This is a genomic window from Cytobacillus oceanisediminis (genome assembly GCF_003182355.1).
Lineage (GTDB): Bacteria > Bacillota > Bacilli > Bacillales > Cytobacillaceae > Cytobacillus > Cytobacillus oceanisediminis_A.
Window position 1 is genome coordinate 115,343 of sequence record NZ_QGTW01000009.1, and the last position, 115,343, is coordinate 230,685.

The following is a 115,343-nucleotide window of genomic DNA, read 5'->3' on the forward strand; positions in this document are numbered from 1 at the left end:
GCCAAGGAAGAAAAATATGCGATTCCTGCATTCAATATCCACAACCTTGAAACATTCCAAGTTGTTGTTGATACTGCTGCAGAGTTGAACTCTCCTGTAATCCTTGCAAGTACACCAGGAACAATTTCTTATTCCGGCGGTGACTATTTGGTTTCACTTGGAAATGCTGCTGCAAAAAGATATGAGATCCCGATCGCACTTCACCTGGACCATTTTGAGAGTTTTGAAGAAATCAAGAAATATATAGACTTCGGTTTTAAGTCTGTAATGATTGATGCCTCCCATCATCCTTTTGAGGAAAATCTCAAAATCGTAAAGCAAGTTGTCGAATATGCTCATGAACATGAAGTTTCTGTCGAGGCTGAATTAGGTCGTCTGGGTGGAGTGGAGGACGACCTCGTCGTTGATGAAAAGGACGCGAAATTTACTAATCCGGAACAGGCAAGAGAATTTGTGGATTTAACTGGGATTGACTCTTTAGCGGTTGCTATTGGTACTGCTCATGGCTTATACAAGGGAGAGCCCAAAATCGACTTCAAGAGACTGGAAGATATCCACTCAGTTGTTAATATTCCTCTCGTTCTGCACGGGGCTTCCGATATTCCGGATGCGATGGTAAAGAGAACAATAGAACTCGGTATTTGTAAGGTAAACATTGCAACAGACCTTAAAATTCCGTTCTCCAATGCGGTAAAACAATACTTTAATGAAAATCCTGACGCAAATGACCCGCGAAAATACATGACACCAGGCAAAGAAGCCATGAAGGAAGTAGTCGTGGATAAAATCCTGATGTGTGGCAGCAATGGAAAAGCCTAGTATTCTAACCGTTACACTTAACCCTGCTATAGATAGTGCCTATCGCCTTGAGCGCCTTAAGATTGGAGGCAGCACGCGTACTAAAAGCCCCCTAAAATCAGCAGGGGGAAAAGGGCTGAATGTGACGAGGGTCTTGGGCATTCTAGGTGAAAAGGTGACTGCAACCGGTTTTTTAGGCGGCAGTAACGGGACCTATATCCGCAATGAACTGGCAAAGCTGGATGTTCGTGATGAATTTGTACAGATATTAGGTGAAACAAGGCAGTGTCTGGCCTTTATTGACAGCCGGAATAATCAGACAGAAATTCTTGAGGAAGGGCCTTTCATTTCCAGTGAGGAGCAGGAAGAAATAAGGAAGCGCCTGCGCGTTTTAATTCCAGAGGTAAAAATCCTTGTTGTAAGCGGTTCCCTGCCCCTGGGAGTATCGTCCAGTCTCTATCAATGGATGATAAGAGAAGCTAAAAATCATGGAGTCAAAGTTCTTCTGGATACAAGTGGGGAGGCACTAGCCGAATCCCTGCTGCTTGGACCCTATTTAATCAAACCTAATCGCGAGGAACTTGAAGAGATTCTTGGCCGTTCTTGCCAGGGAGAAGAAGAAATCTGGAAAGCGATGGAGAAAATCGCTGAGAAAGGTATAGAGGTTGTGATTGTTTCAGCCGGTGATAAGGGGTCGCTAGTTTATTATAAAGGTGAGCGGCTGAAAGTGGCATCCGCAGAAATTCGTGCAGTTAGCGCTGTGGGGTCAGGAGATTCATTCATTGCAGGTTTTGCTGCTGGACTATCAAAAGGGTATTCAATTAAGGATACTCTGGTTCTGGCCTCTGCTTGCGGAGCAGCAAACGTACTGGAAGAAAGAACAGGATATATAAATCTCCAAAACTTGGATTATTTGATTAAACAAATTTCAATAGAGTCATCTTGGTCAGGCTGGTCATAAAAGTTATGAAAGCTCTTTTCTAATAGAATGTTGTTTTTAAATAGGTTTTGTGATTGGAAAAAATTGATGAACAAGGTTGGTTGATTGGAGCGCAAGGTGCGAGATACTCGAAAATGCATTCGCATTTTCTTCGTGCGGTGTTAATTCAAGGAGGCTTATTCAATGTCCTGCGGGAGGCTCACCGCCCGCCCCCGTGGAAAGCGAGCATCCTGGAGCAGAAATCAACCTCTCCTCACTACATGTTAAAAAGCAACAAAGTTTGCTAAAAGCCTTATAAAAAAGATCGCGGAGGTGCCGGATATTGTTTAGAATGCGAAACAAGCTTAAAAGATTTGCATCTATATTTCTTTCATTCATTTTGCTGTTATCGCTTACTCCAATCAGCATAGCTGATGCTGATGAAGCTTCAGATATGTCTTCCATCGGCAAAGTTAATGGGGTTCAAAAAGAAGGCAGTGATGTTTATATTGATTTATCTACTGGAGAAGGTATTAAATTAAGCTTTCTGAAGGAAAATGTATTCAGGCTTCACCTGGACCCTAGTGGTGAATTTCCTGAATACCCGACACCCAATAAACCTGACCATTTGACCAAAATCATTGATAAGGATAAAAAGGAATACCAAAAAGAGTATGGTACCGTGCAAGTAAATATAGAAGAAGATTCCGATTTTTATAGAATAAATACCAAAGTGTTAGAACTAAAAATCTCTAAAACTGACTCAAAAATGAGTCTTTTAGACAAAAATAAAAACAAGAACATATGGAGTGAAAAGGAGCCGCTTTCTCTAGAAGCTAATAAAGGTGTACAGACGCTTAATACTAAAGATGATGAGTACTTTTTTGGTGGAGGACAGCAGAATGGCTATTACTCTCACAAAAATAATAAAATTAATATCGCCATCGGAGGCGGCTGGGATGCCGGTGCAGCATCTAGTCCGGTTCCATTTTACTTGAGCACCGAGGGCTATGGGGTTATGCGTAATACGTTTAAGCCGGGAGCCTATGACTTTTCTAAAACGGCAACCTTCTCACATCAGGAAAACAGATTTGACGCTTATTATTTTGTGGAAGACTCCATACCAGAAATTATCAATGAATATACCGAACTAACTGGAAAAGCAGCATTAATGCCAGAATATGCGTTTTATTTGGGGCATGCAGATTGCTTTAATGGGATCCACAATGGCCATAAAGATAAGAGAACGCTTCTTGGAAAGGGCTTGGATACTTTAAATCAATATGTTACAAAGGATATGCCGCTAGGCTGGTTTTTGCCGAATGACGGATATGGCTGCGGCTACGATGGTTTGGATAACCTAAAGAATTTTGTTGATGAATCAAATGCCAAGGATGTAGAGGTAGGTCTCTGGACACAAAGTAACCTATATCCAGACCCGAACCTTCCTGAGGACAGTCCATTACGAAGAGACCTTGACGGTGAAGTGAAAGCAGGAGTAAGGGCTATTAAAACGGATGTTGCATGGGTAGGACAGGGCTATTCCATGGCCCTTAATGCAACACGTCAAGCAGCCGAAGGGATCGAAAAGCAAGTGAACTCGGGTGGAGCGCGCCCGTTTGTTATTAGTCTGGATGGATGGGCAGGTACACAGCGTTACGCTACCCTTTGGTCAGGTGACCAGTATGGAGGGGAGTGGGAATACATTCGCATGCATATCCCAACTTACATTGGAGCGGGCTTATCCGGCAATCCGAATGTTGGATCGGATATGGATGGCATTTTCGGAGGCGATCCAGTCATCCAGACAAGAGATTTTCAATGGAAGGCTTTCTCGCCAATTCAAATTGATATGGATGGATGGGCGTCATCAGGAAACGATTACAGCAAATCCAAAAATCCATGGAATTATGGCGAACCGTATACTTCCATTAACCGTATGTATCTTAAAATGAAAGCCCAAATGATGCCATATATTTATACGATAGCAGAGGAATCAACTTCCAAATCAATGCCATCTGTACGGGGTATGATGCTCGAATACCCAGAAGATCCATACACCTATGGAACCGAAACGCAGTACCAATATATGTGGGGACCCAATTTGCTAATAGCGCCTGTCTACAATGAAAAGGATCACGCAGCAGGTGTAAGAAACGGGATCTACTTACCGGATTCTGAACAGATTTGGATTGATTATTTTACAGGTGAGCAGTATCAAGGAGGATCAGTTCTCAATAATTTTGATGCCCCATTGTGGAAGACACCTGTATTCGTAAAGAATGGTGCAATCATTCCGATGGCTCCCGAAAACAACTCAATTAGCGAGTTGGATGGATCTGAAAATCGAATTTTCGATGTTTATCCAGCTGGAAAATCAGAATTTACTCTATATGAGGATGATGGTAAATCCACTGAATATAAATCTGGGAAGAATACAAAAACCAAGATTCAGTCTGTAGCAGCAAATGATAAAGTAAAAATTACAGTTCACAAAGCCAAGGGGAAAGGCTACAAAGGAATGGTCAAGGAAAGAGGCACCGAATTCCTTGTTAATACTCGCAAACAGCCAAAATCATTATCCGTAAAGGTGGGCGGTAAGGACGTAAAACTTCATAGAGCGTTGACAGAGGAAGAATACAGCCAGTCAGAAAATGTTTATTTCTATAACGAAAGTCCAAATCTAAATAAATATTCAACAGAAGGCTCTGAGTTCGCCAATACAAAGGTGACTACCGCTCCGAAGTTATTTGTAAAGATTGGGAAAACGGATATAACAAAGAATCAAGTGATGCTTACGGTAAATGGATTTAACAACACGCAGGAGAAAGAAGTAACGGATACAGAAGTACCAGATGTGCCTTCTGGACTCGGAGCTGCAGATGAAAATATTACAGATAAAAGCATAAAACTTCACTGGAATAAGGTTGAAGGGGAAAATGTGTCCTATGACCTTAAAATTAATGGAATGGTATACAGAAATGTTCATTTAGAAAAAGAGGAAACAGAGAAGCCGTTTTTCGAGCACGATGGTCTAAACTTTGACACAGAATACAGATATAGTATCCGTGCAGTTAATACAAAGGGTGCATCAGACTGGAGTGACGAAATAACCGTAAAAACAAAGCTTGATCGATTCAGAAACGTTCCGAAGAATATGACAGCTAGTGCCTCGAGCAATCAGCCTGGGAGCGAAGCATCGAGAGCTGTAGACGGAGATGAGAAAACACAATGGCATACAGCTTGGGGTACAGGAAACGTTCTTCCTCATACGTTTGAGATTGATATGAAGCTTGCCTTTCAATTAGATAAGCTGGAGTATGTGCCTAGACCTGATGCAGGGAATGGAACAATTCTTAAATATGACTTGGATGTCAGCCTTGATGGTAAGACATATAAGAAGGTTATTACGGATGGAACCTTTATAAGGAGCAATGAGACAAAGACCATTCAATTCAACGAAGATGTAAGTGCACGTTATATAAAATTAACCATCAAGGATGCGGTAGGGAAATTTGGATCTGCACAGGAATTCAGGCCTTACAAAAAGGATAAAACAGAAGGGACTGTAGTCGGTGAAAACATTCCTAATGGTGCCATCGAAGAAGAGGACCTGCTCTTCTTTGCCAGTTATATGGGCGTGGACACCACCGATACCTCTTGGGATCAGGTATCCAAAGTTGATATTAACTATAATGGTGTGATTGATGCCTATGATTTAATGTTTGTAGCAGGACAGCTTGGTGAGACACAGCTGCAGCCTGCTAATCGTCCTGTAGCTGGACTGCTGAGCATTCGGCCAGATAAGCAGCAATTGAAAGCAGGTGAAGAGTTTACAGTCGAAGTTATCGGTGCAGGGCTGAAGGATATTAATGCTTTTAACCTTGAACTTGAGATAGATCCAAATAAGTATGATATCGTTACAGAGTGTAAGGGAGAAACTGGCTGCGGCGAAAGAATTGTCAATTCTTCTAACACTACCCAGGACATGCTGAATTTTTCGATACTGGCCGGGATCGGTAATGATAAGCAACGAATTATGGCTGCTTTTTCAAATAAAGGCTCACTAGATACACTGGAAGGCACATCTACTCTGGCCGCTATTAAGCTGAAAGCGAAGAAGGATTTGGAGTTTGATATTCCGATTACGAGATCTTTGCTTGTAAATACTAGTTTTGATACGATTGATAAAATCGGCCATGTTTTAAAGCCTGGAGAAGAGCCTGGCGAAGTCGAGCAGCCTGAAGAGCCGAAGGAACTGCTTTTGACAGCAAGGGATATCGTCGTATCTGGTGAAGCGGATAAAATGCAGGATGGAGCTGAGGCATTTCCTCGATTGATTGACGGTGAAATAAGTGAATCTTCCCTTGCTGAGCTGAAGTGGAGTATTACAGAAGCCGATGGTATTTCTCTTCCATTAGAAGTTGATTTCAGCTTTAATAATCCCAAAGAACTAACGAGATTTGAGATATTCAACAGACCGTTGTATACCAATGGGAAAATCAAAGTTCTCCGTGCAAAAGCTTATGATGAAGAGGGGAATGAATACGATTTGGGAGAAAAGGAAGTCCTCTCCACAGATAAATCTGTAACCTCCAATTTATATGAAAACACTCAAATTCCAGAGGGGAAAAAGCTTGCCAAAGTGAGAATCATTTTTGAAGAATCTCATAGCGGGCCGCTTATGCTTTCAGTTGCTGAGGTGAAATTCTGGGAAAAAAACAGCGCGTATCAAGGGGAATAATTAAGAGATTTGAAGAAATAAAAATGTTCACAGGCATCGATTTTTCAGAAAAAGCCCTTCTCAAACGAGAGGGGCTTTAACAATATCTGGACTTCGTAACGCTGGATTTTTCAATCGTTGCTGAATCAGATATTTTGAAAATCCATCGGGCTTGACCGAAAGCAGTGAGGATTTTGAATACTTTTAAAGAGAAAGGGTTAAGCTTTTGCAAAAAAATCTCAAAATTGTTCAAGAAAGTCTGTTTCAGCCTCATTTGAATTTTAGCGGCATTGTGGGCAGGCAAATTTAATTTCCTGTATATAAAGTAAGGAGCTTATAGGGATTTTATGCAAGTGGAGATAATTCCCTATCAGCACCTCCTCAATTAATTAATGCTGCAAGTGATGGAAGTAAAGCTGCTATGGGAGTAATAAGTGACTTAATTGATGAAGACTTTTAGGATGAATCAAGGCAATTTACCAAAATTGTAAAAGTGTATACGAGTAAAGGGGAATATTCAGGCGAATTACTTGAAAAATTAATGTCAATCGTGGATTATAGTTAAGTATGCTTTTTAAAATGTTAAATTATGGAGGAATTATGGATTCACAGATAAATACGAGAATAATAATGATTACGTTCATGATCGGTGCATTTTTTGCAATATTGAACGAAACGCTGCTGAATATCGCATTGACTGAATTGATGAATGTATTTAACGTCGATGCACCGACTGTTCAATGGATGGCAACTGGATTCATGCTTGTAATGGGTGTCTTGATGCCTATTTCTGCACTATTGATTCAATGGTTCACCACTAGACAGATGTTTATCGGGGTCATGACTATATTTTTGATCGGAACAATCATTGCAGCTTGTGCTATGAATTTTCCGATGCTGTTGACAGGCCGCATGACCCAAGCGGTTGGGACGGGGCTGTTAATACCCGTTATTATGAATGCATTACTTTTTATGTATCGTCCTGAGGTTCGTGGAAAAGTGATGGGGACGTTTGGCTTGGTCATCATGTTTGCACCTGCAATCGGGCCTACCTTATCTGGGGTGATCGTTGATTTATTAGGGTGGCGCTGGTTATTTATTTCCGTCATTCCTTTCGCGGTGTTTTCCATTCTGTTTGCGTTGAAATTTTTGCAAAACGTCGGGGAAGTTACACGTCCTAAAGTTGATATTTTTTCAATTATCCTGTCTTCAATCGGGATAGGGGGAATTGTTTATGGATTCAGCAGTGCTGGAGAAGAAGGTTTTTCATCTATAAGAATTCTTTCGATTATCTTTATCAGTTTACTCAGCCTGGTGGTATTTGTCCTGCGTCAATTGAAGCTGGAAGAGCCATTATTAGACGTTCGTGTCTTCAAATATAAAAATTATGCACTGGGTGTCAGTCTCTTTGTCATTGTCATCATGGCGATGTTCGCATCGGAAATCGTAATGCCTATGTATCTGCAAGGGCCACTCGGCTATTCTGCGAAGCTGGCAGGATTATTGCTTTTGCCAGGTGCGCTTTTGAATGGTTTAATGTCACCGGTGATGGGTACTTTATTTGATAAATTTGGACCTAGAAAATTGATGATCCCCGGGACAATCGTATTAGTCGGGGTCATGATATTCTTCAGCAATATCAGCCCTTCGATGCATATTTGGTCATTCATCCTTGTTTATATCATATTGATGCTGTCTATCTCAGCAATCATGATGCCTGCCCATACAAATGCGCTGAATGAATTGCCGAAGAAGTTATATCCTCATGGAACAGCAATCGGGAACACACTGCAGCCAATTGGAGGAGCACTAGGGGTTTCCGTTTTTGTAAGTATAATGAGTCAAGGCCAGAATAGCTATTTAGACAAGCAATCAGGGCCGATTACTGAGAAGGTAATGAATGAAGCGATGACTCAAGGTGTGCACCACGCTTATTGGTTTGCATTAGCTTTATGCATTGGGGCATTCTTCATTAGCTTATCCATCAAAAAAGCAGTCGCACCGGATTATGATCAAACTGAACTGGAAAATGATCATTAAAAACTAGAAATGGTATTTTAAAGAGAGCATTCCTTTTTGAGGGAATGCTCTTTTTTAACCAAAAAAGGCAGTATTTTAAGATGAACATGGATTTTAGAAAAAAGGAGCCTGCCCCCGGCTATATTAATGCCAAGAGGACAGGCTCCTTTTTTCTGAAAATAATTTATTATGCACTAATACGAACAACCTTACCTTCCTTACGCTTCTTGGCATACTCCGCAGTCGCCGTAAAAAGCACATCCGAAGAAGAGTTAAGTGCAGTTTCACAAGAGTCCTGCAGCACACCAATGATAAAACCAACACCAACGACTTGCATGGCAATATCATCCGGAATTCCGAATAAGCTTGAGGCTAAAGGAATGAGCAAGAGAGAGCCTCCTGCAACACCAGAAGCACCGGCAGCAGATACAGCTGCTAAGACACTAAGAATAAGGGCAGTACCGAAGTCCACTTGAATACCAAGTGTGTGTACAGCAGCAAGTGTTAAGACAGAGATCGTAACAGCAGCACCAGCCATGTTGATGGTCGCGCCTAATGGGACCGATACGGAATAAGTATCTTCATCTAACCCGAGTTTTTCACATAAGCTCATATTTACTGGAATGTTTGCCGCAGAGCTGCGAGTAAAGAATGCCGTTATTCCGCTTTCTCTTAAGCACCTTAAGACAAGTGGATATGGATTTCGGCGAATATTGATGAATACGACAATTGGATTCACAACAAGAGCGATAAAGAACATGCATCCGAGCAGAACGGCAAGCAATTTTCCGTAGTCAAGTAAAGCTGAAAGTCCATTTGTAACAATCGCTTCAAAAACAAGGCCCATGATTCCAAGTGGTGCAAAGCTTATCACCCATTTTACCAATTTAGAGATGGCATCTGAGAAGTTTTCCAGCAGGTTTTTTGTCGTATCCGCAGCACTTCTTAATGCAATGCCAAGAAGGATAGCCCATGTCAGAATGCCGATATAGTTTCCGTTTAATAGGGCATTGACCGGGTTGTCCACAATGTTAAAAAGTAATGTCTTAAGTACTTCTACGATCCCGCCAGGTGGAGTGACATCTTCCGCGCCTGGTGCAAGGGATAAGGTAACCGGAAAGATGAAGCTTGCCAAAACGGCAACAAATCCGGCCAGGAATGTGCTTAAACCATAAAGGGCTATAATCGATTTCATGTTCGTTTTATGACCGCTTCTATGTTTCGAGATGGCATGCATAACTAAGAACAAGACTAATACTGGTGCAACTGCCTTTAATGCACCTACAAATAAAGAACCAAATACTGAGACCCATTTTGCTGCATCAGGAATCGTTAAAGCCAAGACAATACCAATAATAATACCTACAAGTATTCGTTTTACCAGGCTTACTTGATTCCACTTGAGAAATGCGTTTTTCATAGAAATACCCTCCGAACTTTTTTATGATAAGTGCTTTATAAAAGAGAATATTATTGCATCACTGTTATTTAACAGTAATATTTGATATTTTAACACGAATATTATAAATTGTGTAACAAATTATTATATTGAAATATTTGTTAACTACCCGAAGGTGTCAGGATGAATTTCTCTGGAATCTTCGGTTTTTTGCATTGCATTGAGTGCCTGCGAAATTTTTCGTTCGACAAAAAAATATTCTTTTATCCAAAAGGAATAAGAGTTTCGCCATTGCCACAATCTAAAAAAAGTATTCACCGTTTACATAAAATGAAAAATGGGGTACACACCAATGACAGGAATTTTATTAGCCTTGGTTGCAGCGGTTTCGTGGGGCAGCATCGTATTTGTCAGCAATAAACTTGGCGGGGACGAAGACAGCCAAACACTTGGAACCACACTTGGTGCCTTGTTTTTTTCCATGGTGGTATATCTCTTTAAGAGACCGGATATGCCGAATGCCGTGTGGGCAGTTGGATTTATATCAGGTTTATTTTGGTCGGTTGGACAGAAAAATCAGTTTGGAGCTGTCCGTTATTTGGGGGTTGCCAAGACTGGGCCGATGTCTACCGGCTTACAGCTGATTGGGACAACCTTTTTTGGCGTTTTTATTTTTAAGGAATGGCAAACCACGATGAGCATAATTATAGGAATCTCTTCACTGGTTTGCATTATCGCGGGTGCAGTGCTGACCTCGCTCAATCAGGGAGACGAAAAGGATCAGGGAAAAAGTCTCAAGAAAGGGCTTCTCGTCTTGCTGCTATCGACTGCTGGCTTTGTTGGATATGTGGTGTTAATTCGCTGGTTTAATATCGACGGATGGGCAGCGATCCTCCCGCAGGCGATCGGGATGGTTACCGGTGCTTTCCTTATTACGTTGCGTCATAGGCCTTATAACAAATATGCGGTTCGCAATATGGTAACAGGACTTATTTGGAGTACAGGAAATCTGGGTCTGTTGCTGGCATTGCCATTAGTTGGGGTGGCCACGAGTTTTTCACTTTCACAAACAGGCATTGTCATCTCGACCATTGGAGGGCTTTTCTTTTTAAATGAGCGCAAAAGCAAAAAGCAGGTCATTATGGTCCTGCTTGGATGTTTGTTCATTATCGCAGGCGGAGTTTTGTTAGGTTTTACGAAAAGATAAGGGAGTGGTCTTATGTATCCAAGTCTTGAAGGGAAAGTCGTAATCATTACAGGCGGTGCCACTGGACTGGGAAAGGCGATGGCTGAGAGATTCGGTGCCGAAAAAGCAAAAGTTGTCATAAATTATTTCAAAGAAGACCAGGAAGTAAAGGGCATTATTGAAACTATTGAGAAAGCTGGAGGAAGTGCGATTGCCATCCAGGGCGATGTCACCAAGGAAGAGGATATAAAAAGGATGATCCATCATGCTGTCAAAACATTCGGTTCGCTGGATGTGATGATCAATAATGCTGGCATTGAAAACGAAGTTCCTTCTGAAGATCTGACCCTCGAGGATTGGAACAAAGTTATTTCCACAAACCTTACAGGGCAGTTCTTAGGGTGCAGAGAAGCAATTGATTACATGCTCGAGCATAAAATAAAAGGCTCTATTATAAATATGTCGTCCGTACATCAGGAAATCCCCTGGCCGCATTTTGTCCATTATGCAGCAAGCAAAGGCGGCGTCAAGCTGATGACGGAGACGCTCGCATTAGAGTTCGCACCACATGGAATTCGAGTGAATTGTATTGCTCCGGGTGCCATTGATACGCCGATCAATGCTGAAAAATTCGCTGATCCCGAATTAAAGAAGGGTGTCATTGAGCTTATTCCGATGGGCTATATTGGCGAACCGGAAGAAATTGCAGCATGTGCTGTGTGGCTAGCTTCAACTGAAGCCAGTTATGTTACCGGACTTACGCTATACGCTGATGGAGGTATGACCCAATATCCAGGATTTCAGGCAGGGAAGGGGTAGGATATTTTTTATCACCTAGTTAATATAAATAGAAACATAAAAGGCCTGACCCTATTTTTTTGGAGGGAAGGGCCTTTTTCATCTAATAGAGCAGGTTTTTACTAGTAGTTGTCGAAATAAGAATCGACTACCATGACATTTATTATTATAAAGACAAATATTTTTATCAATCACTAGGAGGTAATGATGGGTAGGTTAGTTCATTTCGAAGTTCATGTGGATGAAATGGAACGGGCAAAAAAGTTTTATGGAGAGGTATTCGGATGGTCATTTCAAGATTGGAGTGATTATGCAGGAATGCCTTACTATGGAGCAGTGACTGGCGATGAGAATGAACCTGGTATCAATGGTGCTTTGATGCAGCGGCAAAGTCCTCCACCGGAAGCTAACCAAGCTTTAAATGGATTTGCTTGTACAATGGGAGTGGACGATTACGATTCAACCGAAGCTAAAATTCTTGAGAATGGCGGAAAAGTCGCTATGCCTAAATATGCTCTGCCAGGAATGGCGTGGCAAGGATACTATATTGATACAGAAGGCAATATATTCGGCATTCATCAGCCAGATGCGAACGCAAAATAGAATTGGTGACAGGTGGAAGCAAGAAATCACAGCAAGGTATGCTTGAAACGGGCAAGATTTCATCGGTCTGAATTAAGACGCTTATGTAAGCGCTGAATCGAAGAATTGGAATTAAGGTGCCTGTCCACAGATACCCGAAAGGTTAGTGACTGAGGGGACAGGCATTTTCCGCTCATGCTTGATTAAGTTCGAAGCAAAAAAAGTAGTAGAAGGAAAAATTGTTCTTAAAAGTTATTGACAATGAAGAATAAAAGTTATATTATTATCTTGAATTCAAGATATTTTATTTCGAGATATATTCTTCTTTGAGTCTATACTAGTCAATTTGGCAAACAGAATTTATTAAGGTAAATTCTTCAAGGAAACAGTAAGGATAGACCCAAAATTAGCTCGAATTTTTTTAAAATAATATCTCGAATTCAAGATAATATTAAATATAGGAGGAAAAAAATGTTGAGTCTTGGTTTGCTACTTATACGTTTGGTTATTGGTATTTTATTTATTGGTCATGGAGCTCAGAAATTATTTGGTTGGTTCGGGGGCTACGGATTAAAAGGGACAGGAGGCTGGTTTGACTCTATTGGCATGAAACCAGGTGTAACGATGGCTCTTTTCGCGGGACTGGCAGAGCTGATAGGTGGAATTTTGTTTGCCCTAGGGCTTCTTACCCCTCTGGCAGGAATTATGATTGCAGGAACTATGGTAATGGCAATCGTAAAAGTGCACTTTTCAAATGGATTATGGGCCACTTCAAATGGCTATGAATATAACTTAACCTTATTGGCAGTTGCAATTGGTGTTGCTTTAACTGGTCCGGGTCTTTATAGTTTCGATGCTTTTTTATTCTAAAATATCTCGAATTCAAGATAGTGTAAAAAGGAATATGGGCAAGGTGACTGCTTTTATTCAATTGGTAAAAAAACAGTTGGTTAGCAAGTAACTTTCAGGGCATTCAATAAAAAGGAAGAACCCAATCTCTCGTCAGTGAGTTTGTCACCTTAATTTAGAAAATAATAAATTTGAAATATCAAGGAGTTGATAAAAAATGGATAAAAAAACAATGGGGATTCATCATATCACTGCAATCGTAGGCCATCCTCAGGAAAATGCAGACTTCTATGCAGGAATTTTGGGTTTACGTTTAATCAAGCAAACGGTCAATTTTGATGATCCAGGAACTTATCATCTTTACTTTGGTAATGAAGGAGGAAAACCAGGAACAATCATTACATTCTTTCCATGGGCGGGTGCTTCCCAAGGGGTTATTGGAGATGGTCAAGTAGGAGTAACTTCGTACGTTGTTCCATCAGGCGCAACGAAATTTTGGGAGGAGAGACTTGAAAAATTCAACGTTCCTTATACCAAAATGGAACGTTTTGGGGAGCAGTATTTGGAATTTGATGACCCTCATGGACTTCACTTAGAGATCGTAGAAAGAGAAACAGGGGAAGTAAATACATGGACGTTTGGCGAGATAACCCCTGGAGTTGCTATCAAAGGATTCGGAGGAGCCACTCTCTTATCAGCTCAGCCTGCCAAAACTGCTGAACTGCTGGAAGGAATTATGGGACTAGAAGTGGTTAGCCAGGAAGGGGACTTTATCCGTTACCGTTCTTCTGCCGATATTGGGAATATCATCGACCTTAAATTAACTTCAATTGGCCGTGGACATATGGGTGTAGGAACCGTACATCATATTGCCTGGAGGGCAATGGATGATCAAGATCAGCTGGATTGGCAAAAGCTTGTTGCGGAGAATGGGTATAGGGTCACACCTGTACAAGACAGGAACTATTTTAATGCGATTTATTTTAGAGAACATGGTGAGATCTTATTTGAAATCGCAACTGACACTCCAGGATTCGCCCATGATGAATCTCAAGAAACAATGGGGGAAAAATTAATGCTTCCAGGACAATATGAACCGCATAGAAATCAGATCGAACGAAGTCTGCTTCCATTTGAAGTGAGAGAATTAGACTAAAAGGAGTGAGTTTTTTGCTTTCAATCGACCCGTCTAAAATGTCCGAAAGAGAGAATTACAAATTCTTAATTGGAAGCATTATCCCAAGACCCATCGCTTTTGTAACATCCCTTTCGGAAGAAGGAATTTTAAATGGTGCCCCCTTTAGCTATTTTAATATCGTTTCCTCCAATCCTCCTATGATTTCTTTGTCGATACAGCGGTCAGAGGGAAAAGAAAAGGATACTGCCAGGAATATAAAGAACCTAAAGGAATTTGTCGTTCACATTGTGGATGAGCAAAATGTTGAACAGGCAAATCAAACAGCTGCAAATCTGCCTTCTGATAAAAGTGAGATTGAACTGGCTAATCTCACTCCAATGGATAGCTTGAAAACTCGTGTACCTGGTGTGCGGGAAGCGAAGATAAGAATGGAATGTACATTAGAACATTCGGTGGAATTAGGAGGAGTTGATTCGCCAGGATGTGATCTAATTGTTGGAAAAGTGGTCCAATATCACATTGAAGATGCACTTTATGATAAAGGAAGAATCGATCCAATGGGGCTGGCTGCTGTAAGCCGATTAGCAGGTTCAAACTATGCCAAGATTGGCGAGATTTTTTCCATCGAGAGACCAAAATAGCTTATGACAATAGGAGGGGATTGAATTGCAAAAAACCGCTGGATTTCACCATATCTCCGCAATGGTTAACGATGCACAGAAAACGATTGATTTTTATGCTGGGGTACTTGGTTTAAGGCTCGTTAAAAAAACGATTAATTTTGATCGTCCTGAAGTGTACCACCTCTATTTTGGAAATGAAACGGGTCAACCTGGTACGGTTATCACTTTTTTTCCATGGGCGAAACAGCTTAAAGGTCGAATTGGTACAGGTCAGGTAGGTGTAACTGGCTATATTATTCCAAAGGGGTCCACTGAGTTTTGGGAAAACCGTTTGCAGAAATTCGACATTGAATATGAGTCAGCTGTCCGATTTTATGAGCGGTATTTAAAGTTTGCGGATCCTGATGGACTGGAACTCGAATTGATTGAGCGCCAGGAAGGACCAATAAATAATTGGAGCTTTGGCGGTATCCAACCAGAGTATGCCATTAAAGGGTCTGGCGGTGCTACTCTCATTTCAGCCCAGCCAAATAAAACAGCTGATGTGCTTGAAAATATTCCTGGCTGGAATCCAAGCGGGAAGAGTTAAATGACACTTTGCCGCCCGTTGCAGTTCGTGTTTTGGAGGAAGATAAGGATAGAGGTCATCAACTAACAGCAGAGGAAGTGGAAGCTGCTGCACAAATTTTTTGGAGGTTTAAGTTGGATATGTTCAAAAGTGAATTAGGGGCATTTATTATACGTATTACTCTTGGAGTATTATTTTTCATACACGGTTTAGTAAAATTCCAAGGTGGAATAGAAAATATTGTTGGATGGTTTGAAAGTATTGGATTACCAGGTTTTATGGCATATGCAGTTGCTTTGATTGAATTGGCTGGAGGTTTAGCATTAATTCTTGGTTTAGCAACAAGACTCGTTTCTGCTTTGTTCGCAATCATCATGATTGGAGCGACGCTTAAGATTAAACTTTCAATTGGATTATTGGGTAATGGTCAGATGGCAGGATACGAATTAGACTTAGCTCTGTTTGCAATGGCCATTTACCTTGCCATTAATGGAAGCAATCTATTGTCAGCAGGTCAATTCATCTTTCACAAAGATTCAAGCGAACTAAAAAAAGCTGCATAAAGTGGAATGTCATCTTTATTATATAGAAACAATAGGGGGTGTATGACAATGGGTTTTCTATCCAAATTATTTGGAAATTCATCTATAAAGGAGACAAAGGCTATGTCAAATGTAAAATTAGCAGTCATTTATTACAGTATGGGTGGAACAAATTACCAGCTGGCAAAATGGGCTGAAGAAGGTGCGAAAGAAGCAGGTGCTGAAGTAAAAGTAGTAAAGGTTCCAGAACTTGCCCCTCAATCGGCTATTGAAGGAAATCCAATTTGGAAGGCCCACGTGGAAGCGACTAAAGATGTACCAGAAGTCAAATTAGATGACCTGGAATGGGCAGATGCCATAATTTTCAGCGTACCAACACGATTTGGAAACATGCCATCCCAAATGAAGCAATTCCTTGATACGACTGGGGGCCTCTGGTTTAATGGGAAGCTTGTGAATAAAGTAGTAAGTGCCATGACATCTGCTCAAAACCCACATGGTGGACAAGAGGCAACAATTTTATCACTTTATACATCGATGTATCATTGGGGCGCTATCGTCGCAGCTCCTGGTTATACAGATCCTGTTACATTTGGTGCAGGCGGAAACCCATATGGAACAAGCGTCACTGTCGATCAAGACGGTAAAATGATTGAAGACGTTCAAGCGGCGGTCAAACACCAGGCGAAGCGGACTGTAACTGTGGCTGAATGGGTGAAAAAAGGAAATCAATAAAAAATAATTGAAGCAACGCTTAAAGGGCGTTGCTTCTTTGTTAGAATTAGCCTTCCTCTTAAAGGGCATATATTCAATTAGTTTCGCTTTTCTCGTGCCCCAAAAGGCTTTGTTTAGGTTATACGTTTTATGATGATAAAGCTGGTCCGAGAAATCGTGGAAGAGAAATCCATTTACTAAATCATCTTGAAGGATAAGGATATAAAAAAGCTTGAATTAAAACTATACATAAGACACAATTGAAAATAAATCGTGATGTGAAGCTAGAGAAACATGAAAATATCGTGACACTTCTTACAGAAAAGGAAAATGCACCATTTACATTTCCACATATAAGATTGCTGCGTTGTTATTTGCTTTTATTGTTACAAAACATAAGCATTTAATGGAAATGTTCTGTAAAAGACAGTACTATTGAAGCTGGCAGGCTTGTAAAAACAATTATCCAGTGTAAATGAGTATGGGAGCAACTAGGTGAGTTCATGAAGAGATATAGGCTAAAGAATAATTTTAAAGGTTTAAAAAAGGGAACACAATTCTATTTGATTGCCGAATCTGAATTTATAGGGATCAAAGATTTTGTTTTACGAACTAAAGACTTATCGATCAGAATATCAATTAATGAAAAGGAACTGCATAAGAACTTTACTTTATTGAATTAATAAAATCCTATAGAATTACGGTTGTCTGTCCCCCATTGTGCTAAAGCAATGGGGGGAGGCACTTATTTTTAGTTTGTACAAAAAACAAAACGATCAAATGATTGCTCATTTCCATAGTTTACTATTTAAATATGCCTGTGGCAGCAATTTTGAAAAACTTTTTACGAAAGTTAATAATAATAACCACCGTAAATGTGACATGTGCCAACGGCCAAAAGCGTCACGCTAATCGTATAGCGAATAAACGAAGTGCCGATTTCTATTAAATAGAGGTTGCCATTATTTTTATTTTATAGGAGTAATCTTCTATAGACAGGTCAATCTTGGTTTTATAATCATTAAATTCATCATTATAGGTGACTATATCAATTGAGGCAATTTCATTTATTTTTACCGGTTTGGAACAGCGTGTTGACCATGAATTCTTCTCTTTTCTCTTATTCTCCTCCTGGCCAGTTTCTTCAGCTTTGCTTTTGGTTGATACATAGCCTGTTTCACTGCATGCAGCAAGAAGCAATGCAGACAGCACTCAACTGATAACATTTTAGCCAATTTAAACTTGGTAATTTTCGCGTAAAAATCACTTTTTTATCTTTTGTAAAAAAAGTTCATGCAGAAATTCTCATTACCTGCTGTAAAGCCCATTTCAAAAAGTTCTTCGAAGTAAAGCTCCTCTAGTTTTTTATTCAAAATGCAGTAGAAATAAGCGATCGGTTTCGCAACAAAACTCGATTTCATTTTTCGGATCAGCTGCTTAAAAGAATGGATGGCTGTATCCAGTAGCTGATGCTGATCGCGATTGTTCCTGTATGCGGCAATCTTGGTCATTCTCCAAAATTCTTCAATGTTCTTTCCTTCTGGGAAAAAGTACTTCACAATATCCACGAAAGATTTGGGAACACGATCACTTGTAAAAGTGTAGTCCAGCCCGGTTTCGTTACGTTTAGTATTCTCTTGATTTTTAATAGCTTTAGAAAGATTACTAGTTTTATTATGGTGGTCCATTTTTTCTTCCTTTGGTGGTTCACTCTTGGGAAAACGATTGAAAACATAAAGGTTGCTGGATTGGGATCCGTTTTTTCGTTCTGTTTCATGGACTGTGAAAATGCCTAGCTCTGCAGCTTTGGCGATCATTCTTTTAAAAGTGGAACGGGAAATGCCGTTGCCGTTGTAATCTTCGTGGATTGCTTTTAAAACGGTTCCGATCTTTGCATTGGACACTCCAGGAATCTTGGCTGCAAATCGGGCCAGCCTTTTTAAACCAACAAGCTCGCCTTTTGAGAAATTATCCTTATGTAAAGCAAGCCACATTTCTAAATGTGTATTAAACTCCTGAAGATTTCTAAACTGGGAAAACCCTCCAAATTGATCAACATTGCCTGCTTTTAAATTCATATAAATGCACCGCCCTTTCACCTTCTATATACAGTTGAGGGGAGGAAAAGGTCAGGGTGGTTTTTGCGGGATTGTGTCGAAATGGTGAACATTAATTTGGGCCAGTTTCATTCCAGGGGAGGCCGATGGATGGAAGGACAAACTTGAATAACGCAAAATAAAAAATCCGGCCAAATAATGGCCGGACCTAAAGGGGTAAAGAAAAAGGGCTGTATAATGTTTCGGTACAAATCTTATTGTAATGCGTAAATATTAACAAACTATGAACAAGATAAATCTAAACTATTAAAAATAAATCCTATCTAAATACGTTGAGAAATTGTTCCTTTAGAATAAGGAGCCTTTCACCGTGTGCATTAAAACGTTAGTGATAAAGCGGAAGGAATACGGGTAAAGAGGGAAGAAGATAGTGGAGCATAATCCTGGTGGATTAAAGGTGGCTGAGGATAGAAGGACTATAAATAACCAGTTGCAATTTTTAGCATGTTTAGGTGCATAGAAAAAGGGCAGCACACAGGCGAAAGGCTGATTCTAGCTAAAATAAAAAACATCCCCTATTTCAACTATGGAAATAAGGGGTGCTTGTAGTTATTCATAAGTCTATTCAACCGTTTCATTTTTATTTCTATTTTTTACTAAAAACGCTGCAGTAATCCAGGCAGTGACCGGAATAACCAGCGTTACCCCAATTCCTGCACAAAGGATCGTGATCATCTCAGCACTAAAGATCTTTGAATTAACGATTTCTCCGGCAGAATAGGATAGATCTTTAAACCAAATAAGCAGTGCCAGGTATCCGCCAAAGAAAGCAAAAAATAACGTGTTCGTACTTGTTCCCAAGATATCCTTTCCAATGTTTAAGCCAGCTTGAAATAAGTCTTTCCTGCTGATGTCTGGATGATGATAATGGATTTCCCGCATCGGAGAGGAGATGGCCATCGCAGCATCTGTGATGGCTCCGATTGTACTCATGATGATGACAGAAGCGGCAATTTTAACAAAATCGACTCCAATATAAAGGGAAAACACACTCAGTTCTTCTACTTCCTCTTCACCAAATCCCTGGATCATCGCCTTCTCTGTAACAAGGACAATAAACATGATTAAGATTACAATGGTGATGATCGAAGACATAAATGCTGTTTTGGTCTTAATGTTCACTTCGTTTATATAAAAAAGATTGATACAGCTAATCACAGCACATGCAATCAAAGTGACGATAATCGGATTGATATTAGGGTCGTTCATAAAAAAGAGGACAAAAATAATCATGCCAAAGTTAAAGAAGATAGCAAAAAAGGATCTTGCTCCTTTTTTTCCGCCGATTAGGGTCATCAAAAAAAATAATATGGCAGCCAGCAAAACTAATGCATTCATGCTCTTGCCCTCTTTCTATTAATAAAAAATATAGAAATATAAAGACCGATCGGAATGGTTAGTACGATTCCGATACCGCCAGCAAGCGCCCGGGCTAATTCCAATGAAAGGTTCATGGATAGTGTAAACCCTAATGGTGAATCATTCTTTATATACAAAATAAGCATAGGAATGGAACCGCTTATGTAGGCAAAAAACAAGATATTTGTCATGGTGCCCATAATATCTTTGCCAACCTCCATTCCAGAACGCTTAAGTGCTTTTACCGGAATGTTATGATTCTTTTCATACAAGCTAAACAGGGAAGAAGACATGGTAATGGCTACATCCATAACAGCTCCCAAAGATCCGATAAATAATCCTGCTAAAAAAACCATTTGATAGGGGCGTGTGATAAATTGCAGCTCTTCATATCTAAGACCCTTTCCAGAGGTTACCCAAATGACAAGATAGGTTACCAACAGCGAAATAAATGTAGCCAGTAAGGTTGCAGCAATGGCTGAATAGGTCTTTTCATTAAAACCATTTACGAGCAGCAAGGAAAGGACAGTAAATAAAATAACCGCTACACTGCATATAAGTAAGAGGCTTGTTTCAGGATTATCCAGATAAACATCCAATGCATATGAGAGGAGTAGTGCATTGACTGCCAAACTTATAATCGAAAACAGTCCTTGTTTTTTTCCAACAAGGAGCAGTATCAGGATAAAAATCCATCCTACAATTAGTATGTAATGATCCCGTTTAAGGTCTATTATCGTTCCAGTTAAACCTGTCCCATCTTCTTTATTCTTGCTTATTGAAACAAATAATTTCTGACCTGCATGAAATTCCTGGTCATAAGCTTTAGATGCAGAATACTGATTTTTTAGATGAATCAGCTGGCCTATTTTTTCTCCATTCTTTAATTCGGCTTTTAAATGCTGCTCATATAGCCGGTCCTTATTATCGTATATATCTGTTACCTCTTCCGAATGAACCAGGTCAACTTCCATAACTTCAGCAATTGGCCGGTCATAGAAAGATTCATTGTGATTTACAAACATAACCGAGGCTGCAATACAAAATGCCAGGAAAATGTACAAAATGAATTGATGGTAAGGTATTTTCTTTATATTTTTCAAAACAAACCTCCGAGTATTGAAAATGCAACCTGCTTTACTTAAGACCATTTCGCAGGTCCATTGCAACGGACTAAGAATAACAGGAACATTTTCAAGCAGTCAAGATAATTCACTGCGGTTTTTCAAGTTGTGACTTCTGATGCAGGTTAGTTAAAACCAAAGATATAGAAGCATCACTGGAAATTATTTGTCTATATGGACAACCATACCACATGAAAATGAAGCTATGCTAAAACGGAAAGTACCCGGGTATATCCTTCCAAAAAAGAGGTAAAATATGGTTAGCTAATTTTTGGGAGGTTTAATTGTGGCAGAAAACAAAAAAATGAATTCTTCAAACGAACAAGATGGGACACGTGAGACGCTGACAACGAGGCAGGGCCATCCAGTAGCAGATAATCAAAACATCCGTACGATTGGAAGCCGTGGCCCGGCGACACTAGAGAATTACCATTTTATTGAAAAAATTTCCCATTTTGACCGGGAAGAGGTACCGGAGCGTGTGGTACACGCAAGGGGTGCTGGAGCATTTGGTTATTTTGAAACATATGGAAAAGTTGGAGATGAACCGGTTGAGAAATATACCCGGGCGAAAGTCTTTTCTGGTGCAGGGAAGAGAACACCGTTAATGGTTCGTTTTTCCACAGTAGCAGGAGCAAAGGATTCACCGGAAACAGCACGAGACCCACGTGGCTTTGCGGTAAAAATGTATACGGAAGATGGCAATTGGGATTTGGTTGGGAACAACCTGAAAATTTTCTTTATCCGTGATGCGATGAAATTCCCTGATATGATTCATGCATTTAAAGCTGATCCAGTTTCGAACGTACCAAATCCTGAGCGGATGTTTGACTTTGTATGCCGTACACCTGAGGCTACGCATATGATTACATTCCTGTTCTCACCATGGGGGATTCCAGCAACTTACCGGCACATGCAGGGTTCCGGTGTAAATACATATAAATGGGTAAATGAAAAAGGTGAGGCAGTGCTGGTGAAGTATCACTGGGAGCCGAAGCAAGGGATCCGTAACTTAACACAGGAAGAGGCAAACTCTATTCAGGCGAAGAACGTCGGTCATGCAACACAGGATTTATTTGAAGCGATTAAAAGTGGAGACTATCCGGAATGGGAGCTCTTTGTGCAGATCATGGAGGATGATTACCATCCTGAACTTGATTTTGATCCGCTCGATGATACCAAGCTTTGGCCGGAGGATAAGTTCCCATGGCTGCCTGTTGGCCGTATGGTCCTTGATCGGAATCCAGTTGACTACCATGCGGAGATTGAGCAGGCCGCCTTCGGTACAGGGGTTCTTGTCGATGGAATGGATTTCTCAGATGATAAAATGCTGCAAGGCCGTACCTTTTCTTATTCCGATACGCAGCGCTATCGTGTAGGTGCGAACTATCTGAAATTGCCAGTGAACGCACCGAAAGTACCTGTTCGCACGAACCAGCATCGTGGCCAAATGGATATCCGTGATCCTAAAGAGTCTGGAGATAATCCGCATATTAACTATGAGCCATCGATGAAAGGCGGCTTTAAGGAAGCCGGTCAAGAAAGCCCTACACCTCACCGGCCGACTTATAATGCGGCAGCAATGAGCGCACCTATTGATCGTCCAAACAATTACGGTCAAGCCGGCCACACATACCGCAGCTTTGAAGATTGGGAGCGCGATGAATTGATTAAAAACCTATCCGAAGCACTGGCGGTATGTGACAAGCGAATTCAAGAGGCTATGATTGAGCACTTCAAACAAGCCGATGAAGATTATGGACGCCGTGTGAAGGAAGGGATCGAAAAGGTTATGAAAGAAATGCAGGAAATGAACGCTGAAAGCAAAGTTCCGGGCCGTGAAATAGGCAAATCGAAATTTGGTCAAGGCTCAATAGGTGAGAACGAAGCAACAAAAGAAGCTGTGGAGAAAAGCCACGAAGCAGATCCTTATTAATCGTAATGTAAAGATGCAAGGGCTGCCCCGAAGGTTAGTGAAACTAACTGACGGGCAGCCCTTTATATTCTGTCATTTATGTGGGGCGTGGTGATTGGATCAAATGTGCCTGAACCCCCAATGCGCTAAAGCATAATGAATAAGGGGACAGGCGCCTTATTTTCTGATTCGGGCTACTTCCTTTTTTGACTCTTCATTTTATTCATTTCAAGTTCCTCAGCATATTCTTCCTGGGATTTTCCTTGCTTTTGACTTTCAGATTGAATTTTTCTGAACTTATTATCATTTAGATTAGGCATGTTAACACCTCCTTTTAAACATAAGTATTTTGCACAAAGGTATGAGTATTATTCGATTGTATGCAATAACAGAAATAAAGACCTGTTCCAAAGACCCAAAAAAGAGGGAGTGGTTACATAGTTTCTTTCTATCAAAAAAAGACCAGCCCGAATCCCTGGCTGATCCATCAATTAAACCTCATTCTCTAAATACTCCTCAGATACTGCTATAAACTCCCTAACTGCAAACGACAAATACTTATCCTTTTTCCAAATCATGCCGAGCTCCAAATTCACATCAGATTCAGAGATTGGAAGGACGGTAAGTGGTTTATTGTTTATATCATTGCATATTTTACTGGGCAATAACGCAACTCCCAGTTTTCCTTCAACCATTCCCAGCAGGAAGTCCTTTTGGGAGCTTTCGCACACGATATTGGGCTGGAAGTTGTTTTTCGAGCATTCTTCTATAATCAGGTCGTAAAGTGTGAAGTCTTTTCGGTATAAAATAAAGGGCTCATTTGCTAGTTCTGAGAAGTTGACTTCTTTTTGTGAAGCCAGAGGGTGTTCTTGATGGACAATTAACTTTAATGGATCCTTTAAGACATTAATGATTTCAAAATTGCTGCCTTGTGCCGGCACTGTGCAAATCAAGCCAATATCAAGAGAACCGTCTTCTACGCCTTTTTTTATTTTTTTCGTTCCAACTTCTGTTAAAGTAATTTTTACGAGCGGAAATTTCTCTTTATACTGGCTGATCAACTTTGAAAAGAAAGCCGCGCCTACAATTGGCGGAATGCCAATCCTTATTTCTCCGCTCTTAAGCTCCATAATATCTGTTAACTCCAAAGTCAGGTTTTTAAAAGCATGCAGTACTTTCTTTGTATTGATTAAAACCGCTTTTCCTGCATCGGTTAATTCTAATTGTTTCGATGAACGGTAAAACAAGGGAACTCCTAATTCGCCTTCCAAATTTTTTATGGCTTTACTGATCGAAGGCTGTGTTACATGCAGTGTTTGCGATGCTTTTGTAAAACTTAAATGCTTGGCGACTTCCGCAAAATACTCTAAATGCCTTATGTCCAACAGAACTCTCTCCTTTGATAATGTTATTCCTATAACCAAAAGGAATAAAGTATATAGATTATATGTATTTCATTTATAAGTAACTCTCATTATATAATAAACTACAACATTGGAATACTGAAAATTATTAATATTCAAATCGGAAGAAATTACTTAATAAAGGGAGCTGGTTCAGATGGATTTGCAAAAAGAATCACTATTACTGCACGAGAAGTTTAAAGGGAAGTTATCAGTCGATGTGAAGATGCCGCTTAATAGCATGCAGGATTTAAGCTTAGCCTATTCCCCGGGAGTTGCTGAGCCCTGCCGGAAAATTCACGATCAGCCGGAGAAGGTCTATGATTATACGATTAAAGGCAATTTAATTGCCGTTGTTTCTGATGGAACTTCCGTTCTCGGGCTCGGTGATATTGGACCTGAAGCCTCTATGCCTGTCATGGAAGGAAAGGCTGCACTTTTCAAAGCCTTCGCCGGGATAGATGCTTTTCCCATTTGCCTTGATACGAAGGACCCTGAAGAAATCATCAAAACAGTCAAGCTGCTTCAGCCATCCTTTGGGGGAATTAACCTAGAAGATATCGCTGCACCGAATTGCTTTTACATTGAGGAACGTCTGAAGCAGGAAATGAACATTCCTGTGTTTCATGATGACCAGCATGGAACGGCCATTGTGACGGCTGCGGGATTAATTAATGCGTTAAAGATTACAGATAAAAAGATCGATGAAATCAAAGTCGTCATCAATGGGGCAGGTGCCGCTGGAATCGCGATTATCAAGCTGCTTATTAATATGGGTGTCAGCGATATCATCATGTGCGATACAAAAGGAGCTATTTATGAAGGACGGCAGGAACGGATGAACCCGGTCAAAGAGGCTGTTGCCAAAATCACCAATCCGTCCAAACGCCAAGGCCTGCTTGAGGATGCTATTATTGGCGCAGATGTATTCATCGGGGTTTCTTCAGCAGGAGCATTAACAAAGGAAATGGTACAAACGATGAATCAGGATGCAATTATTTTTGCTATGGCAAATCCGGTGCCTGAAATCATGCCGGAGGAAGCGAAAGAGGCAGGCGCGAAAGTGGTTGGTACAGGACGCTCAGATATGCCCAACCAGGTAAATAATGTCCTGGCGTTCCCAGGCATTTTCAGGGGGGCTTTGGACGTCAGGGCCACTGAAATTAATGAAGAAATGAAGATGGCAGCTGTAGAAGCGATTGCCGGTTTAATAGATGCTACAGACTTATCACCGGATTATGTCATTCCAGGACCATTGGACAGCAGAGTTGTTCCGGCTGTAAGGGATGCCGTTGTTAAGGCAGCACAGGAAACAGGCGCAGCACGTATCGAAATCCTGAAAAGTCCTGCATTAAGCAAATAGACCGAAATTTGTCTGCGGAGGCATGTTTAATGTTCTTATCATTTATCAGAATATTAATAGTTATTCAGGTTTCTCCCAGTGGAGACTCTATACAACTAGCATCCTATCAAAACAAAAGAGGAAAAAGTAAGCCTAAAAGTGCCTATTATGGCGCTTTTTTTTTAAAAGAAGAGACCATTTAGCTTTAACTTTGAGCGATTTTTAAGTGATAGATAAAAAATGGGATAAAGGGAAAATAAAATAATCGAAGAAATATATAGTAATGCACCTAAAACAAAAAGCTAAAAATGAGGTGATCCTATGGAGGCAGATAAACTTCCGTTTCCGTTCTTTATCGCTTCTCCTGACGATTGCATCTCCTATTGCAATGAATTCTTCCGGCATAGCCTATCTATTGCTGAAATCGATCATATGTATATTCGGGACGTCTTTGAAAGCTGGGTTGAGTTAAGGGGAGGACAGCTGATTCATGGGTCTTATCAGAATAAGGATTGTATTTTCATTAAAAGCAGGCTGCCTGATTCAGAAGAAATCGTCTATATTGGAACGTTTTCCTCTGAGCTGACATCCTTAATTGAGGAGCTGCGGGAAGCGAAGCGTGTGAATTGGGAGCTTGATGCTACGATTGAAAATTCTTATGACGGCATTTATATTACGAATAAGGAAGGCATTACGATAAAAACGAATTCTGCGATTGAAAGATTAACTGGGATTCCAAAAGAATACTATATAGGGAAAAAAGTCGATGCTTTAATGAAGAGAGGGATTCTGAAAAATTCCGTAACACACCAGGTCCTGGATAAAAAACGAAGCGTTTCCCTTGTCCAGCAAAACTTCTTGGGGAAAGAAGTCCTGTTAACCGGAAATCCCGTTTTTAATGAGGAAGGTGAAATACAAAGCATTGTTACCAATATTCGGGATTTATCCGAGTTGAATGACCTTCAGTCGGCTCTATTAGAAGCGAATCAATTAAATAATAGCTACAAAAAGGAAATCGAGAGGCTTAAAGGAAGGTCCTACGGGGCTAAGGATGTTGTCATCAGAAGCAAAGTGATGAAAAGGGTTTATGACACTGCTTCCAGAATATCCAATGTTGATGCTACTGTGCTGATTCTCGGTGAAACCGGGACTGGGAAAGATGTTCTCGCACGGTATATTTATGACCAAAGTGATAGAAGCAGAAGCGGTGATTTGATAAAGATTAATTGCGGGGCCATTCCGACTGACTTGCTGGAATCAGAGTTATTTGGATATGAAGCCGGTGCGTTTACGGGTGCCAGTACAAAAGGGAAGGCCGGCATGTTTGAGATGGCCGATAAAGGAGTTCTCTTTCTTGATGAGGTAGGTGAGCTGCCCCTTCAATTGCAGGTTAAACTCTTGAGAACCCTCCAGGAGCAGGAGGTACAGCGGATTGGTGGAACCAGACCGAAGAAAGTGAATGTACGCATCATCGCTGCAACAAACAGAAACTTAAAGGAAATGGTTTTGAATGGAGATTTTCGTGAAGATTTGTTTTATCGTCTGAATGTGATTCCGATTTCAATTCCTCCTCTTAGTGATCGAAAAGATGAAATTCTGCCGCTTGCCGAATATTATCTTGAATTAAAGAACTCCCAATATAGAGTACATAAAAAGCTTTCTTCCGGTCTTAAAGAGTTTTTTTATCATTACACATGGCCAGGGAATATTCGTGAACTAGCAAACTTAATTGAGAGAATGGTTCTTATTACGGATGAAGATAATCTGCTCCTAAGTCATCTGCCTGCAGAATATAAGAATAAGAATGGGGAAGCCATTGAAGTAAATGAAATGATGACGCTAAAGCAAGCAGCAGAATTGGCGGAGGAGAAAGTTCTTCAGCTGGCTGTCAAAAAATACAGCACAACATATGAACTGGCAGAAGCACTTGATACAAGTCAGCCGACAATAGTAAGAAAATTAAAAAAGTATAATTTGAATTTTATGAATAAAGAATAAAGGAGGCACTTATGAAAATTGGAATAATGGGAACTGGAGCTGTCGGGGGTTTTTTTGGGAGTTTGCTGAAGAGGTCGGGCCATGAGGTAATCTTTATTGCCAGAGGGAAAAATTTGGAGAAAATGCAGCAGGAAGGTTTGAAGGTTTATAAAGATAATGAACTAATCCATGTGGACGGCAGTTTTTCAAATGATGTAAACGATTTAAAAGGATCCAACCTTATCTTATTTTGCGTAAAATCTGTTGATACACTTGAGGCTGCCCGCCAGATTGCAGAAGCATGCGGTCCGGAAACCCATATTTTAACGCTGCAGAACGGAGTAAGCAATGAAGAAATATTAAGCTCTGTGTTTGGCCCGGAACGGGTATTCTCTGCTGCCACTTATGTGCAGGCCGAAACGAAGGGCCCCGGAGTGATTCAGCAAGCCGGATTTTATCAGCTTGTTTTTGGAACCTTGCATGCATCGGGAGAAGATGACAGCCGCCGATATGCAGAGCTGTTTACGAAATCGGATATCCCTGCTAAAGTATCGGATCATATCTTACAAGCAAAATGGAAAAAGTATATTTGGAACATCACCTTTAATCCTTTATCAGCTGTTACTGGTGCTTCTGTTGGCGATATTTTGGACAGCCCGGAACTGAAAAAGCTGGCAAAAGGAATTTGTGAGGAAGGTATCGAGGTGGCCGGCAAACTCGGGCTTAGCTTCCCTCCCTCCTATTCTGAAGACCTCATTATTCGCTCAGAAAGGGCAAAGAGCCATAAAACATCCATGCTCCAAGATTTGTTAAACGGCAAGAAATTAGAGACAGATGCTTTGACAGGCTATCTCATTCGGAAAGCTGAAGAAAGGGAAGTTTCAGTGCCATACACAGAAACCATACACAGTCTCCTCAAATTTTTGGAAAGAAAAGCATAATGAATTAATCGCCAACCGCTATTTAATAAAAATAGCGGTTTTCTTATTTTGGCAAATGATGAATGATTCAAAAAAGAATTCGGTGATTCAATTTTGAATCATGCGGTACAAACTCATAATATGTCAAACTTTCTATCTTTTGATTCATTAATGAATCAATTTATTTTTAAAAATATTCAAACTATTGTAAATGAAGGGTTTTCAGACTTGGCACAGTTATTGCATATTGATTTATATAAATAAAATGGGGGAGGACATACATATGATTGCAGCACTTCCGCAGGAAATTGAACAAATGAAACAAATGGTTAAAAGCTTTGTAGAAAGGGAGGTTGAGCCTTTTGCCCAGCAGATTGAAGATGAGGACAGAATTCCGCAGCACCTGATTGAGCAGGCAAAAGAATTGGGCCTCTTCGGAATGAGCATTCCCGAGGAATATGGCGGTATCGGATTAAATGCTGTTGGCAAAGCAGTTGTCCTTGAACAATTGGGGAGAACACACAACGGCTTCGTCAGCCTGATCAGTGCCCATACCGGAATTGGCAGCACAGGACTCGTTAAGCTTGCCTCTGAGTACTTGAAACAAAAGTATTTGCCTGATATGGCGGCAGGAAGAAAAATTGCTGCATTCGCTCTTTCTGAGCCTGGTGCTGGATCAGATGCCACTAATTTGGCAACACGCGCAGAGAAAAAGGGAAGTAATTGGATTATTAATGGAACAAAGCATTTTATCACAAACGCACCAGTGGCAGATGTTTTTACCGTTTTTGCCTTAACTGACAAAGAAAAAGGTGCCAAAGGAGGCATCACAGCCTTCCTGGTTGAAAAGAATTTCCCCGGATTCACAATTGGAAAGCAGGATAAAAAAATGGGTTTAAGAGGTTCATACACGGCCCAGCTGATTTTTGAAGATTGTGTTGTACCAGAGGAAAATGTAATTGGCCAAGTCGGCATGGGATATATTTCAGCACTGAAAATTCTTGGCGAAGGACGTGTAGGACTGGCTGCAAGATCAGTCGGATCGTGTGATAAATTGATCGAACTCTCCTCCTCTTATGCAAAAGAAAGAATCCAGTTCGGGAAGCCAATTGCAGACAATCAGGCTATCCAGTGGATGCTGGCTGACATGGCGACGGAAACAGAGGCTGCAAGGGCATTGACATTGCGCGCAGCGATGATGATTGATGAAGGAAAAAAAGTGATCAAAGAAGCCTCGATGGCCAAGTTATTTGCGTCTGAAGTTTTTAATAAAGTAGCTGACAAAGCTGTACAAATTCATGGAGGGATGGGATACGTTTCCGACTATCCGGTGGAACGTTTTTATCGGGATGCAAGGATTACAAAGATTTATGAAGGAACAAACGAAATTCAGCGTCTGATTATTGCAAGAAGAATTCTGGAAGAGGTTTGATGAAGGATGGCAAACCAAAAAGAATTGTTCAATATCAAAAGCAAAGTTGCCTTGATCACCGGCGGGGGAAGGGGGCTTGGCCGGCAAATGGCCGAAATATTTGCTTCCTCCGGCTGCCATATCGCCGTTTGTTCGCGTAAGCTTGAACAGTGCGAAGAGACCGCCAGAACCTTAGCTGAAACATTCGGTATTCAGGCTAAAGGGTATGCCTGCAATATCCAAAATGAAAACGATGTCAAAGAAACGGTAAGGCAGGTAATATCCGATTTCGGACAGATTGACATACTCGTAAACAACAGTGGTGCCACCTGGGGAGCAGCAGTTGAAGAAATGCCTCTCAATGCCTGGGAAAAAGTGATGAACGTTAATCTAACTGGGATGTTTCTTATTACAAAGGAAGTAGGAAGGCATATGATCGAACGGCAATCAGGCAAAATTATCAACATTGGTTCTGTAGCTGGTTTAAAAGCAGAGCCGCCTCAGGTGCTGAATGCAATTGGCTATAGCACAAGCAAGGCAGCTGTCCATCACTTTACGAAAGACCTTGCCCGTAAATGGGGTCAGTATAATATTCATGTCAATGCGATTGCACCTGGATTTTTCCCGACAAAAATGACAAACCATGTTCTGAGCGAAAAAGGGGATGAAATCAGGAAGCATAATCCGCTCGGCAGAATTGGGGATGATGATGCCTTAAAGGGCGCTGCCCTTTTTTTCGCCAGCCCTGCCAGTGCATTTGTGACTGGCCAAATTCTGGCAGTTGATGGCGGCAGCTCGCTTTAGTCCGTCAGTATTATAACCGTTAAGGGAGGGATAATGATGGTTCAAGTACAGGAGTCTAAAATCATTGATACTTCTATAAAAGTGAAACCCGCCTATATTGAAGAACTATGGCATTCCCGAAAGGAGGGGTGGAATAATACCAGGGTATTTTTGCTGATTATTTCGCTGCTGGCAATCGGGATGTCGGTTTTTCATGTTTATACGGCAGGATTTGGAACTCTGCCTTCATGGGAACAGCGAAGCATTCACGTTGTCTGGGCCTTGCTTTTGATATTTCTGTTATTCCCGTTTAGAAAAGGCAAGAAATTTGGTGCAATAGATGTTCTGTTTGTCATCCTCACTCTTGCCATAGGCGCCTATTGTCTGTTTGGAGCTGAAGGAATACAGAGCAGGCAGGGGAACGTGGGTCAGTATGATATGATATTTGGCACGATTTTAATTGCCCTTGTGCTAGAAGCAACCCGAAGGACGAATGGGCTGGCTATGATGCTGATTGGATTGTTATTTCTTGTTTATATTTTTTTCGGGCAATACTTCCCAGGCATCCTAGCGCATCCGGGTGCAAGATACGGCAAGATGATAGACCAGATGTTTAATAGTACGCTTGGTATTTTCAGCTCGCCCATCTATGTGAGTTCGACGATCCTGGTGCTGTTTGTTGTGTTTGGATCGTTTTTGATGAAATCGGGAGGAGGGCAGTTTTTTACCAACTTTGCTTTTGGTGCACTTGGGAAAAAAACGGGGGGTCCTGCCCTTTCCGCGGTTGGTGCAAGCGCCCTTGTTTCTACGATTACAGGAAATGGAGCCGCTAATGCAGCCATAACTGGTTCTTTTACGATCCCGTTGATGAAAAAGCTCGGCTATTCCAGGAAATTTGCCGGGGCAGTTGAGGCTGTAGCCTCTCAGGGCGGACAAATTATGCCGCCAATCATGGGGGCATCGGTATTCATCATGGCGGAAGCTACCGGTGTTCCTTATATTAAACTGGCATTATATGCGCTCATTCCCGCGATTATCTATTTCCTGATTGCTGGCTTTATCGTCTATTTCCATGCTAAGCGCCTAAAGCTTGCGGGCATTCCGGAAGAGCAGCTGCCTGATCCAAAGAAGATCCTTTTGCGGGAAGGGTATTTGTTTTTGCCAATCTTCATCATTATTGGCTTAATGATGTACGGGTACAGCCCGATGAAAGCAGGGTTTTATGCGATCCTGCTGACTATCGCCATCAGCTGGATCAGGAAGTCAACAAGGATGAACCTTTTATCCATCCTGGCAGCGCTTGAAGACGGGATTCGCGGGTCACTGGCAGTCATTGCCGCCTGTGCGACAGCCGGCATTATTGTCGGGGCAGTATCTCTTACAGGACTGGGCCTTAATTTTTCAAGATTTGTCATTGACCTTGCAGGCGGCCAATTGTTTCCGCTGCTTCTCTTAATTGGCTTAGCGTCCATTGTGCTGGGAATGGGGATGCCAACTGTTTCAGCCTATGTCATTCTCGCAGTTTTGGGAGTGCCGGCACTAACCGACGCGGGTGTCAATTTGATTGCAGCCCACATGTTTGTCTTTTATTTTGGAGTCCTGTCAGGCTTGACGCCGCCTGTTGCCATTACTGCTTACACAACAGCGGGAATAGCCGGATCTAACCCTAACGCTACAGCCTTCTACGCAATCCGGATCGGTGCAGGTGGATTTCTTATCCCCTTCATTTTCGTCTATAATCCGCAGCTGTTACTTCAGGAAGGAAGTGTCTTTGGAATTACGCTCGCGGTTGTAAGCGCTTTATTCAGCTGCTTTATTTTTTCTGCGGCAACAGAAAATTATCTGGTCAATGAAATGAACTTGGTGCAGCGGGCTTTGCTGTTTATTTCTTCCTTTACATTGGTTGTGCCAGGTTTACTTTCGGATATTGCGGGCATAGCCATTTTCATCCTCGTTTATTTCATGAACAAACGGACGTCTGCAGCAGGCAATGCAAAAGAATTGAATGCTTAGTAAAGAAGGAGAGGAGAATTAATCATGAAAAAATTGTCTTTAACGCTATTGCTGATTATTTGCACGTTCCTTTTGGCGGCCTGCGGTTCAGGTGGAAAAGAAGCATCTGGGGGAGAAGGAAAACTTGAAGCTCCGGGTAAATTCCTTCGAATCGGTTCAGGTCCGATGGGATCGGGCTGGTTTCCGATTACGACCATTATGTCAGAGGTTTATATGGATAATTTCAGCGGATTGAATGCATCACAAATTGAGGGCGGATCAACGGCCAACTTAAAATCAATGGATGTCGGCGATATTGAAATGGGTATTAACTATACTTCAGATTTCTCAGATGCCATTAAAGGAGAAGGCAGCTTTGAGAAAAAGGTCGACACCATTGCAAGTGTGGCTTCATTGTACCCTGTCTATCAGACGATCGCGACTTTACAGAAATCTGAAGACATTAATTCCATTGAAGATATTGTGGATAAGCATATTTTCCTTGGTCCTAAGGATGGCGGCGGGCCAGTCGCATTCTGGCGAATGATGGAGGAGTATGGAATTAACGAGGAGAAAATCAAGAAAGCCGGCGGCAAAATTTCCTATGGAAATTATAATGACGGAGCTTCCATGCTGGCAGATGGAAATGTCGATGTGTTCCTTGGAGGCGGGGCTCCAGCAATTGCATCCTTGCAGGAAATTGAAATGACAAACCCTGTAAAAGTGCTGCCGATCGATCAGGATAAACTTGAAAGCATTAGCAAGAAGGACTACGGAATATCCTTTGAAAATCTGCCTGCCGGAACCTATAAAGGCCAGGAGAAGGATATTCCAACCTATACGGCCGTTTCAATGCTTACAGTTCAAAAAGAGCTGGATGAGGAATATGTTTACAATCTTACAAAATTATTTTGGGACAATATGAGTGCCTTTGAAAAGCAAATACCTGAACGGGCAAAGCATTTCACTCTGGATACTGTTCTTGATGGTATTGACCCTGAAACTCTTCATCCTGGCGCGAAGAAATATTATGAAGAAAAAGGGGCCCTTAAATAAAAATAAGGAGGTGAGGAACCCTTGCATAATCTAAAGAACCGGCCATGGTTTAAGCATTATCAGCAAAATGCCAACATTGAAATTACCGAAATTCCTCTTTATCGGGTACTGGAACAATCGGTCCTTCATTACGGAGATAAGACGGCAATTATTTTTGAAAATGAAAAAACAACCTATCTGGAGCTGAAGGACCAGGTTGACAGGCTTGCGGGAGGCTTGCAGGAGATGGGGTTTCAAAAGGGTGAGCGGATAGGCTTAATGCTTTCCAACCATCCAGACTACATCATCTGCTATTATGCAGCACAGGCGCTGGGTCTCACGGTCGTCCAAATCAATCCGATGTATACGGCGAGAGAACTTCTGCAGATTGTAAATGACTCACAGGTTTCCTATATCGTTGGTGATCCATTATCAAGAAAAACGATTCTCGAGGTGAACGAGCTTTACCAGTTCCGGTACATAATCGGCTCACAGTTTGAAGTCGGGAATTCGGAAGGGTGCAAAACGCTGGATGAACTGATTCCGTTCTCAGCTCCAATTGATACTCCAGCGGAAATTGATGTACATGAAGATATTGCGGTCATTCAGTATACAGGCGGCACATCCGGGAAGACGAAAGGTGCAATGCTGACACACTACAACCTGGTTGCCAATGTGATTCAGAGTTTTAATATGTATAACGGAAATATGATTTCCGGTGAGGAAACCATTCTCACCGCAACCCCTTTATATCATGTCTACGCCATGACAAGCGCAATGAATCTTGGAATCTATATAGGAGCAAGAATCCTGCTATTTAGAAAGTTTGACGTGAATAAGGTACTTGAAAACATAAAAAAATATCGGCCTACTTTCTTTCCGGGAGTACCCAAAATGTATATTTCCTTTGTGAATCACCCGGGGATCGAGCAATACGGTTTAAATTGTCTGAAAACCTGTTCATCAGGATCGGCCCCGCTGCCTGTTGAAGTCATTAAACGATTTGAAGAATTGACAGGGGCAACGATTGGTGAAGGATTTGGATTATCAGAAGCATCCCCTTCCACCCATCGCAATCCCCCTTTTGGAATCAGAAAGGTTGCCAGTATCGGGATTCCCATGCCTGAAACGGACTGCATGATCATTGACGAAAACAAAAATGAATTAGGTCCTAAATGTGTCGGGGAATTGCTGATCAAAGGCCCTCAGATCATGAAAGGCTACTGGAATAATGAAGAAGAAACGGCTGCAGCGCTTCAGAACGGCTGGCTTTATACAGGTGATCTCGCCATGATGGATGACGACGGCTATTTTTATATCGTTGGCCGAAAAAAGGAAATGATCATTGTAGGAGGCTTCAACATTTATCCGCAGGAAGTGGAAGGGGTCCTGTATGAACATCCGGATATCCAGGAAGCGGCTGTTGCTGGCATTCCTGATGAGGAACATGGGGAGCTGGTCAAAGCTTATGTTGTTCCAAAAAGCGGAAGGGAAATCGATATAGATGAACTTAAAGGGTATTGCTACTCAAAATTAACGCCCTATAAGGTTCCAAAAATGTTTGAGGTTCGCAGAGCACTTCCGAGGAACACTGTCGGGAAGCTTTTGAAAAGACTGCTTGTAAAAGAGGAGCTTGAGAAAGGAGAGAAGAACAATGCCGAATAAGATTGAAAAAGTCGGCGTGATCGGCGCTGGAACAATGGGGTCACAAATTGCAATGGTATGTGCTTTGGGCGGCTATTCTGTCACCTTGCAGGATGTAAGTAAAGATAACCTGAAAAAAGGCAGGCTAATGCTGGAGGAACAAATGAAAAAAAGAGTTTCAAAAGGAAGGCTTACGAGGGAATCAGCTGAAGAAGCGTTTAGCAGAATTCATTTTACCGCTTCCCTTGATGAATTAAGCGGTGCTGATTTTATCATTGAAGCGATAGTAGAAAAGCTTGAGATTAAAAGAGAGCTATTTTCAAAGCTTGATAAGCTTGCGCCGGCACATGCAATCATTGCCACGAACAGTTCCACCATTGTAAGCTCTGAGCTTGCTGATGCAACGGGAAGGCCGGAAAAAGTGTGTAATGTCCATTTCTTCAATCCGGCACTGGTCATGGAGCTTGTTGAAGTTGTCCGCGGGCCTCATACCTCTGCAGAAACCGCTGAGACGGCTATGGAGTTTGTGAAGTCCATCAATAAGTACCCAGTCCTATTAAATAAAGAAATTTCAGGCTTTGTAGCAAACAGGATTCTTGGAAAGCTGATGGACGAAGCCGTATATCTTCTTGAAAACGGGATTGCCAGTCATGAAGATATTGATCTCGTTTGCATGAAAGCGCTTAACCATCCGATCGGACCATTCGCTTTAATGGATCTGACAGGAATTGATGTAAATTATCTGGTCCGAATGCAGCGCTACAAGGAAAGTGGAGATGAGAGAGACAAACCTTCAAGGATTGTCCAGGAGAAATATGAAAAAGGCGAGCTTGGAAGAAAGACTGGAAAAGGTTTTTACACTTATACTGCCGCAGAGGCAAAAGTCTAACGGGAGGGATATGGATGAATATATACGTTTTATTAAAAAGGACTTTCGATACTGAAGAGAAAATTGCCATCTCCGGCGGAGAGATCAATTCAGATGGAGCTGAATTCATTATTAACCCCTATGACGAATATGGAGTGGAAGAAGCGATTCAGATTCGGGACAGCCAGGGCGGGGAAGTAACAGTGGTTTCCGTTGGCAGCGGGGATGCCGAAAAGCAGCTGCGGACAGCGCTGGCAATTGGAGCAGATAAAGCCGTGATGATTAATACCGAAGATGACCTGGAGATAGGTGATGAGTTTACAACAGCGAAAATTTTGGCTGAGTTTTTAGAGGATAAGGAAGCAGACTTAATTTTTGCAGGGAATGTTGCGATTGATGGCGGAAGCGGTCAGGTCGGGCCTCGTGTTGCTGACCTTCTGGGCATCCCTTACGTTACCACTATTACAAAAATTGAAATAGAGGGAAGAAATGTGAACATTATCAGGGACGTTGAGGGCAGCTCGGAAACCATTGAAGCGTCTCTTCCGCTGCTTGTTACAGCACAGCAAGGATTGAATGAACCACGCTACCCTTCTTTGCCGGGAATTATGAAGGCAAAGAAAAAACCGCTGGAAGAATTGGAACTTGATGACCTTGATTTGGATGAAAACGATGTAGCGGCAAAAACGAAAACCGTTGACATTTATCTGCCTCCGAAAAAAGAAGGCGGCCGTATTCTTGATGGAGAGGTTCAGGATCAGGTAAAGGAGCTTATCAACCTGCTTCATTCAGAAGCAAAAGTAATTTGAGGAGGGAATGTACATGACAAGAAAAGTAATCGTGCTTGGAGAAGTCCGTAATGGAGAATTAAGGAATATATCCTTTGAAGGGATTGCTGCTGCGAAAAAAGTCGCTGAAGGCGGAGAAGTGACTGCCGTGCTGTTGGGTGAATCGGTACGCGGTCTTGCACCGCAGATGATTCATTATGGTGCAGACAGGGCTGTCATTGTTGAGGATCCTAAGCTTGCAGCCTACACTCCTGATGGATTTTCCCAGGCATTTCTTGCCGTTATTGATCAAGAAAAACCGGAAGCTATTATTTTCGGACATACAGCGCTAGGAAAGGATTTATCTCCTAAAATTGCAAGCAAGCTGGGCGCGGGACTGATCTCTGATGCTGTTGCCATTGAAGCAGCGGGTGACAATATTATTTTTACACGGCCTATCTATTCTGGAAAAGCATTTGAAAAGAAGATTTTAACGGATGGGATTTTGATGGCTTCCATTAGGCCCAATAACATCCCTCCGCTTAAAGAAGATGCATCACGTGAAGGAGAGATTTCAGCCGTTTCTGCAGATATTAAAGATCTCCGCAGCATCGTCCGTGAAGTAGCCGAAAAGGCTGTCCAGGGTGTCGACCTGTCAGAAGCCAAAGTGATTGTGGCCGGTGGGCGCGGTGTGAAAAGTGCTGAGGGCTTCAAGCCGCTTAAGGAACTTGCTGATGTGCTTGGCGGTGCGGTTGGGGCTTCACGCGGTGCATGTGATGCGGAATATTGTGATTATTCACTCCAAATCGGACAAACAGGAAAAGTGGTCACACCCGATCTATATATCGCTTGTGGAATCTCAGGTGCTATCCAGCACTTAGCCGGAATGTCGAATTCAAAAGTAGTCGTGGCCATTAATAAAGATCCGGAAGCAAACATTTTTAAGGTAGCTGATTACGGTATTGTCGGAGATTTATTTGAAGTGGTGCCAATGCTGGTCGAAGAGCTTCAAGCAATGCTGGTAAAAGCATAGTCTATTTCAGTAAAAATGTTTTGAAAGATTTAAAGATTAGTAATACTTAAACTGCCTGCCATGAAGTTTAAAAAGGAGGAATCAGCATGGAAACAATCAGTGTAATTGGTTCCGGCACAATGGGCCGCGGAATCGCTTATTCAAGTGCTGCGGCAGGATTTATGACAGTGGTCCAGGATATTAATAAAAGCTCCCTGGACAGCTGTCAAGCTTATATAGAAAATCAATTTAACCGTTCTGTTGAAAATGGGCTGATTAATAGAGAAGAAGGAGATTCGGCCATCAGCAGAATCCAATATACAACCAAACTCGAAGAATCCGCTCAGGAAGCCGATTTGGTCATTGAAGCTGTACCTGAAATAATGGACCTTAAAATAGATATTTTCAAACGGCTCGATCAGTTCGTTAAACCGTCAGCGATATTGGCTACTAATACCTCTACGATGAGTCCCACTGAGATTGCGGCACAAACCTCAAGACCAGAGCGCTGCATTGCCCTTCATTTCTTCAACCCTGTTCCCAAAATGAAGCTGATTGAAGTCATCAGCGGATTGGAAACTTCCGAAGAAACGGTTGTACGAAGCATTGAATTTGGAAAAGCGCTTGGAAAGGAATGTGTTAAAATCACGGAATTTCCGGGCTTTGCGGTGAGCAGAATGAACTGCCTGATTGGCAACGAAGCGATGAATATGGTCATGGAAGGCGTCGGCACGGTTGAGGATATCGATAAAGCGATCAAGCTTGGCCTAAACCATCCGATGGGCCCGCTTGAACTCGCGGACCTTGTGGGGCTCGATACAAGGCTCCGGAATATGGAGTATCTCTATAAAACGCTTGGTGAGAAATACCGTCCATGTCCAGTTCTGGTTAAATATGTCAAAGCAGGACGTCTCGGCAAGAAAAGCGGGAAAGGATTTTATGATTACAATTAAGCGGGGTGATTGGGAATGGATTTTCGATTGAGTGAAGACATCGAATTTTTGAAAAAGAATGTCCGCGACTTTGTTCAGACGGAAGTAGAAGCTGTCGCAATGCAAATTGAAGAAGAAAACAAAATACCTGAGAGAATAATAGAAATGTCAAAAGAAATGGGTTTATTCGGACTGAGTATTCCTGAGGAATATGGCGGTCTGGGTATTGGAATGGTCGGAAAATGTGCGCTTTATGAAGAAATTGGTGCTACACATAATGGTTATACCACCCTGATTGGTGCACATACTGGCATCGGCACAGTCGGGATTGTGGAGATGGGAAACGAAGAGCAAAGACAGAAGTATCTTCCCGATATGGCAGCAGGGGAGAAGATTGGTGCCTTCGCACTCACTGAACCAGCTGCGGGATCAAACGCAACGAATTTAAAAACGACAGCAGTAAAAAAAGGAGATAAATATATCCTTAACGGAACAAAACATTATATCACAAATGCCACTGAGGCAGATGTCTTTACAGTCATGGCAGTAACCGACCCTTTAAAAGGTGCAAAGGGTATTACATCTTTTATAGTTGAAAAAGATTTTCCGGGCTTCCATGTCGGAGCAGTGGAGAAAAAAATGGGACTGAGAGGATCACATTCTGCTGAAGTAATACTCGAGGATTGTGAAGTTCCAGTTGAAAACGTCCTTGGCGATGAAGGACACGGCTATGTAAATGCCCTTAAAATCCTTGCGAATGGACGTGCCGGCCTCGCAGCAAGGAATCTGGGATCATGCCAAAAGCTACTCGATATGTCCGCTATTTTCGCTCAAACCAGAGTTCAATTTAATGTTCCGATTATAGAACACCAGGCCGTTTCTCATATGCTTGCTGAAATGGCCATGGAAATTGAAACGCTTCGTTCCTTTACGTACAGAGTCGCCTGGATGGTCGATGAGGGTATGAAGGTTATCAAAGAAGCAGCGATGCTGAAGCTGTTTGGATCTGAAGTTTACAACCGTGTCGCCGACAAGGCTGTCCAGGTACATGGGGGTCTTGGTTATATTGCTGACTATCCAATTGAACGTTTTTTCCGGGATGCACGTATTACACGCATATACGAAGGAACTTCAGAGATTCAGAAAAATATAATTGCAGGACAATTAAAGAAGGATTACAGCCTATAAAATTTGCAGGTAAAAGGAGAATGGATATGGCAGTTCGGAAAGAAATCGTCATTGTCAGCGGTGTACGCACCCCAATTGGACGTTATGGCGGAGCTTTGAAGGAAATCAGCTCAGGCCATTTGGCCAGCCATGTAATTAAAGAAGCGCTGGGTCGTGCGAGACTTAAAGGAGATCAGGTTGATGAAGTCATCTTAGGAGAAGTGCGGCAATCAACAGAATCATCAAACGTAGCAAGAGTTGCAGCCTTAAGGGCAGGCATACCTGAAACTGCACCTGCTTTCACTGTTAATCGTTTATGCGCATCCGGGATGCAGGCTATTGCCTCTGCGGTTCAGCAAATTCAATCCGGCCAGGCGGAGATTGTTGTGGCCGGCGGAACGGAGAGCATGAGCTGTTCACCTATTTATTTGCGGGCGGCCCGTTTTGGCGGAGACCGGGCAAAATTGATTGACTCTAATACTGAAGCAGGACAACAGCCCAAGGAAATTTATGGTGAAAATCTCGGCATGGGCATCACCGCAGAAAATGTAGCCGAAAAATATAGTGTTGCCAGGAAAGACCAGGATGCTTTTGCATTAGAAAGCCAGCGAAAAGCGGACGCAGCCATTCGGGAAGGCCGATTCAGGGAGGAAATTGCCCCGTACGAAATCCAATCAAAAAAAGGTTCCTTTTTAGTGGATACAGATGAGCATCCCCGCCCTGAAACCACCATGGAAAAGCTGGCTAAATTAAAGCCGGCTTTCAGAAACGCCGGAACAGTAACGGCTGGGAATGCTTGCGGCCGAAATGATGGAGCTGCAGCTGTTATTGTCATGTCAAGCGAAAAAGCTGAAGAGCTAAACCAAAGGCCTCTTGCCAGGATAGTTGATTGGGCTGCAGCAGGTGTGTCACCTGAAATTATGGGAATAGGTCCAGTCCCTGCAGTTAAAAAACTCCTTGAACGTACAGATAAATCCATTAAAGATATTGCTCTTTTTGAGCTAAATGAAGCATTTGCATCTCAATCTCTTGCTGTTATTAGAGAACTGGGTCTTGATCAGAATAAAGTGAATGTAAATGGCGGGGCAATTGCCCTTGGCCATCCTGTAGGGTCTACAGGTACCCGTATCGTTGTAACCTTAATGCACGAACTGATTCGCAGGGAGGAACGATATGGAATTGCAACCCTTTGTGTGGGGGGAGGCCAAGGGATGGCCATCTTAATTGAAAATATTGCCCAAGCTCAGAGAATGTGATGGTGGAATTGATGGAAGATAGGCATTCCTTGTTATTTGACTACTTGGATTTTAAACGTGAGCCTGATGAAAATGGAACCATTGTTATTAGAAGTGTTCTAAAAGAAAAGCATTTATTGGATGAAGAGAACATTGGTGCAGGTGTTTTTCAGATATTGCTCGATACTGCGATTGGAACAGCCGTTTCTGAAAAGGCAAGGTGTTTTGCTGTAACCCTTCAGCTGCACACCAATATTTTTGATTCTGCGAAAAAAGACATCCTTTTCTGCCGGGCAAAAGTCTTGCATAGTACGGCTAAATCAGCATATGGGGAAGGAAAGATCCTCGATGCTTCAGGCAGAATGATTGCAAATGGCCAGGCAAGCTTTAAATTAATTTCCTATAAAAATGTGTAAGGGAGCTGATTTGAAATTGGTTTATGAAAATATTGAAGTCTTAAAAAAGAACAGTCTTGCCTATATTGTAATCAACCGTCCAGAGCTTCGAAATGCTTTAAATCATGAAACGCTGCAGGAAATCCTTTCTGCACTTAACAGGCTGAGGGAAGATGAAACGGTGGGCTGTGTCATTTTTACAGGGAAGGGAGAAAAATCTTTTGCCGCAGGTGCAGACATTAGCCAGCTCAAGCGGAAGGAGGCTTTAGATGTATTTAAACCGGGCGGGATGCAGCAGGTTTATGACTATATTGAAATGTATGATAAGCCAACCATTGCGATGGTAAATGGCTATGCCCTTGGAGGAGGATGTGAGCTTGCTCTTTCCTGTGACATACGTGTTGCTTCGTATAATTCGAAATTTGGGCTGCCGGAGCTAAATCTTTCAATTATCCCGGGAGCAGGGGGAACTCAGCGGCTAGCACGAATTGTAGGAAAAGGCAAAGCGCTTGAAATGATTTTGACTGGAAAAGTAATAGACGGTGAAGAGGCTTATCGGTTTGGATTGGTATCAGAAGTAGTGTCACCCGAAAATCTGCAGGCAAAAGCAGAGGAAATCGCCCTGATCATATTAACAAAAGGCCCGCTTGCTGTGAAAATGGCGAAAATAGCAGTTCACACTGGAGCTGAGACAGATCAAAAAACTGGTTTAATGATTGAAAAGCTGGCTCAGGCAGTCCTATTCTCAACAGAGGACAAGAATGAGGGAACAGCAGCTTTCCTGGAAAAAAGAAAACCAGAGTTCGTTTCACGATAAGATAAGGGGAGTGAAATTGTGCAGTTGACTGCTGACGATATAAAGGCCACCTTCGAAAATAGTCCTTTTTTTAAGCATATTGGTTTTGAAATCATAGAGTTTGATGATAACCGAGTGAAATTAAAGCTGGGGATTAGGGATCAGCTGTTAAATGTAAATGGTACACTTCATGGAGGAATTCATGCAACGATGCTGGATTTTGTCCAAGGGATGCTTCTAAGAGCTGTTACAAAGGAAAAGTGCATTACAACCAGCCTAACTACCCAATATTTTACCCCGGTTTCCGTAGGTGAAATTTTTGCAGAATCAAAAATCCTGAAGCTAGGTTTTAAACTTGCCTTTATGGAAGCAGAAATTAAAAACTCAAAAGGTGAAATTCTGGCAAAAGGGTTAGGAAACTTTAAACTATTGCGTTCTTAAAATAAAAGTCAGGTTCCTTTTATTTAATGGCTATGTTAAAGGCTCATATGATTTTGGAACCGTGTTGTTTGGAGCGCAATGCACGGGATCCTCAATACAATCGCCTTCATTCTACGGTATTTTTTCAGTGGCTTACTCAAATTCCCGGGGAGTTTCTGTAGAGGAACAGGAAAGTACAGCTGAGCTGCGTAAGAGGAACCTGGCGAGTAGTTAATAGAATGTATGGATTCTTAAAATGCTTAAACCTTTAGTATTTCGGACCATTCAAAATTATTTTTGTAATATTTAGAATAGTAGTTGAATAATTCAATATTAAGCTTATAATAAGTACATACCTACTGGTTAGTATCTAAGTTAGGAAGACTGGCACAGAAGGGGGAATGATATGAGATTAGCAGGAAAGACAGCCATTATTACCGGCGGATCCGGAGGGATTGGGCGTGCAGCTGCCCTTCTCTTTGCAGAACAAGGAGCAAAGATTGTCATTGGTGATATGGATGCTGAAGGTGGAGAAGAAACAGTAAATCTTATTTCGCTGCAAGGTGGTTCAGCAGCATTTTTTCATACTGATGTAAGTGATTCCATACAAGTAAAGAATCTTATTGGATATGCATCAGAAATGTATGGACAGGTGAATATCCTTTTCAACAATGCGGGAATTGGCAGTCCAAATGTTAAAAGTATTGATCTTGAAGAAGAAGATTGGGATCGGGTCATTGATGTCAATTTAAAAGGAGTTTTCCTTGGGATGAAACATGCTGTCCCAGAGTTGATGAAAGCCGGAGGCGGTTCTATCATTAACACTTCCAGTTTACTCGGGCTCAAAGGGCAAAAATATCTAGCTCCCTATAACGCCTCCAAAGCCGGGGTGATCCTATTAACTAAAAATGCAGCTTTGGAATATGGAAAGTATAATATCCGGGTAAATGCCATTGCTCCTGGGGTTATTGATACGAATATCATTAAAGGCTGGAAAAATGATGAGCGGAAATGGCCAATCATTTCCAAGGCCAATGCACTCGGAAGAATCGGAACGCCCGAAGAGGTAGCATCTGCAGTATTGTTCCTTGCTTCCGAGGAATCATCCTTCATCACTGGAGCCACGCTTTCAGTAGATGGGGGAGGCCTGACGTATTAGGAAATGACCTTTCTTAATAGAAATGAATCTGACAGTGTTCCCTGAGTTACGTATCTCTTGGACCCGTTTTTACAAATTTATTTTGATAATCGGAAAAATTTTTAAAAGTTATAACTTTAAATTGGAGGACAATGGAATAGGGGGGATATGGTATAATTTTTAAATATTAGTAAGATTGCGAGGACAGCATAGTGAAGGAAAAAATTACGAAGCAAAGCATAAAGCTATTTGAAAAAAAAGGGTTTAGAGACACCTCCATTCAGGATATTGTCGATTCTCTTGGAGTGACTAAAGGATCATTTTATTATTATTTTTCCAGTAAAGAAGAATTGTTAATGGATATTCATCTTGGATACATTAATGAATTGCTTGATCGGCAGGAGCAAATTCTTGGGGATGAGCAATTAAGCTACAAGCAAAAACTTTTCGACATTGTTTATATGCTGATCAGCAGCATTAAAACAAAGGGCACTTCTGCGAAAATTTTCTTCAGGGAAATGCGGCATTTGAGTGCAGACCGGCTGGAGCAAATTGTTTCAAAGCGGGATCAATTCCGGCTCAACGTTGAACGAATCATTCGGGGTGGAATCGAAAACGGAGAATTCCGAAAGGATTTGAATCCTTCCATTATCACATTTGGCATTCTTGGGGCAGCAAATTGGAGTTATCATTGGTTTAACCCAGCTGGCAGTTCATCTGACCGTGAAATAGCCGAAACGTTTGTGGAAATGATCCTGAAGGGAATTCAACTGGATTGAGAATACTGGCGAGGGGCCATTGTCCTCTATCTGCGTTTTGCATACCTACCGGTTAGTATGAAAATAACTCGATATGGGAACAGCAGTTTATATAAAGGAGTCATCCATCCATCCATTTAAAAGACTGAACATTCAGTTTTAAGTTGCGTTAGAAACCTAAATCAAACAAGGGGGAGTGTACATGAGATTTTCGGACTCAATTGCTCTCGTAACAGGTGCCGGGAGCGGCATAGGAAAAGCTGCAGCATTCAGGCTTGCCAATGAAGGTGCCCGGGTTATTCTAGTAGGACGTACAGCATCAAAACTTGAGAATGCTGCCATGGAGATAAATGAGTCTAATAAAATTCCGAGGGCAGAGGTTTTTACTGCAGATGTTACAGATGAAGAAGATGTCCGTGAATTAGCTGATTTTGTAAAGGAACAATATGGAGATTTGCATGTGCTTGTCAACAATGCTGGCGGATCGGTTCATTCAAAGATTATGGATACTTCATCCAGTGATTGGGACTTTGTGCAAAATACCAATTTGAAAAGTGTTTTCCTTGTCTCAAAGCTGCTTGGGAAGCTGATGGCTGATTCATCTGGTGCAGACGGAGATTTTACACAGAACCGATCCATTGTGAATATTGCCTCTTTATCCGGCCATCAGGCTGGTGCACATATTCCTCATTACAGCGCAGCAAAAGCGGGAGTAATTAATTTTACAAGAGCGTTAGCACTTGAGCTTGCTCCATTTGGAATCAGGGTAAATTCAGTTTCTCCAGGATTTGCCGTAACCCCCTTAACGGAGCAGGGAATGAAGAATGAACAGTTCGTAAAAGCAATCCGGAGGAATACGGCCCTTGGAAGGGCAGGAGAGCCAGGGGAAATAGCTAATGTCATCAGCTTTGTTGCTTCCAGTGAGGCATCATATATGACTGGGTCGGATGTCCTTGTTGATGGCGGCTGGTTAATCAAATAAATGGGGAGATGAATGCAATGAGAAATGAGCATTTAATCATAAATCAAACTGGAGCAATTCTGAACTTGACTTTAAATAGGCCGGACCGTTTAAATGCGTTCAGCCCTGAGATGATTCTTGGCTTAACGGAAGCTATTCGTGAGGCTGGGACCAATCCTGAAATAAAAGTAATTGTCCTGTCCGGTGCAGGACGCTCCTTCAGTGCCGGAGGAGATGTGAAATCCATGGGCCAGGCAAATGGAACAGGTGTTTACGAGCATATTGGCAGACTGAATCAATGCATTCTTACGATGAAAGAATCCGGGAAGCCAATCATTGCCGGTGTTCACGGATTTGCAGCTGGAGCTGGTTTCAATCTGGCGCTTGCATGTGATCTGATTATTGCTGCAGACGACAGTCAATTCGCACTAAGCTTCTCAAAAGTAGGGCTTGTATCTGATGGCGGAGGCTCTTATTTTATATCAAGACTCCTGGGACCCCATCTGGCCAAGCAATTCTTTTTCACAGCCGAGCCCATAAAAGCTGAACGGCTATATCAAATGGGGGTTATTAACTGCCTTGTACCTGCGGAGAAGCTGCAGGCCGAGACTCAGAAAATGGCCAGCCAATTGGCAGAAGGGCCAACGATGACTTATGGAATGATTAAAAAGCTTGTCGACCACTCCTTAACGTCCACTCTTGAAGAAATCCTCGAGCAGGAGCGAATTACACAAACGCTTATGGTTTCAACCGAGGATCATCATGAGGGAATTACGGCTTTCAAGGAAAAAAGAATTCCTGTATTTAAAGGGAAGTAAGGAGTCCGTACATGGTCTGGACCAAAGAGAAGGACCCCTTCCATATTTATGCCGGTAACGAGCATGGGCTGAGAGATGCTGGCTGAATCGGCTAATTAACAATCAAAAAAGCTGTCTAATTTGAAGATAAAAAACATTTTTCATAGATTACAGAAAATGTGCTTTTTCAAATTCAATGTATTTTACACATCACTGTTCAGGGTCCTGCCCTGCTCATTAAACTTCACTTAAAGGGGTGATGCTTTATGGAGAAGATCGTCCCGCTTACGCTGGAATCCCCATTCTCTGAAGGTATTGTCATGGTGTATGCGGTTCTGGGTGATTCAGCGACCCTTATAGACACAGGAAATCCGGGTGAGAAGTCCTTTTTTCAATTAAGATCCCAGTTAAAAAAACATGGGATAAAGTTTCAGGATTTTGACCGTATCGTGTTAACTCATATGCATACCGATCATTCAGGAGGTGTAAGCCTGATTCAGCAGGAATCCGGGCTGCCGGTTTATGTCCATGAGGAAGCAAAACGAGTAATAACAGAAGGGGAAGCAGAGTTTAAGAGAATAAATTTATTTTTCAACAAGTTTATTGAGCAATGCGGTGCAGATCACATGCTGCATCAGCATAACAGAAAATACAAGGAAGAGATTTGGACTGATGTTTATTATTTACGTGATGGAGACGAGATTCATATAGGGGGAAAACCATACCATGTCATGCATGTTCCCGGTCACAGCCAGACAGATATTCTTCTTTGTAGCGTTGAAAGCGGTACAGCGTTTGTGGGGGATCATTTAATTGAGGAAATCTCTGTAAACGCTTTCGTGGAACCCCCGCCACCAGATGAACGGCAGAGGCCGGAACCGCTGATTCAGTATAGGGAGTCTTTAGAAAGGGTTAAAATACTGCCGCTGCAAACGTGCTTTTCAGGACATGGAAAGCCATTCAATCAGCATAATAGAGTGATAGACCGAAGATTGGCTGAGCACGAGTCCCGCTGTCGCCAAATTCACCATCTGTTAAAGGACGGCAAAAAAAATGTTTTTGAGCTTTGTCAGGGGCTTTACCCGCGCTTAAAAGGAAAAACGGTCTTTCTTGGGCTTTCGCAAATACAGGGGCACCTGGATTTAATGGAACAAAGACAAGAAGTGGAGAGGAAGGACACAGAAAAAGTATATTACTATCAGTTGAAATAGCGTTTTGTCACTCTGCTTTCTTTCAATTTTAAAAAAGGAGTGGATTCTATGAAACTGAAGGATTTACTTGATAGAAATGTCAGTGAATTTGGAGAATATCCATTTATTTATTATGAAGAAAAGCAGTATTCAAATGTGGAAACAAAAAGCTTTGCTGACCAAATTGCCAATGGGCTTCATAAACTCGGAGTCGAACCTGGCGATCGTGTCGCTGTATGCATGCCTAATTGTCCTGAAGTGATATTTTCCTATCAGGGAATCACCAGGAGCGGAGCTGTCATTGTCCCTATTATGTTCACCCTCCATCAAAAGGAAATTCATTTTATAATCAAAAACTGTAAAGCTAAAGTGATTATTACCTCCTCTTACACGGCAGAAAATATGAAAAAAGCCCTCGAGGGCCTGGATAACAAGCCTGTCCTGCTGGTCGCTGACATTCCATCGGGAAATGGCATGACAAATCTTTACGATATGATGTCAAGTGATCCGGGAAATTTAAAGAGTGTTCCAGATTCCAGTGAGGAAGATACAGCAGTTATATTATACACTTCTGGAACTACAGGGAATCCGAAAGGTGTTCTCTTAACTCATAAAAACCTCTATTCGAATGCTGTTAACTCCGCTGCCCATAAAGAAACCGAACGAGGTGCAACAATCGGTGTCCTGCCGCTTGCCCATGTATATGGACTTACGATTTCTAACGTCAGCTATATAACTGGAAGTTCAGTCGTCGTTTTCTCAAAATTTGATCCCGTCAAGGTGTTTAAAGCCATTGAAAAATATCAGGTTAAGGCATTTTCTGCGGTGCCTGCAATGATTCATGCGATGCTCGCAAGTGAACATGCTGAACACTATGATACTTCCTCTTTAGAATGGGTTGGGTCTGGTTCTGCCCCTCTCCCTATTGCGCTTCTGAACGGATTCCAGCAAAAGTTCAAAGCCAAAGTCCTTGAAGGTTATGGCTTATCTGAAGCAGCGCCTGTCGTTACTGCCCATAATAAAAAAATCGCTGTAAAACCGGGATCAGTTGGAATTCCAATTCCAGGAACGAAAATAAAAATTGTAAATAGCCATAGAGAGGAAGTGCCAGCAGGAGAGGTTGGGGAACTGATTGTAAGCGGTGATCATGTTACTCCCGGCTATTATCAGAATGAGGAGGAAACGAGCCGAATATTAGTAAACGGCTGGCTGCACACAGGGGATATGGGAAGGGTAGACGAGGATGGCTATCTGTATATAGTGGATCGTAAAAAGGATTTGATTATCAGGGGTGGGTTCAATGTTTACCCGCGTGATATTGAAGAGCTGCTGAATGGGCATGAACAGGTATTTGAAGCTGCTGTCGTAGGAATCCCTGATGAAAGAATGGGGGAGGAGATTGTTGCATGTGTCGTTAAAAAGGCAGGTGCATCAGTGACTGAAGACAAATTAATTCAATATTGCCAGGATTATCTTGCCAAAAACAAAACACCGAAAATGATTATTTTTGCAGAGTCGTTACCGCGAAATGGTGTAGGAAAGATACTAAAGACCAGATTAAGGGAATCTATTGCAGGCAGTATTTCATCTAGGTAAGGCATCCAGCAAATTTATAAAGGGTTTAGAGGTGAAAGTATGCAAGCATTATCTCCGTTTATGCAGCGCACTGTTATTTACAGCGGTTCAAATTCACGGGCCTATATTCCTGATTTATTCCGCGGTTTAGGCGCAAAAAGGGTTGTTCTATTTAGTGACAGGGGTCTTGAGAAAGCAGGCATAGTGGAAAAAACAGCGAAAATTTTTGAATCTGCATCAAAAGGATCTGGACCTGAACTAGCAGGGATTTATCTGGATATTGCCCAGGATGCAGAGAGCAGTTCGGTAAACAACGCAGTCTCTTATGCAAGGGAAGTTGGTGCAGATGCGCTGCTGGCTGTCGGGGGCGGAAGTGTCCTGGACACGGTAAAAGGGGTAAAATACGCATTGCATAAAGGATTCTCAGACATAAAGACTGTGATTCCCAAGGGTATATTATTTGAACAATTTCCAGATGCAAACCATATTCCGATTCCGCATATTGCCATGCCTACAACTGCAGGTACTGGTTCGGAGGTTTCCCCCATTGCGGTAATTTATAATGAAGATACCAAAATGAAAGGCAACATCATCAATCCTTACATTAGTTCTGATATAGCCGTTCTGGATCCAGAGCTGACTGTCGGACTGCCGGCTGCCATTACAGCATTTACAGGATTTGATGCACTGACACATGCCATTGAAGCTCTGGCTTCGCCGATTGCAACCGCCTTGACAGATGCGCATGCACTTCAGGCAATTAGGCTGATTGAACAAAATCTGCCTGCCGCGGTTACAAACGGAGAAAATATTCATGCAAGAATGGAAATGCTTTTTGCCAGTTTAATGGGTATTACCGCATTTAGCTGTGCCTTAAATGCCATCCCAGTTCATAATTTTGCTCATGCTTATGGAGCTCTCTTTCGGATTCCCCATGGCCTGGCAAATGCCGTTTTCCTGCCTGTGGTCATGGAAATGCTGCCAGATCTGTATCTCCCTAAGATAACAGAACTAGCTGGTGCTATGAATGTCAGGACAGGTGCAAATGAGGATCGGGAGGAAGTCTTAGGAAAAGTCATTGAAAAACTGCGCCTGCTTCAGCATAAGACCGGTCTTCCAAGTGATTTTTCAGCTTACAGTCTTACGGAAGAGGGTCTAAAGCAAGCAGAGAATGCAGTAGAAAAGGACCCTGCAGCTGCCGCTTTTCCAATACCGAAGGAGCTGATCCAGGCTGTTGGCCGTATGGTTGCCCCCATTCATATAAAATAGTGTTTAGCAGATTGATATTATGGGGCTGTCGCTGGAATTTCGTTCTTTCTATACTAAACGTGGAAGTTTTTTAGTTAAACGGTGCTAAATATAGCTAAAAAGCTTGATTTTTCTGAAATTTCAATCTAGAATAGTGATACATACCAACCGGTAGGTATGTATTTAAAAATTCAATCATAAAGATTAATAGAAAATAATTAAAAGTTTACAAGATTAGATAGGAGTGAAAAGAATGCAGTTACGCCTTACAGAAGAACAAAAGATGGTTCAGAAAACGATTCGCAAGTTTGTTGAGAAGGAGTTAATTCCACTTGAAAATGATGTCCTAAGAAATGAAAGAGAAGGAAAACCAAGCCTTCCGCCAGGTAAATTGAAAGAACTGCAATTAAAGGCAAAGGAAGCAGGCTTCTGGGGGATCAATACGCCAGAGCAATATGGCGGAGCCGATTTGGGACAGATGATGATGGCGATCGTACTGATGGAAGTATCCAAGACATTTGTCCCTTTTCAATTCGGCGGATCTGCTGATAATATCCTCTACTATGCAAATGAGGAGCAGAAACAAAAATATTTAATTCCAACGATTGAGGGCGAGAAAAAATCATGCTTTGCAATGACTGAACCTGGAGCCGGTTCAGATACCCGCAATATCAGAATGACTGCAGTAAAGGAAGGCAATGAGTGGATATTAAATGGCGAGAAGACTTTTATTACAGGCGGGAATGAAGCGGATTTTGTAATGGTCATTGCGATTACTGATAAAGAAAAGCATCAGGCAACAGGGCGTGATGGCGTTACCTGTTTTATCGTCGACCGTGACATGGGCTGGAAATCCGAGTATATACATACGATGGGTGAATGGGGTCCGGCAAGTCTCGTGTTTGATAATGTCAGAGTCCCGGAAGAAAATATTTTAGGTGAAGTAGATGGCGGTTATAATTTGGGGCTGGAATGGATCGGGTTTGCAAGATGGGTGGTTGGAGCGAGGGCAATTGGTGCCGCAGAAAGATTGCTTCAAATGGCCATCGAATATGCGAAAGAACGCATTACATTTGGAAAACCGATTGCTGAAAGACAAGCAATTCAATGGCAGATTGCTGATTCTGCAGTAGAGATTGAAGCAGCTAGATGGCTTGTCCTAAATGCAGCGTATACGCTTGATGCAGGTGAGGATAACCGCCACATGGCGTCAATGGCGAAACTATATGGCGCGAATATGGGTAACCGTGTTGTAGACCGTGTCATGCAAATCCACGGGGGAATGGGCTATACAAGGGAATTGCCGATTGAAAGATGGTACCGGGAAGCCAGATTGTGGAGAATCTATGATGGAACAGATGAAATCCAGCGTATGATCATTGCTAGAAATCTGATAAAAGGCCACGTGAAACTTGGCCAATTCGTATAGAAATTAATTTTCAAAGGAAAGGGAGGAATGAAAATGGCGGGCAGGTTTGAAGGAAGAGTAGCTTTTATCACTGGGGGAAGCCGTGGAATCGGAAAAGGGGTCGTCCAGCTCTTTGCGGAAGAAGGGGCTAAAGTCGCATTTATAGATTTGAATGAGGAAGCTCTTGGAGAAACAGCAAAAGAGCTGCAGGAAAAAGGATACGATTGTTTGGCAAAGGTTGCAGATGTTACAGACCCTGACCAGGTTAACGATGTATTCAAAGAAGTTCATGAAACATTTGGTTCAGTAGATATACTGGTCAATAATGCCGGTGTCATCCGTGATAATCTTCTATTTAAAATGACGGATTCTGATTGGCAAACCGTCATGGATGTACATCTTAAAGGGTCATTCAATGCAGCACGGGCTGCTCAGAAATACATGGTTGAAAAAAAATATGGGCGGATCATCAATATTTCTTCTACTTCCGCCCTTGGTAATCGGGGACAGGCAAATTATGCAGCTGCGAAGGCAGGGCTGCAGGGGTTCACAAAAACGCTGGCTATTGAACTTGGAAAATATGGGATTACTGCAAATTCGGTTGCTCCAGGTTTTATCGAAACAGAGATGACAAAGGAAACAGCCGGAAGAATTGGTATTTCTTTTGATGATCTGATTAAAGCCAGTGTTGCAAACATTCCAGTCGGCAGAAGCGGAAAACCTGCGGATATTGCCAATGCGGTGGCATTTTTTGCTGATGAGAATTCATCCTTTGTTAACGGTCAGGTTATTTACGTTGCAGGGGGCCCTAAGAATTAATCATAAAAGTGAGGTGTAGATCAATTGTTCCAGCAGCATATAGGAAAGCGATCCAAAAAAGTGAAAAACATTGTTGAGCGTGGTGCTGTCAAAAAATTTGCAGAAGCAATCGGTGATCTCCATCCGATTTTTGTCGATGAGGAAACGGGCAGGAATTCAAGGTATAACCGGAATATAGCCCCTCCAACCTTTCCGAGGGTGTTTGATTACGGAACGATTGAGGGACTCAACCTGCCAAACAAAGGCCTTATACACGGGGAACAAACGTATCATTACGAAAGACCATTGCTGGTTGGGGAAGAAATCATCTGCTATTCAGAGGTGAAAAATTATTTTGAGAAAAAGGGAACTCATGGCGAGATGGGGTTTCTTGTACTCGAAAGCTTTGGGGAGGACGAGATGGGAAAAGTTGTTTTTACCTCAACTCAAACCGTTATTATCACAGAAGCGGTAAGAAAGGTGCTGATCGGATGGTAGCAATTGAAGAGCTTCATATAGGCGACGAATTGGAGGACATTCAGCTTGAACCGGTCGATCGGCTTACTTTGATTAAATATGCCGGAGCTTCAGGCGACTATAACCCCATCCATACGATTGACAGTGAAGCAGCAAAAGCTGGGCTGCCGGGTATTATTGCACACGGAATGTGGACAATGGGAAATCTGGCAAAGCTATTTAGTTCTTATTATCAGGAGGGCTTTATTCAGGATTATACAATTCGTTTTAAAGGGATGGTTTTCCTGAATGATGTGATTACACTTAAAGCAGAGCTCACAGAGAGAAAGGTTAGCATCTCGCGTTTCAATGTAAAGGCTTTAAACCAAAATGGAAACGAAGTGATAAAAGGAGAGGTATTCTTTTATACGTATCTCGATTAAAGAATTTTATTTTGGAAGCTCATACCCGGCAGCAATTGCTGGGTATAAAGGTATCCTCTAAGAGGGTTTATCAATCATTCGACTCACATATATAGACTCCAGAGGCTATTAAAACCAGTAAACTTAACAATGAAAAAAATAGAAAATGATGACCCTAAAATCAGAAGATAAGACTAAATATACTAAAAACCTTGCAAATTGCAAACTAGTAAAATACCAACTAGTCAGTATGAGTACTTTTAATAAAGAGGTGGGATTCATGAATTTCAATCATTCCGAGAAAGTTAAGGAATTGGAAGCAAGGCTGACAGAATTTATGGAAGCGTTTATCTACCCAAATGAGAACGTATATAAGGAGCAAATTGGTAAAAGTGATCGTTTTTCCAAAGTTCCTCCAATCATGGAAGAGCTAAAAGAAAAGGCGAAAGAAGCGGGGCTTTGGAACCTGTTTTTGCCAGAAAGCGAATATGGCGGAGGGTTATCGAATATTGAGTATGCTCCTCTTTGTGAAATTATGGGGAGATCCAGTATGGCACCTGAGGTTTTCAATTGCGCAGCTCCCGATACAGGCAATATGGAGGTTTTAGTCCGCTATGGGACTGAGGAACAAAAACAGCAATGGCTGCAGCCGCTCCTAAGAGGAGAAATCCGCTCGTGTTTTTCAATGACTGAGCCGGATGTAGCCTCATCTGATGCAACGAACATCCAGTCAAGCATCGTTCGGGATAGAGACGAGTATATCATAAACGGAACAAAATGGTGGTCGTCTGGTGCCGGTGATCCCCGCTGCAAAATTGCCATTGTTATGGGTAAAAATGATCCTTCTGCCCCTAAGCATGAACAGCAATCCATGATCTTGGTGCCGCTGGATACTCCTGGTGTGACGATTAAAAGGGTTTTGCCTGTGTTCGGTTATGACCATGCACCCCATGGACATGCGGAAATTGAATTTAAGAATGTGCGTGTGCCTGCAGCAAATATGCTTTTGGGGGAAGGCAAGGGATTCGCAATAGCACAGGGGCGTTTAGGCCCAGGCAGGATCCATCATTGCATGAGAACCATCGGTGCTGCAGAACGAGCTTTAGAGGAATTGTGTAAGCGTGTTCAGGACAGGGTTGCCTTTGGAAAGAAGCTGTCTGAACAAGGGGTTATCCAGGAATGGATTGCAGAAGCGAGAATTGACATTGAACAGGCCAGGCTGCTTACACTCAAGGCGGCTTTCATGATGGATACAGTCGGCAACAAAGAGGCAAAAGCTGAAATAGCGATGATAAAAGTAGTTGCGCCAAATATGGCCTTAAAAGTCATTGACCGGGCTATCCAGGCATTTGGAGCAGCAGGGGTCAGTGAGGACTATACATTGGCAGCCGCTTGGGCAAATATCCGGACGCTGAGATTGGCTGATGGGCCGGATGAGGTTCACAAGAGAGCCATTGCACGATATGAATTGAAAAAATATATGTAGGGAGGCTTGATTATGCATGTGAAGGAGTTATTTTCCTTAACAGGAAAAACCGCGATCGTAACTGGAGGCGGCAGAGGGCTGGGGGAACAAATCGCGATAGGTTTTGCTGAAGCAGGAGCCAATGTCGTCGTTTGTTCCAGAAAACTGGAAGCATGTGAAGAGGTTAGCCAAAAACTAAAGGGGCTAGGCGTAAATTCCATGGCTTTAAAATGTGATATCACAAATCCTGAAGATGTGAAGAATGTAGTCGATCAAAGCATGGAAAAATTCGGCAGCATAGATATTCTCGTCAATAACAGCGGTGCCTCATGGGGGGCACCGGTCGAAGAAATGCCGCTCGAAGCCTGGCAAAAGGTCATCAATGTGAATGTAACTGGAACCTTTTTAATGTCGCAGGCAGCGGGTAAGGTGATGCTGGAGCAGGGATCCGGAAAAATAATCAACATTGCCTCAGTAGCTGGACTTAAAGGGTCTAACCCCGAATATATGAATGCCATCGGATACAACTCCAGTAAGGGGGCTGTAATTACTTTTACCAAGGACCTAGCCGTAAAGTGGGGGCCTCGCGGCATTTATGTTAATGCGATAGCGCCGGGATTTTTCCCGACAAAAATGTCCAAAGTTTTGCTGGAGAAAGGGGGCAGCGGAATTCTGGAAGGAACTCCGTTAAGGAAATTTGGTTCGGATACAGACCTTAAAGGTGTAGCTGTATTTTTGGCTGCTCCAGCCTCGGATTATATTACTGGTGATGTTATTGTCGTGGATGGCGGAACGCATGTGCTATAAACTAAATCGCAAAAAGGAGGTCAATTGAAATGAACAGAGATGCAGTCATTGTGTCAGCAGTCAGGACGGCAATCGGGAAGCAGGGAGGTGCGCTGGCTACAATTCCAGCGCATGTCTTTGGAGCGGAAGTGCTGAAAGAAGCTATAAGACGTGCAAATGTTGAGCCTGGTGAAATCGATGATGTCATTATGGGAAATGTCATTAGCGGAGGCGGGAATATCGCTAGGCTGACGGCCTTGCAAGCTGGCCTCTCCCTCGAATTGCCTGGCATGACAATCGATCGTCAGTGCGGGTCCGGAATCAATGCCGTAAACCTTGCAGCACAGGCAATACGCGCGGGCAATGGCGATGTTTACCTAGCAGGCGGCATAGAAAGTATGAGCAGAGCACCGTACCTGATGGATCGCCCCGAAAAATCTTATAGTCCAGTCCCGCCCAGGTTCAGAAAATCACAGCTTTCCCCAAAAGAAATAGGAGATCCGCCAATGGGGATCACAGCGGAAAATCTCGCTGAAAAATATTCAATCAGCAGGGAGGAGCAGGATGAATTCTCCCTCTCAAGCCAGAGAAAAATGGCCTATGCCATGGAAGATGGACGTTTCGAAAAACAGATTGTCCCTATTACAATTCCTGTAAAAAAAGGGGACCCGTTCCTATTTAAAAGAGATGAGCACCCTCGCCCGCAAACAACACTTGAAGCTTTATCCAAGCTGCAGCCGGCATTTTTACAGGGAGGTACCGTTACGGCAGGCAGCAGTTCAGGCCTGAACGATGCGGCAGCTGCACTTGTTGTCATGTCAAGGGAGAAAGCAGCAGAACTCGATGTAAAGCCTTTGGCTGTAATAAGAGAACAAGCTTTGGCAGGGGTGGATCCAAACATCATGGGAATAGGTCCTGTCCCAGCAGTAAGGAAAGTTCTTGAGAAATCTAGGCTAACACTGGACGACATGGATCTCATTGAAATCAACGAGGCCTTTGCTGCTCAGGTTATTGCCTGTAACCGTGAGCTTAACATGGATATGGAAAAAGTGAATGTGAACGGCGGTGCCATTGCTCATGGGCATCCATTAGGAGCAACAGGAGCCATTCTGATTACAAAGGCAGTGTATGAGCTCGAAAGAAGAGGCGGGAGATATGCATTAATTACGGCTTGTATTGGCGGCGGTCAGGGAATTGCAACCATTATTGAGCGAGAATAATAACAAATGGGGAGATATAAACGCTAAAACAGCTGTCTCCCCTTTGCAGGATAGCCACAAAAATATTATGAAGAAAGGAGGATGGGCTTTATGGCTTCTGATACGATTCCTATCAGAAAAGGGGAAGAATTGGATGCTGCAGCAATTGAGACATTTATGAGAGAGCATTTACCCAACCTTCCTGAAGAACCTCTAACTGTTGAACAATTTAGTTTTGGAAAGTCAAATTTAACCTATTTGCTGAAATTAGGTAATTGGGAAGCGGTTTTAAGACGTCCGCCTTTAGGGCCAGTTGCCCCAAGAGCTCATGACATGGAAAGAGAATACCGGATACTGGAAGAAATCAGCCCGCATTTCCAGGCAGCTCCTAAGCCTTTTTTATATGCAGATAAAAGTGTAATGGGGACTCCATTTTTTATAATGGAAAGAAAAAAAGGGATCGTTTTAGATACCGATTTCCCTGAAGGGGTTGTCCCGACAAAAGAAATCTGCAGAAACTTGTCAGAAACGATGGTCGATCATCTCGTGGCTCTTCATAATATCGACTATACAAAAACAGGGTTAACAGAGATAACCAGGCCGGAAGGGTTCATGAAAAGGCAGGTCAGTGGATGGATTCAGCGGTATGAAAAGGCTAAAACGGACGACATTGAGGGTGTGGAGAAGCTGAAGAAATGGATGATCACTCATGTCGCTGAATCAGAAGAACCAGCTATAATCCATTATGATTACAAGTTAAACAATTCAATGTTTGATGAGCAATTAAAGCAAATGGTCGGGCTGTTCGATTGGGAGATGACTACCGTCGGGGATCCGCTTGCAGATTTAGGTGTCGCAATGTGCTATTGGATTGAGCCTGATGATTCTGAGCTTTTGAAAAGGGGCATGGGAAAGCCGCCAATCACAGCCACTTCGGGATTTATGACCAGAGATGAGTTTATGGAGAGCTATGCCAAGAAAAGCGGCAGGGATTTGACAAATATGAATTTTTATCTAACTTTTGCCTACTTTAAGCTTGCGGTTATTTGCCAGCAGATATATTACAGATGGAAAAAAGGACAGACAAAGGATGAACGGTTTTCAAGACTTGATGATTTTGTAAGCGGCCTGATTCAATATTCACTTTATACAGCTGATAAGAAATGAAAAACGGATTGGGGTGCTGAACATGATGAAGATTCATCTTCTGTTAAAGAAGGAAGACATTGACAGCAATAAAATGCACAACAATAAAATTGTCGTCGTTTTTGATGTTTTGCTGGCAACTTCTACTGTCGTCTCTGCTCTGGCATTCGGAGCAAAAGAGGTTATCCCGGTTCTGGATGGCACTGCAGCTGAAGAAGAATCAAAGGGGATGGAAGAGGGCAGTTTTGTTCTGGTCGGGGAATACCAGGGGAAAACGATTGATGGCTTCCTCTCTCCCAATCCACTTGCATTAAAAGAAAAGATCCAAGGAAAAACCATCATACTATCGACAACAAACGGAACAGTAGCCCTCAAGAATTCCTCAGAAGCAAACGCTGTCTATGCTGCTTCCCTGCTCAATTCCAGGGCAGTTGCAAATCATATTTTAAAAGAATACAAGGGTGAGACAATCATCTTGGTTTGCTCGGGCTCATCGAATGAATTTAATTTGGAAGACTTCTTTGGGGCAGGATGCTTCATTGATTCCCTTTTGAAACAGTATAACGGTGAAATCGATCTTACTGACTCTGCTATAGCTTCCCATAGGTTCTATCAAACAAACAAACAGAATGGTGCCGATGTATTAAAAGCTTCGCGTGTTGGCCAAATGCTTTCCAGAAATGGGTTTGAAAAGGAAATTGATTTTATCTCACAGGAAGGTGCATTTACAGTGATTCCCAAGCTGGAAGGGAAAAAATATATTATCTCCGTTTAAGCAACCATCAATTGATAGCGTTTACATAAAAGGAGACACACTTGATGCCGTTAAAACAGGAGTTAAAGCCTTGCTGGAGGCATTCGCCAAATATCCGGCACCGTCAATTGAAGAGCAGACTCCTGATAGGCAATAAAGGTATTTGAAACAATCATGCAAGCAGCCAAGCAAGGCGGAAAAGCTGACCAATATTGAGGATCAAAGATGAAAGGGTTATTACCGAACATGGAATAGAATAAAGCAAAAAGGCAGGTGAGGAAAATATTCTTTTCATTATTTAATGCCGTCTGTATAAAAAACTATTAAACAATAAAGGAGGAGAATGATGGAGATTTTGATTCAGCAGCTGTTCAATGGGCTGACAATCGGAAGTGTATATTCACTTGTTGCCCTGGGGCTGACCCTAGTATATGGTATCCTTCATATTCCAAACTTTGCACATGGCGCTTTGTACATGATGGGTGGCTATATTACCTTAATGATGATGGTGAATTACGGCCTTCATTACTGGCTGGCCATTCTTGTTTCTGTTTTAGCAGTTGGTTTAATCGGCGTGCTAATGGAAAGGCTCGTTTTTCATCCATTAAGAAATGCCCCTCCTATTCATGACAAAATTGCTGCTATAGGCATTCTGCTATTTTTGGAAGCTTTTGCTCAATATGTCTGGGGTGCTGAATATCAAACGATGCCATCTCCATACGGTCAGGTCGTTCAGCTTTTCGGGCTGACATTTACAATGCAAAGGCTATTGATTATCGTTTCAGCTATTGTGGTCATGCTTCTCCTATATATGTTTCTGAAGAAAACCTTTACCGGGGCAACTATCATTGCGATGTCACAGGATCGGGACGGTGCTAACCTGGTTGGAATTAATACAAGCCGAGTGGCAATCCTTACGTTCCTGATTTCGGGAGGGCTGGCAGCCATCGCAAGCTCCCTGGCCGCACCTATTAACCTAGTCTTTCCAGGAATGGGCCACCTGGTCATTCTGAAAGCTTTCGTCATCATTATTCTTGGGGGAATGGGAAGCATACCTGGTGCGATTGTAGGGGGCTATATTTTGGGATTTTCAGAAAGCCTAGGGGCAACCTATATTTCAAATGATTATAAAGATATCATTGCATTTATCCTCCTGGTCATTATCTTATCAATTAAGCCTACCGGCCTGTTTGCAAAGGGAGGGCATTGAAGATGAAAATATTAAAACGGCAATATATCATTCTGGCAATGCTGTTATTTGCCATTTTCTTTCCTCTGCTTACACAAAATGAATACCTGGTTCATGTGATGACACTTTCATTCATCTGGATGATCGGTGTGTATGGCTTAAATTTATTGGCTGGCTATACTGGGTATTTATCCTTGGCACATGCGGGCTTTTTCGCGATTGGTGCATATTCGCTCGGCTTGCTGACTGTAAAAACGCAGATGAATTTTTGGGTTGCTTTTGTACTGGCACTTGTCATTACCAGTGTTATAGGCTTTTTGGTGGGCCTCATTGCGTTAAGGACCAAGGAACATTTCTTTGCGATTTACACCTTGTGTGTCGGCTATATCATTTATTTAGTCATTGATAAATGGGATAGTTTAACCGAAGGGGTCCGGGGACTGATTGGGATTCCTGCACCAGGAAACATCGGACCGATTTCATTTCAGACACCATTGTCGCAATACTACCTGGTCTTGTCTATCTTGCTTCTGTCCGTTCTGGTCATGTATCGGATTATCCATTCACTGACTGGAAGAACGTATATTGCTATACGCAATAGCGAGGAGCTTGCCCAGACCATTGGAATTTCGACAATAAAGAATAAGCTGGCTGCATTTGTGCTATCCACTTTTTTTGCAGGATTATCAGGTGCTCTTTATGCGTCATTCATCCGCTTTATAGGTCCGGATATTGGGCATACCGTTATTACTTTTGATCTGCTGACATATTTGCTGGTTGGCGGAATCGGAACACTTTCAGGACCGATTGTCGGGACTGTTTTAGTTGTATGGATTTCTCAGCAGCTGCAATTTTTGCAGGATTACAGAATGCTCATTTTTGGACCTGTTCTTACGCTGCTCGTTATTTTTTATCCCCGTGGGATCGTTGGTGCCATTGCCAGCTGGAATAATAAGCGGGCAGGTAGAACGAAACAGCTTGCCCTCAAGGATACCCAAAAGGATGACCGCTTTGCCAGCAGTGAAATAGCACCTGAAAATCAAGTAAAGGAGGGGTAAGGATGTTCCTGGAAACGAGAAATTTAACAAAAAGATTTGGAGGCTTGACTGCTGTCAATAATGTTGATTTTTCTATTGAACAGGGGAAGATTAATGCGATCATCGGCCCGAATGGGGCTGGTAAATCTACCTTTTTTAATTTAATGAGCGGCTTCCATTCTCCCAGTTCTGGAAAAGTGTTTTTTAAAGGGCAGGATATAACTTCTCTGCCTTCCAATAAGATCGCTAAGCTGGGTATAGCCAGGACCTTTCAGACTACCAATCTATTTGAACAATCAACGGTTCTTGATAATGTAATTGTCGGTCACCGGTTAAGGACAAAATCCACTTTGATCGACGCGATTTTCAGGACTCCAAGGCTGAAGCATGAAGAAGAACAATGCCGTGTGAAAGCCATGGAAGTTATCGAATTTGCTGGATTGAAAAAAGTAGAAGATAAACTTGTTGGCAGTTTGACACAGGAAGAGAAAAAACGCACTGCGTTTGCTCTTGCACTCGCAACAGACCCTGAAATTGTATTTCTTGATGAGCCTGCAGCAGGTGTAAATCCGGAAGAGACCGAAGGATTGGCGGAATTGATGGAAAAAATGGTCCAAAACAGCATAACAGTATGTCTTATTGAGCACAAAATGCGGATGATTATGAAATTGGCAGATAAAATCATGGTTTTAAACTATGGTGAAAAGATTGCGGAGGGAACTCCTGAGGAAATAAGGAATAATCCTACTGTCATAAAGGCATATCTGGGAGGGAGCGCGAGTGCTTGAATTAAGGGATGTATCCGTAAAATATGGCAGTTTTACAGCAGTCCAAAATGTGAACATTGATGTTTCAGCTGGAGAGATCGTTGTCCTGCTAGGTGCAAACGGAGCTGGGAAAAGTACAGTTTTCAGGACAATCAGCCGCCTTAACAAAGCTTCTTCGGGAAGTATTCTTTTCGAAGGAAGCTCCATATCCAAAAGCTCTCCAGATAAAATTGTCAAGTCAGGAATTGTCCAATGTGCCGAGGGAAGAAGGCTATTTCCAATGATGACTGTATACGAAAACTTAAAAATGGGTGCATATGTTCACAGGAGTCACAGGAATAAGACGAAAGATTCAATGGAGTATGTTTTTGAGTTATTTCCGATTTTAAGAGAAAAGCAGAATGACATGGCGGGTTCGTTAAGCGGCGGCCAGCAGCAAATGCTGGCAATCGGCAGGGCACTGATGGCAAAGCCAAAGCTGATGCTGCTGGACGAACCATCAATCGGACTTGCACCATTGATTGTTGAGCAAATGTTTGAAGTAATCCAGAAAATTAACCGTGAGGGCACCACCATTCTCCTGGCAGAGCAAAATGCAAATGCCGCTTTGAAAATCGCAGATAAAGGTTATGTGTTTGAAAACGGTTCAGTGGTCCTTGAAGGTACCTCGGAAGAGCTATTTTCGAATGATGAAGTAAGGAAAGCTTATATTGGTGCATAAGCCAATGTTGGCTTATAGGAGGTGATGGCCGCGTCTATAAAGTTCGGAATATTCTAAAATTTAAAAAATATTAAAGCTTCGTTTAATATTTTCACACTGTTGATTGGAGGAGAAGACGTGGAACCCTCGAAAATGCCTTCGCATTTTCTTCATGCAGTGCATATTCGAAGAAGCTAATCCAATATGTCCCGCGGGAGAGCGAAAAGGGAGACCACACAGACGCACACGCGCCGAGGAGCGTCAGACCGCCTGCGGAAAGCAAACATGGGAATGGAAATCAACTAACAAGGTTAACAGAGCTATTAAAAATAAGGGGGAAATGTTCAATATGCCAGGAAAATGGGTCTTTTTAAGTGTAATATTTGCCTTAATGATAAGCCTTTCAGCATGCAGTTCCTCGCAGCAGACAACAGCAAATGGAGAGAAAGCCGGTTCAAACGATGAGGGGACAGTCAATATAGGATACACGGGGCCTTTAAGCGGCCCAGCTGCCTTTTATGGAGAGCGTACACTGAATGGTGTAAAAATGGCAGCTGAAGAAATAAACGATGCGGGCGGATTTGAAGTTAATGGAAAAAAATATAAACTGAATGTTGTATCGTTAGATGATAAATATTTGCCAAATGAAGCAGGCGCCAATGCCAAGAGGCTGATGCAGGAAAATAAGACTCCAATTATTTTCACACCTCACAGCGGCGGAGTTGCTGCTCTTCAGGTATTTAACCAGATGGAAAAATTCATTATTGGCGCATATACAAGTGAACCGCAGATCACTGAAAATGGAAACAAATTAACCGTTCGAATTCCACCGCGATATGATGGTTATATTGAACCTTTCACCCAATATGCAATGGGAAAATTCGGAAAGAAGATTGCCTTTCTTCCGACTGCATCACAATATGGAAAAGACTGGGCTGAAGAACTGCAGCCATATTGGGAGGAACAGGGCGGCAAAGTGGTCTACAATTCTTCGATTGACTTTGCAAAAGAAACAGATTTTTTCACAATTGTCACGAATGCGTTAAAAGAAAACCCTGATGTATTATTTATCGGCGGACCGTCTGAACCAACCGCAAAAGTTGCAAAACAGGCAAGAGAACTTGGCTTCAAGGGCGGTTTCATTGTGATGGACCAGGCCAAATTTGATGAAATGAAGAAAGTGACAGACACATATGATGTCCTAAACGGTGCAGTAGGGGTTATGCCGCTGGTTAATTCCGATAGCCCGGGGGTTCCAAATTTTGTTAAAAACTATAATGAGAAATATAATGTAGATCCGGGCTCCGAAGCTGGTTTAAATTATTTTGCAACTTATGCGTTTATTGAAGCGATGAAAGCTGCCGGCACAGCAGATGACCCTGAGAAAATCATGGCACATATGCAGGACGGTTTGGATAATATGCCTGAAGACAAGAAGGTATATCTCATCCCGACGATTGATGAGCAAGGCGGATTTGATGCGGAATTGACTGTGGCAGCAATTGAGGATGGCAAAATTGTGCCTATAAAGGTAGAGTAAGAGCAGTCCTTATAGTCAATTGGCTGACCTCCTATAAATGCAGAAAGAATAGAAGATAGAAGCTGGTATATATGCCAGCTTCTTTTTTTCAGGCTTTGTTAAAGGTCAATATTGGTATTGGCATTCTGTTAAAATTGGAACGGAAGGAGCGAGACTTCTCGAAAATGCCCCATTTCCTTCGTGCGGTGCAAATTCACTGATGCTTACTCAATGTCCTGGGTCCTCTTAATAGGTTTACCTTATAACTTAAAGGAATAATGATTATAAATTATATGTATTTCATTTATGGATAAATCTCATTATATAATAAACTACAACAAGGATTATGTGATCCCTGATCCGCTGGATAGCAGAGTGGTTCCGGCTGTAAGGAATGCTGATGTTAAGGCAGACCAGTTAACAGGTGCAGCGAGTATCGAGATCCTGAAGAGTCCTGCATTAAGCCAATAGACCGAATTTTTGACTGAGGAGGCATGTTCAAAATGTCAAATTCATAGTATCAGAATTAAAAGCTGCTGGTTTTGCCATTGGAAATGAATAATCACTTTCGTCACTCTAAATTAAGGGCTATTTTCAAAGGGCCTTCTCTTTAAGCCGGCTAACTAGTTTAACCACTGAGTTGATTGAAGCGGAGGGTACTTAACTCCTGCCGGAAGTGAGGGAGTAGGAGACCCGCAGGCGAAGCCGAGGAGGCTCTCATTCCTCCCCGCGGAAAGCAGGAACCCGCAGCCGGAAATCAACGGATAACATTATAAACATCATCTATCTTAAGAAAAGAGCCAAATTAATTTAAAAAGGGAGATTAGTATCGATGAAAGTATACGAAGTAATTGAAACGAAGGAAATGTTCCATGGTGAAGTCATTGAAGACTATTACATTATTTATGAGCAGACAGAAAACAAAATCTTTGCCAATCGAAATAACCATTTATTTCAGCAGGAAAGATTTGTAGAAAAGACAGTCAATGTTTTTAAAGGCAATCCTCATTCAACATTAAAAAAAATAAAAGCCTATCCTATTCACCGGCTGGCGCTGGGGGATATTCGCGAAACGATAGGAAAAGACTTTCCGGGTCTCTTTAAGAACTTGAACAGATCACTTGCCTGAGAAATGATTTTGAGGCAGTCTCTTTATAATGGAGGCTGTCTTTTTTATGGATGCTCTTCCATTTTTGCTGACCAAACCATAATGGATAAACAGCCAATTTATTTGTATGATAGTATAACGTTCTGGTGTAATAAAATAATAAGCCTGGTTTTCAATAATCAGATTAGGGAATAATCCAGAAGTTATCACAATAGAGGGGTGGAGAAATGATTCAGTTTGACCATGTGTCAAAAAAGTATCCAGATGGAACCAATGCTGTTAATTCCATCAACTTACATATAAAAGCAGGAGAGTTTTTCGTTATTATAGGGCCGAGCGGGTCTGGAAAAACAACCCTGCTAAAAATGATTAATAGACTAATTCCTTTATCAGAAGGAACAATATCCATTAATGGCAAAAGGATAAGTGATTATGATATTCATGAATTGCGCTGGGATATTGGCTATGTCCTTCAGCAGATTGCCCTTTTCCCCCACATGACGATCGGGGAAAATATTGCAATCGTCCCGGAACTAAAGAACTGGGAACAGGATAAAATCAAGAAACGGATTGATGAGTTATTGGAAATGGTAGGGTTGGAGCCGGAAATTTACCGCAGCCGCAAACCGCATGAACTCTCCGGGGGACAGCAGCAGCGAGTAGGCGTAACTAGAGCACTTGCAGCCAATCCGCCCATCATCTTGATGGACGAGCCTTTTAGTGCGCTGGATCCCCTTAGCAGGGAAAAGCTTCAGGACGATCTTCTCCACCTTCAGCAAAAAATAAAGAAAACCATTGTCTTTGTCACGCATGATATGAAGGAAGCTTTAAAGCTTGGCGACCGCATTTGCGTCATGAAGAATGGAGAAATCGTTCAAGTGGGCACACCGGATGATCTGCTTGCAAATCCGGAGAATGAATTTGTCCGTCAATTCGTAGGGGATAAGCATGAACCAGTGTTTAGAGAGTTCAATCTGCAAAATCTGATCGTTCCCATTTTAGAAGAAAGAGAGACTGAGGCAACGATTTCTGCATCAGCTTCTTTGAATGAAACCCTTGAGCTGCTTACCCATCATGACCAGCTCGCTGTTGAAGAGAACGGAGCGATTATCGGAATGGTCAACAGACAGTCCGTCATTCGCCAGCTTGCAGGCACAATGCAGAAAGAGGTGAGATAATGAACACCTTCAGTTCTGTTTTCAATGAAAGGATAGGTCAGCTTTTAAGTGTGCTTGTTGAGCATATCCAGATTTCCGTTATCTCTTTATTTTTTGCGGTTCTTATTGCGATTCCGCTGGGGATCTATCTGACAAAAAAGGAAAAAATCGCAGAAGGGATCATTGGGGTAACAGCCGTATTGCAGACCGTTCCCTCATTAGCTTTGCTGGGCCTCCTGATTCCCTTATTCGGGATAGGCAAAGTGCCGGCCATTATTGCATTAGTCGTATACGCACTTCTGCCAATTCTGAGAAATACATATACAGGCATTAAGGAAGTGGATGATTCCATCATCGAAGCGGCAAAAGCCATGGGCATGAACAGGCGAAAAAGGCTCATGAAGGTAGAGCTTCCACTGGCCATGCCGGTCATTATGGCTGGGATCCGGACAGCGATGGTTTTAATTATTGGAACAGCCACTCTTGCCGCTTTAATTGGAGCTGGAGGCTTAGGAGAGCTTATTCTGCTTGGGATTGACCGGAATAACACAGCTCTTATCGTTCTTGGAGCGATTCCGGCAGCCATATTGGCCATCTTCTTTGATATGCTGCTGCGCCGATTTGAGCATATGTCGTTTAAAAGGTCGCTCACTGCATTGGGTGTATTTATCGCAGCGATGATTTTGGTTATGGCTATACCTTTACTGACAAAAGAGTCTGAAGAGGACATCGTAATTGGCGGAAAACTTGGTTCAGAACCGGAAATTCTTATAAATATGTACAAACTTCTGATTGAACATGAGACAGATCTTAACGTGGAATTGCAGCCTGGATTAGGAAAAACTTCGTTTGTCTTTAATGCTCTTAAGTCAGGAAACATCGATGTGTATCCAGAATTTACGGGAACAGCCATAGCTGAATTTTTAAAAGAAACGGCCGTAAGCACGAATCGTAAAGAGGTTTATGAGCAGGCAAGAAAGGGGATGCAGGAACAGTTTGATATGAGGCTGCTAAAACCAATGGCCTTTAATAACACCTATGCATTGGCAGTACCTGATCAATTGGCCAGTGAGTTTCAGCTTCAAACTATTTCGGATCTCCAGGCTGTTGAGCAAAATATTAAAGCTGGCTTTACACTTGAATTCTCCGATCGGGAAGACGGATATCGAGGCATTCAAAAACTTTATGGCCTTGATTTTCCAACCGTTCTGACTATGGAACCGAAGCTTCGGTATGGTGCAATTGAAAAAGGAGAAATCAACCTGGTGGACGCATACTCCACCGATAGTGAAATCGCAAGATATAACCTCACTGTATTAGAGGATGATAAAAATCTTTTTCCGCCATATCAAGGTGCACCTATGGTAAGAGAAGAAACCGCTGAAAATTATCCGGAAGTGGTTAAAGCCTTAAATCGGCTGGGAGGGAAAATAAGCGATGACGAAATGCGTGATATGAACTATAAAGTTAATGTTGATGGGGCAAGTCCTGAGGAAACAGCCAGAGAGTATTTAGAGAAAGAAGGATTGCTTAAATAAGAATGAAGAAAACCGTTCGGAAGAAATTTTCCTGACGGTTTTTTATTATTTATTGATTGGTATCCCCTTCTAGGAAATGAGTAATTATTAATAGAGTGTAGCCCATGATTCTGGCAGCAGATGCTCATATTTAAGGGTTGGTAAATTGTCGGCATTAAAATATCGCCCAAAACATACATTCTTCTTAATCATGTTTAGATTTTTAAGAGTATGAGGAGAGGGTGCCGTGAACTTCGAAATGCAGAAAGCGAATCTGCTGGCTGAGAATATAAATGATTTTATTAATTTTGTTGAAAAAAATCTTGATAACAATATCTTCAACTTGGATAAGAATAAATTGTATCAAATAAAACTTATTATAGAGGATTATAAGTTTCATATACTTGCAGCTGAACTTTTAAGAATTAACCGGTTTACTTGGGATGAAAAGTACACTCATTTATTGGTTGATCGATTTAGAAAAGGATTGAGCATTATCGATGAATTTATAGAAAGAAACTACCATGACTTATTCATGGTGACCGGGAGAGTATATACTTTAAAAAACCTTAGCTCATCCTTTAAAGAGTTTTAAGAAAGAGCAAAAGCAGCAAAACATACAGTCGCTTACTAAAAATAGATCAGCCAACTCATGAGGCTGATCTATTTTTAATGGACAAAAACCAGTAAGGGCCTCCATAGCGTTATTGAGGGCCAAAAAACGACCAGATAGTTAAAGAAAAGTCCTTCATAGCATCTTGAGGGCCAAAAACCACTCAAAAGGGGGTAAAAAACATTTTCATAAAGTACTTTTTCTAAACAATCATTGTTCTAATCCATGTTTTCTAACCACTGCTTCATTTTCTAACATATCCCATATGCTTTCGTCTTCCATTCCCAGTCTCCAGAGCGCCAAACCTCTTATGCCAAGACGATGTGCAAGCTCAGCCTTCGCTTTAATACTTTCCCGGTTTTCAAACCAAACTTCATGATTGACCCCGTTTGCATCGGTGTAGGCGAACATTGGGGTTTGCGTTTCTTCATCAAAAATGATTTCTTTATTATATTGCTCCGCCAGTGCCATCGCACGATCAAATGATGCATAGGCTGCACGGCCTGTTTCAAGATTAAAATCAAACCCGAATACAGATACAGCTGCAACGATTTTTTCTTTTGGCATTACGGTCATCGCATACCGCAGGACTCTCTCCATTCGCCCGATGGACACAACCGGTCCCGGGCCGCTTCCAGGCCAGCCATGCTCATTATAAAGCATAATAACAAATTGATCAGTAGGCTGATGAAGATTTGGATAATCAAATGGTTTTGCAAAAACGCTCGGATCCTCTGGTCCAGTTTTAGATGGTACAGCAGTTGAGAAGAAATATCCCCGTTCATCAAAAACGCGCCCGATTACTCTATATAGCTGGGTTAAACGATCTCGATCCTCTTCGAATACATCCTCAATATCAATATCAACCCCGTCCAAGCCATATCTTTCAACTAACCTGGCTAAATTTAAAGCAAAAGCATTCATGTTCTGTTCAGAGGAAACCAATTCATGAACAACCTGCTTTGCAAGTTCCACGCCTTCTTCATATAAAAGGTTATGAACGGTAGCAAGCATTTTTACATTATTGCGATGGCCGATTCGGACGAGCTGCCGAACTTCTTCATCCGTGAATTCCCCAAACTTCTCAATGGTTGTTGGATTATCTTTGCTGATTCTAAATAAGAATAATCCATTTTGCGAGATATTCGCTGTGTTTGCCACAAAGGATTCATAAGAACTTGGCAATGTAGGGCCTTCTGATAATGTATAATAACCTAAAATTTGTAAAGTCGGCACAGAACCATCAAATGCTCTTAAGGTGGATACAGTCTTGGAAATCCATCCGGGATCTCCATTGAATAAAGCAACTTTATACCAATCTCCCTGAACACCAATTAGCGGAAGCCTTGCTCCACGATCCATCTGGGCGATTGTATTAAAAGCAGTGCCTGGCCGCTGCCGGATGTTTGCATTATCTGCGTTGACGACCACATCAGAGTATACCGGGATCCTGAGTCTTTGCCCGATTGACAGATCGGGGCTTTCTAAATTATTCAAAACCATAATGCTCTCGGCAGTTGTATTATATCTTCGGGCTATTTCATAGAGAGAATCTCCCGCCTTCACCACATATTCTGTTTGTCTTTCCTCATCATTTTTTACTTTTGGAATAACGAAATGTTCTCCAATATAAACGAAATTGGACTGCAATTGATTCGCTTTTCTTAGTTCTTCGATGGAAACACCAAATTTAGCTGCAATTGTGGATAAGCTGTCTCCAGGCTGAACCATATAAGTATTTCGCTGATTGTGAACTGGAACCGCCAATGACTGGCCGATATAAATCGTATTTGTCGGTAGGCGATTAGCATATTTAATACCATCAACATTTGTTTTGTATTTTCGCGCTATTGTATATAACGAATCTCGGGGCTGAACGATATAACGATCATACATTCGCATCACATCTCCCTCACCAATGCATCTATATCTATATATGCATGGAGGTCGGATTTTTGACAGTTATTTTTAGGGGGGATGGCTGGCTTTCTGCTAGAGGGGGAGAGTGTGTTGGGCTCATTCTTGTTCAAATTATTTTTGCATAAGAAATATAGCATATCTCTTTTTAGTTTAAAATGGCTTATAATAAATAAAGTTTATTTTGTTAACTTAACTTTTTGACATGGCTTAGGGAGTCGGACTGCAAAATTGGCCAAAAAGCTTGTTCTAAATACCTAACTGTGTAAAAGCATATTGTTTAATCTTATCACCCTGTTGATTGGAGAGGAGGGGCACGAGACTGCAGCGGGAGGAGCAAGTCAAAGGGAGACCCTACAGGCGCAATTAGCCGAGGTGGCTCCCGGGCCGCCCGCGGTTCGCTGAGCGACTGGAGTGGAAATCAACAGGCCAGATTAGCAGAGCCAAATTTTAAATAAAATAACTTATAAAACAGGAGAAGAACTAATGGAGAAGCACAAGATATTAAGAATTATAGAAAAAGAATTAGTGGTTGCCCTTGGATGTACCGAACCTGTTGCAATCGCATTGGCCGCTGCTACAGCAAAGAGTTATGCTAAGGGGCAAATAAAAGAGATTTGTTTAAAAGCTAGCGGGAATATAATAAAAAATGCAAAATCCGTCGGCATTCCTGGAATGGCTTCAAGTGGCCTGGATTTCGCAGTGGCCATTGGAGCAGTAGCTGGAGACCCAAGTAAGCAGCTTGAGGTTTTAAATGGAGTCACCCATGAAGATGAACGTGCAGCGCTTAAGCTTATTGAAGAAGGCAAAGTAGTCTCTTGCCAAGCAGATACGCCGAAAAGACTTTATATTGAAGTGAGCCTTAAAACAGATAAAAATACTTCAAAAGTGGTTATTTCTGATAATCATAGTAATATCTCTTTAATAGAGGTTGATGGTGATGTGGTCTACCAGGGTGGATGCGAGAATATAGGCATCCAATCAGATGAAGAGGAATTAATAACACTCACAATTGATGAAATATTCGAGTGGGTTCAAAAGGTCGATGTTAGCAGCTTATCTCTCGTAAAAAAGAGTATTGAACTAAATAGAATCATCGGAAGAGAAGGCCTTTCGGGAGATTACGGGTTAAAAGTAGGAAAAACAATTAAGGAAAATGTAAAAATGGGAATTCTCTCTGATGATATAGCGACTGCCGCAATGTCTCTTGCTGCCGCTGGATCAGATGCGAGGATGTCAGGCTCAACACTGCCTGTAATGGCGAACACTGGGAGTGGAAATCAAGGAATAGCTGTCACACTTCCAGTTGTGGCAGTTGGAGAGAAACTGCAGGTTTCAGAGGAGAAGATGATTCGAGCAGTTGCACTTAGCCACCTTATTACCATTCATATAAAATCAAAATTTGGTCGTCTTTCAGCACTATGCGGTGTTACAGCTGCGGGAATGGGTGCAAGTGGAGCAATTGTATATTTGCTTGATGGCCATCTTCAGCAAATTAAAGCAGCCATTCAAAACACAATTGGCAATGTTTCAGGTATGATTTGCGATGGGGCCAAAGCTGGATGTGCTATGAAAGTATCCACCTGTTCCAATGTTGCAGTACAATCTGCTTTGTTGGCACTTAACAATCAAGAAATTAAATCCACTGATGGATTTATTCATGATGATGTGGAAAAAAGTATAGAAAGTTTTTGTAAACTTGGAAATGAAGGAACGCGCCATACAGACGAATTAATATTAAAATTGATGATGGAAAAATAAAATCCATTTAATTTGCTGCCATGTTTACTGTAAGACTTTACACATTAAAGAGCATCAGCTCATCATTTAGCAAAAATGGATAACTGAATGTTCGATTCTATTATGAATAAAGGGGCCGCCCTTACAGTATAGCGTTAGTGAAGAGAGGGACGGTCTTTTTATTTCATAACATTATAAATATGAAGTTTAAGATTCAGGAAATCATCCCTCTCCGAAACATTTCCACAACAGCCTGTGTCCGATTTTGCGCTCCCAGCTTTTTGATGGCGGTTTTGATATATTGGTTTATAGTTACTTTGCTGATGTACATGGCATTGGCCATTTCTTTAATGCTCTCACCCCAGGAAATCCTCTTTATCACTTCCATTTTCTCTTTTGCTTAAGAGCTGTTTATCTTCAGTTCCATTTGTTTTTTCAAGGATTTTTCCTATCTGGCGGCCATATTGGGTGAAGGTTGAAAGTAGTGGATCCGTTATTTTTGTATTTTGGTTAAACTATTCGTGCAGATATAGCCAATTGCAACTTTGCCAAACCAGATGGGGACTGCTAAGAAGGAGTTCATATTTGAAGTGGTTATGTATTTGATGTTTACTTGCTTGAGATATTCAATTCCTGAACAATACTTGGCTTTTCTCTAATATAAAGCGGAGTAGATGATCGGCAGCGAGCGGATATCATCCCTGATATCCCGAATATGCAATAATCCATCTGGAGTCATCCCAATAATTCCTAGAAATATTCTCATTTTAGTCGTCTTTCCCGAATCTATTAGCCCAATTTGGCGTAACTCTCCGTTGCTTCTACTTAAAATCAGTCTCCGAAACAGCCTATCAAGATTTCAAACACCCTAAAACATTACCTTTAATCATATCAATTTAGTAGCATTGTCCCTCTTTCATTACCCCGATTTACTCTTCAATGTTTCCATTTAACCATGAATATTATAAACAATTTTACGTTTCTATTATTTTACTAATTAATGAGGAGAATAACTCTTCCGCTTTTTACGCAGAGAAAGCTATGGAAAATTGATGAGGGTTTAACTATGTTAATAGAAACAATTTCAACTGAGGTGCAGCATGATAATAGGAAAAATCATAAAATTTTACCGGGAAAAAGCAGGTCTGACTCAAGGGCAGCTAGGGGAAGGTATTTGTTCAATAACCCATTTAAGCAAGATAGAAAGAGGAATTACAGAATACTCAGCAGAAATTACAAATCTGCTTGCCAAAAAACTTAAAATGAATCCCCAGGAAGAAATTGTCCGGTATCATGAACTTTCCAATAAGCTGAATGAATGGCATGAAAGCATGATCATGCAGCGAATTCAGGAATCTGAAAATCTAAAAAAGGAACTTGAAAAAGAAACACTCATACATATGCCGGAATTTCAGATTTTATATTGCTTGCTCTCAGCCAGATATTATTTAACTGTTAATCAACTAGAATCCGCTTATAAGATTATACAGCAGCTTCAAAAGAACGAAACTGTTTTATCACCACATGACAGGAATATGTTAAAGCATGTACTCGGTATTTATAATTTTCTTACCGGCCAATATCGGGACTGTATCAGAAACTTAACCTCCATAGATCAAGATCATTATAACCATGAGGAATATTACTATCATTTAGCGATCGCGTACCATTCCATCGATTCAAATATCACGGCCTATTATTATGGAAAGAAGGCTCTTCAATATTTTCAAAGAACATTAAACATCCTTCGAATAATCGATACAGAAATGCTTTTGATCATTCAGCTCAATTCAAAGGAGCTGCATGACTTTAATGAGACGAAAGAAAAGTACGAGCAGCTGCTAAAATTATGCGATGCATGTAATTCTGGTGACCGAAAGTCCAAGCTCTATCATAATCTTGCCTTCGAATTTTTTCGCAGGAAGAAGTATAAAGATTCTGCGGCCTTCTACCTGAAAGCTATGGAACTAACAAATGAAAATGCCCTACACTACTTAACTGCATTAGATGGATACATAAATACTTGTTATAAAGGGAAACTGCAGCCTGAAGAGGATTTAATAGAATTATCGGAAAAAGGCTTGAATCAGGCAAAAGCAATTGATTCTTATACCTGGATCTACTTTCAGCTGCATCTCCACTTATTAAAGGAGGAAGAAAAACAATATTATCAATTAATAGAGGAAACCGCTCTGCCTTATTTTAAAAACATAGGCTACGGCATATTAATCGACCATTACGAAAAAAAGCTTTTTCACTATTACTCTGGAAAGGGATACGCACAAAAAGCCCTGGAATTGGCAAGTTCGTTTATACATAAACAAAAAAGCTATTATGATCATGACTAGATAAACAAGGCTTGTCCCTGGCTGAAGGTAAATGATAGCCGGGAACAAGCCTCAATAAATATTATTCTTTATCTTATCGCCCCATGCGGCAGAACAGCATGGACTCCTTTTACCCCATTAACACACTGTGTAATTCTTAAATCAACCGTCACACTTGCTAATGCTAGTGCTTCGGCTTTTTCAACCCCATGAATCTCCTGGATCAGTTCCACCATTCCATTGAGAGCTTCACCCGTTGCGAGATTCAAGTCTTCATTAAAACCAAATGTAATCCAGCCTGCAGGGCTATTGGCCCTAGGCAACTTTAGCTGCAAATCTTCTCTGACCGTTAACGTAATATCAACTAAATCCATTGGACACTCGATGGCTGTACCAGATACTTCTCCATCTCCCTGGACTGCATGGCCATCACCTATGGAGAAAAGAGCACCTTCTACAGATATCGGCAAATATAAAGTGCTTCCTCTTACAAGCTCTTTGCAATCAATATTTCCCCCACAATAACGTGGAGGAGAAGTGGAATGGATGCCGGATTCCGCAGGTGCTGTACCCATTAATCCGATAAATGGGTTAAGAGCTACGTGAAAGGACCTGTCAGCGATCTGGCATGTGCCAGTCATAGTATTGAAGTTCAGTGCCCAATCCAATTGAATCCGATCCCCGCAAGTTAAACCAAGCTGATCGTTTTGCCAGCTCTTATTCCCGCCTGCCCAATTCCGTCCATACCATCCTGGGACAATATCATTGAGCTTTACTTCCAGAACCATTCCTGGCTTTGCCTGTTTTACTTCGATTGGTCCCACGATTGGATGCCCTTGCTTTTTTTCATTATCTCTTGATTGAAAAACAACTCTTTCTTCATCCGTTGAGCTCGAGTAGCCCCATTGGATATCAGGAGTTTGCAGACGAATGGAGTCGCCAGAATCAATCGTTAAAATGGGTTGGTACTCATTGCCGAATGAACCATGCAGGTTTTGATTTTTTAATGTCAGTGTATGTATCATTGATCGTCGCCCCTTAAAAGGTATATAGACTTATCAAATTATGTAATAAGTCTGTTTAGATCCTGTAATGACCTAAGCAGGCTTATTTTTTACGATATTTCCTCTGGGCTTTCTCTTAAATAGGTTTGGATTTGTACCTGCGTAAACGCCTGTTAGAACGAATCCAGCTCCTATTCCATGAGCCAATGTGAAGGTTTCCCCTAAAAAGATGGTGGCCATGATGACAGCTGATACTGGCATCACATTAATGAAAATAGATGCCTTTGCTGCACCAACTTCTTTAATTCCGTTATAGTACATAACAAACGAGACAACTGTAACAAAAATGCTCATATGAGCAATGGCTGCCCATGTAGTTAAACTAGCTTCCTGTACATCCAACCAGGATGTTTCAGCGAGAGTAAAGGGCAATAGAAATAATGTACCATACGCAACTGCATAGGTTGTTGATTCCACTGAACTGAACTTCTTCAACACGACTTTGCCCACCACGCTGTAAATGGCCCAGCTTACAACAGCTCCAAGCAAAACGAAATCAATCGGTTCAAAACCATATTGGAAAAGGGTGAGAACATGTCCGTCGGTAATGATAAAAACAACTCCAGCCAGAGCAATTGCCATCCCTATAATGCTGTTTATGGTAATTTTTTCCTTTAAAAATAATCCCGATAAAAGCACGATTAGTACTGGATTAGATGCAATAAATAACGAACTTTTAATAACCGGTTCATGTTTGGTGGCTAGGAAGAAACAAATATTATATAAAGCAATTCCCGTTAAACCGAGAAGAACAAACAAACCATGATCCTTTAAAGTCGGCTTCTTCCGATCTTTTTCCATAACCCACATAAGCGGGAAAAGCAGGATGGCTGCCCCAAAAAAACGCAAAAAGGCAACGGTAGCCGGCTCAAAGCTTTGCACGGCAAACTTCCCAGCTATAAATGCACTGCCCCAGGTGGCAGTAGCTAAAGTTAGCATTCCATATATAACCCATAATCTCTTTTTCATGTCTTCGCCTTCATTCTTGTTTAATTTTTATAAATATTATAACATCTTATTCGTATTCCGAAATAGTTTTTTAGAAAGGTATAAGCTGTCAGTGGAATATAGGAAAAAAGAACGATTAAAAGTATTATTTTTAATCATTCTTTTTCGGTTTAAAGCGAAAAACTGAGTTTATTCCTCTATATGTACTATTTAGGAAGTGGATTATTAAAAAAATCTAGCTTTAAAATTTGCTGAAAATTCATACTTTCATCTCTGTTGGTCAATAACCTCATCTTATATTATTTCTTTAGAGTCCCGAATAAATGTGGGCTACTAAGAAGGGGTGAATACATATGAAGAAGATGAACATTGCAGGGAAGGTTAGTATGCTAACAGCACTTTTTGTTTTGCTGTTCTCCTCGCTTTCCTTTGCGGAAACCGTACCAGGAGGCCCATCGACAGAAGGAAAGACGAACATTAGCAGCATGCTATCCTATGAAGAAGTTGTTAAGACTCTCTCGGATATCGAACAGACGAGCAAAGGGAAAGTAGAAGTCTTTACTCTGGATCGGTTCGGTAAATCTGAACAGGGAAGAAGTATTTATGTAGCCAAGGTTGGAACAGGGGAAAAGAAAGTTTGGATCCAGGCGCAAATCCATGGGAATGAAAAACTAGTAACAGAGGCAGCACTGCAATTGTTAAAAACCTATGCAAGCAACAATTCCAAGGATGTACAAACAGTCCTGGAAGAGTCCACTCTATATTTTATTCCGATGTACAATCCAGATGGAGCGGAGATGAATACCCGCGGAACAAAGATTGCCGAAACCGGACAGTATCTCGACCTTAATCGAGATTGGGTTTCTGAAGGCGGATTTGCTGCAAAGGAATCCAAAGTGGTCTATTCATACTGGGCAGAGTTGAAGCCTGATTTTGCCATTGATCTGCATCATCAAGGATTAAAGCAGGTTTATGGTACGAATGAAGCGACTTCATTCTCTCTAGGAGTCTCTCTTGCGCCAAACGGGCCAACATTGCCAAACTATCAGAACTACAATGATGTTACAAGACAAATGCTGGCATACGTTTATGATGAAATGAGCGGTTATGGCTATACCCATATTGACCGTTATCAAATTGTCGATAGACAAAACCAGATTGGCTACGATATTGATATCAAAGGCGGAGTTGTATCAGCCATGATGATGGGATTGAACTACAACGGTTTGAACCCTGACAACCATAGCCATCCTGCAGTCTTTTTTGAAACAAAGGGTAATTCCAGTGAAGGAAGCCTGGGCCAAAAATCGAATGGATACTTAACCAAACAAAACTATTTGGCCTTAAAATCACTGGTTTATGGGTATGTGACCGGAGAGGTAGAAGAGGTTGATCCGAATCATTGGAATGACATACCGGCCTATCCGTTAGCCGGTTACTGGACAGATTATAACGGAATTGTTCCAGTTGAATCATCGGGGTTTTAAAATATAGTCGGTAATAAATGAATGGAAGCTGGTATTATGCCAGCTTCTTTTTCTATTCTTTATTATTTTTCCGTTCATTTTCATCAACCATATTCTTCACGTCTTCTGTCATTTTATCAAAGGTCTGATTTACACGATTCATTACCGCATCCTGTGGAGTGCCGCTATTTTGATATTCAATTCCTTCATTAAAGTCTTTTTCCAAGTTGTTCACCTCCGTTAAAAATATGGTGTGTATAACAGACCAAAATATTCCTCAAAATGTTACGAAAGATGATGAACAATAATCAGTACTTTTTAGTATTTTTGTAAAAAGGATCTTTCGAATATATATGAGGTTGGAAGGGTAATACATAATGAATAAATAAGTATAACTATATTAATATTTCCCTTTTTTGCTTTCGTTGTTTACACTAAGAATAATTATCATTGCTGAAAAAATATGTTCCTTACAAAATAGCGATTATTTACATAAAAAATGAAGAACATTTTACATAATAATTTTCGATGAGAGGGGGATAGAGGGATATGTGGCCTTTTTCAATAAACAAAAAGAGCAAAAAAATAGTGGATGCAGCTAGTTATATTTCGCTAAAGGAAACGACTGAAGAAGCTGAAATTGAAAAAATGGTTTCCAAACTAGAAGAAATCTTCTACAGTACTTCAAAGGAAATTGTGATATTGTGCATTGGTTCTGACCGTTCTACAGGTGATTCACTTGGCCCTTTGGTTGGAAAACTTATAGAAGAACGGAACATTCCTTACCCGGTGTATGGAACCCTTAAAGAGCCGGTCCATGCCTTAAATATTAAGAAAGTTATAAAAAAAATTTATGAAACCCACCAGGATCCGTTTGTATTCGGGATTGATGCCTGTCTGGGGGATGAGCGGCAAATTGGCTATATTTTAATAAGGGAAGGGTCATTTATTCCTGGGAATGCTGTCAATAGGGTTTTGCCAAGTGTGGGGGATTACCATTTGAAGGCGATCGTCAATTCGCTGGATCCTTTATCGCCTATTCAGTCCTTAAACAGTACACGATTATACACTGTTTTAAAGCTGGCTGAGATTATCGGTGAAATTATTGCACGAGTAGCTGCGAATGACCGGATATCAAGAGGGAATGCAGAGAAAACAAATGTAACTTAAAAGATATTTTTGGTTAAAACAACCAGAAAAATTGCTGTTCTGCAAATAGGTAAGTTATAATCAGTATAAAGTATACCAAGGAGAAAGAGGGAAATTGATGGGGAATAATTGGACGGAAGATAATTTGATCTCTATTCGTGAGAGAGTTTATCTTCATATTAAAGATTTAATATTGGATGGTGAATTTAAAGCGGGAGACCGTCTAGTGGAACGGGAACTTGCTGAAAGGCTGAATATCAGCAGGACGCCAATTCGCGAAGCGCTTTTTCGCCTGGAATCCCAGGGGTTTGTCAAAACCGTACCAAGAAAAGGGGTTATCGTTGCAGATATTTCTGAAAAAGAGATAATAGAAGTATTCACGATCCTTTCATCTCTTGAGGTTCTGGCTGCGAAACTGGCAGTGCAAAAGCTGGATGATGTGACGAAAAGCAAGTTCTCAGCGAGCATTAAAAAGGTTGAAGATTACCTGAATAATCCTGATGATGATGCTTCCGACCTTCATAGGGACTTGAATCATCTCCTATACAGCTCTGCAAAAAATGTGAAACTTTACGAAATGCTAAGCGGACTATCCGATTATATCCGGGCTTTTGCAAAGATCGGCCATAAAAATCCGGGAAGAGCAAAACAGTCAATGGAAGAGCATTTAAAAATCATGGAAGCCATAGTAAATAAAGAAATAGAAATGGCAGAATATCTGACAAAAATACATATTGAAAACTCTAAAAAAGCTTATATAGAAGCTGTTCAGCAAAGCGAAAAGAAAGAATAAGAAAGAGCAATATGTGCTCTTTCTTATTCTTTGGTCTGAACCCTGATTACCTATATATGTACTACACTGCAACGGTTTTCATCGTTAATCCACTTGGATTAACTCCCATATCAGGATTGACCTCTTGGAAATAGGAGGTAATGAGCTCGAATAACTCCCAAAATAGGGATGAATGCCGTCAAATCGTCGTTAATCCACTCGATTAACTCCCAAAACAGGAGTGAATACGGACAAATGGTCGTTAATCCGTTCGATTAACTCCCAAAACAGGGGTGAATGCGGACAAATGGTCGTTAATCCGTTCAATTAACTCCCAAAACAGGGGTGAATGCGGACGAATGGTCGTTAATCCGTTCGATTAACTCCCAAAACAGGAGTGAGTGCCCGGAAATCGTCGTTAATCCATCCAATTAACTCCCAAAACAAGAGTGAATGCCCGGAAATCGTCGTTAATCAGTTCGAACTCCCAAAACAGGAGTGAATGCCCAGAAATCGTCGTTAATCAGCTCAATAATTCCCCATACAGGGGTGATAGGTGCTAAAATTAACAATACCCAGGTTTTTATACTCCAATCACTAAAGGTGAAGTTAAATTTTTTAAAACTTTTGCCACACTCATAGCTACAATCGGACTGGACTTAGGGTTTTGTTCATAAGGCACATTTGAAACGGATATCTCAGTTTCCCCAAAATAGCCTTTCGCTTTGATGGTATGTGTATTTGTTTGAATGGTCGGATCAGCAAAAACCTGTACTTTTGTGTTTTCAAAGCCGACTCCGGCAAGACTTAAAGCAGCTGAAACATTTACGCTTTGCGGGAATAACCTCGAGGATTCACGTGCATTGCCTTCATAAATGCATACTGGCTCGGTTAAGGTTGCTAAATCTACTTTTTCTTCTGCAATAGTACCTGCCCAGCTTCTCGGGTGTTTCCTTGTTATTAGGGTTATCTCTTCGATCTCTCCCAAAGCCCCGGCAGCGATTCTGTCCAGTCCGGCAATTGCTGCGGAAGGAACAAAGATTTGCTGGTTATATTTTTGGGCTGTTTCTTTAAGATTTTCAAAGAAATCCGTGTCACCCAGCGCCCCAACAGAAAGAATTATAAGATGGCTGCCGCTTGCCAGTGCTTTCTCCCCGTACATCTGTAATGCTTGATGGCCTGCTGCTTCAATGACAATATCTAAATCCCCACTAAAAAACTCTTCTTCATTTGCAGTAAAACCAACAGTTTGCTGAGATGCTTCCATAAATTCTGTTTTTCTTCTAACAAGTACTGTTTTTAATTCAATATTGCCGGCATGGTTTCCCTTTATTAACTCTGCAATACTTTTTCCAAGTGTACCATAACCGATGATTCCAGCTTTTAGCATATCGGACACTCCTTATTTAATGTTTTTATTTTTATGGTGAAAGCTCTGTTAAATTTGCCTGTTGATTTCCGCTACAGGTACGCAGCGATCGCGGGCTGCCCGGGAAGCCTCCTCGGGGAGAGCGACTGGGGGTCTTTATTGGTATACGATATACTATATACAAATTTAACCTTGATTTTACCGAAATGGAGATAAAAACGCAAGGGATTTTCAAGAATATGCTAAAACATCTAAATTTTCAAAATTATTTGCACAATAGTTATTTTTAGTGTTATTATAGTATACAAGTTATTAATAGTGGCAATGGGAGGTGATTATCCGGTAGGGTTTTACCAGTCTCAAAGAGTAGGATTAAAAAGGGTAGATAAAAGAAAGTTGAAATCATTATATTAGTTGTTGAGTAGAAGAAATTTTCATGATTTAATCTGGAGAATGCAACATGTTTTTTTTAACGCATTTGGTATACAATCTACCAAATGCAGTATGCTATTTGGTAAAAATTTCTTATCCTCCTGGTCATTTTTCAACTTATGAGAATGAGGTATACATAGACAGCTAGAACGAGCATAATGATTGCCTCTTCCCAATTTGCATCATTGAAACAAAGAACTGCTTTACTTAAATAGAGAGTTACATTTCATACTTAATATGGAGGGGAATATATGGAATTAACATTTGCTCATTGGGTATATGCCATTGTTACTGTGTCAGTTATTGGAACGATGCTTTTTAGGAGAGGCGTCGTGCTGCCTGTTATCATCGGGACCTTCTTGGTGGCAGTCGTGTATAAAGGCAATCTGATATCAGGTTTCCAGGCCGTATTTAACGCAAACCTTCTCGCCGCAAAAGAGCTTTTTAGCATATTCTTAATCATTTCCCTCATGATTGCTCTGCTAAATTCTTTGAAAGACCTGGGAGCTGATAAGAAGCTAATTGGTCCGATTGAAAAAATTATGGTAAATGGACATGTTTCTTACTTTGTTTTAATGATTACAACATACGTCATTTCCCTCTTTTTCTGGCCAACTCCTGCAGTTCCGCTTATTTGCGCCTTACTGGTGCCTGCAGCTGTGCGTGCCGGGCTGCCGGTCATGACGGCGGCGATGGTCATTGTCATCGCAGGCCAGGGTATGGCTCTTTCTTCCGATTATATTATGCAAGTAGCACCGATGCTAAGTGCCAAAGCAGCTGGCATTGATAAAGTTTTAGTTGCTGATAAAACGTTAGTTCTTTCATTAATTACTGGTGTAAGCGCATTGGGGTATATCTATTTTGCGCATAGAAAATCAATCGTCAAGAATGATAACCCTGAAACTGTGCTTAATCCTGATGATGCAGCTTTTTTTGGTGTAGCCAATGAACTTGCTGCAACAGCTGAAGAAACCGCTGAAGCAATCCAGAGAAAAAATACATGGGGTAAAGTATTTGCGATTCTAGTTCCATTATCAATGCTGGCCGTTATGATTTATATGTTCCAATCAAAGTTAACTGGTGCAACAGGCTTTGAAGGAACAGATGGAGCTGCATTTATCGGAGGGGTGGCAACGCTCCTATTGGTTCTCGCAACCATTGCATTCAACCGCATTCATGCTTTGGATAAGATTAGCGACCATCTGACAGAAGGTTTTGTGTTTGCCTTTAGGGCTATGGCTCCGGTAATTCCAATTGCAGGATTCTTCTTTATGGGAAGTGCAGACTTCACAGGCACAATCCTATCACTAGATGAAAGCGCTGCCAAACCGGCATTTTTGTTTGATATGATCCAGGCAGGCCAATCTTATATTCCTGAAAATGCGTTTATTGCAGGATTTGGTATTTTAATAGTTGGCCTTATCACTGGATTGGACGGTTCAGGATTCTCTGGCCTGCCGTTAACCGGTGCATTATCTGGCGCATTAGCAAATGGAAGCGGCATCGATCCTTCCACATTGGCAGCGATTGGACAAATGGGCGCCATTTGGGGAGGGGGAACGATTGTAGCATGGTCATCCCTTGTGGCAGTAGCAGGCTTCCTGCAGCTATCTCCGCTGGAATTGGCCAGAAAAAACTTTATACCAGTTATCACCAGCCTATTCCTCGCAACTTTAATTGGAATAATAATCTGGTAAAAGAATAATCAGCATGCTTGAAAAATAGAGGGCTATCCTGCAAAGTTAGTAATAAACTAACTGAAGGGATGCCTTTTTTATAATTAAAATGATTAGCAGATAAGGAGTGATCTGGTGAAGAACCTTAAGGTAGCCTTGGCGGGCATTGGAAAATTAGGTTCTGCTATGATGGTGCATTGGAAAAAATTAAATATCAAAATAGGTGTCTATCATCCAAGCAGGACGAAAGCAGAACAATTTATTCAGCGTTTTCCAAACTGTTATTTATTAACGGAACAGGATCTGAGAGAGGTGGATATCCTCATATTGGCTTTGCCGGCCGGCAAGGTGATTCCCTTTATGGAAAAAATGTTAGCTGAAGGAAATTCTTCTTCGGTTAGCTTTATCAATATGGCTACTGCGTTGCCTACAAAAGAAATCAAGGGGAATTTTCCATCTTACAAGGTATATGGCCTAAAATATATGGGACATTCAAGAGATTTATTGGAACACGGAAATGGATTGTTTACTACCGAGGATCATTTGCCAGATTCAGTAATGGAACTTTGCAAACCATTAGGCCAAATCATAAAAGATAGGGAAGACAGGTTAGTCGAAATTAATAAACTGGCTACCTATTATGCAGTTAGAACAGCTGTAGAAATCGAAAATGACTTCACTAAAAAAGGCTATCCGCCCGCTTATATAAAAAGAGCACTCACATCACTCGCGCCTGAAGTCATCCGCTCCTATAGTGAAGGTAATTTGGGTCATTTTGCACAAGAGATTGTGAGAGAAATAAAAGAAAGTAGTGAAAAAGATGCTGATTAGCTACATCAGCATCTTTTTTTACCTATGGAGCAATTATGTTGAGCTTTTTTTCGGGTTTATCAACGAAAAAATAAATATATCAACGAAATTTCGGATATATCAACAAAAATCCACTTTTATCAGCAAATCGGTAAAAATCCCCCTGCGTCTGGTACCGGAGACCTGGAAATCTATTAATTTAACAGTCTTTCTAATAAGAACAAATACAGCATAACACAAGCAACATATACAGCTGCAAATGGTATATTCCAGTTGGACACTTTATAGGAATTGACTTTAATAATGTTTGACATAAGGCCCAGCGTAGCATTATAAGGACCTACTAAAAAGGAGGAAACTGCTCCTGACAGCATCGCGACTGTCAAAATGTGCGGAGAGATTCCGATTGCATCCGGGTTAACGCCTTCAATCATTAAAGCAAGTGATACGGCAGGGTGAAGGCCCAAAAAGGCCAGTCCCAAAGGAATGAGAGGCAGGATTATCAGAAAAACTTCCACACCTGCAACGTCAATAAAAGCTGCTATCCATCCATACAAGTTTTCATTAAAATTGGAAAAATTAATAGCTGAAATAAAAAATCCGGTAGATAGAAAGATGAAGAATTGATCCTTCATGCTCATTGAAAAGGTTTGAAAGTGTTCAAAAAGCTGATGGCCAAATTCTTTTCCTTTTTTCAGGAAGAGGGACCAGCTAAACGCAAATGGAATGACAATCAATGAGACAAGAATTAAGAACGGCAATGAGAATTGTGTTTCTGCAAAGGAAACAATAAGATTAAAAATAGCGATTGCCACCAGAATTTGAAAAACCCGTCCAGGCCGCCCGGCATAGCCTGGTTCCAGAGCTGCTGCCGTTTCATGTACGGATTCTCCAGGGTGTGGGATGGCCATCGTTTGCGATTTGCGGGAACCAATAAACCAATCCAATCCTAATCCCAATACGCTTAACGGAATGACATAGGGAAGGATGGATCCCCAGCTAACTCCTGTCATCGTTATGACAATCCCGACAATGGGTGTAACAGGAGCCCATAATAAAGGCATGGCAAACCCTCTCGAGATCGCCCTGCTCATAAACCGTTCCTTGTTCCGGACCGGAAAGCTTGCCAAGGCAGGACGTATGGAATAATACGTCATGGGAAGGGTTGCAAGATTCATGAAAATGCTGAAAAAGTAAGAAATTCCTGAAGTCATCATATATAAATGGCCTGAAGTCTTTACTTTTTTCTGAATAATCGCCTGTATCCCCTCGCCATATCTCCCAATCTTAATGGGTATCCCCAGGATCGGAATTAATGTAAACATGGTAAGCAGGTCAAGCATCGGTCCAAAAGCAAGGATATAATTTTGCCACTGAGAGCCGCTTGTCCAAAGCAGCAAAACCCCAAGCCCGAGGAAAATGCCCCCCAGTATTTGAACGAATCTCTTGGCAAGCCTGAATGTTAAAACAACAATAATGAAGCATAATATGGAGAGGAGGGGACCGATCTCCCATTCAGGCATCAGAGTGGACAGCAAATATAGGCTAATCACAGATAAAAATAAAACTCTCAGCATATCAGACACCCTCACAATCATTAATAATCCTTCTTCTAATAATATCTATCGTAAATAAATTCCTTTTTGATAAAGGATGAGAAAAAAAGATTTTGTTTTAGTGAAAATTGTATACCAAGATGATTGGTTTGAGTGTTTAATTCACCAATTTGCCATAAATTAATTAAAAATATGGTATTTGGTATACAATTTTGTTGTAAATCATTAAAACCCGTAATATAATAATAATAGGAAAGATAAATAAAGGAGGAAACCCAAATGTTCAACTTTCTATTTGGTTCTAAATATGCAATTGAAAAATCCCAAAGAAAATTAGCACGATTGAGAAAGACATTAAAGTTTTAACCAGGCCGCCATTCTTTGGCGGTTTTTTTTGCACGACCAGAAACTGAAAATAACTTTTTTAACCGGAAAAACTTTTTAATTGGTGGCGGTTAAACTTGAGTATTGATAACACAGCCATTTCTTAATAAGTTCCCTTCCTGAACAACAAACCCGGAAGAAGAGAAGCTTCCTCCGGGTTCAATATCTTCTTATTAACAGAAGGTTTATACAGCTACTTCATCAGACTTAACAAGCTTGGAGTGGATTGAATCCTCGCTATTGCCTGAAGCTTTTACAATCTCATCTAATTCTTCACGGGCTGCTTCAAGGGTTTCAAATCGTTCAAAAAATTTAACACCAATATGGTTCACATATTCTTTTCCTTCATATTCTTCAAAAAGCTGGATTTTCATATTCTCATCCAAAACCTCTGCAATCGTATATTTTGCCTTTAACTTATCGAAAAAATAGAAATGATAGGTTTCAACCGGCTTTAAGCCCTCATTCTCAAGAATCGTTTGGAAGGTATCTTTATTTGTTAAAACAATATATTTTCCCATATTAAACACTCCTTTAATATTTTAGATTGTTCTAGATCAGGTGAAAAATATTTCTTCAAAATATGTAAGATTCGTGTATATCTCCTCCAATCTGGAATATTGTATACCATAAGCTTACATGTATTTTATACCAAGGAGAAGAAATGTTCAATGATATATTCTAAATTTTTTAATAATTCGGTTAAAATAGTAAACTTTCACATATAGGTTGTGATCATGCCAGTTCCTTTAAACCTGTTGATTGGAACGGAAGGTGCGAGACTCCAGCGGGAGTAGCGGGACAGGTGAGACGCCATAGGCGCAGGGCGCCGAGGAGGCTCAACGCCTGCCTCACGGAAAGCGAGTGCCTGAACAGCGGAAATCAACACCTTAATTAACATCAATTCTTGAAAATCCTTGGTAATAAGAGAGTACTTAGATTATCTACAATTTTTTATGAATGGCCAAAAAATTAAAAAATCCTATTTGCCAATCTTCCAGAAAGGTTGTATACTCTTGGAAAAGTATCTAAATTTTTAGAATAAACTGAAAGGGGTAATGATATGCCAAAGGTTACTCTCCATGTTGATGGGAAGAAAGTGGAACAGCAAGTAAAAGATAATGCTAATTTAGTAGTGTTAGCGGGGATCCGCCAATTTCCTGAGTTAAAGTATGGCTGCGGAATGGGAAGATGTACAAAGTGTACTTGCGTTGTTATTAGCGGGGGAGAAGATTTAGCTCCGCCTAACTGGAAAGAGGAAAAAATGCTAGGTGACAAGGTGAATGAGGGCTACAGATTAACTTGCCAATTAACAATTCAGAAGGATATTGAAATATCCCAGGAAAATATCTCTGTAAAGCCTCCAAAGAAGACAACAGCAGCCATTACGAAATAGTTTTTTATTTTTAAAATTTTATTGGTATACAAAATACCTTAGAGTAGCGGGTGATTTTTAAATGAATTGTTATGATCTAACGAAAATGACTTGGAAAGAAGTAGAAGAGTCATTAGAAACAGTTGAATTTGCAATCATTCCAGTCGGTGCGCATGAACAGCATGGGCCACATATGGCTGAAAGCTGTGATGCAGTGCTTGCGGAGAAGATGGCAATAAAGCTGGGAGAAAGAATGTTTCCATATGCCATTGTTACTCCAGTTGTGAATATGGGCGTTTCCGAGCATCACATACATTTTCCTGGAACAATCGCTCTGCAGCCAGCTACCTTGATGGCTGTTTTGAAAGACATGGTTTCTTCATTGAAGCAGCATGGCATTAAGAAGTTTCTATTTCTGAATTCGCATGGAGGCAACCAATCTACATTGAATCTTGCCTCCATGACGATTACAAAAGAATTGGATGTTGAAGTCTACTATGCAAAAACAACCGCATCAGCCAAGGAGTCAATTGGGAAATTTGTTAAATCGCCTCTTTTTGGCCACAGCTGTGAGCGGGAAGTTTCCGAAGCTTTGTACCTGGAACCTGAACTGGTCAGAACCGAACTATTAGAAAAAGGCGATATCCGAGAAGATGGAAGGTGGAAAAGGCTGCGGCCTGGCAAAGCCGTCCAGGGCTTCTATTTCTATGAAGAAATGACCCAAAACGGGTGTATTGGAGATGGCAGACAGGGCAGCAGGGAAATCGGTAAGCAGATTGTAGAAGAAGCCTTAAAGAATCTTACTGAAGAACTTTCCGAGCTGCTTGATCTCAAAGCGGAGCTGCTCTACTAATTCTAGTACACTAAAAGAATTTTAATTAATCTTTAAAAAATTCTAAAAATTGTGTTTACAAGTGAAAAAGAATAGGTTATTATTCAATTAAGGTATACCAAAGACCAAAAAAACAAGAAGAAAAGAGGTTGTAAATTAGCAACCTATTATTTTTTAAAAATTTTGGTATACAAAATATCAAATGCCGACAGGGTACATAAAAATCGAGGAGGAGTTTACACATGCCAGAATTATTATCTAAAGATGAATTTCGCAAAGAACTAGAGGAAGCGATTAAAGGAAATCATAGCCAGAAAGCTCCATTTACAGTAGCTTGGGCTGAAGGGAAGCTTGAAAGAAAGCACTTTGCAAGATGGGCTGAAAACCATTACCACTATGTTGGACCTTTCGCAGACTACTTAGCGTATATCTATCACAACACTCCAACCGATCCAAAATTCGAAGCAGCAAAAGACTTCACACTTCAGAATATGTATGAAGAAGAAATTGCAGCTGACCGTCATACAGACTTGCTGATTCGCTTCGCAGAAGCTTGCGGAACAACTCGCGAACGTGTAATCGATCCTGAAAATATGGCTCCAACAACATTAGGCCTGCAAAGCTGGTGCTACGCCGTGGCTGCCCGTGAAAACTTCGTTGTTGCAACAGCTGCTCTAGTTGTTGGTCTTGAGTCACAAGTTCCTGATATCTATCGTAAACAAACTCCTGCTCTTCGTGCACAATATGGATTTACAGATGAAGAAATCGAATTCTTCGATCTTCATATCGTATCCGATGAAATCCATGGAGAACGCGGCTATAAGATCGTTTTAGATCATGCAGATACGCCAGAATTGCAGCAGCGCTGCCTTGAAGTTGTCCGCACAGGAGCAAAAATGCGCCGCATGTACATGGATGGTCTATGGAGAGAGTACCTGGAACAGGATCTTGGATCTTTAGTAGAAACTAAGTAAGATATTAGATCATTTGCATCTAAAAGCACCATTGATTAATTGGCACCCAGTTGATTGGAGTGGAAGGAGCGAGACTCCTGCGGGAGGAGCGGGACAGGTGAGACCCCACAGACGCGAAGCGGCTCACCGCCCGCCCCGCGGAAAGCGAGCTCCTGGAGCGGAAATCAACAGGTCAATTTTACCAGAGCTAAATAACCAAAAAAAGACTCATTCAAGTTGAAAAATTCTCAATTCCAGGCCGTCACACTAAATCTTGTCAATCGAGGTCTAAGTGGCGGCTATTTCTATAATCAGTGAATTTGGCGCAGTAAAGGGAGAAATAAACAGAGAGTAAGGTGATAGTTTTGATTACAACAAAAGTAGAAACATTTAATAATTTCATTAATGGAGAATGGCAGGAGTCGGCCAGCCAAAAGAAGTTTTATAGCGTAAATCCTGCTAACACCGAAGACGTTGTTGGCGTTTTTCAGGCATCCAATGAAACTGATGTCAAACAGGCGATCGAAGCGGCAAGTACTGCTTTCCCAGAATGGGCGCAAACAGCCCCATCCAAGCGGGCGGCTATTTTAAACAAAGCTGCTGCCATTCTGGAGAAAAATGCGGCCCAATATGCGGAAGAACTGTCAAGGGAAGAAGGAAAACATGTTAATGATGCTAAAAATGAAGTACTGAGATCAGCACAGACCCTTCGTTATTATGCGGTTGAAGGACAAAGCTTCACAGGTGAAACCTTCCCGAATGATGATCCGAATATGAAAGTATCAACGGAAAGAGAACCACTGGGGGTTGTGAGTGTGATTACACCGTGGAACTTCCCGATTTCCATTGCTGCCAGAAAAATCGCTCCAGCTTTAATTACAGGAAATACAGTTGTCTTTAAACCTTCTTCAGATACCCCGCTAATTGCTGTTCGGCTTGTTGAAGCATTGCATCAGGCTGGTATACCAAAAGGTGTCCTGAATTTTGTTACAGGAAAGGCATCAGATGTTGGGAATCCATTAGTCACTCATCCTGCTGTTAAAGCTGTTACCTTTACTGGATCAACCGCTGCAGGCGAGGACATCCATCGTAAGTGCTCCTTCACCACTCGCACTCAAATGGAACTTGGCGGAAAAAATCCCCTTGTTGTTATGGATGATGCTGATTTGGACCTTGCAGCCACTTTAACCGTGAATGGCGGATTTTCCCTTACAGGGCAAGCATGTACGGGAACAAGCAGAGTCATCGTTATGAAAGAAGTAAAAGAAGCTTTCGTCCAAAAACTGATTGAAAAAACAAGCGCTCTCAAAATTGGAAACGGTTTTGAAGAAGGAGTTAAAATCGGCCCGCTTGCTAATGAAAAGCAATTAAAAAATGTGTTGAAGTATATTGAGTCCGGCAAAGAAGACGGAGCCGATCTTGTATATGGAGGCGAACATTTAACCACTGGGGCATACGAAAAGGGATTCTTTGTTTCACCAGCCATTTTCACCAATGTAAAACCGAATCACCGCATTGCCAAGGAAGAAATTTTTGGTCCGGTGATTGCCGTGATTGAAGTGGATACATATGAAGAAGCCATAGCGATTGCGAATGACGTTGACTATGGATTGTCCGCTTCCATTGTGACCAACAACTTGAAAGTGGCTAACCAGTTCACAAAAGATATTCAGGCAGGGACGGTAAAAGTGAACAGGACAACAACCGGCAACTTGATCAATGCTCCGTTTGGAGGGTTGAAACAATCCAGCACGGCTACCTTCCGTGAATCCGGCAGAGTTGGCCTTGAATTCTTCACACAAGTAAAAACCGTTTATATCGGCTATTAAATAGACAGAAGGAGAATGGAATATGAAAACAGCCCTTAAATTGGAGTTAGAAGAAGCAAAATTAATGATAGAAGCAGCGAAAGAAAAATCAGCAGACATTAATGTTCTTGAAACGATTGCGATTGTAGATGATGGAGGAAGCCTGCTTGCTCTTGAAAGGATGAACGGGGCAAGAATCACTGGCCCTGAAATTGCCATAGCTAAAGCTTATACAGCTTCAGGCCATAAACGTTCGACTCATTTATTTAATAAAGAGCCAAACGGCCCGGCGCTTCCTGGCAATGAAGCGTTCGGCATTCAGCATATGCTTAACGGCAAGTTTGCTGTTTTTGTTGGCGGGTTCCCTATTGTGGTAAATGATGAAGTGGTTGGAGGAATCGGAATTAGCGGCGGCAATGGCGAGCAGGATACAGCTGTTGGCACTGCAGCTTTGAAAGCTCTTCAATCCTATTTGGAGAAGGACGGATATGAAGTCGTAACAGAAGCAGACATTAAAAAATAATAGAAAGGGACCTCTTTCGTTATAAAAATAATAGCGAAATGAGGTCCTTATTCAGTCAAAAGAGTTATAGAAACATTAGAGAGGGAGGATCGCATGAAACCTTATCTTGAATTGGCGATTGGATTTGCCCGCACCGGTGTGACAGGGTATGGAGGAGGTCCTTCGACAATACCGCTAATCGAGTTTGAAGCGGTTAAAAAATATAAGTGGATGACTGAGGAAGAATTCGGGGAAATTTTAGCTTTGGCCAATACGCTGCCAGGTCCTATTGCAACAAAAATGGCTGCTTATATCGGATTTAAAGTGAAAGGCGGTTTGGGGGCAGCTGTAGCGATCCTTACGCATATCCTGCCATCCATTATTGCCATGCTTGGATTGCTGGGATTCTTATATTCCTTTCGTCAATCACCGATTGTGAGCGGGATGGTCCAAGGGGTAACACCTGTTATCGGGTTTATGCTTGCGGAAATGGCCTACCGGTTTTACCAAAAAGGCAGCAAGGGGCTCGGCATCCCCAAAACATTATTGCTCGCTGCCGTATCATTAGTCTTTGTCCAGCTTATGGAGTGGCACCCGGGAATATTGATTGCAGCTGTCCTGATTTCAGCCTTTTATATTGCGCACCGGAAAGAAAAGGCTGATAAGAGTGCTAATGAAGAATTGATTCCAGTAAGGGAGAAAAGTTCATGATCTATTGGGATATTTTCTGGGCGTTTTTTATTGCGAATTTACTAGGCTACGGAGGCGGACCGGCAACCATACCGCTGATTCAGATTGAAGTGGTAAACAACAATGGGTGGATGACACTATCGGAGTTTGGGGATGTACTTGCTATTGCGAATGCTCTTCCAGGCCCCATCGCAACAAAGATGGCAGGCTTTATCGGCTACGAATTAGGGGGGATTTTAGGAGCAGTGATAGCTCTTGCAGCAACCATTCTTCCATCCGCTTTGGCTGTCATTTTGCTTTTTAAGTTTGTTAACTTATTCAAAGATTCGCCTAAGGTCAAGCTTATGACGAAGTCCGTGCAGCCCATCATTGCCGTCCTGCTGGCTGTCATGGCATACCAATTCTTTTTAACAGCCTTCGAAAACAGCGGCGTTCTTCATCTTGTGCTGCTTGCAGCTGTCAGCTATTTAACATTAATCAAATTTAAGGTACATCCATCACTCGTCATTTTTGGCGCATTGTTTTATGGAGGAATTTTCTTATCTTAATCTCTAGCGATCTATAAAAAAATAATAGCAGGTGGATAAATGGAAAAAACATGGGAGGAAAATCAACTAATATCAATACGCGAACATGCTTATCTGTACTTAAAAAAACTCATTTTAGAAGGGGAGTACCAGGCTGGCGACCGTCTAGTTGAGAGAGAGCTGGCTGCCAAGCTGAACATAAGCCGCACCCCGATCCGTGAGGCTTTGTTCCGGCTTGAATCACAAGGCTTTGTGAAAACAGTCCCAAGAAAAGGAGTTGTTATTACCAATATTTCAGAAGATGAAGTATTGGAAGTATTTACGATTCTCTCTTCTCTTGAAGTCCTTGCTGTAAAATTGGCAGCTCAAAGAATGGATAGGGAAACACAAAAAGAATTAGATCAAAAAATCCAGGAACTTATGGAATTGGACGAACAGGCTGAAGAGAATTTTAACTCTGAACATATTCATATGAACCAGCTCATTAATAAAGCATCCAAAAGCCCGAAACTATACGAAATTCTTTCTGGCCTTATTGATTTTATTCATATGGCTGCCAATATGGGTTATGAAACACCAGGCAGAAGAAAGGACTCATTAAAAGAACATATTGACATTATGAAGGCATTACGCGACAGAGAGAGTGAAATAGCTGAGTACTTGATGAGAATTCATATTGAAAATTCCAAGAAAGCATATATAGCTTATATGGATCGGATTAAAAAGAAGTTTAATAGCCAGAAGGTATAAACAGGCCGCTACATTTAAGCAGCCTGTTTTCATATCTAAAAGGTAGATCCACAATAATCAGATTCTAGCGAAGGAAAAAAATAAAGTTATTTAAAAGTTTTATATTGTCTGAAAATTAAATATATGGTATATTGTATACCAAGAGGAAGAATTAAAGGAGGAAGTCAACTATGCCAAAGATTAATTTTATTAATAGCAATAAACAGTTAGAGGTACCAGAAGATTCAAATATTTTAAGAATGTCACTCCGCTATGATGGAGAGCTTCCAAATCGCTGCGGAGGCGGTATTTGCGGCACTTGTGTTTTTAAAGCAGAAGAAGGATCCGAATACCTGGATAATGTCAAAATTCAGGAACGAAGAAAACTTGGAGAAGAGTGGCTCAGCAAAGGCTATCGCTTAGGATGCCAAACTTTCGTAACAAACGGGGATATCTCCATTTCATGGGATGATCAAGTGACAGACGTGGTGAAGAAAAGAAAGCCGGATAAATTAAAGCCGACAGTATCTGCAAGTAACTGATCATCAGCATTTCAAACTGTAATGGACGAATCTTAGCGGCATCGCCCACTACGGATTGAAAGAGTATACAAGAATCTTAATATGAGGCTTGTTAGACGCAAAATTGATTATAGCACTCTGTGATTGGAGTGGAAGGCGAGAGACTCCTACGGTCCGGGAGACCCCGAAGGCGCAAGTGCCGAGGTGGCTCCCGGACCGCCCGCGGAAAGCGATCTCCTGGAACGGAAATCAACAGAGAAGATTAAAAGCTCCAAATTAAATATAAGAGGGTGAAATTATGTGGGTTTGCAACAGTCATCTAAAGGAAGTCATGATGCTATTAGAAACGCCTCATATCAGAAAAGCTCCATATCAAATCAAATGCTCGCTGTGTGAAAATCATGCTTTTGCCAAAGTCTATTATACTCACCGCTCCTTCAAGTTCACTAAAAAACTATATTCTTCATTAAAACAAAGTGTTTCCCAGGAGGCTTAGCAATGGAAGGGTTAAAAAAGGGGATTGAAGAAAGACTGGAAGAGTTAAATATACAGCTTCCTGTTCAGGCTGATATTAAGATGCCGTTTGAACCGGGTGTCATCTCAGGAAATACGATATTCTTATCCGGACAAACGCCAAGAGTAAATGGCGCTCAGAAGTACACCGGGACTGTTGGAGCAGACATCAGCATTGAAGAAGCGCAGGAAGCTGCGAGAATTTGTACGTTAAATTTGCTGGCAGCCCTTAAAGGAATCATTGGAGATTTAAATAAAGTCAAAAGAATTATCAAAATGGATGGTTATGTGGCTGCAACAAGCGATTTTAAAGAACATCCTACCGTCATTAATGCCGCCTCTGACCTGCTGCACGACATTTTCGGGAAAGAAAAGGGACATGCACGCAAAGCAGTGGGAATGGCTTCCCTGCCTGGAGGGGCTCCGGTGGAAATTGAAATGATCGTTGAAATTTAATAACTTTAATATCCTTTTTATGGGCTGCTCAATTGCATGAGCAGCTTTTTTTATTGATCCTGTCTTGGAACACATAAATAATAAATGGTAGTGAGCAGCCTTTATCAAAATTAGAATAGAGCCATAGTTTTAGATATTTTAATATAAGAAAAAAAGGGTTCTCTTCACTTTTACCGAATTAATGTAATAAAGCAATTATAGGGGGAGTATTTGTGCAAACTTTAGAAAAAATTAGCGATCGATTTTGGTATCAGACCCCTGTTTCGGAGACGGACCGGCCCATTTTGGCTGCAGTTGTCGGTAAGAATCGGACGTTGATGATTGATGCGGGTAATTCCGAGGAGCATGCAAATTATTTTTTTAGTGAGCTTGCGAAGCATAATATTCCGGCACCAAGTATGGTTGTGCTGACACATTGGCATTGGGATCATATTTTTGGCTTGTCAGCTTTGGATGTGGTGTCGGTTTCTTCAAGTCAAACAAAAGCTGAGATGAAAAAGCTTCTTCCATTTGAGTGGTCAGATGAAGCATTGGATGAACGAGTGAAATCAGGAGTCGAGATTGAATTTTGCGCAAGCGCGATCAAAAAAGAGTTTGGCAGTGACCGGGATATTAAGATTAAGCTGCCTGACATTACTTTCGAGAAAAGGCTGGAAATCGGCCTTGGCGGTGTTACTTGCCAATTGCATCATGTTGGAGGGGACCATTCTGCCGATTCTGTAGTGGTATATATTAAGGAAGAAAAAATTTTGTTTTTGGGGGATGCCATTTACGCGAATCTTTATTCTAGTAAATGGAATTTTACTACGGAACGAATGCTCAAGTTATTGGACTCTATCGAAAAGTTCGATGCTGATACTTATATTCTTTCCCACTGGAAAGCCCTCTCAAGAGCTGAATATATACAAGAAACAGAATTGCTTAGAAAGGCTGCTCAACTAACCATGCAACTGAATGGGGAAAAGGCAGAAATAAAGAAAGCTTATAGAGCCTATAAAAACCGTGAACTGAATGAAAATGAACTTGAGGCCATTGAGTATTTTGTAAATGGCTATGACCTTGAACAGAAAAAGGAGCTTTAAAAATGATTGAATTATTAAAAACACTGACAAATCTTTCGGGGCCATGCGGGTATGAGCACGCTGTTTCTTATTATTTAAAAGAGTATCTGGAAGATAAAACGGACTCTGTCATGATTGATCCAATCGGCAATGTAATGGCACGCAAGAAAGGCAGCAAGCCGGGACCTGCTATCCTATTAACTGCCCATATGGATGAAATCGGCTTCATGGTAAAAAAGATTGAGGCAAACGGGTTGCTCCGTTTTGAAAAATTGGGTGGAAACGATGACCGCATCCTTCTTGCCCAGCCTGTAAAAGTAATGGGAACTGAAGGTGAGGTGCACGGGGTTATCGGTACAATGTCTGCTCATTATGTAAAATTTGATGATCCCAATAAAGTGAGAAAGCACTCACAAATGTATATTGATATTGGGGCATCATCAAAAGAAGAAGCAGAAGAAATGGGGATTGAAGTTGGAACCCCCGTAACCTGGGGCACCGGTTTCCAGGTCTTTGGCCCTGAAAAAAGAAGGAAAATCCAATCAAAGGCACTGGATGACCGGGCAGGCTGCGCTGTTTTAGTACAAGCTCTCGATGAATTAAAAGATTCCTCTTTTGCCGGCGAATTGATCTTTCTGTTCGCTGTCCAGGAGGAAGTCGGGCTAAGAGGAGCCAAAACAGCTGCAGAACATTTACAGGCTGATGCAGCCATTGCCATTGACACGACTGCAGTCAGTGATACACCAGAAGAAACGATGGATGGAAGCCTCGGGCTGGGCCGCGGAACGGGCATAAAGGTGATGGATTTCAGTTTGATTGTACATAAAACGATGAAAGACTTGCTTGTTAAGGCTGCGAAGGAAAATTCCATTCCGTATCAGCTTGAAGTGTTCCCTGGAATCGGCACAGATGGGGGTGCGGTCGCTTATGCAAACAAAGGAATTCCGACGGGCGTTCTTTCCATTCCATCCCGCTATGCCCATTCGCCTGTTGAAGTAATTGATTACGCAGATCTTGAAGCCACTAAGGATTTGGTAAAGGCTTTTATCTTAAATCTCGAGGAAGATCAGAAGTTTCCTTTTTAAAAAATGGAGGTTGTGATGAATAAGTTTGCCGTTAATCTTTCAACCATTTATACAGAAGTGCCTTTTTTGGAGCGTTTTAAAAAAGCGGGCGAATCTGGCTTTTCAAAAGTAGAGTGCCAGTTTCCGTATGCTTTTTCAAAAGAAGAAGTCAAAATGGAGCTTGAAAGGAATCAGCTATCAATGGTTTTGATCAATTTGCCGCCTGGCAATTGGGAAAAAGGAGACAGGGGAATTGCGGCAATGCCAGAACGGACGGCAGAGTTCAAAAAGTCTGTGGATGAAGCCATTCGCTATGCTCAAGCGCTGGATGCTGACAAGGTCCACTGTATGGCTGGAATCGTTGCAGAAAGCGATCGGGAAAAAGCAAGGCAAGTCTTTATGGATAATCTTTTATATGCCGGAACAGAGATGGCGAAGTATGGCATTACTTTGCTTATTGAACCGATCAATCCTTATGATATGCCAGGGTACTTCTTAAATAACATCGATCAAGCCGTGGAAATCATTGATGTCATTGGCTTGCCTAATGTAAAGCTGCAATTTGATTTCTATCATATTGAGAGAATTCATGGTAATCCTCTGAAAATCTATCAACAATATAAGGATCTCGTGGGGCATGTGCAGATTGCCGATCATCCAGGGAGGAATGAGCCTGGAACTGGCAGAATGAATTATAAGGATATCTTCGAGTATCTGAATGAATCTTATAAGGGTGAAATTGGCCTTGAATATAATCCTCAGGGCAGAAGTGAAGAGAGCTTTAAGTGGATCAAATCAGCAGAGAAAGGAGGAGCCTAGCATGAAAATTGGCTTTATCGGCACCGGGGTAATGGGTTCGCGGATGGCAAAGCGTCTCCTGGATCGTGAATTTCAAGTATATATTTACAATCGGTCTGTTGAAAAAGCGAAACCCCTTTTGGAGCAAGGAGCCTTATATGCTGAATCCATCAGTTCCCTTGCCAGCCAATGTGATGTCATTTGTACATGCTTATCGATGCCTGAAGATGTCATTGAGGTATACACAGGCCCGGACGGCATTAATGAGAATGCCCGGTCTGGAACGGTCTGCATTGATTTGACATCCGTAGGGGCTGATACGAGTAAAACCATTTTCGGGCAGGCAAACGCGAAAGGAATCAGCTATCTTGACTCTCCTGTAAGCGGAGGGCCGGAAGGAGCGGAAAACGGCACTTTAACCATCATGGTTGGCGGCGAGAAGGCTGCTTTTGAAAAAGTTAAACCGATCCTGGAGGTGCTTGGTGAAACGATAGAATATCTCGGCCAGCCAGGTTCAGGCAGCATTGCCAAGCTGATTAACCAGTATCTTGTTGCTGTCCATTCACTCGCGGCATCAGAGGCAATGGTTGCCGGGGCTGCATATGGTTTGGATTCCGAACAGATGTTTAACATTCTAAAGGTTAGTTACGGAGACAGCCGGATTTTGCGGAGGCATATGGAACAGTACGTATTTGACCGGAATTTCGAGCCTGGCGGAGCAGTGAAATACGTCCATAAAGATGTCCGTCTGGCCAACAGGCTTTTGCAGGAAGCAGGGCTGGAACGATTCACAGGGCAGATGGCTGAACAAGCATTTAAAAAGGCAGGAGAAAAAGGGCTGGATGACCTGGATATGTCTGCAGTCATTCTGCCGCTGGAGGAGCAAGCCAGGGTTGTTGTTAAAAGGAATAAATAAGTAGGGCTTATCTATTATAATTCATTAAAACATTAACGGAGGCGCAGAGTCTCCGTTTTTATTATTCCCACCTTCGTATTAGTAGAATGTTGGTATGAAGCGAAGTGACCGATAAAATGAAAAAGTGACCGATATAATTCAAATCTGACCGATAAATCGGAAAAGTGACCGATATATCAAGAATCTGACCGATAAACATAAAAAACTGACCGATAAATCTTTATCAGTAAAAAAATAGCTCTTTGAAATCTAGTGAAGTAAATAAAAATAATCCCCATTTTGCTGTAATTCTATTAAATTAGTATAATAGAAACATCTGAAATAATAGAAAAACTGGGAGAGCAGCGATGAAGCGCAAAAAGAGTAAAAAACGGGTAAAAAGAAGTTCAAATATTGCTTTATTGTTATTTCTTATTGTTTTTTCCTTTGTATTGATCGATCAATTTTTACAAATGAAGGTAGAGGAAAAAGCAATTTCTTTCCTTCCTAATCCAGTAGCTGAAGATGTACAAAAATATACACCTATTCTTCAAAGGGAATTGGAAGAGGTAAATCTCGAAGAATATACCTTCGTTTTGGCGGCCATTATGCAGCAGGAAAGTAAAGGGAAGGGCGGAGACCCGATGCAGGCCTCTGAGTCTGCGGGCTTACCTCCTAACTCCATCAAGGATCCGGAACAGAGCATCAAACAGGGAGTAAAACATTTTAAGAGAGCTTTAAATTACGGCAACAAGAAAAATGTAGATTTCCCAACCGTAATCCAGGCTTATAATATGGGAATTGGGTATATTGACTTTGTAGCCAGTCAAGGTGGGAAGCATAGTGAAGAGATAGCCAAAAAGTTCTCACTTGCGCAGGCAGAAAAAAATCCTCAAGTTTATAACTGCGGCGGTGATAAAAATAACTTCCGCTACCCATATTGTTATGGCGACTTCACTTACACTACGAAAGTAACGAAAAATATAGAAAGTTTAACGGTAAGCAATTCGGGGAAAATTCCAAAGGATCTTTTGGATATTTAGCAAGCTGCCCCCTTCCTATTTTGGAAGGGGGCAGCTTGCTTTTTCTTTATTAATAAAAAATTACTTGTGGTGAAAATTGTAACCAATGTGTTTCCTACTATATTCTCAATTACTTAGAAAGATTTCACAAAAACTTTTAGTTTAAAACATAACTGGGTATAGAGGGTATAAATGTTATAGTATGGAAATTTATTTCTATGGCATGGAAAATACATAGCTGCAATCCGTAACATAAGTAAAAATCGATTCAGAATGGGAATGGTGGGGGATATGCAGTCCGCAAGGGTTAGATTAAGATAAGATGAACTCTTTCTCATTCCTGATGCGATTTTTTCGAACAACAGAGAAGGGGTGTTAATCTCATGAAGGTATCAACGGGAATACGGGGATTGGACAAGGTTTTGGATGGCGGGATACCTCAAGGTTCTGCCATTGTCCTGGAAGGAGCGCCAGGTACAGGGAAAACAACTTTAGCGATGCAGTTTTTGTACAAGGGAATTGTTGATCATGGTGAGCCAGGAATCTTTTTTTCATTCGAAGAATTTCCGGATCAAATCTATGAAGATATGAAAAGCTACGGCTGGGACTTAAAGGATTTAGAAAGAAAAAATAAGCTAAGGGTTATTGGCATTTCTCCTGATATTTTCCTGGACCAAATGGCATCTAAGGATGGTTTATTTGAGCAGCTGGTCCGGGAGATTGATTGCAGGCGGATTGTGATTGATAGCATTAGCCTATTAGAGTATTTACCAGATAAAACAGGTGAGAATGGAAGAAGTCTTTTATATACGTTACGCAATATTGTGAGAAAGTTTGGGCTTACTTCATTGTTTATCCAGGAGCTTTCCAGCCTTGATAGAAGGAAGATTCCGTTTGAACATTTTATTGCAGATGGTGTGATCCGCTTATCACTGAAAGAGCATATGAATATTTTCCGGAAAAGAACATTGGAAGTAACAAAGATGAGGGGAACGAAAATTAATGAAGGAGAGCATATCTATCAAATAACGGAAAAAGGCATATACCTCCTGCTGGCGTCTCAAATCGTAACAGATAAATATATTAGCGACCAGAAAATTAAAACTGGCATTCCGGAGCTGGACAATCTTCTGGGAGGAGGCATGGCCAAAGGGGCGGTATATATGCTGGATACAAACAGCAAGGCAAATTACCGCCATATTGTAGGGGCAATTTATGCAGAACGGGTGAAGGCTGGAAACCGTGTCTTAAGCCTTCTGTCGAGCACCCAAACTGTAACCGAGCTGAAAGCACTTATAGATCTTTATGGCATTGATTTGGACCAATTAGCAAGAGAAAAGAGATTATATTTTATTGAGCATTATAATCGGCCGTTTCCTGCGGGCTGGGAGGGTTCAGTCTTCCATGTTCATGGGATGGAAAATGAGGATTATGACCGGTTTCTGCGGGAGAAGTGCACAGGCTTGATGAAAGAATGCAAGGAAAATCATGAAGATTGGTTTGCCTATTATGATTTAAGTACGATTTTTAATGAGCGGGGAGCCGAGTATGTCTTAAGGTCATTTGCAAAAGAAACAGCATTCGCAAGGTCTCTTGGAATGACGGTCCTCGTTCTGTGTAATTTTAAAGAAGTCGGTGAACAGGCGGCCTCGTTTTTGGAACGCACATCAAATGGAGTTTTTAAAACCTGGGTGGATGGTTCTTATCAGTACTTGCAGGTAACCAAATCTCCGGATGGGCAAATTTCAAAACCTTATCTGCTGGAAAGCATCGATCAAAAGCCATATATCCGTTTGGTATAAAGGAGGGAAAGAACATGTCGAAAAGGGAATATTTATCGCTTGAAATGGAATGTTTGATGCTGTTTCAGTCCAATCCTTATTTGTTTGAGACAATACAGGGACTGGAAAAAAGGCTTGGAAGAAAAAAGTCAGATCTTGAGCCAATCCTAGAACGTCTAACGATGCAAGGGATTCTCCAAAAAACAGGTGATGGATCCTTGGCGTATTTCCGTTATAAGGAACCAGCGGTTATAGCTGAATTCAGTTTTACAAGTGAGCTGGAAACCTTATGATTCAATCATTAGAGCTAATGGAAGAATTGCAGGAATTGTATGCCGGGCAATCTGGCCTAACAAATTTGGTTACAAATATGTCAGGGGACATCATAGCACCAGCGAAGGGGAATAACGAGCTTTTTAATCTCCTGCTCGAACAGGGGGGGATGAAAGGAATCATCAAGACCATAACAAAAGAGTATGACCTTTCAAAAACCTTCCTATATGACATGCTACCGGGTGTTTATGTCTGTATTGCCCCAGTAAACGGGCATTCTGGGCTCCTTTTATGGAGTGGTGTAAAAATTGAGCAAGGGTTAATAGACAAGGTTAAAAACAATATTAATAGCCTGATAAATGAAAGGGATATTGATAGCATACTAGCCCAGACGCCAGCCCTTACACTGGAAAATAAGAGAGAGTGGATCCATTCAGCAAAGAAAGCGGCCTTAATGATATCCCGCCTTATGGAAGAAGGGGATTCATCGTTTTCCGGCCAATTGGAGGTTCTTCAGGAAGCTGCAAATATGGAGGAAGGTGATGTATCCCGTCTGCTTTGCCGATTCCTCGAAAAGAACAGCAGATATGACTTTCTTGGAGTTTGTGAACAGCGGTTTGACGACCTTTATGAAGTTTCCCATGCTGCCGGGGAAGAAGCTGAACGAATTCTGGGAGCCAGTTTTTCACCTGGAGAAAGTTTTCTTGGGAGAATGCTTCTTACCGGAGAGTATGCATTTTGGGAGGGGGTAGAAAGGGATCCTAAGTATACTTTTTTTGAACGGCTTCACTTTTACCCAAAATCATTGTTTTGTTTTCCTGTTGAATTAAGGGACGGATCCCTCTCTCTCATTTTTGGAGGGAGCAGGAAATTCGATAAATTTTCGGATACGGATAAAGTGTCCGCTAAAAATGTGGCTTTGCTGATTGAAGCTGCTCTTTTAACAGATTTATTGAAAAAAGAAAATAGCGGGCACCTACGCAGGTTATCGGCAATTGCTGATGTAAGTGGGATGCTGGTCTCTGCACCGGATTTAAAAAGGATCTCCTATATCCTTGTAGACATTGCCATGAATTTAGTGAAAGGACCATTTTCCACTGTCATTTTAAAAAATCCCCTAAAACAAAAAATGATGCTGATTTCCAGAGGAGACATCAAGGGAGAGATAGGAGGCTATCTCAAAATGGCTGCCGGGAATTACTTCACAAAAGCAGCCGAGTCCATTTCAAAAAGTTTGATGCCAAGCATAAAGCAGATAGAAGGAGCTTCAGCAGTTATTGAATGCCCGCTTCATTTTAGAGGAGAACTTTTAGGGCTTATTTGCGCAGGGACAAGAGGACATCCTGAACAAGAGATGGAAGAGCTGCTTCCATTCTTGCATACACTATCTTTAATTGCAGGATTCTCCTTACAGCTGGCAGGGGATGGACAAGAGAATATCCTGGACACTAAGGTGGATACTCTTCACTCCTCTATTAAAGAATTTGATGCTGAGGCTTATCGGATTGCCAAGGAAGCTTTTAAGGCAGCTGATGAATTCTCTATTAAACTGGATCTTTCAGAAACCCTTATTAAGAACGTTTTATCAGCCTGCCTGCTTTACTGTTTTACACCTGAGTATTTGGCTGAAATGTTTCCGGAAACAGAGTTCCCTAGAATCGTTAAGGATGGAAAACGGCTCCTTTCAGAGGAAATTTCATTCGACGATGAACCAAGTATTGGCAGCCAGGTATTTGCGGCAGCCGTTTCTTATGCTCAAAATGAAGGAAACCTCGATACTGTCATATCCAATCCAAAAATCGATAGCATCCGACAGGAATTCATTTCATTCATGGAGGAGAAACAGGTAATGGTGCAGGAGCTGACCCTTGAACCAGAAAGCAGCCATACTACAAGAAGCCAATCCGTAGGAGGTACGATCAAGAATCACTTGAATCTGTCCAACAGAGAAAAGGAGGTTCTAGAACTGGTCATCCAGGGGCTAAATAATAAGGAAATCGCACAGGAACTATTCATTAGCGAACACACCGTTAAAAATCATCTCACCAAAATCTTTCAAAAGCTAAATGTACCAGACCGGACCCAGGCGATTTCAAAAGTCTATCAATTAACCTATAATAAATCAGCCAAACCGTGACCTCCTGATATAGGAGGTTTTTTTGTTCCTATTGATATAGGAAAGCTGGAAGGATAGCAGCCCTAAAATAGGAAACCATTCTTATTAAACCCTCTTTTTAGAAAGGGAAAAGTGGGGGATATTTTATTTTCTTAAATCCCTGCATAATAAGGCTTGTAAGTGATCAATACAAAGGCAGGAGGTGCTGATAACGAATCTGCTGAACCTCAGTACAAAGCAAGTCATCGCGGAGGAAGTCATAGCGGCTTATACCTTTTGGAAAAGATTTAAAGGCTTGATGCTGACAAAAAGCATGCCTGAAAACTTTGCTCTCCACCTTTCACCTTGTCCCAGCATTCATACCTTCTTCATGAGATATAACATTGATGTTTTATATCTGAATGATCGGAATGAAATTGTCGGACTGGAGGAAAACCTGGAACCTGGCAAAGCAGGCAAAAGATTTCCGGAAGCTGTATCGGTCATCGAGCTGCCCGCCGGAAAAATAAAACACACCTCAACCGCGGCTGGACAAGCTGTAGCCTTTGTGGAGAATAACGAACAATATTAATAAAATCATATTATTATATAAAAGGAGAGAGTTTACATGTTAAACAAAATTAAAGGATTATTTATGGAAGAAGAAGGACAAGGGATGACTGAGTATGGCTTGATTCTTGGGTTGATTGCGATAGTTGCGATTGTTGGATTAGGCTTTTTAGGTAAAGAGGTAGATGCTATGTTTACTAAAGTCAAGGGTGCTTTATCTGGAGGGTCATCAACTACAACTACTACTCCATAAAATGAAATATACAGATTTCTTTTTGGAAGGGGCCCTGATTTTAGGGTCCCTTTTACAAGAAAACCACTCAAAAACCCAATGAAAGGATGGCCTTCAGATGGATATCTTCCTATTAATTATCCTATTAATATGTGTCATTACCGATGTAAAGAGCAGAAAAATCTACAACAAAGTAATCTATCCAGCCCTTTTGGCAGGATTCTTCTATCATCTGGCCAACGGCGGCTGGGATGCCTTATTCCATTCTTTCCTTGGCTTTTTGATCGGGCTTGGACTCCTTTTAATTCCTTACTTGATGGGAGGCATGGGGGCAGGAGACGTGAAACTTCTTGCCTTGATTGGCGCCTTAAAGGGCGGAGCATTTGTTTTCCAATCATTCTTATATATAGCCGTTATCGGGGGAATCATTGCACTGGGTATTGTTCTTTTCCGAAGCGGCGTGCTGAAGTCACTGATTTACTTTTTTTATAATCTTCTAAATGGTGTACGTAATAAGGCAATCATATCAAGGGGATCGCTTACAGCCACATATCCTTATGGAGTGGCAATTGCCGCCGGTACTGCCCTTTCTCTGCTGATCGAAAGGATGCCTGGCCTATGGTAAGAAAAGAAGATGGCCAGTCATTGGTAGAGTTTGCGCTCATTCTGCCCTTGTTTCTTCTATTATTAGTAGGTGTGATTGATTTTGGGAGAATCCTATATACCCAGATACAGCTTGAGCTTGTCTCACAGGAGTCAGTAAGACTAGGCGGCCTTGGAAAAACGGATGAAGAAATTCGGGCATATGCCAAAAATCAGTTTACACAGGGAGATTCCTCCTTGCTTACAGTAAATATTTCTCCTACAGGCACAAGAAAATCGGGAACCTATGTAACCGTCGATATTTCATATCCGGAAACTCTTTTGGATGCGTTGGGAAGCATGGCTGTCCCGTACACCATTCAATCAAGTTCAACGATACGGGTGGAATGACCAGGATGATAAAGAAATTTTCTGGAAAAGAGGACGGCAGCATACTCGTTTTGTTTGCAGTTGGTTTGGCAGCCTTGATTGCGATGACGGGCCTTGTTATAGATGGCGGACATTTATACATGCAGAAAAGCCGTCTCCAAAAGACTGCAAATGCTTCCGCATTATCAGGCGCACAGGAAATACCGAATAGTAAAATCGCGGTCCATGAGGTGGTTAGCCATATCCTTGCCTCACATGGGGAAGAAAACAGCCTTCAGCAGTCCAGTATTGAAAATAACAGCAAGCTGTATGTAGCTCTTGAAAAAAATGTCCCCCTTTTCTTTGCCACGCTGTTCGGGGTGGATAGCCTGCCTGTGAAGGCAGATGCAAAGGCAGCATTAGCTCCAATGGGTGCGGCAAAGGGGGCTGTTCCATTAGGAATTGATGAATCGGTTGCTCTTCAATATGGCCAGGCATATCAGCTTAAGGTAGATTCAGGGGATTCGGCATCTGGTAATTTTGGGGTTCTTGCTCTTCAGGGACCTGGTGCAAAGCTATACGGAGAAAGCCTGACATATGGGTTTGACCAGCCTCTAAAGGTCGGGGATATCATCAATACACAGACAGGGAATATTGCTGGCGAAACACGCTCTGCTATTAATTACCGGATTGACGCATGCCCTTCTGGCGACTATTTGATCAGGGATTGTCCCAGAGTGATGCTGGTTATCGTTTATAAGCCATATGAAGTGGCAACGAATCAGCTGAAAAGCATTAAAATAACAGGATTTGCTTATTTTTATGTCACGGACCGCATGGGAAGCAGCGATGATTCGATTAAAGGCATTTTTATAAAACGGACAGGCGCCGGAACCGCTGAGGCAGGTATGCCTCTTGACCGGGGAGCTTATGCGGTGCGGCTGACAGAATAGGGGGATGGACAGATGAAAACGAAAAAATTATTGTTTCTGGCGATTGTTTCTGGCCTAATGACAACCCTCCTTTTCTATTTATTTATTAATAGGGAAAGTACAGCACCAGCAGATGCGACTGTTCCTATGGCGACAGTGGTTACAGCCGGCATGGATATCAGCAAGAACGAGAAAATGACGAAAGAAAACCTTTCAGCAGCTGAATTTCCAGAGGATCAGATTCATCCTGACGCTGTCCGCGATCCCGAATCGATTATAGGCAAGTATGCTTCTGCAGATATCAAGCAAGGCGAGATAATCATGCTTCACAGGGTCTATGAAGCGAAGGAAGAGGAAAAAGTCATTTCAAGAAAAATAAGTGAAGGCTATCGTGCGGTATCCATCAGCACGGACTTTGTCAAATCTGTCTCCAATCAAATTGAGCCTGAGGATTTGGTGGATGTGGTGCTCAGCGAAGAAACTCCTTCAGGTGATTCTGGCATAAAAACTGAACTGATACTGGAAAAAGTCCGAGTTCTGTCTGTAGGAAAAAGACTCACAGAAAAGCAAAATACTGAAGCCGGTACAGGGAGCGAACCGGAGTATTTGGCTGTAACCCTTGAGCTGAAGCAGGAGGATAGCGTAAAAATCATTAATTCAAGCGAACGCGGAAATCTGCATTTAGTACTGAACAGCCAGCTTTCATCAAAGGAAGAAGCTGAGACAGGGGAACAGGAGGAACAGGTAAATCCTGAGCCTGATATCCAATTAGTTACGCTATCAAAACGTTCCATTATTCGCAAAAAGCCTCATCTCAATGGCTATATCACATCGATCGTTGACCAGGATACCAAGCTGAAATTCCTTGAAAAACAAGAGACGGATGAAGAAGGCAGACTATGGCTTTTTATTGAAACTCCTGATAAAAAACAGGGCTGGATCAGCAGCAGAATCGTCAAGCAGGAGGGTGAATAGAGAGAAAGGAGCGGTTAAGTTGGCTGAATCGTTTATAAATGAAAATGCACGGGGGAAAATGATTGTTATTTGCAGTGCTTCAGGCGGCACAGGGAGAACAGCGGTAACGGTCAATTTGGCTGCGATGCTTGCAAAAAGAAAGGTTAAGGTAGATATACTCGATGCTGATTGGCAGTTTGGCGATATTGCAATGGCCCTTAATCTTGAGCCTGCTGTGACCATTAAAGAGATAGCAGAAAAACAGGATAGGAGGAATGCCCGGAATTACTCCATTCTACATTCCACAGGAATCAGGGTATTGGCTGCACCGGACCGGCCGGAATATGCAGACATGATTACATCAGATGTCCTTGAAGCAACAGTCAGCGCGCTTCTTTCGGAAACTCAGGTGCTTTTGGCTGAAACACAGGCAGGGTTAAACGACAGGAACATTCAGCTAATGGAGATGGCAGACATCATCCTCCTGATGACAACTCCCGGAATAGGATCGCTTAAAAATACAAAGCTGATGGCTGAAACACTGGAGGCTCTTGAATTAAAGGACAAGGTAAGGCTGTTAGTCAATCAAAAAGCCGGTTCAAATGCCATTAAAGATAGCATGATTCCAAAGCTTGTAGGAGTGGAGCCATTCTATTTTTTGCCGTTAGAAAAGACACAGTTAGCAAGCTCTCTCGATTTAGGGGAGCCAATCGTGCTCAGTCATCCAAAGCTTCGTTTTTCAAAAGGAATCGAAGGTCTGGCTGAACGGCTTTATCCTCAGGAAAAACAGTCCGCAGATTCCAATTTCATAAGGCTGTTTCAAAAGAAAATAACAGGTGTAAGGGGAAGAGTAGATGAGCTTATTGGAAAGAATTCAATCGAAGAATCAGAAGGAATTCAAAAAAACCAATGAAGAACCGCTTCATTCTAAGCGGAGCGCTGATGCAAAAGGTCCTGAATCTTCTGCAGATCTGCCTGTGAAGCCGGAGAAAAAGCCTAAAAAGACGACTAACATTGAAAAGAAAAAAGCGTCAGCACCTAAAAATGAATACCAGCAGATGAAGGATCTTGCTTTCAAATATATTCTAAAAGAACGCAAAGAAGAGGATGTAGAAGAAATTGCCGGGGATCTCGACTCGATTATTTCAGAAATTCTCCAGGAAAATGAGGCAATGAAGGCTTCACTCGATATTGAAAAGCTGAAGGAAGAATTGACGAATGATTTAACGGGGTATGGCCCCATTAACCCATTGCTCCTTGATGAAGATGTCTCCGAGGTTATGGTAAACGGTCCCGATCAGGTATATGCGGAGCGGGGCGGCCGTTTGCAGCTGACAGATATAACCTTTCGGGACAACGATCATGTGATGGCCGTATTGGAAAAAATCGTGGCACCCCTGGGACGGAGAATCGATGAGAGCAGTCCAATGGTGGATGCGCGCCTCAAGGATGGTTCAAGGGTAAATGCCATAATTCCGCCGCTCGCACTGAACGGCCCGACGATTACTATCAGGAAATTTTCGAAGGATCCTTTTACAATCCATGATTTAATCCGCTTTGGAACATTAACAGCCGAAATGGCCGACTTTATAGAAGCTTGTGTAAAAGCAAAGCTGAACATCTTTGTAAGCGGGGGAACCGGATCAGGCAAAACGACAACATTAAATGTATTATCCTCGTTTATATCAAATGATGACCGTATCGTCACAATCGAGGATGCAGCAGAGCTCCAATTGGGGCAGGAGCATGTGGTCACGCTTGAAACCCGTCCTCCCAATATTGAAGGCAATGGTGCGATTACCATCCGGGATCTTGTCAGGAACTCGCTTAGGATGAGGCCTGACCGTATTGTTATTGGTGAGGTGCGAAGCGGGGAAGCCCTGGATATGCTGCAGGCCATGAATACAGGGCATGACGGCTCCCTTGCAACCGGACATGCGAATAGCCCGCGCGATATGCTGTCCCGTTTGGAAACAATGGTGCTGATGGCAGGAATGGAGCTGCCAATCAAAGCAATCAGGAGCCAGATTGCCGGGGCACTTGATCTCATCATCCAGCAATCAAGGCTCAAGGACGGCTCGCGAAGAATTACAAACATAACGGAAGTACAGGGCTTGGAGGGAGATGTCATTGTACTTCAGGATATTTTTGTTTTTGAGCAATATGGAGTTGGGGAAGATGGAAAAATCATAGGCAAGCTGGTTCCTACAGGTGTACGGCCAAAGTTTTATGAGCAGATGGAGCAGGAAGGGATTTATCTTCCGCCTTCCATTTTTCAGGAAAGGGTGGAGTAAGGATGGCAGTGGTTTTGTTTTTGTGTCTTTTTACGACTACTTTCCTTTTTCTTTATTCTTTAAGTTCCATTCGGTCCTCTAAAAACAATTGGGCAGAAAACACCAAGCTGGAATCTATAACCATTAAGCAGTTGCTGAAAAAAGGAAACCTCACATTAAAAGCGCTGCTTGTTAAAAAGAAAAAGAACAGCAGGCAGGCTGACCGGCTGGAAGCGCAGCTCAGCCTGGCCGGTGTCCCGATGAAAGCGGAAGAGCTCAAAGTATTTCAATGGTTTTCTGTTATCATCAGCGGAGGGATCCTCTATATTTTAGCCAATGAACTTTTTTTATTGGCCGCAGGCGCAGTAATTGGTTTCTTCCTTCCTAGGCTATGGCTTAAGCAAAAGCAAAGAAAGCGCATCAAACAGTTTAACGCTCTCCTGCCGGGAATGCTTAATTCCATCATAGGTTCACTTAAGGCCGGCTTTAGCTTCCTTCAATCTATGCAAATGGTGGCAGAGGAATCCGGCTCGCCAATCAAAGAAGAAGTCCAGTATGTGCTTAAATCCCTTCAATATGGAACATCAATGGAGGATAGCTTAATACAATGGAAAGAACGAATGCCAAGTGAAGATTTAAGCTTGCTGGTGGAGGCCATCTTAATTCAAAGGCAGGTTGGCGGCAATCTTGCCTATCTGCTTGAAAAGATCGTGGACACAAACAGGGAACGAAATAAACTGGAAAACCAGATCAAGACACTCACAGCACAGGGAAGGCTTTCGGGCATAATTATTAGTTTTCTGCCGATCGGTTTAGGAATAGTTATTTACTTCATGAATCCTGACTATATAGGCACTCTTTTCAGCAATCCCATTGGACAGGCCATGCTAATTGCAGCCGTAGCCGGCCAGGTGATCGGGTTTCTCTTTATAAGGAAAATTACCACAATTGAGGTGTGAGGCATGTCTATCATGTATATAAGCATTTTTATTTCTTTGAGTATGTTTTTTTATGCCATGCTGGCCATCCAATCTTCCAAGAAGATTCATATGGAGAAACGGATCCAGTTCTTCTTTGAAAAAAATGCTCAAGTACTTTTGGAAGAGAATGAAGCGGAAATTCAGGAGTCATTTTCAGAACGGGTTTTAATGCCACTATGGAAAAATCTCAAGATAAAGTTTCAAAAAAGCCTGGATAAAGAAAAAACAAACCAGCTTGAGCTTAGGCTGGCACAGGCGGGATATCCTTTTGGATGGAGTGCGATTGAATTTAAGATTATCCAGACCTCTATTCTAGCGTTTATGCCGATCTTAGGCTTTGGCTTTGCCTATTTGCTGAACCTTGAAAATCATCTAAAGCTCCTTTTTTCCATGCCATTTTTTATTGTGGGATTCATAGCTCCATCCATGTTTCTAAAATCAAAAATGCAAAAAAGAAATAAGGAGGCGTTAAAGGAGATTCCAGATACACTTGACTTACTGACGATCAGTCTTGAAGCAGGGCTTGGGTTCGATGCCGCCCTGAGCAAGGTTGTTTCCAAGAAAAGTGGCGTCCTATCTGATGAGTTTACTTTTGCATTGGAAGAAATCAGAATTGGCAAAACCAGAAAAGAAGCGCTCGGTGGAATACAGGAACGCCTGCAGATAGATGAATTGAAAAACTTAATCTATTGTATTGTACAAGCAGAAAAGCTGGGGATTGGGATGGTTTCAGTTCTGCGGGTGCAGACTGAGGAAATAAGGGAAAAAAGAAAGAACAGAGCAGAGGAAGCCGCAATGAAGGCACCGATAAAAATGCTGTTCCCTCTAGTTCTATTTATTTTCCCGACCTTGTTCATAATCTTATTGGGACCTGCCATTCTGCAGTTTATGGAGTCTTTTTAAATTCAAGAAACAGAATATATCAGCCTGAAGAAATCCAAAAAGCGCCTGAATTGGCGTTTTTTCATTAATTAGAGCTTTTTAAAAAGGTGCTTCTGTTTGTATGCATCCAAAAAAACAATGTATTGCCGGTTAAATCAAAAGTAAAATCCTTATTTACAAAATCCGCTTTCTCCATTGCAATTTGAACTGGCTTAAGCTCACATTTATATATATAACGCACCATATGCCCTTAGGTGTTTTACCACCGTTCGGTTGTTATCTTCCCCGTATTTTTTAACTGAAGAGGTTTAAGAATATGCTCCTGGAGGAATTGTTCATAGGACAGGCCTGAAGTTTTTTCGATTATGGCTGTCAGCTTTAGCATGACTTCGCCTTTATAGGCAACGAGAACTGCACCGTTAAAATGATTATTGGCAGCCAGGCTGTCCATATAGTGGTGTAAATTTTGTTTTACCGCCATGTTAAATTTCCGCCTTTAGGTATATTTTTTTATTGTCTATCATATAAATTGGCTGTTGTCTGTTTTTCTCCTTTCTTCAATAATTATATTTTAATAAGTTTTTACATAAAAAATGAAACCAAATAGCTTTTCATTCGTCTATATATACGTGAGTTTATTTTCTGATTAGTAATTAGACGATTCTATTGTTTTATAGTAAGATCAGTTAAAAAACACTGCGGTTTCAGAGCCTAAAGTACTGTTCTTATAGGCTGGAATAGCTGTTTTATCCGGACATGCTTGACTTTTTGCAAAAACAGAGTATAGTTATATTCTTGCGCATCAATTTTATTTAATTTCTTTGTTTGTTCATAGTTTATTAATATTTAACAGTTATGATAAATACTAGATTGATTGCCAACATATGATTTTATAATGGATAGTGAATTATGTTAGAATAATGTGCTAGAAGGTAGGTGTATGATTTTGAATACTTTACTTCAAAAGAGTCATGGTATTTTTAATAAATATATTGGCTTTTTCTTTTTGGCAGTATTTCTGCTTTGGATGAAAACGTATATAACTCAAATGACACAATTTAATTTAGGTATTGAAAGTACTTTGCAGCAGATCCTTTTATTTATTAATCCGCTTGGGTCTTCACTGCTATTTTTAGGACTTGCATTTTTCTTTAAGGGAAGGAAAAAATACATTGCCTTAATGGCTATTTATTTCCTTTTATCCTTCCTGTTATTTGCGAATGTGGTGTACTACCGTTTCTTTAATGACTTTATAACGCTGCCGACTTTGACTCAGACACAAAACTTTGGCGATGTAAGCAGCAGTATAAGTTCTTTGTTAAAGCCTTATGACATCCTTTTCTTTGTTGATGTTCTTGTTCTTATCGGCTTGCTTGTTTTTAAAGCCGTGAAAGTCGAGAAAAAAGATATGTCCCGCCGCAAAGCAGCTGCTTTAATTTATGTTTCATTAGCTGTCTCCTTTGCAAACCTTGGATTAGCAGAAACGGACCGCCCGGAGCTTTTAACAAGGGGATTTGACCGAAACTATATCGTAAAATATTTAGGAATGTACAATTATACAATTTATGATGCTGTACAAAGTACGAAAGCATCCGCTCAAAGGGTTATGGCGGATAGCAGTGATACAACAGAAGTGATTAACTTTACAAAGTCTAATTACGCAGAACCCAATCCGAAGTATTTCGGCAAAGCAGAGGGCATGAATGTGATTTATCTGCATCTTGAATCCATTCAGACTTTCCTAATGAATTACGAGTTGCATGGAGAAGAAGTAACTCCATTCTTAAATTCATTAACAAGAGAAGAAAATACCATGTATTTTGATAATTTCTTCCATCAGACTGCGCAAGGTAAAACAGCAGATGCAGAGTTTATTCTGGAAAATTCCCTATACGGATTGCCGCAGGGTTCAGCTTTTACTACAAAAGGCATGAACACTTATCATGCTGCTCCAGCTATCTTGAAGGATAAAGGCTATACGTCTGCAGTATTCCATGGCAACTCGGGAAGCTTCTGGAATCGTAATGAGATCTATAAATCATTTGGCTATGACAAGTTTTATGATGCCAACTTCTATGATCTAAAGCCTGAAGACATGGCTGACTATGGATTAATGGATAAACCTTTCTTTGAACAATCCATGCCATATTTGGAATCACTTCCACAGCCATTTTACTCAAAATTTATTACTGTATCGCATCACTATCCGTACCATATGGATCAGGAGAAGGCGACGATTGAGCCACATACAACTGGCGATAAATCGGTGGATAACTACTTCCAGACAGCCCGTTATGCTGACGAAGCACTTAAAGAGTTCTTTGAGCAGCTTAAAGCATCCGGCCTGTACGACAACTCCATTATCGTAATGTACGGTGACCATTATGGCATTTCCAAAAACCATAACAAAGCAATGGAAGAAGTACTCGGCAAAGAGATTACACCGTTTGATAGTGCTGGACTTCAGCGTGTTCCATTATTTATTCGTGTACCTGGCATGGAAGGCGGAGTAAACCATGAATTTGGCGGACAGATTGATTTAATGCCAACCCTAATGCACTTGCTGGGTATCGATACTAAAGATTATCTGCAGTTTGGAACAGATTTATTATCAGAACAGCACGATGATCTTGTACCATTCAGAAACGGAGACTTTATGAGCCCAACAATTTCTTCTGTTGACGGCAAGTTCTATGATTCAACAACTGGTGAACTGCTTGAAGAAGAACGTTTTGAAGAGGCGGAAAAGCTTCAGGATAGTGCAGAACAAAAACTGGCGCTTTCCGATAAAGTAGTAAATGGCGACCTTCTGCGTTTCTACAAACCTGAGAATTTTGAACCTGTAGACCGTTCGGAATATGACTATAAACCGGAAGATTCTGAA

General features: G+C 41.5%; 109 protein-coding genes and 1 pseudogene (2 of these 110 running past the window's edge). 93 read left to right on the forward strand and 17 right to left on the reverse strand.

Annotated elements, in window-relative coordinates; genetic code table 11:
• The 4 genes from DFO73_RS16980 to DFO73_RS17010 form a co-directional block, all read left to right on the forward strand.
• Positions 1–819: the 3' portion of a tagatose bisphosphate family class II aldolase gene (locus tag DFO73_RS16980; protein ID WP_110065907.1), read on the forward strand. 45 nt of this gene lie to the left of the window's left edge; the window shows 819 of its 864 coding nt (coding positions 46–864); the start codon falls outside the window, past its left edge; it ends in the stop codon at positions 817–819.
• On the forward strand, positions 806–1,759 hold the full coding sequence (gene pfkB, locus DFO73_RS16985) for a 1-phosphofructokinase (protein WP_110065908.1): 954 nt from the start codon (positions 806–808) through the stop codon (positions 1,757–1,759). The genes DFO73_RS16980 and pfkB overlap by 14 nt, the downstream gene beginning before the upstream one ends.
• A 310-nt stretch (positions 1,760–2,069) precedes the next feature.
• Positions 2,070–6,461 carry a discoidin domain-containing protein gene (locus DFO73_RS16995; protein WP_258309556.1) on the forward strand — a complete coding sequence of 1,464 codons (4,392 nt, stop codon included), beginning with the start codon at positions 2,070–2,072 and terminating at the stop codon, positions 6,459–6,461.
• Positions 6,462–7,040: 579 nt separating this feature from the next.
• Complete coding sequence (locus tag DFO73_RS17010; protein ID WP_110065912.1) at positions 7,041–8,480, forward strand: MDR family MFS transporter; 1,440 nt, start codon at positions 7,041–7,043, stop codon at positions 8,478–8,480.
• Positions 8,481–8,646: 166 nt separating this feature from the next.
• Here the strand turns inward: DFO73_RS17010 and sstT are convergent, their stop codons facing one another.
• Complete coding sequence (gene sstT / locus DFO73_RS17015) at positions 8,647–9,879, reverse strand: serine/threonine transporter SstT (RefSeq protein ID WP_110065913.1); 1,233 nt, start codon at positions 9,877–9,879, stop codon at positions 8,647–8,649.
• A 331-nt stretch (positions 9,880–10,210) separates the two neighbouring features.
• Here sstT and DFO73_RS17020 point away from each other — a divergent pair, with 331 nt between their 5' ends.
• The 9 genes and pseudogenes from DFO73_RS17020 (at position 10,211) to wrbA (ending at position 16,879) form a co-directional block, all read left to right on the forward strand.
• Positions 10,211–11,065: a GRP family sugar transporter gene (locus tag DFO73_RS17020; protein WP_110065914.1), complete on the forward strand. Its 855-nt coding sequence runs from the start codon at positions 10,211–10,213 to the stop codon at positions 11,063–11,065.
• Positions 11,066–11,077: 12 nt separating this feature from the next.
• The gene (locus tag DFO73_RS17025) at positions 11,078–11,863 is read left to right on the forward strand and encodes a glucose-1-dehydrogenase (RefSeq protein WP_110065915.1); all 786 of its coding nucleotides are present in this window, start codon (positions 11,078–11,080) and stop codon (positions 11,861–11,863) included.
• 186 nt (positions 11,864–12,049) lie between these two features.
• Positions 12,050–12,445, forward strand: coding sequence for a VOC family protein (locus tag DFO73_RS17030; RefSeq protein WP_110065916.1), 396 nt, complete (start codon positions 12,050–12,052; stop codon positions 12,443–12,445).
• 450 nt (positions 12,446–12,895) lie between these two features.
• A complete protein-coding gene (locus tag DFO73_RS17035) occupies positions 12,896–13,294 on the forward strand; it encodes a DoxX family protein (RefSeq protein WP_110065917.1) in 399 nt (132 codons plus the stop codon).
• A 196-nt stretch (positions 13,295–13,490) separates the two neighbouring features.
• Entirely contained in the window at positions 13,491–14,429 is a 939-nt protein-coding gene (locus tag DFO73_RS17040; RefSeq protein WP_110065918.1) for a ring-cleaving dioxygenase, read from the forward strand.
• A gap of 14 nt (positions 14,430–14,443) precedes the next feature.
• On the forward strand, positions 14,444–15,052 hold the full coding sequence (locus tag DFO73_RS17045) for a flavin reductase family protein (RefSeq protein WP_110065919.1): 609 nt from the start codon (positions 14,444–14,446) through the stop codon (positions 15,050–15,052).
• Positions 15,053–15,077: 25 nt separating this feature from the next.
• Positions 15,078–15,617: pseudogene (locus tag DFO73_RS17050) on the forward strand (VOC family protein); the annotation flags it as partial.
• Between the two features lie 125 nt (positions 15,618–15,742).
• Positions 15,743–16,165, forward strand: coding sequence for a DoxX family protein (locus tag DFO73_RS17055; protein WP_110066027.1), 423 nt, complete (start codon positions 15,743–15,745; stop codon positions 16,163–16,165).
• 102 nt (positions 16,166–16,267) lie between these two features.
• Positions 16,268–16,879, forward strand: coding sequence for an NAD(P)H:quinone oxidoreductase (wrbA, locus tag DFO73_RS17060; RefSeq protein ID WP_110066028.1), 612 nt, complete (start codon positions 16,268–16,270; stop codon positions 16,877–16,879).
• A gap of 924 nt (positions 16,880–17,803) precedes the next feature.
• Here wrbA and DFO73_RS17070 read toward each other — a convergent pair.
• The 4 genes from DFO73_RS17070 to DFO73_RS17085 form a co-directional block, all read right to left on the reverse strand.
• The gene (locus tag DFO73_RS17070) at positions 17,804–18,070 is read right to left on the reverse strand and encodes a hypothetical protein (RefSeq protein ID WP_142669533.1); all 267 of its coding nucleotides are present in this window, start codon (positions 18,068–18,070) and stop codon (positions 17,804–17,806) included.
• 59 nt (positions 18,071–18,129) lie between these two features.
• Entirely contained in the window at positions 18,130–18,936 is an 807-nt protein-coding gene (locus DFO73_RS17075) for a hypothetical protein (protein WP_110065923.1), read from the reverse strand.
• A gap of 600 nt (positions 18,937–19,536) precedes the next feature.
• Positions 19,537–20,313 carry a YibE/F family protein gene (locus DFO73_RS17080; RefSeq protein WP_110065924.1) on the reverse strand — a complete coding sequence of 259 codons (777 nt, stop codon included), beginning with the start codon at positions 20,311–20,313 and terminating at the stop codon, positions 19,537–19,539.
• Positions 20,310–21,428 carry a YibE/F family protein gene (locus DFO73_RS17085; RefSeq protein ID WP_258309558.1) on the reverse strand — a complete coding sequence of 373 codons (1,119 nt, stop codon included), beginning with the start codon at positions 21,426–21,428 and terminating at the stop codon, positions 20,310–20,312. The genes DFO73_RS17080 and DFO73_RS17085 overlap by 4 nt, the downstream gene beginning before the upstream one ends.
• Before the next feature lie 316 nt (positions 21,429–21,744).
• Here DFO73_RS17085 and DFO73_RS17090 point away from each other — a divergent pair, with 316 nt between their 5' ends.
• Positions 21,745–23,394, forward strand: a complete 1,650-nt coding sequence (locus DFO73_RS17090; protein WP_110065926.1) for a catalase — start codon at positions 21,745–21,747, stop codon at positions 23,392–23,394.
• Positions 23,395–23,567: 173 nt separating this feature from the next.
• Here DFO73_RS17090 and DFO73_RS29405 read toward each other — a convergent pair whose 3' ends face one another.
• Together DFO73_RS29405 and DFO73_RS17095 are read right to left on the reverse strand one after the other, a co-directional pair.
• Positions 23,568–23,693, reverse strand: a complete 126-nt coding sequence (locus tag DFO73_RS29405) for a hypothetical protein (protein WP_258309529.1) — start codon at positions 23,691–23,693, stop codon at positions 23,568–23,570.
• A 171-nt stretch (positions 23,694–23,864) separates the two neighbouring features.
• A complete protein-coding gene (locus DFO73_RS17095) occupies positions 23,865–24,758 on the reverse strand; it encodes a LysR family transcriptional regulator (protein WP_110065927.1) in 894 nt (297 codons plus the stop codon).
• Positions 24,759–24,933: 175 nt separating this feature from the next.
• Between DFO73_RS17095 and DFO73_RS17100 the strand changes: the two genes are divergently transcribed.
• The 43 genes from DFO73_RS17100 (at position 24,934) to DFO73_RS17310 (ending at position 69,162) form a co-directional block, all read left to right on the forward strand.
• On the forward strand, positions 24,934–26,139 hold the full coding sequence (locus DFO73_RS17100; protein WP_110065928.1) for an NAD(P)-dependent malic enzyme: 1,206 nt from the start codon (positions 24,934–24,936) through the stop codon (positions 26,137–26,139).
• Positions 26,140–26,439: 300 nt separating this feature from the next.
• The gene (locus DFO73_RS17105; RefSeq protein WP_110065929.1) at positions 26,440–28,116 is read left to right on the forward strand and encodes a sigma-54 interaction domain-containing protein; all 1,677 of its coding nucleotides are present in this window, start codon (positions 26,440–26,442) and stop codon (positions 28,114–28,116) included.
• An 11-nt stretch (positions 28,117–28,127) separates the two neighbouring features.
• Positions 28,128–29,036 carry a ketopantoate reductase family protein gene (locus DFO73_RS17110; RefSeq protein WP_110065930.1) on the forward strand — a complete coding sequence of 303 codons (909 nt, stop codon included), beginning with the start codon at positions 28,128–28,130 and terminating at the stop codon, positions 29,034–29,036.
• Between the two features lie 262 nt (positions 29,037–29,298).
• Positions 29,299–30,447: an acyl-CoA dehydrogenase family protein gene (locus DFO73_RS17115; protein ID WP_110065931.1), complete on the forward strand. Its 1,149-nt coding sequence runs from the start codon at positions 29,299–29,301 to the stop codon at positions 30,445–30,447.
• Positions 30,448–30,453: 6 nt separating this feature from the next.
• Complete coding sequence (locus DFO73_RS17120) at positions 30,454–31,230, forward strand: SDR family oxidoreductase (RefSeq protein WP_110065932.1); 777 nt, start codon at positions 30,454–30,456, stop codon at positions 31,228–31,230.
• Positions 31,231–31,263: 33 nt separating this feature from the next.
• Positions 31,264–33,222, forward strand: coding sequence for a TRAP transporter permease (locus DFO73_RS17125; protein WP_110065933.1), 1,959 nt, complete (start codon positions 31,264–31,266; stop codon positions 33,220–33,222).
• Between the two features lie 24 nt (positions 33,223–33,246).
• Positions 33,247–34,257, forward strand: coding sequence for a TAXI family TRAP transporter solute-binding subunit (locus DFO73_RS17130; protein ID WP_110065934.1), 1,011 nt, complete (start codon positions 33,247–33,249; stop codon positions 34,255–34,257).
• A 21-nt stretch (positions 34,258–34,278) separates the two neighbouring features.
• Positions 34,279–35,901, forward strand: coding sequence for a long-chain-fatty-acid--CoA ligase (locus DFO73_RS17135; protein WP_110065935.1), 1,623 nt, complete (start codon positions 34,279–34,281; stop codon positions 35,899–35,901).
• Positions 35,891–36,769, forward strand: coding sequence for a 3-hydroxyacyl-CoA dehydrogenase family protein (locus DFO73_RS17140; protein ID WP_110065936.1), 879 nt, complete (start codon positions 35,891–35,893; stop codon positions 36,767–36,769). The genes DFO73_RS17135 and DFO73_RS17140 overlap by 11 nt, the downstream gene beginning before the upstream one ends.
• Positions 36,770–36,783: 14 nt before the next feature.
• Positions 36,784–37,557 (forward strand): electron transfer flavoprotein subunit beta/FixA family protein, encoded by a 774-nt coding sequence (locus DFO73_RS17145; protein ID WP_110065937.1) that lies wholly within the window; start codon positions 36,784–36,786, stop codon positions 37,555–37,557.
• Between the two features lie 13 nt (positions 37,558–37,570).
• Positions 37,571–38,548: an electron transfer flavoprotein subunit alpha/FixB family protein gene (locus DFO73_RS17150; RefSeq protein WP_110065938.1), complete on the forward strand. Its 978-nt coding sequence runs from the start codon at positions 37,571–37,573 to the stop codon at positions 38,546–38,548.
• 86 nt (positions 38,549–38,634) lie between these two features.
• Positions 38,635–39,480, forward strand: a complete 846-nt coding sequence (locus tag DFO73_RS17155) for a 3-hydroxyacyl-CoA dehydrogenase family protein (RefSeq protein WP_110065939.1) — start codon at positions 38,635–38,637, stop codon at positions 39,478–39,480.
• 15 nt (positions 39,481–39,495) lie between these two features.
• Positions 39,496–40,647, forward strand: a complete 1,152-nt coding sequence (locus DFO73_RS17160) for an acyl-CoA dehydrogenase family protein (RefSeq protein WP_110065940.1) — start codon at positions 39,496–39,498, stop codon at positions 40,645–40,647.
• Positions 40,648–40,673: 26 nt separating this feature from the next.
• On the forward strand, positions 40,674–41,882 hold the full coding sequence (locus DFO73_RS17165) for a thiolase family protein (RefSeq protein ID WP_110065941.1): 1,209 nt from the start codon (positions 40,674–40,676) through the stop codon (positions 41,880–41,882).
• An 11-nt stretch (positions 41,883–41,893) separates the two neighbouring features.
• A complete protein-coding gene (locus DFO73_RS17170) occupies positions 41,894–42,277 on the forward strand; it encodes a PaaI family thioesterase (RefSeq protein ID WP_110065942.1) in 384 nt (127 codons plus the stop codon).
• Positions 42,278–42,293: 16 nt separating this feature from the next.
• Positions 42,294–43,073, forward strand: coding sequence for an enoyl-CoA hydratase/isomerase family protein (locus DFO73_RS17175; RefSeq protein WP_110066029.1), 780 nt, complete (start codon positions 42,294–42,296; stop codon positions 43,071–43,073).
• Positions 43,074–43,091: 18 nt separating this feature from the next.
• Complete coding sequence (locus tag DFO73_RS17180) at positions 43,092–43,493, forward strand: PaaI family thioesterase (RefSeq protein WP_110065943.1); 402 nt, start codon at positions 43,092–43,094, stop codon at positions 43,491–43,493.
• A 385-nt stretch (positions 43,494–43,878) separates the two neighbouring features.
• Entirely contained in the window at positions 43,879–44,631 is a 753-nt protein-coding gene (locus DFO73_RS17185; RefSeq protein ID WP_110065944.1) for an SDR family NAD(P)-dependent oxidoreductase, read from the forward strand.
• A 191-nt stretch (positions 44,632–44,822) separates the two neighbouring features.
• Positions 44,823–45,389: a TetR/AcrR family transcriptional regulator gene (locus DFO73_RS17190; protein ID WP_110065945.1), complete on the forward strand. Its 567-nt coding sequence runs from the start codon at positions 44,823–44,825 to the stop codon at positions 45,387–45,389.
• 181 nt (positions 45,390–45,570) lie between these two features.
• Complete coding sequence (locus DFO73_RS17195) at positions 45,571–46,350, forward strand: SDR family NAD(P)-dependent oxidoreductase (RefSeq protein WP_110065946.1); 780 nt, start codon at positions 45,571–45,573, stop codon at positions 46,348–46,350.
• A 17-nt stretch (positions 46,351–46,367) separates the two neighbouring features.
• Complete coding sequence (locus DFO73_RS17200) at positions 46,368–47,147, forward strand: enoyl-CoA hydratase/isomerase family protein (protein WP_110065947.1); 780 nt, start codon at positions 46,368–46,370, stop codon at positions 47,145–47,147.
• A 245-nt stretch (positions 47,148–47,392) separates the two neighbouring features.
• Entirely contained in the window at positions 47,393–48,337 is a 945-nt protein-coding gene (locus DFO73_RS17205) for an MBL fold metallo-hydrolase (protein WP_110065948.1), read from the forward strand.
• 48 nt (positions 48,338–48,385) lie between these two features.
• Entirely contained in the window at positions 48,386–49,912 is a 1,527-nt protein-coding gene (locus DFO73_RS17210) for a class I adenylate-forming enzyme family protein (protein ID WP_110065949.1), read from the forward strand.
• Between the two features lie 39 nt (positions 49,913–49,951).
• On the forward strand, positions 49,952–51,160 hold the full coding sequence (locus DFO73_RS17215; RefSeq protein WP_110065950.1) for an iron-containing alcohol dehydrogenase: 1,209 nt from the start codon (positions 49,952–49,954) through the stop codon (positions 51,158–51,160).
• Between the two features lie 232 nt (positions 51,161–51,392).
• A complete protein-coding gene (locus DFO73_RS17220; protein WP_110065951.1) occupies positions 51,393–52,568 on the forward strand; it encodes an acyl-CoA dehydrogenase family protein in 1,176 nt (391 codons plus the stop codon).
• A 33-nt stretch (positions 52,569–52,601) separates the two neighbouring features.
• On the forward strand, positions 52,602–53,366 hold the full coding sequence (gene fabG / locus DFO73_RS17225; protein WP_110065952.1) for a 3-oxoacyl-ACP reductase FabG: 765 nt from the start codon (positions 52,602–52,604) through the stop codon (positions 53,364–53,366).
• 24 nt (positions 53,367–53,390) lie between these two features.
• Positions 53,391–53,843, forward strand: a complete 453-nt coding sequence (locus DFO73_RS17230) for a MaoC family dehydratase N-terminal domain-containing protein (RefSeq protein ID WP_110065953.1) — start codon at positions 53,391–53,393, stop codon at positions 53,841–53,843.
• Complete coding sequence (locus DFO73_RS17235; protein WP_110065954.1) at positions 53,837–54,244, forward strand: MaoC/PaaZ C-terminal domain-containing protein; 408 nt, start codon at positions 53,837–53,839, stop codon at positions 54,242–54,244. Before DFO73_RS17230 ends, DFO73_RS17235 begins: the two co-directional genes overlap by 7 nt.
• Before the next feature lie 259 nt (positions 54,245–54,503).
• Complete coding sequence (locus tag DFO73_RS17240; protein WP_110065955.1) at positions 54,504–55,709, forward strand: acyl-CoA dehydrogenase; 1,206 nt, start codon at positions 54,504–54,506, stop codon at positions 55,707–55,709.
• Between the two features lie 12 nt (positions 55,710–55,721).
• Entirely contained in the window at positions 55,722–56,495 is a 774-nt protein-coding gene (locus DFO73_RS17245; RefSeq protein WP_110065956.1) for an SDR family oxidoreductase, read from the forward strand.
• A gap of 29 nt (positions 56,496–56,524) precedes the next feature.
• Entirely contained in the window at positions 56,525–57,694 is a 1,170-nt protein-coding gene (locus DFO73_RS17250; protein ID WP_110065957.1) for a thiolase family protein, read from the forward strand.
• Positions 57,695–57,784: 90 nt separating this feature from the next.
• Positions 57,785–58,840, forward strand: coding sequence for a phosphotransferase family protein (locus DFO73_RS17255; RefSeq protein WP_110065958.1), 1,056 nt, complete (start codon positions 57,785–57,787; stop codon positions 58,838–58,840).
• 22 nt (positions 58,841–58,862) lie between these two features.
• Complete coding sequence (locus DFO73_RS17260) at positions 58,863–59,594, forward strand: 2-phosphosulfolactate phosphatase (protein ID WP_110065959.1); 732 nt, start codon at positions 58,863–58,865, stop codon at positions 59,592–59,594.
• Positions 59,595–59,919: 325 nt separating this feature from the next.
• Positions 59,920–60,783, forward strand: a complete 864-nt coding sequence (locus DFO73_RS17265; protein WP_110065960.1) for a branched-chain amino acid ABC transporter permease — start codon at positions 59,920–59,922, stop codon at positions 60,781–60,783.
• 2 nt (positions 60,784–60,785) lie between these two features.
• Entirely contained in the window at positions 60,786–61,820 is a 1,035-nt protein-coding gene (locus tag DFO73_RS17270; RefSeq protein ID WP_110065961.1) for a branched-chain amino acid ABC transporter permease, read from the forward strand.
• Between the two features lie 2 nt (positions 61,821–61,822).
• Positions 61,823–62,587: an ABC transporter ATP-binding protein gene (locus tag DFO73_RS17275; protein WP_110065962.1), complete on the forward strand. Its 765-nt coding sequence runs from the start codon at positions 61,823–61,825 to the stop codon at positions 62,585–62,587.
• Entirely contained in the window at positions 62,580–63,287 is a 708-nt protein-coding gene (locus tag DFO73_RS17280; RefSeq protein WP_110065963.1) for an ABC transporter ATP-binding protein, read from the forward strand. Before DFO73_RS17275 ends, DFO73_RS17280 begins: the two co-directional genes overlap by 8 nt.
• Positions 63,288–63,615: 328 nt before the next feature.
• Entirely contained in the window at positions 63,616–64,806 is a 1,191-nt protein-coding gene (locus tag DFO73_RS17285) for an ABC transporter substrate-binding protein (RefSeq protein WP_110065964.1), read from the forward strand.
• A 285-nt stretch (positions 64,807–65,091) separates the two neighbouring features.
• Positions 65,092–65,256, forward strand: a complete 165-nt coding sequence (locus tag DFO73_RS17290; RefSeq protein WP_258309533.1) for a hypothetical protein — start codon at positions 65,092–65,094, stop codon at positions 65,254–65,256.
• Between the two features lie 361 nt (positions 65,257–65,617).
• Positions 65,618–65,914 carry a hypothetical protein gene (locus DFO73_RS17295; RefSeq protein ID WP_110065965.1) on the forward strand — a complete coding sequence of 99 codons (297 nt, stop codon included), beginning with the start codon at positions 65,618–65,620 and terminating at the stop codon, positions 65,912–65,914.
• 206 nt (positions 65,915–66,120) lie between these two features.
• Positions 66,121–67,071 (forward strand): ABC transporter ATP-binding protein, encoded by a 951-nt coding sequence (locus DFO73_RS17300; RefSeq protein WP_110065966.1) that lies wholly within the window; start codon positions 66,121–66,123, stop codon positions 67,069–67,071.
• A complete protein-coding gene (gene opuFB / locus DFO73_RS17305; RefSeq protein ID WP_110065967.1) occupies positions 67,071–68,588 on the forward strand; it encodes an osmoprotectant update ABC transporter permease/substrate-binding subunit OpuFB in 1,518 nt (505 codons plus the stop codon). Before DFO73_RS17300 ends, opuFB begins: the two co-directional genes overlap by 1 nt.
• A gap of 226 nt (positions 68,589–68,814) precedes the next feature.
• Positions 68,815–69,162 carry a hypothetical protein gene (locus tag DFO73_RS17310; protein ID WP_110065968.1) on the forward strand — a complete coding sequence of 116 codons (348 nt, stop codon included), beginning with the start codon at positions 68,815–68,817 and terminating at the stop codon, positions 69,160–69,162.
• Positions 69,163–69,390: 228 nt separating this feature from the next.
• Here the strand turns inward: DFO73_RS17310 and DFO73_RS17315 are convergent, their stop codons facing one another.
• Positions 69,391–71,076: a LysM peptidoglycan-binding domain-containing protein gene (locus tag DFO73_RS17315; protein ID WP_110065969.1), complete on the reverse strand. Its 1,686-nt coding sequence runs from the start codon at positions 71,074–71,076 to the stop codon at positions 69,391–69,393.
• A 507-nt stretch (positions 71,077–71,583) separates the two neighbouring features.
• Between DFO73_RS17315 and DFO73_RS17320 the strand changes: the two genes are divergently transcribed.
• The gene (locus DFO73_RS17320) at positions 71,584–72,858 is read left to right on the forward strand and encodes an L-cysteine desulfidase family protein (protein WP_110065970.1); all 1,275 of its coding nucleotides are present in this window, start codon (positions 71,584–71,586) and stop codon (positions 72,856–72,858) included.
• 193 nt (positions 72,859–73,051) lie between these two features.
• Here the strand turns inward: DFO73_RS17320 and DFO73_RS29410 are convergent, their stop codons facing one another.
• Positions 73,052–73,219, reverse strand: coding sequence for a LuxR C-terminal-related transcriptional regulator (locus DFO73_RS29410; protein WP_258309534.1), 168 nt, complete (start codon positions 73,217–73,219; stop codon positions 73,052–73,054).
• Between the two features lie 718 nt (positions 73,220–73,937).
• Between DFO73_RS29410 and DFO73_RS17330 the strand changes: the two genes are divergently transcribed.
• On the forward strand, positions 73,938–75,185 hold the full coding sequence (locus tag DFO73_RS17330) for a helix-turn-helix domain-containing protein (protein WP_110065971.1): 1,248 nt from the start codon (positions 73,938–73,940) through the stop codon (positions 75,183–75,185).
• 68 nt (positions 75,186–75,253) lie between these two features.
• Here the strand turns inward: DFO73_RS17330 and DFO73_RS17335 are convergent, their stop codons facing one another.
• Positions 75,254–76,189 (reverse strand): acetamidase/formamidase family protein, encoded by a 936-nt coding sequence (locus DFO73_RS17335; RefSeq protein WP_110065972.1) that lies wholly within the window; start codon positions 76,187–76,189, stop codon positions 75,254–75,256.
• Positions 76,190–76,261: 72 nt separating this feature from the next.
• Entirely contained in the window at positions 76,262–77,197 is a 936-nt protein-coding gene (locus DFO73_RS17340; protein ID WP_110065973.1) for a DMT family transporter, read from the reverse strand.
• A 332-nt stretch (positions 77,198–77,529) separates the two neighbouring features.
• Here DFO73_RS17340 and DFO73_RS17345 point away from each other — a divergent pair, with 332 nt between their 5' ends.
• A complete protein-coding gene (locus DFO73_RS17345) occupies positions 77,530–78,663 on the forward strand; it encodes a M14 family zinc carboxypeptidase (RefSeq protein WP_110065974.1) in 1,134 nt (377 codons plus the stop codon).
• Between the two features lie 52 nt (positions 78,664–78,715).
• On the opposite strand, the gene DFO73_RS28755 is transcribed toward DFO73_RS17345, so the two are convergent.
• Positions 78,716–78,868 carry a hypothetical protein gene (locus DFO73_RS28755; RefSeq protein WP_181396041.1) on the reverse strand — a complete coding sequence of 51 codons (153 nt, stop codon included), beginning with the start codon at positions 78,866–78,868 and terminating at the stop codon, positions 78,716–78,718.
• 323 nt (positions 78,869–79,191) lie between these two features.
• On the opposite strand from DFO73_RS28755, the gene yyaC reads away from it, so the two are divergent.
• Together yyaC and DFO73_RS17355 are read left to right on the forward strand one after the other, a co-directional pair.
• Positions 79,192–79,812, forward strand: a complete 621-nt coding sequence (gene yyaC, locus DFO73_RS17350; RefSeq protein WP_110065975.1) for a spore protease YyaC — start codon at positions 79,192–79,194, stop codon at positions 79,810–79,812.
• Positions 79,813–79,909: 97 nt separating this feature from the next.
• Positions 79,910–80,584 (forward strand): GntR family transcriptional regulator, encoded by a 675-nt coding sequence (locus DFO73_RS17355; RefSeq protein WP_110065976.1) that lies wholly within the window; start codon positions 79,910–79,912, stop codon positions 80,582–80,584.
• A gap of 562 nt (positions 80,585–81,146) precedes the next feature.
• Here the strand turns inward: DFO73_RS17355 and nadX are convergent.
• Positions 81,147–81,953, reverse strand: coding sequence for an aspartate dehydrogenase (gene nadX, locus DFO73_RS17360; protein ID WP_110065977.1), 807 nt, complete (start codon positions 81,951–81,953; stop codon positions 81,147–81,149).
• A 662-nt stretch (positions 81,954–82,615) separates the two neighbouring features.
• Between nadX and DFO73_RS17365 the strand changes: the two genes are divergently transcribed.
• On the forward strand, positions 82,616–84,061 hold the full coding sequence (locus tag DFO73_RS17365) for a hypothetical protein (protein ID WP_110065978.1): 1,446 nt from the start codon (positions 82,616–82,618) through the stop codon (positions 84,059–84,061).
• 114 nt (positions 84,062–84,175) lie between these two features.
• Positions 84,176–84,871: an NAD(P)-binding domain-containing protein gene (locus tag DFO73_RS17370; RefSeq protein WP_258309536.1), complete on the forward strand. Its 696-nt coding sequence runs from the start codon at positions 84,176–84,178 to the stop codon at positions 84,869–84,871.
• A 173-nt stretch (positions 84,872–85,044) separates the two neighbouring features.
• Here DFO73_RS17370 and DFO73_RS17375 read toward each other — a convergent pair whose 3' ends face one another.
• The 3 genes from DFO73_RS17375 to DFO73_RS28305 form a co-directional block, all read right to left on the reverse strand.
• Complete coding sequence (locus tag DFO73_RS17375; RefSeq protein ID WP_258309537.1) at positions 85,045–86,448, reverse strand: hypothetical protein; 1,404 nt, start codon at positions 86,446–86,448, stop codon at positions 85,045–85,047.
• A 527-nt stretch (positions 86,449–86,975) separates the two neighbouring features.
• A complete protein-coding gene (locus tag DFO73_RS17380) occupies positions 86,976–87,311 on the reverse strand; it encodes a hypothetical protein (RefSeq protein WP_048008850.1) in 336 nt (111 codons plus the stop codon).
• Between the two features lie 197 nt (positions 87,312–87,508).
• Entirely contained in the window at positions 87,509–87,694 is a 186-nt protein-coding gene (locus DFO73_RS28305) for a hypothetical protein (RefSeq protein ID WP_142669534.1), read from the reverse strand.
• A gap of 159 nt (positions 87,695–87,853) precedes the next feature.
• Here DFO73_RS28305 and DFO73_RS17385 point away from each other — a divergent pair, with 159 nt between their 5' ends.
• From DFO73_RS17385 to DFO73_RS17525, 28 genes are all read left to right on the forward strand, one after another.
• Positions 87,854–88,186, forward strand: a complete 333-nt coding sequence (locus DFO73_RS17385) for a 2Fe-2S iron-sulfur cluster-binding protein (protein WP_110065979.1) — start codon at positions 87,854–87,856, stop codon at positions 88,184–88,186.
• A gap of 61 nt (positions 88,187–88,247) precedes the next feature.
• A complete protein-coding gene (locus DFO73_RS17390; protein WP_110065980.1) occupies positions 88,248–89,018 on the forward strand; it encodes a creatininase family protein in 771 nt (256 codons plus the stop codon).
• Between the two features lie 221 nt (positions 89,019–89,239).
• Positions 89,240–89,971, forward strand: coding sequence for a TenA family transcriptional regulator (locus tag DFO73_RS17395; RefSeq protein ID WP_110065981.1), 732 nt, complete (start codon positions 89,240–89,242; stop codon positions 89,969–89,971).
• A 335-nt stretch (positions 89,972–90,306) separates the two neighbouring features.
• The gene (locus DFO73_RS17400) at positions 90,307–91,779 is read left to right on the forward strand and encodes an aldehyde dehydrogenase family protein (RefSeq protein WP_110065982.1); all 1,473 of its coding nucleotides are present in this window, start codon (positions 90,307–90,309) and stop codon (positions 91,777–91,779) included.
• A gap of 22 nt (positions 91,780–91,801) precedes the next feature.
• Positions 91,802–92,281 carry a GlcG/HbpS family heme-binding protein gene (locus tag DFO73_RS17405; RefSeq protein WP_110065983.1) on the forward strand — a complete coding sequence of 160 codons (480 nt, stop codon included), beginning with the start codon at positions 91,802–91,804 and terminating at the stop codon, positions 92,279–92,281.
• Between the two features lie 93 nt (positions 92,282–92,374).
• On the forward strand, positions 92,375–92,971 hold the full coding sequence (locus DFO73_RS17410; RefSeq protein ID WP_110065984.1) for a chromate transporter: 597 nt from the start codon (positions 92,375–92,377) through the stop codon (positions 92,969–92,971).
• On the forward strand, positions 92,968–93,498 hold the full coding sequence (locus DFO73_RS17415) for a chromate transporter (protein ID WP_110065985.1): 531 nt from the start codon (positions 92,968–92,970) through the stop codon (positions 93,496–93,498). The genes DFO73_RS17410 and DFO73_RS17415 overlap by 4 nt, the downstream gene beginning before the upstream one ends.
• Before the next feature lie 39 nt (positions 93,499–93,537).
• Complete coding sequence (locus tag DFO73_RS17420) at positions 93,538–94,227, forward strand: GntR family transcriptional regulator (RefSeq protein ID WP_110065986.1); 690 nt, start codon at positions 93,538–93,540, stop codon at positions 94,225–94,227.
• 170 nt (positions 94,228–94,397) lie between these two features.
• Positions 94,398–94,748 (forward strand): 2Fe-2S iron-sulfur cluster-binding protein, encoded by a 351-nt coding sequence (locus DFO73_RS17425; protein WP_110065987.1) that lies wholly within the window; start codon positions 94,398–94,400, stop codon positions 94,746–94,748.
• 477 nt (positions 94,749–95,225) lie between these two features.
• Complete coding sequence (locus DFO73_RS17435) at positions 95,226–95,696, forward strand: RidA family protein (protein WP_110065989.1); 471 nt, start codon at positions 95,226–95,228, stop codon at positions 95,694–95,696.
• A 212-nt stretch (positions 95,697–95,908) separates the two neighbouring features.
• On the forward strand, positions 95,909–96,778 hold the full coding sequence (locus tag DFO73_RS17440; protein ID WP_110065990.1) for an MBL fold metallo-hydrolase: 870 nt from the start codon (positions 95,909–95,911) through the stop codon (positions 96,776–96,778).
• Positions 96,779–96,780: 2 nt separating this feature from the next.
• The gene (locus DFO73_RS17445; protein ID WP_110065991.1) at positions 96,781–97,842 is read left to right on the forward strand and encodes a M42 family metallopeptidase; all 1,062 of its coding nucleotides are present in this window, start codon (positions 96,781–96,783) and stop codon (positions 97,840–97,842) included.
• A 15-nt stretch (positions 97,843–97,857) separates the two neighbouring features.
• Positions 97,858–98,640, forward strand: a complete 783-nt coding sequence (locus tag DFO73_RS17450) for a hydroxypyruvate isomerase family protein (protein ID WP_110065992.1) — start codon at positions 97,858–97,860, stop codon at positions 98,638–98,640.
• Between the two features lies 1 nt (position 98,641).
• The gene (locus DFO73_RS17455; RefSeq protein WP_258309542.1) at positions 98,642–99,535 is read left to right on the forward strand and encodes an NAD(P)-dependent oxidoreductase; all 894 of its coding nucleotides are present in this window, start codon (positions 98,642–98,644) and stop codon (positions 99,533–99,535) included.
• Positions 99,536–99,882: 347 nt separating this feature from the next.
• A complete protein-coding gene (locus tag DFO73_RS17460) occupies positions 99,883–100,557 on the forward strand; it encodes a lysozyme family protein (protein WP_110065994.1) in 675 nt (224 codons plus the stop codon).
• A gap of 362 nt (positions 100,558–100,919) precedes the next feature.
• A complete protein-coding gene (locus DFO73_RS17465) occupies positions 100,920–102,338 on the forward strand; it encodes an ATPase domain-containing protein (RefSeq protein WP_110065995.1) in 1,419 nt (472 codons plus the stop codon).
• Between the two features lie 14 nt (positions 102,339–102,352).
• Positions 102,353–102,610: a hypothetical protein gene (locus DFO73_RS17470; RefSeq protein WP_110065996.1), complete on the forward strand. Its 258-nt coding sequence runs from the start codon at positions 102,353–102,355 to the stop codon at positions 102,608–102,610.
• A complete protein-coding gene (locus DFO73_RS29650; protein ID WP_309043610.1) occupies positions 102,607–104,727 on the forward strand; it encodes a LuxR C-terminal-related transcriptional regulator in 2,121 nt (706 codons plus the stop codon). Before DFO73_RS17470 ends, DFO73_RS29650 begins: the two co-directional genes overlap by 4 nt.
• Before the next feature lie 181 nt (positions 104,728–104,908).
• Positions 104,909–105,277 carry a DUF192 domain-containing protein gene (locus DFO73_RS17480; protein WP_110065997.1) on the forward strand — a complete coding sequence of 123 codons (369 nt, stop codon included), beginning with the start codon at positions 104,909–104,911 and terminating at the stop codon, positions 105,275–105,277.
• Positions 105,278–105,313: 36 nt separating this feature from the next.
• Complete coding sequence (locus DFO73_RS17485) at positions 105,314–105,508, forward strand: Flp family type IVb pilin (RefSeq protein WP_110065998.1); 195 nt, start codon at positions 105,314–105,316, stop codon at positions 105,506–105,508.
• Between the two features lie 97 nt (positions 105,509–105,605).
• Positions 105,606–106,112: an A24 family peptidase gene (locus DFO73_RS17490; RefSeq protein WP_110065999.1), complete on the forward strand. Its 507-nt coding sequence runs from the start codon at positions 105,606–105,608 to the stop codon at positions 106,110–106,112.
• Complete coding sequence (locus DFO73_RS17495; RefSeq protein WP_110066000.1) at positions 106,106–106,480, forward strand: TadE/TadG family type IV pilus assembly protein; 375 nt, start codon at positions 106,106–106,108, stop codon at positions 106,478–106,480. The genes DFO73_RS17490 and DFO73_RS17495 overlap by 7 nt, the downstream gene beginning before the upstream one ends.
• 5 nt (positions 106,481–106,485) lie before the next feature.
• Complete coding sequence (locus DFO73_RS17500; protein ID WP_110066001.1) at positions 106,486–107,391, forward strand: TadE/TadG family type IV pilus assembly protein; 906 nt, start codon at positions 106,486–106,488, stop codon at positions 107,389–107,391.
• 12 nt (positions 107,392–107,403) lie between these two features.
• Complete coding sequence (cpaB, locus tag DFO73_RS17505; protein WP_110066002.1) at positions 107,404–108,345, forward strand: Flp pilus assembly protein CpaB; 942 nt, start codon at positions 107,404–107,406, stop codon at positions 108,343–108,345.
• Positions 108,338–109,237 (forward strand): AAA family ATPase, encoded by a 900-nt coding sequence (locus tag DFO73_RS17510; protein WP_181396042.1) that lies wholly within the window; start codon positions 108,338–108,340, stop codon positions 109,235–109,237. The genes cpaB and DFO73_RS17510 overlap by 8 nt, the downstream gene beginning before the upstream one ends.
• Positions 109,179–110,618: a CpaF family protein gene (locus tag DFO73_RS17515; RefSeq protein WP_110066004.1), complete on the forward strand. Its 1,440-nt coding sequence runs from the start codon at positions 109,179–109,181 to the stop codon at positions 110,616–110,618. Before DFO73_RS17510 ends, DFO73_RS17515 begins: the two co-directional genes overlap by 59 nt.
• A 2-nt stretch (positions 110,619–110,620) precedes the next feature.
• Positions 110,621–111,556 carry a type II secretion system F family protein gene (locus tag DFO73_RS17520; protein WP_181396043.1) on the forward strand — a complete coding sequence of 312 codons (936 nt, stop codon included), beginning with the start codon at positions 110,621–110,623 and terminating at the stop codon, positions 111,554–111,556.
• Between the two features lie 3 nt (positions 111,557–111,559).
• Positions 111,560–112,480, forward strand: a complete 921-nt coding sequence (locus tag DFO73_RS17525; protein ID WP_110066005.1) for a type II secretion system F family protein — start codon at positions 111,560–111,562, stop codon at positions 112,478–112,480.
• Between the two features lie 238 nt (positions 112,481–112,718).
• On the opposite strand, the gene DFO73_RS17530 is transcribed toward DFO73_RS17525, so the two are convergent.
• Positions 112,719–112,940 carry a serine hydrolase gene (locus DFO73_RS17530; RefSeq protein ID WP_110066006.1) on the reverse strand — a complete coding sequence of 74 codons (222 nt, stop codon included), beginning with the start codon at positions 112,938–112,940 and terminating at the stop codon, positions 112,719–112,721.
• A gap of 459 nt (positions 112,941–113,399) precedes the next feature.
• On the opposite strand from DFO73_RS17530, the gene DFO73_RS17535 reads away from it, so the two are divergent.
• Positions 113,400–115,343, forward strand: partial view of an LTA synthase family protein gene (locus DFO73_RS17535; protein WP_110066007.1) — the 5' portion only. It continues 57 nt past the right edge of the window; 1,944 of the gene's 2,001 nt are visible here — the first part of the coding sequence; its start codon is at positions 113,400–113,402; its stop codon lies off the right edge, out of view.

Coding starts and splice junctions, on each gene's coding strand:
- DFO73_RS17210 (WP_110065949.1), top strand. CDS start 48,386: ATGAAACTGAAGGATTTACTTGATAGAAATGTCAGTGAATTTGGAGAA.
- DFO73_RS17470 (WP_110065996.1), top strand. CDS start 102,353: ATGTCGAAAAGGGAATATTTATCGCTTGAAATGGAATGTTTGATGCTG.
- DFO73_RS17115 (WP_110065931.1), top strand. CDS start 29,299: ATGATTGCAGCACTTCCGCAGGAAATTGAACAAATGAAACAAATGGTT.
- DFO73_RS17375 (WP_258309537.1), bottom strand. CDS start 86,448: ATGATTGTGAGGGTGTCTGATATGCTGAGAGTTTTATTTTTATCTGTG.
- DFO73_RS17530 (WP_110066006.1), bottom strand. CDS start 112,940: ATGGCGGTAAAACAAAATTTACACCACTATATGGACAGCCTGGCTGCC.
- DFO73_RS17130 (WP_110065934.1), top strand. CDS start 33,247: ATGAAAAAATTGTCTTTAACGCTATTGCTGATTATTTGCACGTTCCTT.
- DFO73_RS17345 (WP_110065974.1), top strand. CDS start 77,530: ATGAAGAAGATGAACATTGCAGGGAAGGTTAGTATGCTAACAGCACTT.
- DFO73_RS17315 (WP_110065969.1), bottom strand. CDS start 71,076: ATGTATGATCGTTATATCGTTCAGCCCCGAGATTCGTTATATACAATA.
- pfkB (WP_110065908.1), top strand. CDS start 806: ATGGAAAAGCCTAGTATTCTAACCGTTACACTTAACCCTGCTATAGAT.
- DFO73_RS16995 (WP_258309556.1), top strand. CDS start 2,070: ATGCGAAACAAGCTTAAAAGATTTGCATCTATATTTCTTTCATTCATT.
- DFO73_RS17235 (WP_110065954.1), top strand. CDS start 53,837: ATGGTAGCAATTGAAGAGCTTCATATAGGCGACGAATTGGAGGACATT.
- DFO73_RS17500 (WP_110066001.1), top strand. CDS start 106,486: ATGATAAAGAAATTTTCTGGAAAAGAGGACGGCAGCATACTCGTTTTG.
- DFO73_RS17145 (WP_110065937.1), top strand. CDS start 36,784: ATGAATATATACGTTTTATTAAAAAGGACTTTCGATACTGAAGAGAAA.
- DFO73_RS17290 (WP_258309533.1), top strand. CDS start 65,092: ATGGATAAATCTCATTATATAATAAACTACAACAAGGATTATGTGATC.
- DFO73_RS17080 (WP_110065924.1), bottom strand. CDS start 20,313: ATGAATGCATTAGTTTTGCTGGCTGCCATATTATTTTTTTTGATGACC.
- DFO73_RS17220 (WP_110065951.1), top strand. CDS start 51,393: ATGCAGTTACGCCTTACAGAAGAACAAAAGATGGTTCAGAAAACGATT.
- DFO73_RS17450 (WP_110065992.1), top strand. CDS start 97,858: ATGAATAAGTTTGCCGTTAATCTTTCAACCATTTATACAGAAGTGCCT.
- DFO73_RS17040 (WP_110065918.1), top strand. CDS start 13,491: ATGGATAAAAAAACAATGGGGATTCATCATATCACTGCAATCGTAGGC.
- DFO73_RS17035 (WP_110065917.1), top strand. CDS start 12,896: ATGTTGAGTCTTGGTTTGCTACTTATACGTTTGGTTATTGGTATTTTA.
- DFO73_RS17260 (WP_110065959.1), top strand. CDS start 58,863: ATGATGAAGATTCATCTTCTGTTAAAGAAGGAAGACATTGACAGCAAT.
- DFO73_RS17445 (WP_110065991.1), top strand. CDS start 96,781: ATGATTGAATTATTAAAAACACTGACAAATCTTTCGGGGCCATGCGGG.
- DFO73_RS17295 (WP_110065965.1), top strand. CDS start 65,618: ATGAAAGTATACGAAGTAATTGAAACGAAGGAAATGTTCCATGGTGAA.
- DFO73_RS17330 (WP_110065971.1), top strand. CDS start 73,938: ATGATAATAGGAAAAATCATAAAATTTTACCGGGAAAAAGCAGGTCTG.
- DFO73_RS17410 (WP_110065984.1), top strand. CDS start 92,375: ATGAAACCTTATCTTGAATTGGCGATTGGATTTGCCCGCACCGGTGTG.
- DFO73_RS17425 (WP_110065987.1), top strand. CDS start 94,398: ATGCCAAAGATTAATTTTATTAATAGCAATAAACAGTTAGAGGTACCA.
- DFO73_RS29650 (WP_309043610.1), top strand. CDS start 102,607: ATGATTCAATCATTAGAGCTAATGGAAGAATTGCAGGAATTGTATGCC.
- DFO73_RS17025 (WP_110065915.1), top strand. CDS start 11,078: ATGTATCCAAGTCTTGAAGGGAAAGTCGTAATCATTACAGGCGGTGCC.
- yyaC (WP_110065975.1), top strand. CDS start 79,192: ATGTGGCCTTTTTCAATAAACAAAAAGAGCAAAAAAATAGTGGATGCA.
- DFO73_RS17265 (WP_110065960.1), top strand. CDS start 59,920: ATGGAGATTTTGATTCAGCAGCTGTTCAATGGGCTGACAATCGGAAGT.
- DFO73_RS17490 (WP_110065999.1), top strand. CDS start 105,606: ATGGATATCTTCCTATTAATTATCCTATTAATATGTGTCATTACCGAT.
- DFO73_RS17525 (WP_110066005.1), top strand. CDS start 111,560: ATGTCTATCATGTATATAAGCATTTTTATTTCTTTGAGTATGTTTTTT.
- cpaB (WP_110066002.1), top strand. CDS start 107,404: ATGAAAACGAAAAAATTATTGTTTCTGGCGATTGTTTCTGGCCTAATG.
- DFO73_RS17520 (WP_181396043.1), top strand. CDS start 110,621: ATGGCAGTGGTTTTGTTTTTGTGTCTTTTTACGACTACTTTCCTTTTT.
- DFO73_RS17285 (WP_110065964.1), top strand. CDS start 63,616: ATGCCAGGAAAATGGGTCTTTTTAAGTGTAATATTTGCCTTAATGATA.
- DFO73_RS17165 (WP_110065941.1), top strand. CDS start 40,674: ATGGCAGTTCGGAAAGAAATCGTCATTGTCAGCGGTGTACGCACCCCA.
- DFO73_RS17390 (WP_110065980.1), top strand. CDS start 88,248: ATGAATTGTTATGATCTAACGAAAATGACTTGGAAAGAAGTAGAAGAG.
- DFO73_RS17380 (WP_048008850.1), bottom strand. CDS start 87,311: ATGGGAAAATATATTGTTTTAACAAATAAAGATACCTTCCAAACGATT.
- DFO73_RS17240 (WP_110065955.1), top strand. CDS start 54,504: ATGAATTTCAATCATTCCGAGAAAGTTAAGGAATTGGAAGCAAGGCTG.
- DFO73_RS17160 (WP_110065940.1), top strand. CDS start 39,496: ATGGATTTTCGATTGAGTGAAGACATCGAATTTTTGAAAAAGAATGTC.
- DFO73_RS17460 (WP_110065994.1), top strand. CDS start 99,883: ATGAAGCGCAAAAAGAGTAAAAAACGGGTAAAAAGAAGTTCAAATATT.
- DFO73_RS17250 (WP_110065957.1), top strand. CDS start 56,525: ATGAACAGAGATGCAGTCATTGTGTCAGCAGTCAGGACGGCAATCGGG.
- opuFB (WP_110065967.1), top strand. CDS start 67,071: ATGAACACCTTCAGTTCTGTTTTCAATGAAAGGATAGGTCAGCTTTTA.
- DFO73_RS17395 (WP_110065981.1), top strand. CDS start 89,240: ATGCCAGAATTATTATCTAAAGATGAATTTCGCAAAGAACTAGAGGAA.
- DFO73_RS17245 (WP_110065956.1), top strand. CDS start 55,722: ATGCATGTGAAGGAGTTATTTTCCTTAACAGGAAAAACCGCGATCGTA.
- DFO73_RS17010 (WP_110065912.1), top strand. CDS start 7,041: ATGGATTCACAGATAAATACGAGAATAATAATGATTACGTTCATGATC.
- DFO73_RS17155 (WP_110065939.1), top strand. CDS start 38,635: ATGGAAACAATCAGTGTAATTGGTTCCGGCACAATGGGCCGCGGAATC.
- DFO73_RS17420 (WP_110065986.1), top strand. CDS start 93,538: ATGGAAAAAACATGGGAGGAAAATCAACTAATATCAATACGCGAACAT.
- DFO73_RS17075 (WP_110065923.1), bottom strand. CDS start 18,936: ATGAATTTAAAAGCAGGCAATGTTGATCAATTTGGAGGGTTTTCCCAG.
- DFO73_RS17270 (WP_110065961.1), top strand. CDS start 60,786: ATGAAAATATTAAAACGGCAATATATCATTCTGGCAATGCTGTTATTT.
- DFO73_RS17485 (WP_110065998.1), top strand. CDS start 105,314: ATGTTAAACAAAATTAAAGGATTATTTATGGAAGAAGAAGGACAAGGG.
- nadX (WP_110065977.1), bottom strand. CDS start 81,953: ATGCTAAAAGCTGGAATCATCGGTTATGGTACACTTGGAAAAAGTATT.
- DFO73_RS17495 (WP_110066000.1), top strand. CDS start 106,106: ATGGTAAGAAAAGAAGATGGCCAGTCATTGGTAGAGTTTGCGCTCATT.
- DFO73_RS17100 (WP_110065928.1), top strand. CDS start 24,934: ATGGATTTGCAAAAAGAATCACTATTACTGCACGAGAAGTTTAAAGGG.
- DFO73_RS17300 (WP_110065966.1), top strand. CDS start 66,121: ATGATTCAGTTTGACCATGTGTCAAAAAAGTATCCAGATGGAACCAAT.
- DFO73_RS17365 (WP_110065978.1), top strand. CDS start 82,616: ATGGAATTAACATTTGCTCATTGGGTATATGCCATTGTTACTGTGTCA.
- DFO73_RS17465 (WP_110065995.1), top strand. CDS start 100,920: ATGAAGGTATCAACGGGAATACGGGGATTGGACAAGGTTTTGGATGGC.
- DFO73_RS17335 (WP_110065972.1), bottom strand. CDS start 76,189: ATGATACATACACTGACATTAAAAAATCAAAACCTGCATGGTTCATTC.
- DFO73_RS17415 (WP_110065985.1), top strand. CDS start 92,968: ATGATCTATTGGGATATTTTCTGGGCGTTTTTTATTGCGAATTTACTA.
- DFO73_RS17140 (WP_110065936.1), top strand. CDS start 35,891: ATGCCGAATAAGATTGAAAAAGTCGGCGTGATCGGCGCTGGAACAATG.
- DFO73_RS17170 (WP_110065942.1), top strand. CDS start 41,894: ATGGAAGATAGGCATTCCTTGTTATTTGACTACTTGGATTTTAAACGT.
- DFO73_RS17125 (WP_110065933.1), top strand. CDS start 31,264: ATGATGGTTCAAGTACAGGAGTCTAAAATCATTGATACTTCTATAAAA.
- sstT (WP_110065913.1), bottom strand. CDS start 9,879: ATGAAAAACGCATTTCTCAAGTGGAATCAAGTAAGCCTGGTAAAACGA.
- DFO73_RS17110 (WP_110065930.1), top strand. CDS start 28,128: ATGAAAATTGGAATAATGGGAACTGGAGCTGTCGGGGGTTTTTTTGGG.
- DFO73_RS17055 (WP_110066027.1), top strand. CDS start 15,743: ATGTTCAAAAGTGAATTAGGGGCATTTATTATACGTATTACTCTTGGA.
- DFO73_RS17255 (WP_110065958.1), top strand. CDS start 57,785: ATGGCTTCTGATACGATTCCTATCAGAAAAGGGGAAGAATTGGATGCT.
- wrbA (WP_110066028.1), top strand. CDS start 16,268: ATGTCAAATGTAAAATTAGCAGTCATTTATTACAGTATGGGTGGAACA.
- DFO73_RS17515 (WP_110066004.1), top strand. CDS start 109,179: ATGAGCTTATTGGAAAGAATTCAATCGAAGAATCAGAAGGAATTCAAA.
- DFO73_RS17435 (WP_110065989.1), top strand. CDS start 95,226: ATGGAAGGGTTAAAAAAGGGGATTGAAGAAAGACTGGAAGAGTTAAAT.
- DFO73_RS17355 (WP_110065976.1), top strand. CDS start 79,910: ATGGGGAATAATTGGACGGAAGATAATTTGATCTCTATTCGTGAGAGA.
- DFO73_RS17205 (WP_110065948.1), top strand. CDS start 47,393: ATGGAGAAGATCGTCCCGCTTACGCTGGAATCCCCATTCTCTGAAGGT.
- DFO73_RS17320 (WP_110065970.1), top strand. CDS start 71,584: ATGGAGAAGCACAAGATATTAAGAATTATAGAAAAAGAATTAGTGGTT.
- DFO73_RS17030 (WP_110065916.1), top strand. CDS start 12,050: ATGGGTAGGTTAGTTCATTTCGAAGTTCATGTGGATGAAATGGAACGG.
- DFO73_RS17185 (WP_110065944.1), top strand. CDS start 43,879: ATGAGATTAGCAGGAAAGACAGCCATTATTACCGGCGGATCCGGAGGG.
- DFO73_RS17200 (WP_110065947.1), top strand. CDS start 46,368: ATGAGAAATGAGCATTTAATCATAAATCAAACTGGAGCAATTCTGAAC.
- DFO73_RS17020 (WP_110065914.1), top strand. CDS start 10,211: ATGACAGGAATTTTATTAGCCTTGGTTGCAGCGGTTTCGTGGGGCAGC.
- DFO73_RS17275 (WP_110065962.1), top strand. CDS start 61,823: ATGTTCCTGGAAACGAGAAATTTAACAAAAAGATTTGGAGGCTTGACT.
- DFO73_RS17105 (WP_110065929.1), top strand. CDS start 26,440: ATGGAGGCAGATAAACTTCCGTTTCCGTTCTTTATCGCTTCTCCTGAC.
- DFO73_RS17405 (WP_110065983.1), top strand. CDS start 91,802: ATGAAAACAGCCCTTAAATTGGAGTTAGAAGAAGCAAAATTAATGATA.
- DFO73_RS17385 (WP_110065979.1), top strand. CDS start 87,854: ATGCCAAAGGTTACTCTCCATGTTGATGGGAAGAAAGTGGAACAGCAA.
- DFO73_RS17150 (WP_110065938.1), top strand. CDS start 37,571: ATGACAAGAAAAGTAATCGTGCTTGGAGAAGTCCGTAATGGAGAATTA.
- DFO73_RS17120 (WP_110065932.1), top strand. CDS start 30,454: ATGGCAAACCAAAAAGAATTGTTCAATATCAAAAGCAAAGTTGCCTTG.
- DFO73_RS29405 (WP_258309529.1), bottom strand. CDS start 23,693: ATGCCTAATCTAAATGATAATAAGTTCAGAAAAATTCAATCTGAAAGT.
- DFO73_RS17215 (WP_110065950.1), top strand. CDS start 49,952: ATGCAAGCATTATCTCCGTTTATGCAGCGCACTGTTATTTACAGCGGT.
- DFO73_RS17340 (WP_110065973.1), bottom strand. CDS start 77,197: ATGAAAAAGAGATTATGGGTTATATATGGAATGCTAACTTTAGCTACT.
- DFO73_RS17195 (WP_110065946.1), top strand. CDS start 45,571: ATGAGATTTTCGGACTCAATTGCTCTCGTAACAGGTGCCGGGAGCGGC.
- fabG (WP_110065952.1), top strand. CDS start 52,602: ATGGCGGGCAGGTTTGAAGGAAGAGTAGCTTTTATCACTGGGGGAAGC.
- DFO73_RS17455 (WP_258309542.1), top strand. CDS start 98,642: ATGAAAATTGGCTTTATCGGCACCGGGGTAATGGGTTCGCGGATGGCA.